This window comes from Nevskia sp., assembly GCF_021732705.1.
GTDB lineage: Bacteria > Pseudomonadota > Gammaproteobacteria > Nevskiales > Nevskiaceae > Nevskia.
Genome location: NZ_JAKFUM010000010.1, coordinates 280,409 through 394,177 on the forward strand (window position 1 = coordinate 280,409; position 113,769 = coordinate 394,177).

At 67.4% G+C, this 113,769-nt stretch carries 103 protein-coding genes and 1 other RNA gene (1 of these 104 running past the window's edge); 41 read left to right on the forward strand and 63 right to left on the reverse strand.

Features of this window, described 5'->3' with window-relative positions; genetic code table 11:
• The 3 genes in view from QZ951_RS12640 to QZ951_RS12650 are tightly spaced (at most 6 nt apart) and all read left to right on the forward strand, a layout consistent with a single transcriptional unit that may run on beyond the window.
• Nucleotides 1–12, forward strand: the 3' portion of a protein-coding gene (locus QZ951_RS12640; protein WP_293001039.1) for a hypothetical protein. Its footprint begins 687 nt before the window's first position; only the last 12 of its 699 coding nucleotides appear in the window; the start codon falls outside the window, past its left edge; it ends in the stop codon at nt 10–12.
• Nucleotides 13–18: 6 nt separating this feature from the next.
• Nucleotides 19–1,110: a radical SAM/SPASM domain-containing protein gene (locus QZ951_RS12645; protein WP_293001040.1), complete on the forward strand. Its 1,092-nt coding sequence runs from the start codon at nt 19–21 to the stop codon at nt 1,108–1,110.
• A complete protein-coding gene (locus QZ951_RS12650; protein ID WP_293001041.1) occupies nt 1,107–1,448 on the forward strand; it encodes a metalloregulator ArsR/SmtB family transcription factor in 342 nt (113 codons plus the stop codon). The genes QZ951_RS12645 and QZ951_RS12650 overlap by 4 nt, the downstream gene beginning before the upstream one ends.
• A gap of 46 nt (nt 1,449–1,494) precedes the next feature.
• On the opposite strand, the gene QZ951_RS12655 is transcribed toward QZ951_RS12650, so the two are convergent.
• Nucleotides 1,495–2,385, reverse strand: a complete 891-nt coding sequence (locus QZ951_RS12655; protein ID WP_293001042.1) for an alpha/beta fold hydrolase — start codon at nt 2,383–2,385, stop codon at nt 1,495–1,497.
• Nucleotides 2,386–2,525: 140 nt separating this feature from the next.
• Between QZ951_RS12655 and QZ951_RS12660 the strand changes: the two genes are divergently transcribed.
• Nucleotides 2,526–2,921: a DUF2237 domain-containing protein gene (locus QZ951_RS12660; RefSeq protein ID WP_293001043.1), complete on the forward strand. Its 396-nt coding sequence runs from the start codon at nt 2,526–2,528 to the stop codon at nt 2,919–2,921.
• 79 nt (nt 2,922–3,000) lie between these two features.
• Nucleotides 3,001–3,492 (forward strand): DUF1579 domain-containing protein, encoded by a 492-nt coding sequence (locus tag QZ951_RS12665; protein WP_293001044.1) that lies wholly within the window; start codon nt 3,001–3,003, stop codon nt 3,490–3,492.
• Between the two features lie 27 nt (nt 3,493–3,519).
• On the opposite strand, the gene QZ951_RS12670 is transcribed toward QZ951_RS12665, so the two are convergent.
• Entirely contained in the window at nt 3,520–3,900 is a 381-nt protein-coding gene (locus QZ951_RS12670) for a hypothetical protein (protein ID WP_293001045.1), read from the reverse strand.
• 152 nt (nt 3,901–4,052) lie between these two features.
• Between QZ951_RS12670 and QZ951_RS12675 the strand changes: the two genes are divergently transcribed.
• The 5 genes from QZ951_RS12675 (at nt 4,053) to QZ951_RS12695 (ending at nt 13,047) form a co-directional block, all read left to right on the forward strand.
• Nucleotides 4,053–5,198: a hypothetical protein gene (locus tag QZ951_RS12675; RefSeq protein ID WP_293001046.1), complete on the forward strand. Its 1,146-nt coding sequence runs from the start codon at nt 4,053–4,055 to the stop codon at nt 5,196–5,198.
• 206 nt (nt 5,199–5,404) lie between these two features.
• Nucleotides 5,405–7,141, forward strand: a complete 1,737-nt coding sequence (gene pilB, locus QZ951_RS12680; RefSeq protein WP_293001047.1) for a type IV-A pilus assembly ATPase PilB — start codon at nt 5,405–5,407, stop codon at nt 7,139–7,141.
• Between the two features lie 66 nt (nt 7,142–7,207).
• Nucleotides 7,208–8,431, forward strand: coding sequence for a type II secretion system F family protein (locus QZ951_RS12685; RefSeq protein ID WP_293001048.1), 1,224 nt, complete (start codon nt 7,208–7,210; stop codon nt 8,429–8,431).
• Nucleotides 8,432–8,559: 128 nt separating this feature from the next.
• Nucleotides 8,560–9,822 carry a hypothetical protein gene (locus tag QZ951_RS12690; protein ID WP_293001049.1) on the forward strand — a complete coding sequence of 421 codons (1,263 nt, stop codon included), beginning with the start codon at nt 8,560–8,562 and terminating at the stop codon, nt 9,820–9,822.
• A gap of 207 nt (nt 9,823–10,029) precedes the next feature.
• A complete protein-coding gene (locus QZ951_RS12695) occupies nt 10,030–13,047 on the forward strand; it encodes a ligand-binding sensor domain-containing diguanylate cyclase (RefSeq protein ID WP_293001050.1) in 3,018 nt (1,005 codons plus the stop codon).
• A 244-nt stretch (nt 13,048–13,291) separates the two neighbouring features.
• On the opposite strand, the gene QZ951_RS12700 is transcribed toward QZ951_RS12695, so the two are convergent.
• On the reverse strand, nt 13,292–13,648 hold the full coding sequence (locus QZ951_RS12700; RefSeq protein WP_293001051.1) for a HopJ type III effector protein: 357 nt from the start codon (nt 13,646–13,648) through the stop codon (nt 13,292–13,294).
• Between the two features lie 48 nt (nt 13,649–13,696).
• The gene (gene glmS, locus QZ951_RS12705; RefSeq protein ID WP_293001052.1) at nt 13,697–15,532 is read right to left on the reverse strand and encodes a glutamine--fructose-6-phosphate transaminase (isomerizing); all 1,836 of its coding nucleotides are present in this window, start codon (nt 15,530–15,532) and stop codon (nt 13,697–13,699) included.
• Between the two features lie 104 nt (nt 15,533–15,636).
• On the opposite strand from glmS, the gene QZ951_RS12710 reads away from it, so the two are divergent.
• Entirely contained in the window at nt 15,637–15,978 is a 342-nt protein-coding gene (locus QZ951_RS12710; RefSeq protein ID WP_293001053.1) for a hypothetical protein, read from the forward strand.
• Entirely contained in the window at nt 15,968–16,450 is a 483-nt protein-coding gene (locus QZ951_RS12715; RefSeq protein ID WP_293001054.1) for a hypothetical protein, read from the forward strand. The genes QZ951_RS12710 and QZ951_RS12715 overlap by 11 nt, the downstream gene beginning before the upstream one ends.
• A gap of 24 nt (nt 16,451–16,474) precedes the next feature.
• Here QZ951_RS12715 and glmU read toward each other — a convergent pair whose 3' ends face one another.
• From glmU to QZ951_RS12830, 23 genes are all read right to left on the reverse strand, one after another.
• Nucleotides 16,475–17,851 carry a bifunctional UDP-N-acetylglucosamine diphosphorylase/glucosamine-1-phosphate N-acetyltransferase GlmU gene (gene glmU / locus QZ951_RS12720; protein WP_293001055.1) on the reverse strand — a complete coding sequence of 459 codons (1,377 nt, stop codon included), beginning with the start codon at nt 17,849–17,851 and terminating at the stop codon, nt 16,475–16,477.
• 116 nt (nt 17,852–17,967) lie between these two features.
• Nucleotides 17,968–19,515 carry a SulP family inorganic anion transporter gene (locus tag QZ951_RS12725; RefSeq protein ID WP_366943917.1) on the reverse strand — a complete coding sequence of 516 codons (1,548 nt, stop codon included), beginning with the start codon at nt 19,513–19,515 and terminating at the stop codon, nt 17,968–17,970.
• An 11-nt stretch (nt 19,516–19,526) separates the two neighbouring features.
• Nucleotides 19,527–20,252: a carbonic anhydrase gene (locus QZ951_RS12730; protein WP_293001057.1), complete on the reverse strand. Its 726-nt coding sequence runs from the start codon at nt 20,250–20,252 to the stop codon at nt 19,527–19,529.
• A gap of 177 nt (nt 20,253–20,429) precedes the next feature.
• Nucleotides 20,430–20,846 carry a hypothetical protein gene (locus tag QZ951_RS12735; RefSeq protein WP_293001058.1) on the reverse strand — a complete coding sequence of 139 codons (417 nt, stop codon included), beginning with the start codon at nt 20,844–20,846 and terminating at the stop codon, nt 20,430–20,432.
• 264 nt (nt 20,847–21,110) lie between these two features.
• Entirely contained in the window at nt 21,111–21,530 is a 420-nt protein-coding gene (locus QZ951_RS12740) for a F0F1 ATP synthase subunit epsilon (RefSeq protein WP_293001059.1), read from the reverse strand.
• Between the two features lie 44 nt (nt 21,531–21,574).
• Nucleotides 21,575–22,972: a F0F1 ATP synthase subunit beta gene (atpD, locus tag QZ951_RS12745; RefSeq protein WP_293001060.1), complete on the reverse strand. Its 1,398-nt coding sequence runs from the start codon at nt 22,970–22,972 to the stop codon at nt 21,575–21,577.
• Nucleotides 22,973–23,032: 60 nt separating this feature from the next.
• The gene (gene atpG / locus QZ951_RS12750; RefSeq protein ID WP_293001061.1) at nt 23,033–23,896 is read right to left on the reverse strand and encodes a F0F1 ATP synthase subunit gamma; all 864 of its coding nucleotides are present in this window, start codon (nt 23,894–23,896) and stop codon (nt 23,033–23,035) included.
• Between the two features lie 36 nt (nt 23,897–23,932).
• On the reverse strand, nt 23,933–25,486 hold the full coding sequence (gene atpA, locus QZ951_RS12755) for a F0F1 ATP synthase subunit alpha (RefSeq protein ID WP_293001062.1): 1,554 nt from the start codon (nt 25,484–25,486) through the stop codon (nt 23,933–23,935).
• Between the two features lie 84 nt (nt 25,487–25,570).
• On the reverse strand, nt 25,571–26,107 hold the full coding sequence (locus tag QZ951_RS12760; RefSeq protein WP_293001063.1) for a F0F1 ATP synthase subunit delta: 537 nt from the start codon (nt 26,105–26,107) through the stop codon (nt 25,571–25,573).
• Complete coding sequence (locus QZ951_RS12765; RefSeq protein ID WP_293001064.1) at nt 26,107–26,580, reverse strand: F0F1 ATP synthase subunit B; 474 nt, start codon at nt 26,578–26,580, stop codon at nt 26,107–26,109. Before QZ951_RS12765 ends, QZ951_RS12760 begins: the two co-directional genes overlap by 1 nt.
• Before the next feature lie 52 nt (nt 26,581–26,632).
• Entirely contained in the window at nt 26,633–26,908 is a 276-nt protein-coding gene (atpE, locus tag QZ951_RS12770; RefSeq protein ID WP_293001065.1) for a F0F1 ATP synthase subunit C, read from the reverse strand.
• A 94-nt stretch (nt 26,909–27,002) separates the two neighbouring features.
• Nucleotides 27,003–27,812, reverse strand: a complete 810-nt coding sequence (gene atpB / locus QZ951_RS12775; protein WP_293001066.1) for a F0F1 ATP synthase subunit A — start codon at nt 27,810–27,812, stop codon at nt 27,003–27,005.
• Nucleotides 27,812–28,159, reverse strand: a complete 348-nt coding sequence (locus tag QZ951_RS12780) for an ATP synthase subunit I (RefSeq protein ID WP_293001067.1) — start codon at nt 28,157–28,159, stop codon at nt 27,812–27,814. Before QZ951_RS12780 ends, atpB begins: the two co-directional genes overlap by 1 nt.
• A gap of 424 nt (nt 28,160–28,583) precedes the next feature.
• On the reverse strand, nt 28,584–29,369 hold the full coding sequence (locus tag QZ951_RS12785) for an SDR family oxidoreductase (RefSeq protein WP_293001068.1): 786 nt from the start codon (nt 29,367–29,369) through the stop codon (nt 28,584–28,586).
• Between the two features lie 151 nt (nt 29,370–29,520).
• Complete coding sequence (locus tag QZ951_RS12790; protein WP_293001069.1) at nt 29,521–30,381, reverse strand: ParB/RepB/Spo0J family partition protein; 861 nt, start codon at nt 30,379–30,381, stop codon at nt 29,521–29,523.
• Nucleotides 30,382–30,427: 46 nt separating this feature from the next.
• On the reverse strand, nt 30,428–31,216 hold the full coding sequence (locus QZ951_RS12795; RefSeq protein WP_293001070.1) for a ParA family protein: 789 nt from the start codon (nt 31,214–31,216) through the stop codon (nt 30,428–30,430).
• 127 nt (nt 31,217–31,343) lie between these two features.
• Nucleotides 31,344–32,009, reverse strand: a complete 666-nt coding sequence (gene rsmG / locus QZ951_RS12800) for a 16S rRNA (guanine(527)-N(7))-methyltransferase RsmG (RefSeq protein ID WP_293001071.1) — start codon at nt 32,007–32,009, stop codon at nt 31,344–31,346.
• A gap of 161 nt (nt 32,010–32,170) precedes the next feature.
• Nucleotides 32,171–32,644, reverse strand: a complete 474-nt coding sequence (locus QZ951_RS12805; protein ID WP_293001072.1) for a CoA-binding protein — start codon at nt 32,642–32,644, stop codon at nt 32,171–32,173.
• A 63-nt stretch (nt 32,645–32,707) separates the two neighbouring features.
• Entirely contained in the window at nt 32,708–33,475 is a 768-nt protein-coding gene (locus tag QZ951_RS12810) for a response regulator (protein ID WP_293001073.1), read from the reverse strand.
• Nucleotides 33,476–33,598: 123 nt separating this feature from the next.
• Nucleotides 33,599–38,086 (reverse strand): response regulator, encoded by a 4,488-nt coding sequence (locus QZ951_RS12815; protein ID WP_293001074.1) that lies wholly within the window; start codon nt 38,084–38,086, stop codon nt 33,599–33,601.
• Nucleotides 38,087–38,168: 82 nt separating this feature from the next.
• Nucleotides 38,169–39,014, reverse strand: a complete 846-nt coding sequence (locus QZ951_RS12820) for an ADYC domain-containing protein (RefSeq protein WP_293001075.1) — start codon at nt 39,012–39,014, stop codon at nt 38,169–38,171.
• Between the two features lie 28 nt (nt 39,015–39,042).
• Nucleotides 39,043–39,417 (reverse strand): hypothetical protein, encoded by a 375-nt coding sequence (locus QZ951_RS12825; protein ID WP_293001076.1) that lies wholly within the window; start codon nt 39,415–39,417, stop codon nt 39,043–39,045.
• A 143-nt stretch (nt 39,418–39,560) separates the two neighbouring features.
• A complete protein-coding gene (locus QZ951_RS12830; RefSeq protein ID WP_293001077.1) occupies nt 39,561–41,507 on the reverse strand; it encodes a CocE/NonD family hydrolase in 1,947 nt (648 codons plus the stop codon).
• A 156-nt stretch (nt 41,508–41,663) separates the two neighbouring features.
• Between QZ951_RS12830 and QZ951_RS12835 the strand changes: the two genes are divergently transcribed.
• Complete coding sequence (locus QZ951_RS12835; RefSeq protein ID WP_293001078.1) at nt 41,664–43,019, forward strand: CSLREA domain-containing protein; 1,356 nt, start codon at nt 41,664–41,666, stop codon at nt 43,017–43,019.
• Nucleotides 43,020–43,026: 7 nt separating this feature from the next.
• Here QZ951_RS12835 and QZ951_RS12840 read toward each other — a convergent pair whose 3' ends face one another.
• The 3 genes from QZ951_RS12840 to QZ951_RS12850 all read right to left on the reverse strand — a co-directional run bounded on the left by QZ951_RS12840 (nt 43,027) and on the right by QZ951_RS12850 (nt 48,573).
• Complete coding sequence (locus QZ951_RS12840; protein WP_293001079.1) at nt 43,027–44,841, reverse strand: DUF885 family protein; 1,815 nt, start codon at nt 44,839–44,841, stop codon at nt 43,027–43,029.
• A gap of 119 nt (nt 44,842–44,960) precedes the next feature.
• Nucleotides 44,961–46,970 (reverse strand): M2 family metallopeptidase, encoded by a 2,010-nt coding sequence (locus QZ951_RS12845; RefSeq protein ID WP_293001080.1) that lies wholly within the window; start codon nt 46,968–46,970, stop codon nt 44,961–44,963.
• A gap of 103 nt (nt 46,971–47,073) precedes the next feature.
• Nucleotides 47,074–48,573 carry an oligopeptide:H+ symporter gene (locus QZ951_RS12850; protein ID WP_293001081.1) on the reverse strand — a complete coding sequence of 500 codons (1,500 nt, stop codon included), beginning with the start codon at nt 48,571–48,573 and terminating at the stop codon, nt 47,074–47,076.
• Nucleotides 48,574–49,020: 447 nt separating this feature from the next.
• On the opposite strand from QZ951_RS12850, the gene plsB reads away from it, so the two are divergent.
• The 3 genes from plsB to QZ951_RS12865 all read left to right on the forward strand — a co-directional run bounded on the left by plsB (nt 49,021) and on the right by QZ951_RS12865 (nt 53,069).
• Nucleotides 49,021–51,741, forward strand: a complete 2,721-nt coding sequence (gene plsB, locus QZ951_RS12855) for a glycerol-3-phosphate 1-O-acyltransferase PlsB (protein ID WP_293001082.1) — start codon at nt 49,021–49,023, stop codon at nt 51,739–51,741.
• Nucleotides 51,742–51,885: 144 nt separating this feature from the next.
• Nucleotides 51,886–52,641 carry an FKBP-type peptidyl-prolyl cis-trans isomerase gene (locus QZ951_RS12860; RefSeq protein ID WP_293001083.1) on the forward strand — a complete coding sequence of 252 codons (756 nt, stop codon included), beginning with the start codon at nt 51,886–51,888 and terminating at the stop codon, nt 52,639–52,641.
• Nucleotides 52,642–52,826: 185 nt separating this feature from the next.
• Nucleotides 52,827–53,069: a PspC domain-containing protein gene (locus tag QZ951_RS12865; RefSeq protein WP_293001084.1), complete on the forward strand. Its 243-nt coding sequence runs from the start codon at nt 52,827–52,829 to the stop codon at nt 53,067–53,069.
• A 42-nt stretch (nt 53,070–53,111) separates the two neighbouring features.
• Here the strand turns inward: QZ951_RS12865 and QZ951_RS12870 are convergent, their stop codons facing one another.
• The gene (locus tag QZ951_RS12870; RefSeq protein ID WP_293001085.1) at nt 53,112–53,555 is read right to left on the reverse strand and encodes a DUF4124 domain-containing protein; all 444 of its coding nucleotides are present in this window, start codon (nt 53,553–53,555) and stop codon (nt 53,112–53,114) included.
• Between the two features lie 254 nt (nt 53,556–53,809).
• Between QZ951_RS12870 and QZ951_RS12875 the strand changes: the two genes are divergently transcribed.
• Both QZ951_RS12875 and QZ951_RS12880 read left to right on the forward strand, forming a co-directional pair.
• Entirely contained in the window at nt 53,810–54,415 is a 606-nt protein-coding gene (locus QZ951_RS12875; RefSeq protein ID WP_293001086.1) for a TetR/AcrR family transcriptional regulator, read from the forward strand.
• Between the two features lie 169 nt (nt 54,416–54,584).
• Entirely contained in the window at nt 54,585–55,670 is a 1,086-nt protein-coding gene (locus QZ951_RS12880; RefSeq protein ID WP_293001087.1) for an SMP-30/gluconolactonase/LRE family protein, read from the forward strand.
• Between the two features lie 83 nt (nt 55,671–55,753).
• Here QZ951_RS12880 and QZ951_RS12885 read toward each other — a convergent pair whose 3' ends face one another.
• The gene (locus QZ951_RS12885) at nt 55,754–55,936 is read right to left on the reverse strand and encodes a hypothetical protein (RefSeq protein ID WP_293001088.1); all 183 of its coding nucleotides are present in this window, start codon (nt 55,934–55,936) and stop codon (nt 55,754–55,756) included.
• A gap of 229 nt (nt 55,937–56,165) precedes the next feature.
• Here QZ951_RS12885 and QZ951_RS12890 point away from each other — a divergent pair, with 229 nt between their 5' ends.
• The 7 genes from QZ951_RS12890 (at nt 56,166) to QZ951_RS12920 (ending at nt 64,850) form a co-directional block, all read left to right on the forward strand.
• Entirely contained in the window at nt 56,166–57,485 is a 1,320-nt protein-coding gene (locus tag QZ951_RS12890; protein ID WP_293001089.1) for a hypothetical protein, read from the forward strand.
• Nucleotides 57,486–57,696: 211 nt separating this feature from the next.
• Nucleotides 57,697–60,612, forward strand: a complete 2,916-nt coding sequence (locus tag QZ951_RS12895; protein WP_293001090.1) for a parallel beta-helix domain-containing protein — start codon at nt 57,697–57,699, stop codon at nt 60,610–60,612.
• A gap of 87 nt (nt 60,613–60,699) precedes the next feature.
• Nucleotides 60,700–62,247: a helicase HerA-like domain-containing protein gene (locus QZ951_RS12900; RefSeq protein ID WP_293001091.1), complete on the forward strand. Its 1,548-nt coding sequence runs from the start codon at nt 60,700–60,702 to the stop codon at nt 62,245–62,247.
• Nucleotides 62,248–62,295: 48 nt separating this feature from the next.
• The gene (locus QZ951_RS12905) at nt 62,296–63,156 is read left to right on the forward strand and encodes an A24 family peptidase (RefSeq protein ID WP_293001092.1); all 861 of its coding nucleotides are present in this window, start codon (nt 62,296–62,298) and stop codon (nt 63,154–63,156) included.
• Entirely contained in the window at nt 63,156–63,773 is a 618-nt protein-coding gene (gene coaE / locus QZ951_RS12910) for a dephospho-CoA kinase (RefSeq protein ID WP_293001093.1), read from the forward strand. Before QZ951_RS12905 ends, coaE begins: the two co-directional genes overlap by 1 nt.
• A 100-nt stretch (nt 63,774–63,873) precedes the next feature.
• Nucleotides 63,874–64,662: a cell division protein ZapD gene (gene zapD / locus QZ951_RS12915; RefSeq protein WP_293001094.1), complete on the forward strand. Its 789-nt coding sequence runs from the start codon at nt 63,874–63,876 to the stop codon at nt 64,660–64,662.
• Nucleotides 64,659–64,850: a DNA gyrase inhibitor YacG gene (locus QZ951_RS12920; RefSeq protein ID WP_293001095.1), complete on the forward strand. Its 192-nt coding sequence runs from the start codon at nt 64,659–64,661 to the stop codon at nt 64,848–64,850. The genes zapD and QZ951_RS12920 overlap by 4 nt, the downstream gene beginning before the upstream one ends.
• Nucleotides 64,851–64,864: 14 nt before the next feature.
• Here QZ951_RS12920 and QZ951_RS12925 read toward each other — a convergent pair whose 3' ends face one another.
• Entirely contained in the window at nt 64,865–66,088 is a 1,224-nt protein-coding gene (locus tag QZ951_RS12925) for an oxygenase MpaB family protein (protein ID WP_293001096.1), read from the reverse strand.
• A 137-nt stretch (nt 66,089–66,225) separates the two neighbouring features.
• Between QZ951_RS12925 and QZ951_RS12930 the strand changes: the two genes are divergently transcribed.
• A complete protein-coding gene (locus tag QZ951_RS12930; protein ID WP_293001097.1) occupies nt 66,226–66,828 on the forward strand; it encodes a TetR/AcrR family transcriptional regulator in 603 nt (200 codons plus the stop codon).
• Nucleotides 66,829–66,850: 22 nt separating this feature from the next.
• Here the strand turns inward: QZ951_RS12930 and QZ951_RS12935 are convergent, their stop codons facing one another.
• Entirely contained in the window at nt 66,851–67,792 is a 942-nt protein-coding gene (locus tag QZ951_RS12935) for a Nudix family hydrolase (RefSeq protein ID WP_293001098.1), read from the reverse strand.
• A gap of 117 nt (nt 67,793–67,909) precedes the next feature.
• On the opposite strand from QZ951_RS12935, the gene QZ951_RS12940 reads away from it, so the two are divergent.
• A complete protein-coding gene (locus QZ951_RS12940; RefSeq protein ID WP_293001100.1) occupies nt 67,910–68,626 on the forward strand; it encodes a dienelactone hydrolase family protein in 717 nt (238 codons plus the stop codon).
• Nucleotides 68,627–68,697: 71 nt separating this feature from the next.
• Here the strand turns inward: QZ951_RS12940 and argJ are convergent, their stop codons facing one another.
• The 3 genes from argJ to QZ951_RS12955 all read right to left on the reverse strand — a co-directional run bounded on the left by argJ (nt 68,698) and on the right by QZ951_RS12955 (nt 73,801).
• Nucleotides 68,698–69,918 carry a bifunctional glutamate N-acetyltransferase/amino-acid acetyltransferase ArgJ gene (gene argJ / locus QZ951_RS12945; protein WP_293001101.1) on the reverse strand — a complete coding sequence of 407 codons (1,221 nt, stop codon included), beginning with the start codon at nt 69,916–69,918 and terminating at the stop codon, nt 68,698–68,700.
• A 28-nt stretch (nt 69,919–69,946) separates the two neighbouring features.
• Nucleotides 69,947–72,712: a preprotein translocase subunit SecA gene (gene secA / locus QZ951_RS12950; RefSeq protein WP_293001102.1), complete on the reverse strand. Its 2,766-nt coding sequence runs from the start codon at nt 72,710–72,712 to the stop codon at nt 69,947–69,949.
• Nucleotides 72,713–72,916: 204 nt separating this feature from the next.
• Nucleotides 72,917–73,801 carry a M23 family metallopeptidase gene (locus tag QZ951_RS12955; protein ID WP_293001104.1) on the reverse strand — a complete coding sequence of 295 codons (885 nt, stop codon included), beginning with the start codon at nt 73,799–73,801 and terminating at the stop codon, nt 72,917–72,919.
• Between the two features lie 81 nt (nt 73,802–73,882).
• Between QZ951_RS12955 and QZ951_RS12960 the strand changes: the two genes are divergently transcribed.
• Nucleotides 73,883–74,206: a DciA family protein gene (locus tag QZ951_RS12960; protein ID WP_293001106.1), complete on the forward strand. Its 324-nt coding sequence runs from the start codon at nt 73,883–73,885 to the stop codon at nt 74,204–74,206.
• 49 nt (nt 74,207–74,255) lie between these two features.
• Here the strand turns inward: QZ951_RS12960 and lpxC are convergent, their stop codons facing one another.
• The 19 genes from lpxC to rnpB form a co-directional block, all read right to left on the reverse strand.
• On the reverse strand, nt 74,256–75,173 hold the full coding sequence (gene lpxC, locus QZ951_RS12965) for a UDP-3-O-acyl-N-acetylglucosamine deacetylase (RefSeq protein WP_293001108.1): 918 nt from the start codon (nt 75,171–75,173) through the stop codon (nt 74,256–74,258).
• Between the two features lie 244 nt (nt 75,174–75,417).
• On the reverse strand, nt 75,418–76,653 hold the full coding sequence (gene ftsZ, locus QZ951_RS12970) for a cell division protein FtsZ (protein ID WP_366943918.1): 1,236 nt from the start codon (nt 76,651–76,653) through the stop codon (nt 75,418–75,420).
• 122 nt (nt 76,654–76,775) lie between these two features.
• Nucleotides 76,776–78,026 (reverse strand): cell division protein FtsA, encoded by a 1,251-nt coding sequence (gene ftsA / locus QZ951_RS12975; protein WP_293001112.1) that lies wholly within the window; start codon nt 78,024–78,026, stop codon nt 76,776–76,778.
• Nucleotides 78,026–78,874 carry an FtsQ-type POTRA domain-containing protein gene (locus QZ951_RS12980; RefSeq protein ID WP_293001114.1) on the reverse strand — a complete coding sequence of 283 codons (849 nt, stop codon included), beginning with the start codon at nt 78,872–78,874 and terminating at the stop codon, nt 78,026–78,028. The genes ftsA and QZ951_RS12980 overlap by 1 nt, the downstream gene beginning before the upstream one ends.
• Nucleotides 78,871–79,812: a D-alanine--D-alanine ligase gene (locus tag QZ951_RS12985; protein ID WP_293001116.1), complete on the reverse strand. Its 942-nt coding sequence runs from the start codon at nt 79,810–79,812 to the stop codon at nt 78,871–78,873. Before QZ951_RS12985 ends, QZ951_RS12980 begins: the two co-directional genes overlap by 4 nt.
• 4 nt (nt 79,813–79,816) lie before the next feature.
• Nucleotides 79,817–80,722 carry a UDP-N-acetylmuramate dehydrogenase gene (gene murB, locus QZ951_RS12990; RefSeq protein ID WP_293001118.1) on the reverse strand — a complete coding sequence of 302 codons (906 nt, stop codon included), beginning with the start codon at nt 80,720–80,722 and terminating at the stop codon, nt 79,817–79,819.
• On the reverse strand, nt 80,722–82,191 hold the full coding sequence (gene murC / locus QZ951_RS12995) for a UDP-N-acetylmuramate--L-alanine ligase (protein ID WP_293001121.1): 1,470 nt from the start codon (nt 82,189–82,191) through the stop codon (nt 80,722–80,724). Before murC ends, murB begins: the two co-directional genes overlap by 1 nt.
• A complete protein-coding gene (gene murG / locus QZ951_RS13000) occupies nt 82,188–83,246 on the reverse strand; it encodes an undecaprenyldiphospho-muramoylpentapeptide beta-N-acetylglucosaminyltransferase (RefSeq protein WP_293001123.1) in 1,059 nt (352 codons plus the stop codon). Before murG ends, murC begins: the two co-directional genes overlap by 4 nt.
• Entirely contained in the window at nt 83,243–83,401 is a 159-nt protein-coding gene (locus QZ951_RS13005; protein ID WP_293001125.1) for a hypothetical protein, read from the reverse strand. Before QZ951_RS13005 ends, murG begins: the two co-directional genes overlap by 4 nt.
• Nucleotides 83,398–84,699, reverse strand: coding sequence for a putative lipid II flippase FtsW (gene ftsW, locus QZ951_RS13010; RefSeq protein ID WP_293001127.1), 1,302 nt, complete (start codon nt 84,697–84,699; stop codon nt 83,398–83,400). The genes QZ951_RS13005 and ftsW overlap by 4 nt, the downstream gene beginning before the upstream one ends.
• On the reverse strand, nt 84,696–86,156 hold the full coding sequence (murD, locus tag QZ951_RS13015; protein ID WP_293001129.1) for a UDP-N-acetylmuramoyl-L-alanine--D-glutamate ligase: 1,461 nt from the start codon (nt 86,154–86,156) through the stop codon (nt 84,696–84,698). The genes ftsW and murD overlap by 4 nt, the downstream gene beginning before the upstream one ends.
• A 94-nt stretch (nt 86,157–86,250) precedes the next feature.
• Complete coding sequence (gene mraY, locus QZ951_RS13020; protein WP_293001131.1) at nt 86,251–87,336, reverse strand: phospho-N-acetylmuramoyl-pentapeptide-transferase; 1,086 nt, start codon at nt 87,334–87,336, stop codon at nt 86,251–86,253.
• On the reverse strand, nt 87,336–88,703 hold the full coding sequence (gene murF / locus QZ951_RS13025; RefSeq protein WP_293001133.1) for a UDP-N-acetylmuramoyl-tripeptide--D-alanyl-D-alanine ligase: 1,368 nt from the start codon (nt 88,701–88,703) through the stop codon (nt 87,336–87,338). Before murF ends, mraY begins: the two co-directional genes overlap by 1 nt.
• A complete protein-coding gene (locus tag QZ951_RS13030; RefSeq protein WP_293001135.1) occupies nt 88,700–90,199 on the reverse strand; it encodes a UDP-N-acetylmuramoyl-L-alanyl-D-glutamate--2,6-diaminopimelate ligase in 1,500 nt (499 codons plus the stop codon). The genes murF and QZ951_RS13030 overlap by 4 nt, the downstream gene beginning before the upstream one ends.
• The gene (locus QZ951_RS13035) at nt 90,196–91,953 is read right to left on the reverse strand and encodes a penicillin-binding protein 2 (protein ID WP_293001137.1); all 1,758 of its coding nucleotides are present in this window, start codon (nt 91,951–91,953) and stop codon (nt 90,196–90,198) included. Before QZ951_RS13035 ends, QZ951_RS13030 begins: the two co-directional genes overlap by 4 nt.
• On the reverse strand, nt 91,950–92,288 hold the full coding sequence (gene ftsL / locus QZ951_RS13040; protein WP_293001138.1) for a cell division protein FtsL: 339 nt from the start codon (nt 92,286–92,288) through the stop codon (nt 91,950–91,952). The genes QZ951_RS13035 and ftsL overlap by 4 nt, the downstream gene beginning before the upstream one ends.
• Complete coding sequence (gene rsmH / locus QZ951_RS13045; RefSeq protein ID WP_293001139.1) at nt 92,285–93,181, reverse strand: 16S rRNA (cytosine(1402)-N(4))-methyltransferase RsmH; 897 nt, start codon at nt 93,179–93,181, stop codon at nt 92,285–92,287. Before rsmH ends, ftsL begins: the two co-directional genes overlap by 4 nt.
• A gap of 57 nt (nt 93,182–93,238) precedes the next feature.
• The gene (mraZ, locus tag QZ951_RS13050; protein ID WP_293001140.1) at nt 93,239–93,670 is read right to left on the reverse strand and encodes a division/cell wall cluster transcriptional repressor MraZ; all 432 of its coding nucleotides are present in this window, start codon (nt 93,668–93,670) and stop codon (nt 93,239–93,241) included.
• Nucleotides 93,671–94,234: 564 nt separating this feature from the next.
• Nucleotides 94,235–94,640: RNase P RNA component class A (rnpB, locus tag QZ951_RS13055), an RNA gene on the reverse strand.
• A 76-nt stretch (nt 94,641–94,716) separates the two neighbouring features.
• Between rnpB and QZ951_RS13060 the strand changes: the two genes are divergently transcribed.
• Both QZ951_RS13060 and QZ951_RS13065 read left to right on the forward strand, forming a co-directional pair.
• On the forward strand, nt 94,717–95,643 hold the full coding sequence (locus QZ951_RS13060; protein ID WP_293001141.1) for an MBL fold metallo-hydrolase: 927 nt from the start codon (nt 94,717–94,719) through the stop codon (nt 95,641–95,643).
• Nucleotides 95,644–95,653: 10 nt separating this feature from the next.
• A complete protein-coding gene (locus tag QZ951_RS13065) occupies nt 95,654–96,418 on the forward strand; it encodes an ABC transporter substrate-binding protein (protein WP_293001142.1) in 765 nt (254 codons plus the stop codon).
• 68 nt (nt 96,419–96,486) lie between these two features.
• On the opposite strand, the gene argB is transcribed toward QZ951_RS13065, so the two are convergent.
• From argB to coaBC, 3 genes are read right to left on the reverse strand one after another with little or no spacing between them, the layout of a single operon-like run.
• Nucleotides 96,487–97,350: an acetylglutamate kinase gene (gene argB / locus QZ951_RS13070; RefSeq protein WP_366943920.1), complete on the reverse strand. Its 864-nt coding sequence runs from the start codon at nt 97,348–97,350 to the stop codon at nt 96,487–96,489.
• A 49-nt stretch (nt 97,351–97,399) separates the two neighbouring features.
• Nucleotides 97,400–97,855 carry a dUTP diphosphatase gene (gene dut, locus QZ951_RS13075; RefSeq protein ID WP_293001147.1) on the reverse strand — a complete coding sequence of 152 codons (456 nt, stop codon included), beginning with the start codon at nt 97,853–97,855 and terminating at the stop codon, nt 97,400–97,402.
• Nucleotides 97,852–99,141 (reverse strand): bifunctional phosphopantothenoylcysteine decarboxylase/phosphopantothenate--cysteine ligase CoaBC, encoded by a 1,290-nt coding sequence (gene coaBC / locus QZ951_RS13080; protein WP_293001149.1) that lies wholly within the window; start codon nt 99,139–99,141, stop codon nt 97,852–97,854. Before coaBC ends, dut begins: the two co-directional genes overlap by 4 nt.
• Before the next feature lie 118 nt (nt 99,142–99,259).
• Between coaBC and radC the strand changes: the two genes are divergently transcribed.
• The 7 genes from radC to mtnC all read left to right on the forward strand — a co-directional run bounded on the left by radC (nt 99,260) and on the right by mtnC (nt 104,490).
• Nucleotides 99,260–99,934: a DNA repair protein RadC gene (gene radC, locus QZ951_RS13085; RefSeq protein ID WP_293001151.1), complete on the forward strand. Its 675-nt coding sequence runs from the start codon at nt 99,260–99,262 to the stop codon at nt 99,932–99,934.
• 240 nt (nt 99,935–100,174) lie between these two features.
• Complete coding sequence (gene rpmB / locus QZ951_RS13090) at nt 100,175–100,411, forward strand: 50S ribosomal protein L28 (protein WP_293001153.1); 237 nt, start codon at nt 100,175–100,177, stop codon at nt 100,409–100,411.
• A 3-nt stretch (nt 100,412–100,414) separates the two neighbouring features.
• A complete protein-coding gene (gene rpmG / locus QZ951_RS13095; protein WP_022976201.1) occupies nt 100,415–100,588 on the forward strand; it encodes a 50S ribosomal protein L33 in 174 nt (57 codons plus the stop codon).
• 156 nt (nt 100,589–100,744) lie between these two features.
• A complete protein-coding gene (gene mgtE / locus QZ951_RS13100) occupies nt 100,745–102,211 on the forward strand; it encodes a magnesium transporter (protein WP_293001158.1) in 1,467 nt (488 codons plus the stop codon).
• 68 nt (nt 102,212–102,279) lie between these two features.
• The gene (locus QZ951_RS13105) at nt 102,280–103,017 is read left to right on the forward strand and encodes a methylthioribulose 1-phosphate dehydratase (RefSeq protein ID WP_293001160.1); all 738 of its coding nucleotides are present in this window, start codon (nt 102,280–102,282) and stop codon (nt 103,015–103,017) included.
• Nucleotides 103,010–103,570, forward strand: a complete 561-nt coding sequence (locus tag QZ951_RS13110; RefSeq protein WP_293001162.1) for a cupin — start codon at nt 103,010–103,012, stop codon at nt 103,568–103,570. The genes QZ951_RS13105 and QZ951_RS13110 overlap by 8 nt, the downstream gene beginning before the upstream one ends.
• Before the next feature lie 239 nt (nt 103,571–103,809).
• On the forward strand, nt 103,810–104,490 hold the full coding sequence (gene mtnC, locus QZ951_RS13115; RefSeq protein WP_293001164.1) for an acireductone synthase: 681 nt from the start codon (nt 103,810–103,812) through the stop codon (nt 104,488–104,490).
• A gap of 19 nt (nt 104,491–104,509) precedes the next feature.
• Here mtnC and QZ951_RS13120 read toward each other — a convergent pair whose 3' ends face one another.
• Entirely contained in the window at nt 104,510–105,373 is an 864-nt protein-coding gene (locus QZ951_RS13120) for a cobalamin-binding protein (protein ID WP_293001166.1), read from the reverse strand.
• Here QZ951_RS13120 and cobT point away from each other — a divergent pair.
• From cobT to cobC, 3 genes are read left to right on the forward strand one after another with little or no spacing between them, the layout of a single operon-like run.
• Entirely contained in the window at nt 105,372–106,451 is a 1,080-nt protein-coding gene (cobT, locus tag QZ951_RS13125; RefSeq protein ID WP_293001168.1) for a nicotinate-nucleotide--dimethylbenzimidazole phosphoribosyltransferase, read from the forward strand. The genes QZ951_RS13120 and cobT overlap by 2 nt on opposite strands.
• Nucleotides 106,452–106,455: 4 nt before the next feature.
• Complete coding sequence (cobS, locus tag QZ951_RS13130; protein WP_293001170.1) at nt 106,456–107,223, forward strand: adenosylcobinamide-GDP ribazoletransferase; 768 nt, start codon at nt 106,456–106,458, stop codon at nt 107,221–107,223.
• A gap of 10 nt (nt 107,224–107,233) precedes the next feature.
• Complete coding sequence (gene cobC / locus QZ951_RS13135; RefSeq protein WP_293001172.1) at nt 107,234–107,773, forward strand: alpha-ribazole phosphatase family protein; 540 nt, start codon at nt 107,234–107,236, stop codon at nt 107,771–107,773.
• 12 nt (nt 107,774–107,785) lie between these two features.
• On the opposite strand, the gene ampE is transcribed toward cobC, so the two are convergent.
• Both ampE and ampD read right to left on the reverse strand, forming a co-directional pair.
• Entirely contained in the window at nt 107,786–108,649 is an 864-nt protein-coding gene (ampE, locus tag QZ951_RS13140) for a regulatory signaling modulator protein AmpE (RefSeq protein ID WP_293001174.1), read from the reverse strand.
• On the reverse strand, nt 108,646–109,308 hold the full coding sequence (gene ampD, locus QZ951_RS13145; RefSeq protein WP_293001176.1) for a 1,6-anhydro-N-acetylmuramyl-L-alanine amidase AmpD: 663 nt from the start codon (nt 109,306–109,308) through the stop codon (nt 108,646–108,648). The genes ampE and ampD overlap by 4 nt, the downstream gene beginning before the upstream one ends.
• On the opposite strand from ampD, the gene QZ951_RS13150 reads away from it, so the two are divergent.
• Nucleotides 109,307–112,108, forward strand: coding sequence for a pitrilysin family protein (locus QZ951_RS13150; protein ID WP_293001178.1), 2,802 nt, complete (start codon nt 109,307–109,309; stop codon nt 112,106–112,108). The two genes, ampD and QZ951_RS13150, sit on opposite strands and share 2 nt — an antisense overlap.
• Nucleotides 112,109–112,180: 72 nt before the next feature.
• Here QZ951_RS13150 and QZ951_RS13155 read toward each other — a convergent pair whose 3' ends face one another.
• Nucleotides 112,181–113,485 carry a DEAD/DEAH box helicase gene (locus QZ951_RS13155; protein WP_366943921.1) on the reverse strand — a complete coding sequence of 435 codons (1,305 nt, stop codon included), beginning with the start codon at nt 113,483–113,485 and terminating at the stop codon, nt 112,181–112,183.
• Nucleotides 113,486–113,769 lie beyond the last annotated feature (284 nt).

Below are 113,769 nucleotides of genomic sequence, written 5' to 3' on the forward strand. Positions count from 1 at the left end.
AACCGCGCCTGATCGCCCATGGAAAGCATTTACTGGGTCCTGACCTGGGCCTGCCATCGCAAATGCGATCACTGTTACGACGCGCGCTTCCGGCCGTATGTGCGCAGCGGCCTGAGTCGGGTGCTGGCCGAAGGCCAGACGGCCTACCGGCGAATCGTCGAGCATCTGCCGGATGACTTCAGCTACGTCCAGCCGCTGGCCGATGGCCGGAGCGAACGCCGTCGGGGCCGGCTGATCCTGGCAGGCGGGGAGCTTCTGATCGACGCGGTACGCGAGCCGCTGCTTTACCCGGTGCTCGATGCCTTGCGCGACAAGTACGGCAGTGGTGGCCCGAGGCTGTCGCTGCAGACCACCGGCGACGTTCTCACCGACCACCATCTGGAAGCGTTGCTGGCGCGCGGCATCTGGATGATCGGCATCGCCTCGATCGACGATCATCACGTCGGCATGAAGGGCGAGCGCAAGTTCGCGTTCATGCAGCGCATCCGCGAAATGATGGCGCGGCACGGCGTGGAGGAAGCCAGCCTGGGCGGTGCGCGCGATCACCGCGTCGAACTTCCGGCGCGGCCGGCCGATGCCGCGCGCGACTATCTTCAGGAAGACGGCCCGTTCTTCGTCTTCTTCGGCGCCCAGCCGGAACTCTGGGTCGGTGAACTGTGGCCGCGCGGTCGCGCCTGGAGCAACGGCCTGTCGAATGCCGACTACAGCACCAATTTCTGCGCGCGCTGGTCCGGAGGCCGGAATTTTCTCCACCACGGCCAGGCCGGTTCGGAAGTCTCGATCGAGCCCGATGGCTCGGTCTATCCCTGCTGCATCAAGACCCGCGTGCCGCTGGGCAGCGTCGTCGAGGAGCCGCTGATCGACATGCTCGACAGCCTGCGCGAGGAGCCGGCGCTGCAAGCTCTGAACAACGGCGATCCCGAAGGCATGGGCCTGCATCACGGCTGGACGCGTGCGCAGTTCCGCGCGTCAGCGCATGTCACCGATCCCACGGGGCGTCCGTACGGCAATCCCTGCATCGGCTGCGATGCCTATTTCGACGCTCACCTCGGTGCGCGTCTGGTCGCGCTTCGCGAACAGCGCAGGCAGCTGCGCGAGGCGCGGGCATGACCGCGCCGCGCGCGCTGAATCCGGGACCGTCGCGGCCGGGCGGCGTGAGCGTCGGCACGCGGCAGTGCGCGAGCCTGCTGCGCGTGGTCGCCGAGCCGACGCGGCTGGCGGTGCTGCGGCTGATCGCCACGGCACCGCTGTCGGTCAACGAGATCGCGGGGCAGCTCGATGTGGAGCAGACCCTGCTGTCGCATCACCTCGCGCTGTTGCGGCGCAATGGCCTGGTCAGCGTGCATCGCGACGGCAAGCGTCAGTTGTATGAACTGGCCGACGGCGTGAAGTTGAACGACGCGGCGGATGTCATCGATTTCGGCTGCTGTCGCCTTCAGTTCTTCTAGAAGCCCGACAGCGCACCTTTCAGCGCGCCTTCAGCTCAGCGCGCCTTCAGCGAGCTTTCGGGCGCGGCACGGCATGCTCATCCGCCCATTCGGCGATGCAGCGCGCCACCTTGTCGGGGTGGCTGAGCAGCAGCCAGTGGCCGGCGTCGATCGCGCGGCGGCGCAACGTGGGTACCCAGCGCGGCAGGCTTTCGAACACTTCCGGGCCGACGAAGCGATCGCGCAGCGGAATGATCAGCTGGACCGGCACCGCGGCGTGGCGCGGCTCCGGTTTCAGCAGCTTTTTCAAGATGTTGGCGCGATACAGCTGGATGCCGTTGCGGCCGTCGTCGGCCTGCGTCGGGCTCAGGTCGACAGCCGTGCCTTCGAGCCGCTTCAGCACCGTGGCCCAGTGCTTGCCCAGTGCCAGCTTCCACGCCGCCGGCGCCAGGCCCGGCAGCTGGAACGCGACGATGTACCACGAGCGCAGCAGCTGCTTCAGCACCTGCCGGCCGCGCCAGCCCGGCTTGGCGTTGTCCCGCAGCCAGTAGCCGACGTGATCCAGACACGGCCCGCTGATGCTGGTGTAGGTGGCGATGCGGGCGCTCAGCGGCACGGTGGTGACGCCTTCCCAGCACTGGATCGAGCCCCAGTCGTGGCCGACCAGATGAACCTTGCGGCCGGGTGCTGCGGCATCGAGCACGGCGCCGAGATCGGCCATCAGTTCCTTGATCGCGTAATCCTGCCGGCGCGTCGGTGCACTGGACGCACCGGCGCCGCGCACGTCGTAGGCCACGACATGGAACTGCGCGGCGAGCTTGTCGGCAATCGCATCCCAGACCCGCGCGGAATCCGGGTAGCCGTGGACGAGCGCGACGGTCGGGCCGGATTCGACGGTGCCGCGTTCGTAGACGGCGAGTTCGACCGGGCCACGGGTCACGGTGCGGGTGGGTGTCATCGGGCGGCATCTTCAAGGGGTTGAGGTGCGCATGATGTCCGGCGACGGGCGATTTATGAAGCCTCTCGACCCGGCGGCCGGTGATGCGCGCCGGTTCCGGCTCGCTATCATCCGGATACCACCTTTTCGAGATGCCGCCGATGGCTGCCGATGCTTCCTCCGCACCGCGCCCGACCCTGAACGTGCTCGGCACGCCGCTGGCGTGCTGCTGCCTGTCGCCGTTGACCGGCTTCTATCGCGATGGCGATTGCCGCACCGGCCCGCAGGATGTCGGCCGGCATCTGGTCTGCGCGCAGGTCACGGCGGAATTCCTCGCGTTTTCGGTCAGCGTCGGCAACGACCTGAGCACGCCGCGGCCGGAATACCAGTTCCCCGGCCTGAAACCCGGCGACAAGTGGTGCCTGTGCGTGCTGCGCTGGAAGCAGGCGCTGGACGCCGGGCTGGCGCCGCCCATCGTGCTCGCGGCCACCCATCAGAAGGCGCTCGAATATGTCGATCTCGCGGTGCTCAGCGCCCATGCGCTGGATCAGGCCTGAGCCGTCGCCACACGATTTCGATAGATGACATCCGGACCTTGACCGCAACCCGCCGTAAGCCCCGCCCAGGAGAAGCGCGATGTCCGATGCCTGCACGCCACAAGCCTTTCAGCCAAGCCCGGCCCACACTGCCCTTGCCGCGATGGCCGGCGACTGGGAAGGCCGAACGCAGGTCTGGTTCGAGCCGGGCACGGTGCCGGACGATTCGCCCGTGCGCGGCACCGTGCGCAGCGTGCTCGAGGGCCGCTTCATCGTCTGGGATTACGTCGGCAGCCTCGGCGGCAAGCCGCTGTCCGGGCAGTTCCTGATCGGCTGGCACGTCGACAAGCGCCGCTTCGAATCCTCGTGGATCGACAGCTTCCACACCGGCACCTCGATCCTGATCAGCAACGGCCTGCCGGATGATCCGGCGATCTCCGTGCTCGGCCACTACGGCCCGGAAGGCGGCGAATGGGGCTGGCGCACGGCATTCGAACTGGAAGCGCCGGATGCGCTGGTGATCCGCGCGTGGAACATCATGCCGGGCGGCGAGGACATGCTGGCAGTCGAAACGCGGCTTCGTCGGCGCTGATTGCGGCGGCCCCGGACCGCGGGCCGGTCACAGATCGACCTGCCAGCGGATCGGCAGCGCCAGATCGATCCGCAGCCGGCCGTCGTCGATCCGGAACGGCAGCGCGGTGCGGTGCCGGTCGCGCTCGTCCAGCCCGCGGCAGCCGGCGAAGAAGCGCGCAACGTAGCGCAGTTCGGCAACGCCGGCCGCGCCGTCGTCATCGAGCGTGACCGTGTCGATGCCGATGTCGTCGACCGGCACGGTGACGCCCGCCTCGCCGGTGTCGACCAGCCGTTCGAGCAGCGGCAGCAGCGCCGCCCGGTGATCGCGCAGCGCGCTGGCGACGCCGGCAGCGATCGGCCCGTTGCCGGCCGGCAGCGGCAGGTCGAGTCTCAGGCGGTCTTCGCAATGGTCGGCGGTGTCGGTCATCGGTCAGGTTGGGGCGTCGGGTCCGGCTTGCGGCGAAGTCCGGGCCCCGCCGGCGGATCGGGGGCCGGGCCGTTCGTGCACGTGGCACTCGGCTTGCGCCCGTCATTTCATCCGGGCTAGTTTCGTCCGAGACCTTACCCCCGAATTCCGCGATGAGCACCACTGCCGCGCCCGGCCTCGAACGGCCGACCGCCCCAGCCTCCGCGCCGCCCAAGACCGGGTTTGCGCAGGAGCCGGGCTATCTGTTCAGCCCGTGGATCGATTTCTTCTGCCTCGGCGGCGCCACGCTGCTGCTGATTCCGTGGTTCGCGCTGCTGCCGAAGGATCTGGCGCCGTACGCCGACGTGCTGGTGATGACCACGGCCGTTGCGCATTTCATCAACAACCCGCACTTCGCGCATTCCTATCACCTGTTCTACCGCGACTTCGGCAAGCGCGGCTTCAATGCCGAGTACCCGCGCGAATGGCGGCTGCGCTACCTGATGGCGGGCGTGGCGGTGCCGATCGCGCTGATCGCGTTCTTCGTCTACTGCCTGGCCGCGCCGAACCCGCGGGCGCTGGGCTACAGCGTGAACCTGATGTTCTTCACCGTCGGCTGGCACTACGTGAAGCAGGGCTACGGCATGCTGATGCTGGATTCGGTGCTGAAGCGCCAGTTCTTCCAGGAATCCGAGAAGAAGGTGCTGCTGTGGAACGCCTACGCGGTCTGGATGCTGTCGTACTTCCTCGCCAACTCGATCGCCTACAAGGCCGACTACTGGGGCATCTCGTACTACACCTTCGCCGCGCCGGAATGGCTGCTGACGGCGCTGACCGTGCTGACCGTCGCAACGTCGGCGGCGGTCGTCGCCGTGCTCGGCCTGAAATGGCGGGCGACGAAGAAACTGCCGCCGATCAATGGCCTGGTCGGCTACACGGTCGCGCTGTATCTATGGCTGCTGTATCGCGAGCCGGTGCTGACCCTGATCTTCCCGGCGATGCACTCGATCCAGTACATGGTCGTGGTCTGGCGCTACGAGCTGAACTACCAGCAGGACCAGACGGCGGACGCGAAATCGAGCGGCGCATTCAGCCTGCGGATGGCGCTGTTCTACACGCTGGCACTGGGGCTGGGCTATCTCGGCTTCTGGAAAGGCCCGGAACTGCTCGGCAAGGCCTTCCCCGGGGTGCTGACCGGCGTCGGCAGCGGCGCGATCCTGCTGGCCGCGTGGGTGTTCATCAACGTGCACCACTACTTTCTCGACAGCGTGGTCTGGCGCAAGGGCAATCCGGAGACCGGGCGGTACCTGTTCCGCTGACGGCGACGCACCGGCGCGGGCACGCCGCCTGCATCCAACTCCGGCACCGCCATCCGTCCGGCAACACGGCACACCGCGCCGGCCGGGGCGGCGTCGAGCGGCGGTTGCACTAGCCTCGGACCGTTGCGCGGTGTAGCTTCCGCGCTTCCGCAACCGTTGTTCATCTTTCGTCGGGCGACCGGCTCATCGTCGGCAAGGGACTTTTTGTGGCGACCAACTTCCAGGCCAATCCTCCGATCACCACCTTCATCGGCGGCCTGCCGCGCCGGCTGATCAGTGACGGCCTGTTGACGGAAGACCAGGCCCGCGACGCCCAGAACAAGGCGGCGAAGTCCGGCTCGCACTTCGTCTCGGTGGTGGTCGAATCGAAGATGGTCAGCGCCGCGCGGCTGGCCGAGATCGCCAGCATCGAGTTCGGCACGCCGCTGCTCGATCTGAACGCGATCACGGTGGACGCGGCGATCGCCCGCGAAGTCAACGAAAAGCTGATGCGCAAGCATCACGTGCTGCCGGTCTACAAGCGCGACCGCAAGCTGTTCGTCGCGCTGTCCGACCCGACCCGCCTGCAGTCGCTCGATGAAGTGAAGTTCGCGACCGGCTATCTGGTCGAGGGCATCCTGGTCGAGGAAGACAAGCTGGTGAAGGCCATCGAGACCGCGATCACCGCGGTTCAGGCCACGGCCCTGTCCGGCGGCGACGAGGACCTCGAAAACCTCGAGATCGAAGGCGGCGAAACCGATCCCGGCGCCGATGCCGGCACCAACGACGGGACCGACGACGCGCCGATCATTCGCTACGTCAACAAGGTGCTGATCGACGCGATCAACCGCGGCGCCTCGGACATCCACTTCGAGCCGTACGAAAAGAAGTACCGCGTGCGTTACCGCATCGACGGCGAGCTGCGCGAGATCGCGACCCCGCCGGTGCAGATGGGCGGCCGCCTCGCGGCACGCCTGAAGGTCATGTCCCGGCTCGATCTCGCCGAGCGGCGCGTGCCGCAGGACGGCCGCATCAAGCTGAAGCTCTCCGCCAACAAGGCGATCGACTTCCGCGTCTCCACCTGCCCGACGCTGTGGGGCGAAAAGGTCGTGATGCGTATCCTCGATGCGTCGAGCGCGATGCTCGGCATCGACGCGCTCGGCTACGAGCCAGAGCAGAAGGAGCTGTACCTGAAGGCGCTGGCCAAGCCGCAGGGCATGATCCTGGTCACCGGGCCGACCGGCTCGGGCAAGACCGTGTCGCTGTACACCGGCCTGAACATCCTGAACGACGACGGCACGAACATCTCGACCGCCGAAGACCCCTGCGAAATCAATCTGCCGGGCATCAATCAGGTCAATGTCAACGTCAAGCAGGGCCTGACCTTTGCCGCGGCGCTGAAGGCGTTCCTGCGTCAGGACCCGGACGTGATCATGGTCGGCGAGGTCCGCGACCTGGAGACCGCCGAGATCGCGATCAAGGCCGCTCAGACCGGTCACCTCGTGCTGTCGACCCTGCACACCAATGACGCGCCGCAGACCCTGACCCGCCTGCTGAACATGGGCGTGCCGGCGTACAACGTGGCGAGCTGCATCACCCTGATCATCGCCCAGCGTCTGGCCCGCAAGCTGTGCAAGTTCTGCCGCAAGCCGGACGTGATTCCGCGCGAAGAACTGCTGAAGGAGGGTTTCACCCCGGCGCAGGTTGATGCCCCCGGCTTCACCATCTACCGCGCGACCGGCTGCGATCAGTGCAACAGCGGCTACAAGGGCCGGACCGGCATCTACCAGGTCATGCCGGTGACCGACGCGATCTCGCGCGTGATCATGGAAGGCGGCAACGCCATCGACATCGCCGACCAGGCGGCGCGCGAAGGCGTGAAGACGCTCCGTCAATCGGCACTCAAGAAGGTCCTGGACGGCGTGATCGACCTGACCGAGGCCAACCGCGTCACCGTTGACTGAGCTATCCTTTTTTTCATCGGCGATGCACGGCGCTCGCTTGGATGAAAGCGGCGAGGATTGACGGTCATGGCGGCAGCAACGACACCCCCGAAGGAATTCACGTTCGCCTGGGAAGGCGTGGACCGCAAGGGTACGCGGGTCAAGGGCGTGTCCGACGGCCCGACCGAAGCCTTCATCAAGCTGCAGCTGCGCAAGCAGGGCATCAATCCGACCCGCGTCCGCAAGAAGTCCTCGCTGTTCGGCAAGGGCAAGAAGGCGATCGGCGGGCAGGACATCGCCGTGTTCAGCCGCCAGCTCGCCACGATGATGTCGGCCGGCGTGCCGCTGGTGCAGTCGCTCGAGATCGTCGGTCGCGGCCACGCCAATCCGTCGATGGGCGAGATGGTGCTGGGGGTCAAGGGCAGCATCGAAGGCGGCGCCACGCTCGCCGAATCGCTGGCCAAGTATCCGCGCCAGTTCGATGACCTGTTCGTCAATCTGGTCGATGCCGGCGAGAAATCCGGCGCGCTGGAAACCCTGCTCGACAAGATCGCCACGTACAAGGAAAAGACCGAGTCGCTGAAAAAGAAGGTCAAGAAGGCGATGACCTATCCGGCGGCGGTGATCGTGGTCGCGATGATCGTCACCGCGATCCTGTTGTACTTCGTCGTGCCGCAGTTCGCCTCGCTGTTCAAGGGCTTCGGCGCCGATCTGCCGGCGTTCACGAAGTTCGTGATCTCGCTGTCCGAGTTCATTCAGGACGACTGGTGGGTGATCCTGCTGGCCGGCCTCGGCACCTTCTTCGGCCTGCGCGAGGCGCACATCCGGTCAGAAAAGGTGCGCCGCTTCACCGACCGCCTGCTGCTGCGCCTGCCGGTGGTCGGCGACATCCTCTACAAGTCCGCTGTCGCCCGTTACGCCCGCACCCTGTCGACGATGTTCGCGGCCGGCGTGCCGCTGGTCGAAGCGATGGATTCGGTGGCCAAGGCCGCCGGCAACATCGTGTTCACCGAAGCGATCTTCCAGATGCGCGATCAGGTCTCCACCGGCCAGCAGCTGCAGCTGACGATGCAGCAGAGCGGCCTGTTCCCGGCGATGGCGGTGCAGATGGTCGCCATCGGCGAGGAATCCGGCTCGCTCGACCACATGTGCGCGAAGCTCGCCGACTTCTACGAGGAAGAGGTGGACGCTCTCGTCGACAACCTCACCGCCCTGCTCGAACCGATGATCATGGTCGTGCTCGGCGTGCTGGTCGGCGGTCTCGTCGTCGCGATGTATCTGCCGATCTTCAAGATCGGTCAGGCGATCTGACGTCACGGCCTGAGTGACCGACGGGCGTCATCACGCCCGTTGGCGCGCCGCTGCGATGAGCCCGGTCAAGCTCGCGGCAACGCCGCTCCACTACCATGAGCGCTCGACCTGACTGCCGAGTCCGCTCCATGTCCGCACGCCTGCGCCTGCACGCCGCTTCTGCCGCGCTGTTCGGCGTGACGCTGGCACTGCGACCCGGCGTCGCACGAGCCGCCGCCGGCGATCCGCTGACGCCCGAGCTTCGCGTCAATCGCATCGACGCCAGCAGCGACTCGCTGGATACGGCGGATGTCGCGCGCAGCGCTTCCGGCCTGACCGTCGTGGTCTGGACGGCGATCGGGGATTCCGCCAATCCGCCGCGGCCGGCCGGCAACGAAATCACCGTTTCCGAAGCGCGCATCAACAACGACTCGAAGCCGGTGGTGGCGATGAATGCCGGCGGCAGCTTCGCCGTTGCCTGGCGCACCGAGTATCAATCGGAGGCGGCGATCGCGATGCGCCTGTATGGTCCCGATGGCACGCCGCGCTGCGCGATCACCCGCGTCAGCACGGCGGCAACGTCGCAGGTGACCGAACGCTCGGACATCGCGATGGATGACGGCGGCCGGGTCACGGTCGCCTTCCAGCCGCCGTCCTTCGCCGACATCCGCATTCGCCAATTCGATGCCGCCGGTGTCGCACTCAGCGATCGCGAGTCCGTGGTCAGCGATGGCGATGGCGATTTCGTCGACGCCCCGGTGCTCGCTGCGCAACCGGCCGGCGATTTCGTGCTGGGTTGGCACCGTGTGGTCCGCCTGCCTGCGATCCCGGTGCCGTTTGCGGGCCCGTATCCGATCTTCATCAGCCCGCAGCGCGAGGAAATCCGGTTCCGGCGCTTTGCGGCCAACGGTCTGCCGAAAGCGGCTTCGACGGTGGTCGATCAGGCGTTCTCGGCCGATCCGTTCCTCGCCGGCGGCATCGCCGGATCCCCGATTGGCGAACCGGGGATCGGCGTCGATGCCGACGGCGATGTCGTGATCGCGTGGCCGGCTTCCACGGTCGGCGCGCTGGACACCATCCGCGCCCGGCGCTACGACGCCGCCGGCCGCCCGGTGGGTTCGATCATCACCGTCGGGCCGCTGACCAGCCGCACCACTGCGCACGTCGCGGTGTCTTCGAGCCGCGCCGGCGATGTCGCATTGAGCTGGAAAAACGACGGCCAAGTGCTCGCGCGCCGCTACCGTGCCGACGGCCGCGCGGCCGGCCCCGCGTTCGTGGTCAATCCGATCTTCGCGAGCGGCCGGGGCGATCCCAGCCGCACCGCCGTGGCCCATGACGCCGCCGGCAACTTCGGGATTGTCTGGACCGCCGCGAACCTCGACGTGCTGTTGCGGCTGTACGAAGGGCCCTGAACCCAGCCGATCCGCCGTCCATTCCGGACTGCCATGCCCATGTCGTCGAACCCGCACAGACAAACGATTGCACCGATGTGATGGATGCCCCGCTAACCCGGTGCCGCATGACCTGCAACGGCTGTCGACTTGGTACCGTACGCCCGCGTTTCCATGCCCGATGCTGGATCGGGTCTGGAGCCGGAAACTCCCACACTCTCTGCTGACATGCCCGGCGCAAGACCGCTGCTTCGAACGCTACACGCTTGTCTCCTGTTTGCCCTGCCGCTGCTGGCACTGGCGATCCCGCCCGATGTGCCGCTGCGCACGCTGGCGCATCAAAGCTGGAGCCTCGAAGCCGGGCTGCCGCAATCCTCGGCCAACGACATCGCGTTCGATCACGACGGCTTCGTCTGGATCGGCACCGAAAACGGTCTGGCCAGGTTCGATGGCAACCAGTTCCAGGTTTTCCACGAACGCGATGTGCCGGCGCTGAAGTCCAGCTTCGTCACGCGCCTGTATCGCGACCGCGGCGGGCGCCTGTGGATCGGCACGATCAAGAACCTCGCGTATCACGAGGCCAGCGGCTTCCAGTCGGTGAGCATCGACCGCAGCGGCGTCGGCACCGAGGCAACCGGCACCCCTGCGGGCGACAAAGCGGCCCCCGCCGACGTCGGCCGCGTCAACGGTTTCGCCGAAGATGCCGGTGGCGACCTGTACGTCGCCGCCGATGCCGGCCTGTTCCGATTCCGCTCAGACCGCCTTCAGCCAGTGCCGGGCTGGTCCGACCGGGCGACGGCCGCAGCCGTCAGCGAGCACGCCGTATGGATCGCGGGCAGCGGCCGCGTCAGCCGGTTCAGCGATGGCCAGCAGCACGACCTGCCGCTGCCCGCGCGCTTCGCGACCGCCGTCGTCACCAGTCTGTCCTGGTCGGACAACGCGCTGTGGCTCGGCACCAGCCGTGGCCTGCTGCGCCTGCGCGGCGAGCAGTTCGACGTGCAGACACTCGAGCCCGGCGGCACCGAGCCGAACATCCAGAGCGTGTCCGGCGATGGCGACGCCGGCCTCTGGGTCGGCACCGACAAGATGCTGTATCGCCTCGACCGCGGGCGGATGATCGACCGCATTCCGGCGCGCACGCCCGGCGTGGTGCCGTGGCCGATGACGATGAAGACCGGACCGGACGATCTCTGGATCGGCAGCGAAACCGACGGCCTGCAGCATTTCTGGATGAGCGGCAATCACCGGATCGGCATCGAGCACGGCCTGATCGATCCGATCGTCTGGAGCTACGCGCAGGACGGCGAGCGGCTGTTCGTCGGCACCAATTCCGGCGTGGCGGTGATCGAAGGCAACAAGGCCCGGCCGTTCATCCCGCGCGAGGCCCTGCCCTACCCGGTCGCGTATTCGCTGCTGCGGGCGGCCGAAGGCCGGCTGTGGGTCGGCACCTTCGCCGGTCTCGCCCGGTTCACGGCGGACGGTCGCATCGATCGCACGCTGCCGGAGCTCGACAGCATCAGCATCAACGGACTGGCGCAGGACCATGCCGGCACCATCTGGGCCGCCACCAGCAGCGGCCTGTTCCGGATCGACGGCGATGCGGTGCAGGCACTCGGTGCGGACACCGGCCTGCCGGACAAGGGCGCCCGCTACGTGCTGCACACGCGCCGCGGCGGCTTCTGGGTGGGCTTCGAGGACGGCCTGTACCGCCGGAATGACGACCGCTTCGAAGCGGTCAAGCCGAAGGAACTGGACGGCGCCTTCATCACCAGCCTGCTCGAACTGGATGACGAACGGCTCGTCGCCGGCACCATCGATCGCGGCCTGTTCCTGCTCGATGCGCAAGGCTGGCGCCAGTTCAGCCTGGCGCAGGGTCTGCCGTCGAACAGCGTCTATTTTCTCGGCGCGACCAAGCGGCATCTGATCGTCGCCGGCGAAGGCGGCGCCTACCGCATCGCGCTCGACGCCCTCGGCCACCCGGCTGGCCACGCGACCGGCGAGGGCCTGCCGCTCGACAATCTCGTCAGCAATCCCGGCGAGCATCAGGGCAACAGCCGCCTGCGCTGCTGCAATGGCGGCGGCAACGGCAAGGGCATCCTGATCGGCAACGAACTCTGGCTGCCGACCATCGACGGCGCCCTGCGCATGAATACCGACACCCCGTCGCTGCCGCCGCCGGTCGCCCACATCGTCGGACTGGATCAGAACGGCGTGCCGCTGACGCCCGGCGCCGCGATCACCGTTGCCGGGCCATCGCGCGACGTCGCGATCCGGTACGGGGCGATCGACTATCGGCAGACCTCGCCGCTGCAATTCCGCTATCGCCTGAACGGCTTCGATGCCCAGTGGATCGAGGCCGGCGACCGCCGCACCGCGTTCTACACCAACCTGCCGCCGGGCCGCTTCACGCTGGAAGTGACCGCCCGCCGCGCCTTCGAGGCCTGGGGACCGCTGGCCACCGTCACGCTCGACGTGCCGCGCAAGTTCACCGAAACCTGGATCTCGCGCCTGCTCTACATCGTGGTCGCCCTGCTGCTGATCGCGCTGATCATCCGCTCCCGCGTCAGCCATGTGAACGCGCAGAAGCTGGCGCTGGAGGCGATCGTGGCCGAGCGCACGCGCGAACTCGAACAGGCCAACCAGAGCCTGCGCGAAATGAGCGTCACCGACCCGCTGACCGGCCTGCACAACCGCCGCTTCCTCGAACAGACGCTGCCGATGCTGCTGGCCAAGATCACCCGTCACCGCGCGGAGACCGGTCGCGACCTCGTGATCGGCGTGCTGGTCGTCGACATCGACCATTTCAAGCGCATCAACGACCAGTATGGCCACGGCGTCGGCGATGCCGTGCTCCAGCGCGCCGCCAGCGCCCTGCGCACCTCCGTGCGCGACGGCGAATTCCTGCTGCGCTGGGGCGGCGAGGAATTCCTCGCGGTGATCGACGTGGTCGAACGCACGCATCTGGTCGACATCGCCCGCCGCCTGCACAAGGCCATCGCCAACAGCTGCACCAACTGGGAAGCCACCCCCGGAACCGCCTTCGCCGGCATCACCTGCTCCATCGGCTACGCCGCACTGCCGATCACGCCCACCACGCCAACGCCGGTCTGGTCAGACGCGATCCAGCTGGCCGACTACGCCCTGTATTCCGCCAAGGCCGCCGGCCGCAATCGCTACGTCACCATCGACCCGGAAACCCTGCCGCCCGAGTCATGGCGAAATGGCATGGATGGCGACGGACGCTGAGCGGTGGCGTCGAGGCGAACACAGCGATCGATCGGTACCGTGGTGCCGGCCCGGCCCGGCCCGGCCATAGTCCTGCGTCGACAAGCTCGCGCCAAACGCAATCAGGACTGCACGGAAGCATTCAACCCGACCGGATACCCGCCGCCCGCTTCGAAGGGTCCGACAGGCCCAACGGGTCCGAATCATTCCGCAGGTCAGTAGCCGCCCTTGTCGTGGCGCTGATGGTGGCGCCACATGCACGACGCTAGGCGTCGGGCCTCAGTGCGCGCAACGCGTCTCCCTCGAACTTCACGCCACCCCAACCGCTCCGCAAGAAATTGCGGATGTTCGGGTGGTCGCTGCCGTCTGGATGCTTCAGCACGTCGTCGCGGTAGTAGCGGCCGAAGCAGGCGAGGGTTTCGGGCTCGCTCAGCGCATGCAGCCTGGCGAACGCGAGAATCTTGCAGGAACCGCCATTCTGGCCGGCGCCATTCTCGACCTCGCCGTTGCGGAAGGCGGTGGGCGTGTAGTCGTAATGGCTTTCGATCGCGGCGATGGTATCGGCGAATTCGATCCGCTCGGGCGTTTCACGCAGGCGCTGCAGGTAGGCGGTCAGGGACATGGATGACGGGATTCAGAAGTTGGTTGTTCGATCCGGCGTCGCCCCGCCTCACTCCACCGTGACCGACTTCGCGAGGTTGCGCGGCTGATCGACATCGGTGCCGCGCAGCAGGGCGACGTGGTACGCAAGCATCTGCAGCGGCAGCGTGTAGACGATCGGGGCCTGCAGCGGCGTGATGTGCTCGGGCATGGTGATCACGTCCACACCGTCGCTTTCGGTGAAGCCGGATTCCGGGTCCGCGAACACGTAGAGCTTGCCGCCGCGGGCGCGGACTTCTTCGAGATTGGACTTGAGCTTTTCGAGCAGGGCGTTGTTCGGGGCGACGGCGATCACCGGCATGTCGTCGTCGACCAGCGCCAGCGGGCCGTGCTTCAGTTCGCCGGCCGGATAGGCCTCGGCGTGGATGTACGAGATTTCCTTGAGCTTCAGCGCCCCTTCGAGCGCCACCGGCCAGGTTGGGCCACGGCCCAAAAATAGTGCGTGGCGCTTGTCGGCGAAGTGCTTGGCCAGTTCCTTGATCTGCGGTTCCAGCTTCAGGGTGCGTTCGACCATTTCCGGCACATGGGCGATCTGGCGCACGTACTGCGCTTCCACCGCGGCCGTCATGCCGTTGTGGCGAGCCAGCGCAACGCCGAGGATGCCGAGGGCGGCCAGCTGTGTCGTGAAGGCCTTGGTCGAGGCAACACCAATCTCCGGGCCGGCGCGGGTCATCAGCACCAGATCGGCTTCGCGCACCAGCGAGGATTCGGGGACGTTGCAGATGGCCGCGGTCGCGAGATAGCCGAGCTTCTTCGCTTCGCGCAGCGCCGCCAGCGTGTCTGCCGTTTCACCGCTCTGGGAGATCGCGAGGAACAGCGTGTCTTTCGGCACGACCGGGTTGCGGTAGCGGTATTCGCTGGCCACTTCGACCGTGCATGGCAGTTCCGCGCCCTGTTCGATGTAGTAACGGGCGATCAGGCCGGCGTGGTAGCTGGTGCCGCAGGCGACGATGTGGACATTGCGGATCTTCGGCAGCAGCGCCTCGGCGAGCGGGCCGAGCGCGGCTTCGAGCACGCGCTTGCCGGTGATGCGTTCGGCCAGGGTGTCCGCGATCGCGCGGGGCTGCTCGTGGATTTCCTTGAGCATGTAGTGCGCGTACTCGCCGCGCTCGACGGCATCGGCCGACAGGCTCGATTCGCGCACCGGACGATCGACGGCGTTGCCGTGCGCGTCGATGATGCGGACGCCGGTTTCGCGGATCTCGGCGACATCCCCTTCTTCGAGAAAGCTGAAGCTGCGCGTGACCGGCAGCAGCGCCTGCACGTCGGACGCGATGTAGTTCTCGCCATCGCCGTAGCCGACGACCACCGGGCAGCCGGCGCGGGCGGCGACGACGCAGTCCGGGTCCTTCGGCGAGATCACGACGATGGCGTAGGCGCCGTGCAGGCGCTGCACCGAGGCCTGCACGGCGGCCAGCAGCGAGCCACGCGTCGCCAGTTCATCGGCCACCAGATGGGCGACCACTTCGGTATCGGTCTCGCTGCTGAAACGGTAGCCCTTCGCGCGCAGTTCCTCGCGCAAGCCATCGTGGTTCTCGATGATGCCGTTGTGGACCAGCGCCACCGTATCGCCCGAGACATGCGGGTGGGCGTTGCGCTCGCTCGGCACGCCGTGCGTGGCCCAGCGCGTGTGGGAGATGCCGCGGCGGCCGGCGATCGGCAGGGCGGCGATGCCGTCGACCAACTGCTGGACCTTGCCCTGGGCGCGGCGGCGATCGAGCGAGCCGTCGGCCGTCAGCAAGGCGACGCCAGCCGAATCGTAGCCGCGGTATTCGAGACGGCGCAGGCCGTCGATCAGGATCGGGGTGACATCACGCGCCGCAACGACGCCGACGATTCCGCACATGGCATGGAGGCTTCAGGGGGTGGCGCGCTATTGTATCGGCAGCGGTCCCCCGCCCCTGTTCCGGCCGGCGTGCCGCTTCGGGTGATGACCTTCGGAGAATGCCTTTGAGCGTGTTGCTGGCAATGCTGTCGGTGCTGGTTCTGGTGCTGGCAGTCGCGCTGGGCTGGGTGCTCTGGCGCCTGCAGCGGCGGATCGAGGCGATGCATGCGCAGCTGGTCGGCGACATGCCGATGCCGGTGTCGCCGGGGCGCGCCGGCCCGGTGATCGAGATCGAGATCCTGAATCCGTACGAGCTGGCCGTGCGCGAAACGCCGCTGGCCGGGCCAGCGGCGAAGGTGGCGCCGCGGATGATCGAGCGCATCGTCTACACCCGCGCGGCGGCACAGATCGCCGATCAGCTGAAGGCGCAGGGCGTGAACGCGCAGGTCACGACGCATGGCGTCTGAGCTGGCCGCCCTCGCGCTGCTGATCGCGGCAGGCCTGCTGGTCTGGGCGCTGGCCTGGGCGCGCGGTGCGGCGCGCAGCGTCGATCAGCTCGACGAGGCCTTGCGCGCCTCGCTCGCGCAGGGTCGCGCGATGGCCGAGCGCATTGCCACGCTGGAATCGCTGCGCGACGCGCAGGCCAAGGCCGAGCAGGTGCTGGAAACCGGCGGTTCGGTGGTGCGCGAGGTCCACAAGGGCATCGCCAGGATTCCGTTCGACATCCTCGAAGCGATCCCGGCCACGCGCGACGCCAGCAAGCGCGTTCGCGACGTGCACGACACGATCACCGACGGCGTCTACGGCGCGCTGTCCGGCCTGAACAAGGCGGTGGGGCGGGAACTGCGCAAGGGGATGAAGCTGGAGGAGACCCCAGCGCCGACCGATGCCCTCCCACCGGGTTCGAGCGACAGTCCAGGCAAGCTGCCGCCGAATTGACCGCGGGCGGTCGACGCGATCGACCTAACGCTTCCTCGGCCGCACCCAGCTGCTGATCGCGCGCTGATCGCGGGCCCGGTTGATCGTCAACTGATCCTCCGGTGCATCCTTGGCGATGGTGGACCCGGCGGCGATGTACGCACCGCGGCCGATGGTGACCGGGGCGATCAGCTGGCTGTCGGTGCCGATGAAGGCATCATCGCCGATCACGGTCGTGAACTTGTTGGCGCCGTCGTAGTTGCAGGTGATGACGCCGGCGCCGATGTTCACGCGCTCGCCGACCACGGCATCGCCGACATAGGCCAGATGATTGGCCTTGGAGCCATCGCCGACGGTGGTCTTCTTCAGCTCGACGAAGTTGCCGATATGAACCTGATCGCCGAGCAGCGAGCCCGGCCGCAGGCGGGCGTACGGGCCGATGATGCAGTGGCTGCCGACGACGGCGTCGTCCAGCCAGGAGTGCGACTCGATCCGCGTGCCGGCGCCGACCCGCACGTTCCGCAGCACGCTGTACGGGCCGACGCTGACGCCATCCGCCAGTTCGACCGCACCTTCGATGATCACGCCGACATCGATGCGGACATCGCGGCCGATGGTGAGCGCACCGCGCAGATCGAAGCGCGAAGGGTCGGCCAGATACAGGCCGTCTCGCTGCAGCCGCTGGACCTCGCGGCGCTGGAACACGCGTTCGGCCCGGGCCAGCTGCAGCATGTCGTTCACGCCCTCGACTTCCTCGGGCGACGCCGCCGACACCGTCCTGATCGACACGCCATCGCGTGCGGCCAGGCCGACGACATCGGTCAGGTAGTACTCGCGCTTGGCGTTGTTGTTGCCGACGTGCGACAGCCAGCGCTTCAGCCGCCGCGCCGGCGCAACCATGAGGCCGGTATTGATCTCGCGGATCGCGCGCTGTTCCGCCGTCGCATCGTTTTCCTCGACGATTCCGGTGACGCGACCGGCGCCATCGCGAAGGATGCGACCGTAGCCGCGTGGCTCATCGAGCGTGACCGTCAGCAGCGCGAAGCCGTCGGCCGCCGCCTCGATCAGCGCTTCGAGCGTCGCCGCGCTGATCAGCGGAACGTCGCCGTAGAGGACGATGACCAGCGCGGTATCGGGCACGTCCGGCATCGCCTGCAGGACTGCGTGGGCGGTGCCGAGCTGCTGCCGCTGGATCACGGACTTCAGGGCATCGTCCGCGCGGGTTGCCAGCCAGTCCTGAACCTGGTCGGCACCATGGCCCAGCACCAGATGCGCCTGACGGATGCCGGCCGCGGCGGCGGTGTCCAGCACGTGTCCGAGCATCGGCTTGCCACCGACGGCGTGCAGCACTTTCGGTCGCAGGCTTTTCATCCTCGTGCCCTGCCCAGCGGCAAGTACGATGGCGTGAACGCGGTCAGTCATGGCTTCAGGGCTCGAAAAGAGCCGCATGATAATTCGCAGCACCAACAAAAAGGACCACCGGCGGAGCCGGCGGTCCTCGCTTGCTGCGACGCTGCGCTGGAATCAGGACGCGCGGATCAGCTGCTGACCTGCACCAGTTCGCGGCGTTCGTCGATGCCTTCCGAGCGGCTCTTCAGCGTTGGCCAATCGACGATCAGCTCCGAACCGCTGACCGGCGCCATCCGTCCCCAATCCTGCAGCAGCACGACCACGGCGTAATCGATGTGGCGCAGACGATCGATATCGAGCGTCAGCTTGGTGCCCGGCGGAATCTCGTCGAGGATCTTGGTGATCCACGGGATGTTCAGGAACGTGGCAAACCCGACCATGCGCAGCGTCTTCTCGTTCGGGGCCTCACCATTCTTGAGGTTCAGGTGCAGTCGCGCCGATCGGAGCGACAGGCGAAGCAGCGCGAAACCGATGCCCACGATGACACCGGTCAGCAGGTCGGTGGCCACAATGGTCAGCGCGGTGACCACATACACGGACACGTTGCCACGGCCGTACTCGGCCAGTTCCTTGATCTGCGACGGCTTGATCATCTTGAAGCCGGTGAAGACCAGGATGCCGGCCAGCGCCGAGATCGGCGCCATCCGCAGCAGCCAAGGCAGCAGCAGCACGAAAGCCAGAATCCAGGTGCCGTGCATGATGGTCGAGCGGCGCGAGGTCGCACCGGCCTGGACGTTGGCGGCGGAACGCACGATCACGCCGGTCATCGGCAAGGCGCCCATCAGGCCGCACAGGGTATTGCCGATGCCCTGAGCGGTCAGCTCGCGGCTGTACTGGGTCCGCGGACCATCATGCATGCGATCGACCGCCGCCGCCGACAGCAGGGTTTCGGCACTGGCGATGAACGCGAACGCCAGAGCCGCCACAAGCAGCGCAGGCTTGCCGAACAGGCCCAGCATCTTTTCCGGCGTGACCCACTCGATACCGGCGATCAGGTTGTCCGGCAGGGTGACGCGGTTGACCGAAAGCTGCATCGCCTCGGCCACCACGGTGGCGAGGATGATCGCGATCAGCACGCCGGGCAGCAGCTTCAGCTTGGCCGGGCGCAGCTTTTCCCACAGCAGGATCATCGCGATCGTGCCCAGACCAAGCAGCGCGGCCTGCAGGCCGGCCCCGTTGCTGATCGAGTTGAAGACCAGCTTCGGCGCTGCCAGGAAGTTCTGGAACCCGGTCGGCAGCGGCTTGGCATCGAACATCACGTGGAACTGCGACGCGATGATCAGGATGCCGATGCCGGCGAGCATGCCGTTGACCACGGCCGGCGACACCATGCGGAACCACATGCCGAGGCCGGTCAGACCGGCGGCCACCTGAATCAGCCCGGACAGCAGCACCACCGGGCCGAGCGCGATGATCCCGTGCGCCTGCACCAGCTCGAACACGAGCACCGCCAGACCCGCCGCCGGGCCGCTGACCAGCAGCGGCGAACCAGCGATCGCACCGACGGCGATGCCACCGACGATGCCGGTGATCAGACCTGCCGCAGGCGGTACGCCGGACGCGATGGCGATGCCCATGCACAGCGGCACGGCCACCAGAAATACGACGATCGAGGCAAGGAAGTCCGCCAGCAGGTTCTGTCGGCCCGCGGCAGGCGGCGCCGCCGTGGAGTCCATCATCGCGGCGCTCATCGAGCGTCACCCTTGCGGATCGGCGCCTGCAGCGCGCTTGCGCGCGGCGCCGTCGCGCGTCCATTGCCGGCAACGACGGTTTCATCGGCCGCTTCGGTGCCTTCCTCGACCTCGATGGTGCGGAAGCAGCGGTTTTCGGCGTCGTAGACGTGGATGTCGGCCGATTCGATGTCGAACACCCAGCCGTGGATCCGCAGGCGGTTCGAGGCCAGACGAGCGGCGACCGACGGATGGGTGCGCAGATGGTCGAGCTGCGCGATGACGTTCTCTTCGGTCAGCGCGAGCAGCTTCGAACGCTCGTCGCCTTCGTCGTAGTTCTCTTCGAACACGTGACGCGCGATCTGCGCGTGCTGCAACCAGGACGTCACCGCCGGCATCCCTTCGGTGCTGCCCGGCTTCAGCGTGGCCTTCATCGCACCACAGTCGGAATGGCCGCAGACGACGATGTCCTTCACGCCGAGCACGACAACCGCGTATTCGATCGCGGCCGAGACGCCACCGACGAATTGCGCGTACGGCGGCACGATGTTGCCGACGTTGCGCACCACGAAGATCTCGCCCGGATCGGACGAGGTGAAGTACTCCGGAACCACGCGGGAATCCGCGCAGGTGATGATCAGGGTGTGCGGCGCCTGGCCGCTGGCCAGCTTCTTGAACAGGCGTTCCTTGGTCGGATACGTGACCTTACGGAACTGGGCGAAACCTTCGATGAGCTTTTCCACGGATTGACCTCGGATGTCGTGCGTGCGCGTCGGCTGCGACAGGGAGTCGGCCGGTGACGGCACAGCGGTGAATTCGAAAAACCTTGATGACCGCGCCCCGCGAACCGAGGGTTCGGGTGCTGCGCGGGTCGTCGCCTCGTTGACCGGCAGCCGGCGTTAGGCCGGCTGAGCGTCAGGTCAGGAAGCGAACAAACGCCCGACTAAGCCGACCAGCTGATCGGGTGGGCGGAAGGTTTCCGACGACATGCGAAGGATCGCCGCGAGGTCCCGGTTACGGGGCATTCGGGCGACGACTGCTTGAAAGATGTGGGTGAATTCGCGGAGGAAGAAGACCTTGGCGTCATGCGTCTCGTCCAGCGCCACCGACTCGCATTCCGATTCTTCCGGGCAGTCCGCCGGCTGCGCGTCCGCCAAGGCGAGCTCGGTGTCCGCCTGCTCGGCCGCTGCCTTCAGGATGGCGACGGCGCGGCCGTCCTCCACTGCGGAGACCGCCTGTGCCACCCAGGTCACCGTGCACATCGCGAGCACGACGACCGCCGCGACACGCATCAGGCGTGACGTCGCGAAGTATCGAATGTGATCGAAGATGGACATGGAAAACTGGATGGCTCTCAACCGTACCGACTACAGACCTTGCGAACCGCAAAAAGTGCGCCGCCGCGTGACTGTACTTGATGCCAATTCAGGAAATGTGAATTTCAAGTCAAACAAAATCATGAACTTGCATCCGCCTTTCGTGCTTTAGGGTAGCCCGAGGTGTTTTCAAGAGGACGACGGTATCGTGCCCGTTCGATGGCAACAGCCCCAACGCAAACGCCGACCCTGAGGTCGGCGTTCGATCACACGGCAGCTGTCGAATCAGTGCGTCGTCTTCTTGATCTTGGTCAGGAATTCGGCGAGTGCCGCGGCCTGCAGCAGCTCGACCTGAGCTTTCGCCAGATCGACGTCGCTCTTGGCGTTGGCCAGCTTTTCCTCGGCACGGCGCTTGGCTTCCGACGCGAGCGCTTCATCGCAATCCTTGGCGCGGATCGCAGTGTCGGCCAGCACGGTCACCAGGTGCGGCTGCACTTCGAGAATGCCGCCGCCGACGAAGAACGCCTGCTCGCTGCCGTCCGCTTGCTTGACGCGAACCGCGCCCGGCTTCAGGCGCGTGAGCAGCGGCGCGTGGCGCGGGGCGATGCCCACTTCGCCCATTTCCGCCGGGGCGAACACCATCGACGCCTGACCGTGGTGAATCTGGCCTTCGGCGGAAACGATGTCGATTTCAATGGTTGCCATGGCTTGCTCGGGTACGGGTCGGTCTGATCAGGGAAAGCCGCCGATCAGAGCTTCTTCGACTTCTCGACCGCTTCGTCGATGGTGCCGACCATGTAGAACGCCTGCTCCGGCAGCGCGTCGTGCTTGCCGTCGACGATTTCGCGGAAGCCGCGGATCGTTTCCTTGAGCGACACGTACTTGCCCGGCGAGCCGGTGAACACTTCGGCGACATGGAACGGCTGCGACAGGAAGCGCTGGATCTTGCGCGCGCGGCTCACGGCCTGCTTGTCGGTTTCCGACAGTTCGTCCATGCCGAGAATCGCGATGATGTCCTTCAGTTCCTTGTAGCGCTGCAGCACGCCCTGCACATCGCGGGCGGTGTTGTAGTGCTCCGAGCCGATGACGTTCGGATCGAGCTGGCGGCTCGTCGAATCGAGCGGATCGACGGCCGGGTAGATGCCGAGCGAGGCGATGTCACGCGACAGCACGACGGTGGCGTCCAGATGCGCGAAGGTCGTGGCCGGCGACGGGTCGGTCAAGTCGTCCGCCGGCACGTAGACGGCCTGGATCGAGGTGATCGAGCCGGTCTTGGTCGACGTGATGCGCTCCTGCAGCGCGCCCATTTCTTCGGCAAGCGTCGGCTGGTAACCCACGGCCGACGGCATACGGCCGAGCAGTGCCGACACTTCGGTACCGGCCAGCGTGTAGCGGTAGATGTTGTCGACGAAGAACAGCACGTCGCGGCCTTCGTCGCGGAAGTACTCGGCCATCGTCAGACCCGACAGCGCGACGCGCAGACGGTTGCCCGGCGGCTCGTTCATCTGGCCGTACACCATCGCGACCTTCGATTCCGGCAGGTTGTCGCGAACGATGACCTTCGAATCCGACATTTCGTGATAGAAGTCGTTGCCTTCACGGGTACGCTCGCCGACGCCGGCGAACACCGAAAGACCCGAGTGCTCCTTAGCGATGTTGTTGATCAGCTCGAGCATGTTGACGGTCTTGCCGACACCCGCACCGCCGAACAGACCGACCTTGCCGCCCTTCGCGAACGGGCACAGCAGATCGATGACCTTGATGCCGGTCTCGAGCAGTTCGGTCGAGCCGGACTGGTCTTCGTAGCTCGGCGCATCGCGGTGGATCGCCCAGTGGTGTTCGGATTCGACCGGACCGACTTCGTCGATCGGCTCGCCGAGCACGTTCATGATGCGGCCGAGCGTGGCCTTGCCGACCGGCACCGAAATCGGGGCGCCGGTGTTGGTGGCGATGAGCCCGCGCTTCAGACCGTCGGACGAGCCGAGCGCGATGCAGCGCACGATGCCGTCGCCGAGCTGCTGCTGCACTTCGAGCGTCAGCTCGGTGCCCACGACCTTCAAGGCGTCGTAGACCTTCGGGATCGCGTCGCGCGGGAATTCGACGTCGATGACCGCGCCGATGATCTGTACGATCTTGCCGTTGCTCATTGCTGTTTCTCTATCCAGAATTCTTGGGTTACTGCTTCGTTTGCCGCTGATGGGGCTTGCTTAAACCGCTGCCGCGCCGCCGACGATTTCCGCCAGTTCCTTGGTGATGCTGGCCTGGCGGGCCTTGTTGTAGGCGAGCTGCAAGCCGTTGATGATCTTGCCGGCGTTGTCGGTCGCAGCCTTCATCGCGACCATGCGGGCGCTCTGTTCGCTGGCGACGTTCTCGACCACGGCCTGATAGACCTGCGATTCGACATAGCGCTGCAGCACGGTGTCGAGCAGTTCCAGCGCGCTCGGCTCGTACAGGTAATCCCAGTTGTCGGCGAGCTTGCCGACACCGCCGTCGACTTCGACCGGCAGCACCTGACGGACACCCGGACGCTGCGTCATCGTGTTGACGAACTGCGTCGACGCCAGATACAGGCGATCGATGCGGCCTTCGCGGTAGGCGTCGGTCAGCACCTTGATCGAGCCGAGCAGCTGCTCGAGATGCGGCTTGTCGCCCAGATTCGAGTTCTGCGCGACGACCTTGCCGCCGACGCGACGGAAGAACGACAGACCCTTGTTGCCGATGACGGCGTACTCGGCATCGATGCCCTTCTCGCGCCACTCGCGGATCGAACGGGTCAGCGCACGGAACAGGTTCGTGTTCAGACCGCCGCAGAGGCCGCGATCGGTCGAGATCACCAGCACGCCAACCCGCTTGATCGGCCGATCGGCCATGAACGGATGGGTGACTTCGGTGTTCGCCTGCGACAGGTGCGCGATGGTGCGACGGATCTTCTCGGCGTACGGACGCGCTTCGGTCATGCGGACCTGGGCGCGGCGCATCTTCGAGATCGCCACCTTCTCCATCGCGCGCGTGATCTTCTGCGTGTTCTTCACGCTCTTGATCTTGCTGCGGATTTCTTTGGCGCCTGCCACTGTAGTTCTCGGTCGTGCCTGAAGTTGAGGGCGTGCTTAGATCGCGGACTGCTTCTTGAACGCGGTGATCGCGGCCTTCAGCTCCCCTTCGATCGCATCGTTCCAGTCGCCCTTGACATTGATCTTGTCGAGGAGCGGCTTGAAGCCGCTGGCGAGGAACTGCTGCATCGCGGCTTCGAACGCGCCGATCTTGTCGACGGCGACGTCATCGAGGAAACCCTTTTCCGCGGCGTAGATCGACGACGCCATTTCGGCGACCGACATCGGCGCGTACTGCTTCTGCTTCATCAGCTCGGTGACGCGCTGACCGCGCTCGAGCTGCTTGCGGGTGGCTTCGTCGAGGTCCGACGCGAACTGGGCGAACGCCGCGAGTTCACGGTACTGGGCAAGTGCCAGCTTGATGCCGCCCGACAGCTTCTTGATGACCTTGGTCTGGGCCGCACCACCGACGCGCGACACCGAGATACCCGCGTTCATGGCCGGACGGATGCCGGCGTTGAACAGGTCGGTTTCGAGGAAGATCTGGCCGTCGGTGATCGAGATCACGTTGGTCGGCACGAACGCCGACACGTCACCGGCCTGGGTCTCGATGATCGGCAGCGCGGTCAGCGAGCCGGTCTTGCCCTTCACTTCGCCATTAGTGAACTTCTCGACGTATTCGGCGTTGACGCGGGCCGCACGCTCGAGCAGACGGGAATGGAGATAGAACACGTCGCCCGGATAGGCTTCGCGGCCCGGCGGGCGCTTCAGCAGCAGCGACACCTGACGGTAGGCGACGGCCTGCTTCGACAGATCGTCATAAACGATCAGCGCGTCTTCGCCGCGATCGCGGAAGTATTCGCCCATCGTGCAGCCCGAATACGGGGCGACGAACTGCAGGGCAGCCGCGTCGGAGGCCGATGCGGCCACGACGATGGTATGCGCCAGCGCATTGTTCTCTTCGAGCTTGCGGACGACATTGGCGATCGACGACGCCTTCTGGCCGATGGCCACGTAGACGCACTTAATGCCGGTCGACTTCTGGTTGATGATCGCGTCGATCGCCATCGCGGTCTTGCCGGTCTGACGGTCGCCGATGATCAGCTCGCGCTGGCCGCGGCCGATCGGGATCATCGCGTCGACCGCCTTGTAGCCGGTCTGCACCGGCTCGTCGACGGACTGACGGGCAATGACGCCCGGCGCGATCTTTTCGATCGGGCTGGTGCCGTCATTGGCGATCGGACCCTTGCCGTCGATCGGGCGACCCAGCGCGTCGACGACGCGGCCGAGCAGCGCGCGGCCGACCGGCACTTCGAGGATGCGGCCGGTGGTCTTGACCGTGTCGCCTTCCGTGAGGTGCTTGTAGTCCCCGAGCACGACGGCGCCGACCGAGTCGCGTTCCAGGTTCAACGCGAGGCCGAAGGTCGGCTCGCCGCCGACGCCCGGGAACTCGAGCATTTCGCCCTGCAGCGCGTCAGACAGACCGTGGATGCGGACAATGCCGTCAGCCAGCGACACGATCGTGCCGGTATTCCGGGCCTCGGTCGCGGCCGCGAAATTCTGGATGCGGCTCTTGATCAGATCGCTGATTTCGGAAGGATTCAGTTGCATGTCATGTGCTCGGTTCTAGCTCGCCGTTTTGGGCCACGGCAGGCCGGGAAATTGGTTCGACCCTTCTCTAAGGCTTGCGCAGGGTCAGGCAATCAACTGCTGACGCAGACGATCGAGTTCGCCGACCGCCGAGCCGTCGATCACCAGATCGCCGGCGCGAATCACGGCACCGCCGAGCAGGCTTTCATCGACCTTGGTGGTGACGTTCAGCTTGCGCGACAGCCGCTTGGCGACCGCGTCGGTCAGCTGCGCGATGCGCGCCGGCTCGACCACCGATGCCGTGGTGATCTCGACATCGATCGTGGCCTCGGCTTCGGCCCGCAGCGCCTCGTATTCGGCTGCGATCGACGGCGCCAGCTTCAGCCGGCCGTTGTCGATCAGCAGATGCAGCAGGTTCGAGCCGTCGGCGCCGATCGTCGGGCCAATGGCGTCGATCAGGGCCTGCGACAGCTGACCCTTGCTGACGGCCGGGTGGCCGATCGCCGCAGCCACCGACGGATCCTTGATCGCCTCGGACAGACCGCCGAGGATCGCCGACCAGTCGGCGAACCGGCCGGCGTCGCGCGCGAGCTCGAACACCGCTTTCGCGTAAGGCCGCGCCAGTGTGCTGAGCTCGGCCATCAGACTTTCGCCGCCAGCTCGGAAATCAGCTCGGCGTGGGCACCGGCGTTGATTTCGCGCTTCAGGATCTTCGAGGCACCGGCAATCGCCAGCTCGCCGACCTGCTGCCGCAGGGCGTCCTTCGCCTGCGTCAGTTCGCGAACGACTTCGGCGTGCCCGGCTTCGACGATCCGCTTCTTCTCGGACTCGGCTTCGGCGCGGGCCTGCTCGACCAGCTGCGTCGCCTGCTTGTTCGCGGCGGCGACGATTTCCTGCGCCGTGATGCGTGCGGCCTTCAGGGCTTCATCGCTGCGCGACGAGGCTTCGGTCAACGCCTTCTGACCCTTCTCCGCCGCAGCCAGACCATCGGCGATGCGCTTCTGACGCTCGTCGAGGGCCTTCGTGATCGGCGGCCATACGAACTTCATCGTGAACCAGACGAAGATCGCGAACACGATCATCTGGCCGACGATGGATGGAATACTGGCCTGCATCGCTTAGGCTCCGAAAAAAAGGATCAACCGGCTTGTCTTGGGAACGACGCGCTTACTGCGCGGCGGTCTGGACGACAGCGAGCAGCGGGTTCGCGAACATCATCAGCAGACCCATGGCGACGCCGATGATCGCGACGGCGTCGAGCAGACCGGCAATGATGAACATCTTCGTCTGCAGCATGTTCGCCAGTTCCGGCTGACGGGCAGCGCCTTCCAGGAACTTGCCGCCGAGCAGGCCGAAGCCGATGGCGGTACCGAGGGCGGCCAGACCGAAGATCAGACCGATGGTCAGAGCGGTGTTGGCTTGGATTTGAGCGATCAGCTCCATGGGTGTCTCCGTTGGGGTTCTGCGTTGAAAAGCGTTGATGGTTTTACTGCGGACTTCAGCAGCAGCGACTCTGACTTACAGCGGGGGCGACTGCTCAATGATGCTCGGCGTCGTGATTCTCGTTGGCCATGCTCAGGTACACGATGGTCAGCGTCATGAAGATGAACGCCTGCAGGGTCACGACGAGAATGTGGAAGATCATCCAGCCCATGCCGGGGATGACCTGCGCCCACCAGGGCAGCAGCGCGATCAGAATGAAGATCAGTTCGCCTGCGTAGAGGTTGCCGAACAGTCGAAGCGCCAGCGACAGCGGCTTGGCGAGGTATTCGACGGTGTTCAGGATGATGTTGAACGGCAGCAGCTTGGCACCGAACGGATGGGTCAGGAACTCCTTGGCGAAGCCGACCACGCCCTTCGACTTGAAGCTGTACCAGAAGATGAAGAAGAAGACGGACAGCGACAGCGCGAAGGTCGCGCTCATGTCGGCCGACGGCACCACGCGCAGGGCATGCAGCCCGAGCACATGCTCGCCGAACAGCGGCAGCAGGTCGACCGGCACCAAATCCATGCAATTCCACAGGAACACCCAGCAGAAGATGGTCAGCGCGAACGGCGCGAGGAACGAACGATCGCCCTTGAAGCTGTCCTTCACCGAGTTGTCGACGAACTCGATGATGATTTCGACGAAGTTCTGCAGCTTGCCCGGCACGCCGGACGTGGCGCGAACCGCGGCGAGGCGGAACAGCGTCAGGAAAACCAGACCGAGCACGGTCGAGAAGAACAACGTGTCGATGTGCCAGTTCGACATCGTCACGAAGCCAGCGTCGTGATTCGACGTCAGGTGCATCAAGTGATGCGAGACGTATTCAGCGGGAGTCTTGGCTGCGCCACTTTCTGCCGACATCACGAATTCCAGATCAGTGCAAACCAGTAAACCGAGAGGGCCACGACGAACGTTGTGATCAACGGTGCGAAGTTGCCGCCAAAAACCTGTACCGCCACTGCAAACAAGACGAAGGCGAGCGCGAACTTGCGCATCTGCGCGCGGTAAAAATTCGCGATCACCAGGTTGGGATCGTCAGAATGTTTTCCGAACGTTTTGAGCCCTGCGTAAAACGTCAGCGTTGCCGCGATCAACCCCCCGCAGAAGGCTGGCAGGGCCGACGGGATTCCCGCGATGCCGAACCAGACCGCCGCTCCCAGTACGCCAACCAGAAGCTGCTGCAGCGCGAGGCGTTTAGCTGTATTCATGCGCCCTTTTCGGCCTTCGCGATGGCTCGGCCTGCGTTGAAGCGCGCGGAGTATACGCAGCAACGCCGCTGATCTTCAAGCATTTCGATCCGAAATCCCTGCAAACTCCGCGTATTGCGCATTTCATAGGCTGTCCCATGCCTATGACATCTGTCCCGTCTCACGACAGCTTTCGAGCCCTCGACCCGCGTCGCGAAAGCGCCGTGTCAGACCCTGCAGGGCGCTGCGATCGTCGCGCGATCAATGCCTTCCGGCGGACGGCCCGACAGCGCTGTCAGGCGTCAGTCGGAGTCCGGCATCCCCGGCCGAAAACCCGGACTGTCACGTTCGCGGGTCAGACCGATCGATGGCCACGCATCGGGAATCGGCATCCGACCGCCGATGCCCGCGATCGAACGCCGTGGTCAGCGATCGCGGGCGGCGCTCAGCGCCGCATCAGGCGGCCGACGACGCGGGTCAGGATCGACCGCGGGATCACCGAACTCGCGGCCGCCCCGATCTTGGTCATGCCGCCGGGCACGACCAGGCGCTGCCGGGCGTCGAGACCGTCGAGCGCGGCGTCGACCACGAACTGCGCGGTCACCATCGAACCCTTCGGCACCTTCTTGCGCAGGTTGTGGACGCCGGTCGCCTCGAAGAACGCGGTGTCGACCGGGCCCGGGCAGACCGCCATCACGTGCACGCCGCGGTCGCGAACCTCCGCCCACAGCGCGTCACTGAAGGAATAGACGAAGGCCTTGGTCGCCGCGTAGACCGCGAAGTACGGCATCGGCTGGAACGCCGCCGACGAGGCGACGTTGATGATCGCGCCGTGCTTGGCGTCGAGCATCGGCGGCAGGAAGGCGTGCGACAGATCGACGACGGCCGATGCGTTCAGGCGGATTTCCTCCGCTTCCCGCGCCGGATCCTGCTTTTCGAACGCGCCGGTGGTGCCGAAGCCGGCGTTGTTGATCAGCAGATCGACCGACAGTTCCAGCGCATCGACCGCCTTGCGCAGCTTCGCGCCGCATTCCGGCTTCGACAGGTCGGCGGCGATCACCTGGATGTTGCGGCCGGTTTCCGAGGTCAGGCGGCTCGCCAGTTCCCGCAGCTTGCCTTCCGAACGGGCGACGAGGATCAGATCGCTGCCGGCATGGGCCAGCGTTTCGGCGAACGCGGCACCAATGCCGCTGGAAGCGCCGGTGATCAGCGCCGTCTTGTAGGAAGTCATCGGGGAAGCCTCGCGTCGGGGTCGCAGAAATGCTGCGGTGCCGCAGTGTACGCAGCGAGGACGACACGGGGGATTACCGGCGATCCCGGCGGGTGCCGTGCGGCGCTTGCAGGTCACCGCACCACGGGTGGCCCGCCAGCCGGGCAGCGGTTCAGCGCAGCAGCTTCAGCACCTGCTGCAGCTGGGCATGGTTCTCGAACGAGATCACCAGCTTGCCGCGGCCGCGCGGGTTCTGCGTCAGCGACACCGGCACGCCGATGCGCTCGCTGATCTCGCTGGCGATCGGCGACACCGGCCCCTTCTGGTGGGCCGGTGTCGGCGCCGGTGGCGGCGGACGCGACCCGGCGGCGACCAGCGCTTCGGTCTGGCGCACGGTCAGACCGCGTTCCACCACCTGCGTCGCCAGTTCCGCCTGCCGGCTCGGCGTTGCGCCGAGCAGCACCTTGGCGTGGCCGAGCGACAGCAGGCCGTTGCGGACCAGCGCCTGCACGCCGGGATCGAGGTCGATCAGGCGCAGCAGGTTCGACACCGCCGCCCGCGACTTGCCGACCGCTTCCGCCGCGGTCTCATGGGTCAGGCCGCATTCGTCGATCAGCCGGCGCAGCGCTTCGGCTTCTTCCAGCGGATTCAGATCGGCACGCTGGATGTTCTCGACCAGCGCCACGGCCATCGCCGTGCGGTCTTCCATCTTGCGGACGACGGCGGGTATGACGGCGAGGCCGGCGAGTTTCGACGCGCGCCAGCGGCGCTCGCCGGCCACGATCTCGTGCTTCCCGTTCGGCAGTTCGCGAACGATGATCGGCTGCACCACGCCCTGCGCCTTGATCGACTCGGCCAGCGCGTCGAGCGCGGCGGAATCGAACTGGCGACGCGGCTGATGCTGGCCGGCGACGAGGCTGTCGAGCGGCAGTTCGCGCAGCTCGTCGCCCGCGGTTTCCACGCCCTGCGCGGCGGAGCTGCTGCCCATCAGGGCATCGAGGCCGCGGCCGAGGCCGCGCTTCTTGACGATCATCGCTGTTCGGTTCCCGTTCCGGACTTCTTGTTGGAGGGCGCGTGCATCACGCGCCGAGCCGCAACTGGCCGCCATCGTGGCGGCGCAGCACTTCGCCGGCCAGCGCGAGATAGGCTTTCGCGCCGGCCGACGTCGGATCGTAGGCCATCACCGGCAGGCCGTGGCTCGGCGCCTCGGCCAGCCGCACGTTGCGCGGCACGATCGTGCGATAGACCTTGTCGCCGAAATGCTCGACCAGCTGGCCGGAAACATCGTTCGACAGGTTGTTGCGCGGATCGAACATCGTCCGCAGCAGGCCTTCGATCTCCAGCCGCGGATTGATCACGCGCTTGATCTTCTTGATCGTGTCGACCAGCGCCGTCAGGCCTTCGAGCGCGTAATACTCGCACTGCATCGGGATCAGCACGCCATCGGACGCGACGAAGGCGTTGACGGTGAGCTTGGACAGGGCCGGCGGGCAGTCGATCAGGATGTAGTCGTACTCCGCCGCCACCACTTCCAGCGCCAGCTTCAGCGCGAAGTCACCGGCGGCGACCTCGCGCAGCTTGATCTCGGCCTCGGTCATGTCGGCGTTCGCCGGCAGCACCGAGAAGCCCAAGCCTTCCGGCGACACGATCGCCGCCGCCGGCGCCACCTGCTCCAGCAGCACGTCGCGAGCGCTGTGCACGAGCTGGTACTTGTTGACGCCGCAGCCCATCGTGGCATTGCCCTGGGCATCGAGATCGACCAGAAGCACCCGGCGCTTGGTCGCTGCCAGCGAGGCCGCGAGGTTGATCGTCGTGGTGGTCTTGCCGACGCCGCCTTTCTGGTTGGCGATGGCGATGATGCGGGTCATGGGCGTGGAGTCTGGCGAGCTGCGATGGCGCGAGTTTACGGAAGTGCCTCGAATGGCACTTCCGTGCGCCATTCCAGCGGGCGGCAGCCCCGGGGAGGCTTTTGGCGAATCATGCGACGACAAAAGCTTACGCGGCGCGCGCGCCGGGCGCGTAGCCGATGACCAGCAGCTGGCGCATCTCGTCGAGCCCCGGCACCAGCAGCCGATGGGTCGACTGCACCAACCAGCGCGCCGGCAACCCGGCCCGCTCGGCATCGTCGACGTGCGCCTTCATCGCCAGCCAGCGCGTGTCGGCATCGCCCAGATGCTCGGTCACGGTGGTGAAATCGTGCAGGCTGGCGAACGCGCGGCTGATGATCAGCGGATACGGCGCGGCCGGCGCGTGATCCTCGGCGCGGCCTTCGAAGACCTCGGCATTCTTCAGCGCCAGCGCCCGGATCGCGTGTCGCATGAAACGCGCCTTCTTGCCGGCGGAGTCGAGCGTGGTCACCTGCAGGTCCGGCCGGACGATCGCGAGGATCAGGCCCGGAATGCCGGCGCCGCTGCCGACATCCAGCATCCGCGTGCCCGGCGGCACCGATGGCAGCGCCTGCAGCACCGACAGCGAATCGAAGACATGGCGAGTGACCATCTCGTCGACGAACTTGATGCCGCTGAGGTTGTAGGTCGCGTTCCACTTCTCGAGCTCGCCGAGATAGCGCATCAGCGGCTCGGTCAGGTCGAGATCGAGGCCGAAGCGTTCGAGACCGGCGCGCAGGCGCTTCTCGCTGTGCGGATGGGCGTGGTCGCTCATGCGAGGCGAAATCCTGCGGTGGGGCGGCAAAAAGCGGCTGAAATCATGGCGAACCGAGCGAATCGAGCCGCGAAGTATAGGCCGGGCCGTCGGCGGCGCTGGCAGCAGCGGCGACAAACCCCGGCATACGCCGGGCCGGGACGACGCCGATCCTGCCGGACTCAGCCGGGCGCACTCGTCGACACCGCGGCCGGCGGCGTGCCGCGCAGCCGATGCTCGACCATCAGGCAGCGGTCCTGCACGACGGCGATGCCGGCCTGCGCCAGCGTGCTGGCGATGCCGTCGTGGCGGATGCCGGACTGCAGCCAGACCGCGCGCGGCTTCGCGGCGAGCAGGTCGTCGAGATGCGCCGGCAGCGCCGACGGCAGCCGGAACACGCAGACGATGTCGATCGGCCCCGGGACGTCGGCCACCCGCCGGAACACCGGGCGGCCGAGGATTTCGGTCGCGTCCGGGTAGTAGACCGGCACCGGGACGACGTCGAAGCCGGCGCTCGCCAGATAGTCCGCCACGAAGTACGCCGGCTGATCGGACTGCGCGGCGGTCTTGATGCCGAGCACGGCGATGCGGCGCGTGCCGGCCAGCAGCGTCGACAGCGCCGCCGGTGTTTCCAACAGGTTCTGCTGCCAGGCCATGCGGGGCTCGCGCGGGGAATGCCAGTCGCGAGTGTAGGTCTGGTGGGCGCCCGGCGGCGTCCGTCACCGCCCGTAGTTCGGCCCGTCCGACGGCAGGTATTCGTAACCGCCGCCATGGCCGCGCACGGTGCGGATCACGGTGGGATCGCCGGGCACCGGTTCGATCTTCCGGCGCAGGCGGGTGATGCGCAGGTCGATCGCGCGATCGAACACTTCGCCGGGATCGGTCCCGGACAGTTCCAGCAGCTTGTCGCGCGACAGGATCACGTTCGGGTGGTCGGCGAACGCGCACAGCAGCCCGAATTCGGCGCCGGTCACCGGCAGCAGTTCGCCGGACGGATCGACCAGCCGCCGACGCGAGCGATCCAGCCGCCATCGCCCGAACCAGGCCTCGCTGCCTTTCCCCGTCGGTTCCGCCATGGTCATTGGGACCGGGCGCAGTGCCGGCACCGCGCTGTGATCGACCGGCGGGCGGCGGCGCAGCACGCTGCGCACGCGCGCCAGCAGTTCCCGCAGGTCGGCAGGCTTGGCGACGTAATCGTCGGCGCCAAGCTCCAGGCCGACCACGCGATCGGCCGAGGCGTCATTGCTGGTCAGCATGATCACCGGCACATCGGAGCTTGCGCGCAGCCAGCGCAGCACGCTCAGGCCATCCTCGCCCGGCATCACCAGATCGAGGATGACGCAGTCCGGCACGGTCGAAGTCCACAGTGTTCGCAGCGCCGCCCCGCCCTCGCAGGCCTGCACCTGCAGGCCGTGGCCGGCCAGATAGTCGACCACGACCTCGCGCAGCAGCGGGTCATCGTCAACGACAGCGATCCTTGCGCTCATGGTCGCTCCGGCACGGCGTCGGAACCGGCAGTTTCGGTAAACGGGCGGGCCGCAACCCGTGTCATGAACAAAACGTTCATGTTCGAGACTACCGGCACACGCCGACGATGCCAATGACGGCGTTCATGGCCGCTCCACCTGCGGCCGGATGAACGCGCGCGCGGCCACGTCGGCACCGGCCAGTGGCGCGAGATCCGCAAGCCGTCCCGCTGCCAGCGCCTGCTCGACGGACGCCGCCTGCGCCGACAGGTTCAGCGCGCCAAGCGTCGCCGCCACGCCTTTCAGGGTGTGCGCCGTTCGCCGGGCGACATCGACTTCGCCGGCATCGAGCGCCTGCGCGATCTCCTGCGCCGCCGGCGCACTGTCGAGGTAGCGGCGCGCCAGCTTCAGCCACAGCGCCCGCAGGCCGCCGAGGCGCTCGATCGCCGCCGGCACGTCGAACGCCGCGACCGGCGCTTCGGGCACCGCTTCCGGCGGGCTGAACGCGCTGCGGCCGGCGGCCGGACGGGTCCAGCGCTCCAGCGCTTCGTGCAGCAGGCGCACATCGACCGGCTTGCCGATGTGGTCGTTCATCCCGGCCGCCAGACAGCGACCGCGATCTTCGGCCATGGCGTTGGCGGTCATCGCGATGATCGGGATCGCGGCCAGATCGCCGCCGTGCGCGCGCAGCAGGCGCGTGGCCTCGAAGCCGTCCATCACCGGCATCTGCAGGTCCATCAGGATCGCGTCGAACGGTTCCGACAGCGCGCGATCGACCGCGATCCGGCCGTTGTTGGCGATGGTGACCTCGATGCCGGCCGCTTCGAGCAGTTCGCGCGCGACCTGCTGGTTGATGTCGTTGTCTTCCGCCACCAGCACGCGCAGCCCGGCGAGCCGCGGATTGCGCAGTTCCTCGCCGCCCGCATCGTGCGCGCGCTGCAGGCGGCTGCTGCCGAAGGCCTGCAGGATGGTGTCGAACAGCACCGAGGCATTGACCGGCTTGACCAGGAAGCCGTCGAGCCCGGCATCCCGCGCTTCGCGCTCGATCTCCTCGCGCCCGAACGCGGTGACCATGATGATCAGCGGCGGCTGCGGCGGCCCGAGCGCGCGGATGCCGCGCGCGGCCTCGATGCCGTTCATTCGCGGCATCTGCCAGTCCATCAGCACCAGATCGAACGGCTCGACGCGTGCCGATTGCACGCGGGCGATGGCATCGGCCCCGTCGCTGGCCACGGTCACGCGGAATCCGAACGCTTCGAGATGTCCGCGCAGGATGTCGGCAGCGGTGGCGTTGTCGTCGGTCACCAGCACCCGCAGGTTGCGCAGGCGATCCGGCACGCTGCGCGATTCCATGCGCGACAGCGCGCCGAGCCGCACATCGAAGCTGAAGCGACTGCCGCGGCCGGGTTCGCTGTCGACCCGGATCTCGCCATCCATCATCTCGACCAGCCGCCGACAGATCGCGAGGCCCAGACCGGTGCCGCCGAAGCGGCGGGTGGTCGACGAATCGGCCTGCGAGAAAGCCTGGAACAGCCGCTGCTGCTCGACCTCGCTCATGCCGATGCCGGTATCGATCACGGTGAACTGCAGCCGGGCGAAATCCGGCCCCCGCTTCTTGACGCCGACGCGCACGACGATCTGCCCGGCATCGGTGAACTTGATCGCGTTGCCGGTCAGGTTCATCAGGATCTGGCCGAGGCGCAGCGGATCACCGACCAGCGCGTACGGCACGTCCGGGGCAACGTCGAACAGCAGTTCCAGTCCCTTTTCCGCGGCACGCACGCTGAGCATGCCGGACAGGTTGTCGAGCACGGCGTGCAGGTCGAACGCGGTCGCTTCGAGCGTCAGCTTGCCGGCCTCGATCTTCGAGACATCGAGGACGTCGTTGAGAATCTGCAGCAGCGACTGCGCCGAGCCATGGATCTTGTGCAGGTAGTCGCGCGCCTGCGCCAGATCGCGGGTGCGCGCACCCAGCTGCGACAGGCCCATGATCGCGTTCATCGGCGTGCGGATCTCGTGGCTCATGTTGGCGAGGAATTCGCTCTTGGCGCGACTGGCCGACTGCGCCGCGTTCGAGGCCTCGGTCAGCGCGGCTTCGGCACGCAGGCGTTCGCGCTGGTCGGTCATCGTCGCGAAGATCATCGGCTCGCCGCCGAGGTCGATCCGGGTCAGCGCGATCTCGCACGGCCGCGGTTCGCCATCGCGGGTCTGGTGCCACCAGTCGAAGCGGTTGTAGCCGTCGCGGAACGCGGCCCGGATCATCGCCTCGGCCTTCGGCATCGATGGCTGGCCGTCCGGCTGCACCGGCGGCGAGAAGCTCGGGAACTCGCGCGCGAACTCCTGCTCGTCGTCGATCTTCAGCAGCTCGCGCAGGCTGGGATTGGCGTTGGTGAAGTTCAGCTGCGTGTCGATCAGCACGAAGCCGACGCGAACGTTGTCGAAGATCGCGCGCAGCCAGCGCTCAGCGGTTTCGAGCCGCGCCTCGGCTTCCTTGCGATCGGTGATCTCGACCGTGAAGCCGGTCCAGATGATGCTGCCGTCCGCTTCCCGACGCGGCACGGCCGAGGTCCGTGTCCACGCGATGCGATTGCCGCGCACCGGCTGGCGAATCTCGATGGTGTACGGCTCCAAGGTTTCCGCCGAGCGTTGGCGCGTGGCGTAGACGCGCTCGCGGTCGGCCTCGAAGTACGCGCTTTGTTCGCGCTCGCGCGGATGTTCGCCGTGCGCGATGTCGGCCTCGTCGTACAGCTCGCGCACGCCGCGACTGAGGAACGGATACGTCACCACGCCGTCCGGCGCCAGCCGCCGCTGGAAGATCGCGCCGGGAATGTTGTCGGTGACCTCGCGCACGAAGCGTTCGGCCGCCAGCGCCTGATCGCGCGCCGCGGTCAGCGCCAGCTCCAGTTCCTTGGCGTGGGTCACGTCCTGCCAGACGCCGGTGAACACGGTACTGCCGTCCTTCTGCCGACGCGGCGTGCCGATGGTGCGCAACCAGCGCAGCTCGCCGGTCTTCAGGTGACGGATGCGGAAATCGCAGCGCATGACTTGGCCGCTCTCGATCGCCGCGACCGGCGCCGCCAGAAACGCCGGCAGGTCCTCCGGCACGATCGCACGGGCCATCTGGGCGTTGATCGCGTCGGAGGTGTCGGACGGCTCGATGCCGGCCAGTTCGCGGATGCCATCGCTGACGAACGTGGTTTCGAACTGGCCGTCGCCGTGCGCGCGGAAGCGATAGACCATGCCCGGCACGGCCTTGACGATCTCGCTCAGGCGGCGCTCGGTCGCTTCGAGCTTCTGCCGGGTCTCGACTTCGGCGCTGACATCGAGCGTGAAGCCGCTCCACGCGACCGAGCCATCGGCCTGCGGCACCGGCTTGGCGAAGGTGCGCAGCCAGGCCTCGCGCCCGCCGGCCACCTTCGAGCGGTACGTCACTTCGATGTCGCGGTTTTCCTTGGCGCCCAGAATGAAGCCGCCGATCAGCCGGGCGCGATCGGCGCCGGTGACGAGACTGATCAGCGCCATCGGATTGCCCAGCACCTGTTCGCGCGTGGCACCGAACAGCTTTTCGCCCTGATCGGAAATCATCGTGTAGCAGCCGACTTCGTTCGGCGCCATGCGGTACTGGTAGACCACGCCAGGCAGCGAATCGGTGATCTCGCGCAGGCGCGCCTGGGCCGCCTCGCCTTCCTTCAACGCGGTGACGTCGACCGCGATGCCGTCCCAGACCAGCGTGCCGCCGTCCTCGATCCGCGGCGCGGCGATGGTCCGGATCCAGCGCCGGCTGCCATCGCTGTGGCGGATGCGGGAGATGTTCTCGCGGCCGGTCATTTCCTCGGCCGAGCCGACCAGATCGCGGATCACGCCGGCCCGGTCCTCGTCGTCGACGATCGCCAGAAAGCGGGTGAAATCCTCGGTCAGTGCCTGTCGACTGATGCCGAGCAGTTCCTCGGTGGCCTTGGATACATAGTTGACGCCGATGCTGCCGTCGGCGCGGCGCGCCAGCTGGAAGACGATGCCGGGCACGGTGTCGGTGATCGCGCGCAGTTGGCGCTCGGCGCGTTCCGCGCCTTCCCGCAGTTCGCGCTCGGCCGTCAGCAGGCGCTCGCGCTTCTCGATTTCCTCGGTGACATCGTTCCACCAGCCGTTCCAGACATAGCCCTCGGCGGTCTGGCGCGGTGTGGCCGAGGTTCGCATCCAGCGCGGCTGGTCGGTGCCGGCGCGAACGACGCGGACATCGACCGAGAACGGTTTCAGATCGACGGCGGCGCGTTGGTAGGCTTCGAACAGGATCGCGGAGTCGGCTGCGATCACGAGGCTCGCCGGCAGCATCGGATCCTCCAGGATCGCCTCCGGCGTCACCCCGAGCACCTCGCGACAGCGGGCACTGACGTAACGGTAGCGAATCCGGTTGTGGCGATCGCTGACGATCTGGAACACCGCACCCGGCAGCGATTCCGCCAGATCGGCCATGTTGCGCTGGTGCTCGGCGGCATCGGCCGCTGCCGGCCGCAGCCGACCCAGATCCGCAGGTGCCCGAAGCGCGATGTCGGACGCGACGTCGACCGGCGGCGGGGCAGTCGCATCGGCCGGCGGCGCGGCCGGCGGGTCGGCCAGCGGATCTGACTGGGTCATGCGGGCGCTCCGGAACAGTTGGCAGGATCGTTCAGCAACGGCGGCACTGGCAATGGCCGGCAGCCAGCAGCCGCCGGTCGAGTCAATGGCCGGCGCGCGGCGGCGTGATCACCGGCACCCGCCGCGTGCGGTCGAACAGGCGCGCACCGAGGCGGCGGGCGGCCGCTTCGTCACAGACCGGTGTCGTCGCAAGCCTGGGGCACTGCCTGAAGATCGCGTCGCGCGTGGCCAGATCGGGCCAGCGCGTGCGGGCCATGCAGGCGGCGCCTCGCGGCGTCCAGCCCGCCTCGAAGGTGAACGCAGGATCGTCGCGACTGCCCGGCGTCTGGATCGCGAGATCGTCGTAGATGTCGATCGCCGTGCCGTCCTTGGTATGCGGCTGGTTGTCGCCGCAGTAGTCGGCGCGAACCATGTGCACGCAGGCCGCATGGAGCGGCGCCAGATCCTCGCCGCGCGGACCCGCTGCCCACGGCCGGTAGCCGAAGCGCGCGCACTTGCCGACGGCGCCGGACGCGCAGGTGATCGTGATCGGCCCTTCACGACCGGGATGGCCGATCGGCAGCGCCACCGGGAAGCCCCAGGTTTCGCCGTCGATGTTCGGCGTGCAGGCCGGAACCGGGCGGCCGGCCGGTCCGCGCACAGTGAACTCGTGGCGCAGCAGGTCCGGCTGTTGCGGGTCCGGCGTGACCGAAGCGATCGTCACTTCAGCCGGCGGCTGGCCGTTCACTGGCAGGAACAAGGTGGCGCCGATCAGCTCGGCGCCGCGCAGCACGCTTCCATCGCCGACTTCGAGGACGAAGGCCGAGCCTTCGATTGTCAGCCGCCCGGCACTGTCACTGTCATCGGCGCCTGCCAGGGCGACCGATGACAGCGCCAGCAGCGTGGTGCCGAGGCAGACGGCCGTTGCCATCCGATCAACGAAGCGCATCGCGTCGAATCCGCGCTGGCGTCGACGATCAGCGCAGGCGAATGATCTTGCCGCTGGCGAGCTTGATGGCCATCGGCGCGCTGTCCTGACCGTCGACGAATCCGTTGGCCTGCGGGCCCTGCAGCACGATGCCGGGCCCGTTCAGACGAATGCCGTTGGCGGCCGGCCCCTGCAGGATCAGACCGGGGCCGTTCAGGCGGACGCCGTTCGCCGCCACGCCCTGCAGCGTGATGCCGTTCAGGCGGAAACCGTTGACGGTGAATCCGTTCAGCTCGGTGCCGTTGAAGCCGCAGCGCCAGCGACCGCAGTCGCTCGAACCGGTGCCGGTGGCGTGGGCGGAAAATGCCGCCATCGAGGCCGCGACGACAGCGGTGGTGGTCAGCAGGGTCTTGATCGTGTTCATGGTGGCTCTCCAGTGCAGGGGTCGAAGCGGTTGCTTTCGATGAACCCAGACTAGAGCGCGCCGGTATCACGCCGATGTTGCCGCGCTGACACATGATGTCAGCGCGGTATCAGCCGCTGCCGCCGGTGGTCCCCGATCGCGCCTCAGCGGCGCAGGCTGGCCCCCGGGAACGTGCCGGGAATGATGATCGGCAATTCCACGCCGACGACATTCGCCGTGTACGGATTCGGGGCGGCGAGCAGCGCGCCGTCGAGCGCCGAGCCGATCGGCGGAATCGGCACGCCCAGCGCGATGTTCACGACATTGGTCAGGTTCGGGAAGCTCGTGGCGCTCAGGATCGCGGCGTACTGCACCTGCTGCTCGTAGAACAGCAGGCCGACCTCGTCGCCGTCCTGCAGCTGTTCGCCCACGGCCGGCAGCGCCACCACCGAATTGCCGTGCCCGCGATTGTTCGTGTGCAGGCCCTCGACGAACGGCGTGGCCTGATCGTCGACCAGGATCAGGCTGCCCGCGCGGCGAATGCCGACGCCGACATAGGCCACCGCCGTGCGCGGCAGGACGCTGGTGCCGCGGATCACTTCGATCGACGTCAGCCGCGGAATGCCGGCGAGCACGCGGCCAGTGCCGCTGATGGTGGTGACCGGCAGGAAGGTCGGCGCCGAGCTGAGCACCGCGCCGACATCGACCGTGCCGCTGGCCAGAGCCGCCGGCACGGCACCGGCGCCGCTCTGCGAGCCGACCGGCATCGTGTTCAGCACCAGCCCGGCCGGCGTGCCGCCCGGCTGGCCGTCGACGGTATCGGCCACGGTCAGGCAGACCCGCGGAATCGCGTCGAACGCCGCGCTGCGAATGCCCTTCAGATAGCGGTCGTACCAGCTCAGGATCGTGTTCAGCCCGATCACCGTGCCGCAGTTCGCGGTGCCTTCGACCTGATTGGCGAGCGGATTCATGTGGCCGCCTTCGGTCGACAGCAGACGCACGTCGGCGCCTGCCGCGGCAAAGTAGTTCGCGTTCCAGCTCGCTTCGGTCAGATTGAACAGCGTGTCGCGATTGCCCTGCAGGAACAGCGCCGGTACCGGCCGCAGACGCGCCCGCGCCTCGCCGAAGCCCCACGGCTGGTTCGCCGCCTGCTGCGTCTCGAAGTAGCGCGTGCTGTGGCTGTAGAAGAATGGATCGACTTCCGCTTCCGCCACCTGCCGGGGCCGCGCCGTCGGCTGGCCGAGCGCGGCGATCAGATCGGCGCGGGTGCGGATGGTCGATGCCAGCGGATTGCTGATGCTGACCTGATTGCACAGTGTCGCCACGACCGGCGTGTTCGCGACACCGCCGGTCGTCGCCAGCAGGCACAGCAGGCCATCGAAGCTCAGCTTCACGCCTTCGCCGGGCAGCAGGCTGTACAGCAGATTGTTCCAGGTGCCGTTCGGCACGATGGTGTCGATGCGCGGATCGAGCGCGGCCAGGGTCATCTGGAAGCCGCCGCCGTAGCTGTAGCCGAGCGTGCCGACGCGCAGGTCGTTGGCGATGCCGGTGCCGGATTCGCGCTGGAAGTTGTAGGTCGCGGCGTTGCTGTAGGCCCAGTCGAGGATCGCGCGCAGGTCCCGGATCTCCAGCGCCGGATCGAGGATGCGGGCGTTGGCGCCGGTCGATTCGCCATGGCCGCGCTCGTCGACGCTGATCACGGCGTAGCCATGGAACGGCAGCGCCCGGGCCAGCCCGTCGATCGACGGAAAATGCGGCTGCGTGGTCGGCAGATCGCCGTTCGCCGCAAGCGTGCGCAAACGCGAGCCGCCGTAGCCGTGGCTCTGCAGCACCACCGGGAAGGCGTCACCGGGGCAGCGCGCCGGCAGCAGCAAGGTGAAGAAGATCGTCGTCGGCGTCACCGGGTTGGCGGTCGCGTCCGAGTCCGTCGGCAGGTTGACCTGCAGCGTTTGATCGAGCGCCTGCGGCTGGGTTGGATTGGCGCAGGCGGCGGTCGGTGGCGGTGCCGGAGCGACGACTTCCGACGAATCGCTGCACGCGCCGAGGCCGAGTGCCGCCACCAGCAACGCGCACTGCGTCAGCCGCCTTCTCATCATCATCGTCGTCGACATCGCTGTACTCCCGGTTTTCGTGTGCGGCGAGTATAGGGCCACGATCACGGCCGGCTTGCGGCGCGGGAACGCGGGATGCTGCTGCGTCTGGACCGTCCGCGATTGCCGCGCCGGTGACGGCGCACGACTTCGCGCCTGGGCAACCGGAGACCGCCGATGACGACTCAGACACTGCTGCCGCGGCTGGCGCAGCTTTCGATGCTTGCTGCGGTCTTCGCGGCCGGCACGCTGCAGGCCAACCAGTACCGCGTCACCAAGACCGCCGACACTTTCGACGGTGCCTGCGATGCCGACTGCTCGCTGCGCGAAGCGGTGCAGGCGGCGAACCTGCGTCGCGGCTGCGATACCGTCACCGTGCCCGCCGGAACCTACGGGTTGACGCGACAGGTCGCGCTCGACTTTCCCGAAGATCAGGTCGATGAAGACGGCAACGAGACCGGCGATCTCGACATCGTCGACACGCTGAATCTGGTCGGCAGCGGCGCTGGCACGATCATCAGCGGCACGCTGCGCGACCGCGTTTTGCACGTGCTGCCGGGCGCGACGTTGAAGGCCTACCAGCTGACGATCACGCAGGGCGCGAGCATCACCTTCGGCGGCGGCCTTTACAACGCCGGCAACGCGGCCTTGCGGGCCGTCGCCATCGTCGGCAATCGCGCGGCGAGCGGCTTCAACCGGAACGGCGGCGGCGGCATCGCCAACGTCGGCACGCTGAGCCTCGAGAACTGCCCGATCAACTTCAACCGCGTGTCGAACGGTGAAAGTGGCCGCGGCGTCGGCGGAGGCCTGTACAACGAAGGCACGATGACGATGCGCCGCAGCAGCGTCTCGAACAACAGCGCCACGGATGACAACGACGATGGCGACGGTGCCGGGCTGATCAATCTCGGCGTTGCCGTGATCGCGCAGTCGCTGATCGCCGGCAACAGCATCGAAGCCCAGAGTCAGGGCAACCCGGCGATCAGCAACCACGGCGTGCTGACTCTGATCAACAGCACGGTCTCCGGCAATCTCGGCGGCGAAGCGAACCTCGGGGCGGTCGGCAACGCTGCCGGCGCCAGCCTCGTCCTGCGCTTCGTCACCATTGCCGACAACATCGGCGGCGGGCTGCGCAATCTCGGCGAGGCCACGCTGTCTGGCGCGCTGATCGCCGGCAATCCCGGCTATGTCTTCCCGGAAAGCGAGCGCGACTACGCGTCCGGGCGCAACTGCGTCACCGTCGGCAGCTACCGCGCGCGGAACACCGTGCTGGGACTCGACGGCAACTGCAGCGGCCAGATTCTCGTCGACAACGGCCGCGTTTTCAACGCCGTGCTGGAACCGCTGCGCCTCGGCGGCGGCGTGACCGCCAGCCACAAGCTGCTGCGGCGAAGCGCGGCGGTGGATGCCGTCGTGGCGGACACTCCGGGCGACTGCGAAGCGCTCGACCAGCGCGGCAGCCATCGCCCGCCGGACGACGATGGCCGGCGCGGGCCGGCTTGCGACATCGGCGCCTACGAACTGCGGCAGTAGGCGTGCGTCAGCCGGCGGCCTTCTTCGCCAGCCACGCGCTGACCTGCGCTTCCAGCACCGGCAGCGGTAGCGAGCCGCTGCCGAGCACCACCTGATGGAACTCCTTCAGATCGAAGCGCTCGCCGAGCTGTGCCTTGGCCCGCTCGCGAAGTTCCAGAATCTTGAGCATGCCGAGCTTGTAGCCGAGCGCCTGACCGGGCCAGACCAGATAGCGTTCGATCTCCGCCGTGGCGTCGATCTCGCCCATGCCGGTCTTGTCGATCAGATAGGCCAGCGCCTGCTCCCGAGTCCAGCGCTTCTTGTGCATGCCGGTATCGACGACCAGGCGCACGGCGCGGAACATTTCGGCCTGCAGACGGCCGAGGTTGTCGAACGGGTCCTTCTCGAAGCCAAGCTCCCAGGCCAGCCGCTCGGAATACAGCGCCCAGCCTTCGGCGTAGGCATTGAACGGCAGCACGTTGCGGAAGATCGGCACGCCCTTGATCTCCTGCGCGATGGCGATCTGAAAATGATGTCCCGGTATCGCTTCGTGATACGCGAGCGTGCGCATGCCGAACTTGTCGACTTCATCGAGCTTGCGCAGATTGACGAAGAACACGCCGGGGCGTGAACCGTCGAGCGCGCCCGGCTCGTAATAGGCACCGGGCGCACTCGCTTCCTTGAACGCCGGAATCGCCTGCACCTTCACGCCGAGCTTCGGCCGCACGGCGAAGGTCGGTGCGAGACCCTGATCGATCTCGTCGATGATCTTCTGGAAATCGTCGAGGCACTGCTGCCGGCCGTCGGCCGTGTCCGGATAGCGAAAGCGCGGCTCCTGCCCGAGCGCGACGACGCGGCTGCCGACGCTGCCGTCCTTGTAACCGTTCTCCGTCAGCAGCGCGTTCATCTCGGCTTCGATCCGCGCGACTTCGGCGAGGCCGATTTCGTGGATTTCGTTCGGCGTCAGGTTCGACGTGGTCTGCTGCTTCACCGACCACGCGTAGAAGGCATCGCCATCGGGCAACGCCCAGACGCCGTTGTTGGCCGTGACCTTCGTCTGCAGTTCCTCGAAGGTTTCGATCAGGCGGCCGAACGCCGAATAGACCGTGCCCTGAATGATCGTCTCGGTCCGCGCCAGCAGGGCCGCGCGCTTCGCATCATCCACACCTTCGAGCTTTGCCAGCTTGTCCTTCAGGCCGGTGTACAGCGGATTCTCGTTCGGCGCCTTGGCGATGAAATCCTGCATCTGCTTCAGCGATTTCTCGACCACGAACTTCGGCGGCAGCAGGCCGCGCGATTCGCGCAGCTTCTGGCCTTCGATGATCTGTTCGAAACGCGTGCCGAACTGGCTCAGACGGGCGTTGTAGCTGTCGACATCGGCGACGGAGTCCACCGGATGCTGGCCGAGCATCAGGCTGACCAGTTCGCTCTGCACGCCCGCCGTCGGATTGACCGGGTAGTCGTGAAACTGGAAGGCCTCGCCTTCGACCGTCGTGTTCAGGAAGAAGTCGAGCACGTCGTACGACAACTGCTGGCCCTCGCTCAGCGCAGCGCGGTCGTACGAGCGCAGCACGTCGCGCTCGCTGCGCACGAATGCCGCCTGCCGCAGCTGCGTGGCGACCGAACCATCGGCCAGCCGGCGATCGAAATAGCGGATGCCGAGCGGATGCGGCACCAGGCTCGTCACCAGCTCCGGGTTCTGGAACAGGAAGCGCACGAACACGCGGTTGAAGAAGAGGTCGATCGAATACGGCTTGTACCAGCCGACGTTGGCGATCCACAGCCCGGCGCCGAGCACGAGCACCAGCAGCAGGCCGCCGATGATCTTGAGAACTTTCTTCATGTCGTGAGTCCTTTGAGTGCCGACACCGCTGCAACGAAAACGGGGAGCGCCTCGCGACGCTCCCCGTGGTGTACCGCGCGTGGCGCTGCCGATCAAGCAGGCACCACGCCGAAAAATCGTTACTGCGCCAGCGCCGTCTGAGCCGGGCCGGCCAGCGGGTCCGCCGGCGGCGTCCAGCCGCAGCTGTGACCTTCGTTCTGCTTCTTGAGGTAGTCGTTCAGCGGCGCGAAGTATTCGAGGATCGCCGAAGCATCCATCAGCTTGGTGCCGGTCAGCTTCTCGAAGGTTTCCGGCCACGGCTTGCTCTGGCCTTCCTTCAGCATCGCGAGGAACTTCTCGCCCGCCGCCTTGTTGCCGTAGATGTCGCACTCGTGCAGCGGGCCCTTGAAGCCGGCCGCTTCGCACAGCGCCTTGTGGAACTGGAACTGGATGACGAAGCTGAGGAAGTAGCGCGTGTACGGCGTGTTGCCCGGGATGTGGTACTTGGCACCCGGATCGAAGTCTTCCTCGGTCCGCGCCAGCGGCGGCGCCACGCCCTGGTATTCCTCGCGCAGCTTCCACCAGGCCTTGTTGTAGTCGGCCGGCTGCACTTCGCCGGAGAACACCTTCCAGCGCCACTGGTCGACCAACTTGCCCCACGGCAGGAAGGTGATCTTGTCGAGCGCCAGCTTCATCTGCGAATTGATCAGCGCCTTCTCGTCGGTCTTCACGTCCTTGACGAGGCCGATCTTCTTCAGATGCTCCGGCGTCAGCGACAAGGTCACGGTATCGCCGATCGCTTCGTGGAAGCCGTCATGCGCGCCGCTCTGGAACACCGGCGGCTGGTCCTTGTACGCCAGGTAATAGTAGATGTGGCCGAGTTCGTGGTGGATGGTGGTCAGCGACTCTTCGTCCGGCTCGATGCACTGCTTGATGCGGACATCGGTCTCGCCATCCATCGGCCAGGCCGACGCGTGGCAGACGACATCGCGATCACGCGGCTTGACCAGCATCGACTTGTCCCAGAACGACGCCGGCAGCGGCTGCATGCCGAGCGAGGTGTAGAAGTCTTCCGCGGTCTTGGTCATCTTGACCGCGAACTGGGCATCGGCCTTGTGTTCGAGTTCGGCCAGATCGACCGTCGTCGGCTTGCCCTTGAAGCCGGACAGCAAGGTCTTGTACTCGGCATCGCGCTGGGCCTTGAGCGAGGCGCTGACATCGAGATCGGACACGCCCTTGTACGGCTCGACCAGCGGATAGACGTTGCCCCACTGCTGCGCCCACATGTTGCCGAGCAGGTGCGCCGGGATCAGGCCGTCCTTCGACACCACGGCATCGCCGTACTTCTCGTTCAGCTTGGTCCGCACATGGCAGTGCAGCGCGTCGTACAGCGGCTTCATCTGGCCCCAGAGCCGCTCGGTCTCGGCCGAGAAGTCGGCCGGGCTCATGTCGTAACCGCCGCGCCACCATTCACCGGCATCGGCAAAGCCGGATTCCTTCGCCGCGCCGTTGTAGAGCCCGACGAAGTTCTGGTAATCGTCGCGGATCGGCTTGGCAGTGCTGTGCCAGCCCGCCCAGGCCTCGGCGATCTGCGCCGGGCTGTTCTTGAAGTCGACGTTGTTGACGATCTTCTCGATCTGCGTCAGCGACAGGCATTCCTCGTTGCCGGCGGCGCTCTTGTGGCACCACTGGCCCTTGCCGTAGTTCGCTTCCATGTCCGACAGCACCTTCGACAGCGCGGTGCGCGCCGCCGGATCGCTCGGCGCGACCGAGCCGAGCTTGATCAGCTCCAGCGCGCGGCCGGTGACCGGCGACAGATCCTTCAGCACGTAGAACGGCTTGGCCGCCTGACCCTTGTTGTAGCTGAACTCCAGCACCTGCTCGCCGGCCTTCGACGAGATCAGCTGCGAGTCATCGGTGATGTACGTCGCCTGCAGCCACTGGGCCGACGCGGCGTACTTGCCGAGTTCCTTGTATTCCTTGTTGAAGGCGGCGACGAACTGGTCGGCATCGGCGGCGGTGACCGCTGCGCCGGCGGCCGGTGCCGTGGTTCCGGTCGGCGCCGGCGTCTTGCCGCAGGCGGCAAGTCCGAGCGCGACGCTTGCGGCCAGTCCGGCCGGCAGCAGGTGACGCATGGTGCGTGATGTCATTGGATTCTCCCCTGTCATTGTTCTGGCGGATGCGGACACCCGATCGCTTCGGATGCCCGACCGGCCGCAAAGGTTTGTTTGTCGAGTGCCCGTGGCGTCAGGCTCAGCGCACGCCGCCCATCAGGCGCTTGATCGGCTTGACCATGATCGCCATCAGCAGGCCGAGCACCAGCGCCAGCGCGAAGATCAGCAGGTAGCGGTGCGGCGCGCTGGCGATGTCGTCGGCACCGAGATGTCCGGCGATCAGGCCCGACAGCAGGTTGCCGAGCGCGGTGCCGGCGAACCAGGTGCCCATCATCTGGCTGACGAAGCGCGGCGGTGCCAGCTTGGTCACGGCGCTCAAGCCGATCGGCGACAGGCACAGCTCGCCGAAGGTGTGCAGCAGATAGGTCAGCAGCAGCCAGACCGGCAGCACCTTGGTGCCGTCGCCGCCGGTGACGACGATGTGCGCGGCGTAGGCGATGACGACGAAGCCGAGGCCCATCTGGATCAGGCCGAGCGCGAACTTGGCCGGGATCGACGGTTCGAGGTTGCGGCGGCCGAGCTGCACCCAGAGTGCCGCGAACACCGGCGAGAACGCGACGACAAACAGCGGGTTCAGCGACTGGTACCAGCTGGCCGGATGCTGGCCATCGCTGAAGAAGCTGCCGAAGGCGCTGCGATCGGTGAAATCGCGGGCGAACAGGTTGAAGGTCGAACCGGCCAGCTCGAAGCCCATGAAGAAGGTCGCGGCGCCGAAGAACAGCACCAGGATCACCGACACCCGCTTGGCCTCGTCCGAGCTCAGCTTGCCGAACAGGAAGACGTAGCCGAAGAAGAAGGCCGCGATGATGACGATGGCGACGCCGACCTTTTCGGCAATCGCGACTGGCTCCAGATCGAAGGCACCGAACACGGCCGACGCGATCAGCGCGCCGAACAGGCCAAGGCCGGTGAACAGGGCCGTCCAGGCCTTGCGCCGCTCTTCCGGCGTCTTGGCGCTGGAATCGTCGGCGGTCGGCGGCAGCGTGTTGCGCATCACGTGGAACTGGATCAGGCCGAGCAGCATCAGCACGCCGGCACCGGCAAAGCCGACCTGCCACGAGATCTTCTCGCCGATGGTGCCGACCAGCAGCGGCGCCATCACCGCGCCGACATTGATGCCCATGTAGAAGATCGAGAAGCCGGCATCGCGCTGGCCGGACGGCAGGCCGTCGTACAGCTTGCCGACCATCGCGCTGATGTTCGGCTTGAGCAGCCCCACGCCGAGCACGATCACCACGAGACCGAGGAAGAACAGCGTGCGGTCGCCGACCGCCAGCATGAAATTGCCGAGCGCGATGATCACGCCGCCGGCAATCACCGCCGTGCGCTGGCCAGTCAGGCGATCGGCAACCCAGCCGCCGGGCAGCGAGAACAGATAGACGCACGACAGGTACAGGCCGTAGATGGCGTTGGCTTCGCCTTCGGTGAGACCGAGGCCCGGATTGCCGCCGACGACCGAGGCCGTCATGAACAGCACCAGCAGGCTGCGCATGCCGTAAAACGTGAAGCGTTCCCACATTTCGGTGAAGAACAGGGTCGCGAGGCCACGCGGGTGACCGAAGAAGCTCGAACTGGACATTGGAAAGGATCGGGTTAAGCGGATCAGCGCCGACTATGGCGGCGGGCTCGGAACAAGGTCAATCGTGCAGCGCAAAAAGCATGCACGGCGGGCCTTCGGGCGGCCGATGTGCTTGAAATGTCCGCAGCTTTGCGAACTTCGACAGCGGCGCGCCCTCGCGAAAACCTGCGAAAGCACGACGATTCCGGTTCGACTCGCCGGATTGCCTCATTTTTGGTCGTTTTCGCGCCGCGTCCGTGCCGCGCCACGGGCAGCGCAGCGCGCCGCGCCGTCAGGCGGCGCTCCGGAACCGGCGGAATCCGCCCCGGCTTCTATAATCGACGAAAAAATCAGCGACGCAGCCGCCGTCGCCCGCTCCGGAACCTGTCCCCTGCCCGTGATCCACGCCCACCGCCGCCGTCCCGCTGCCGCCCGAATCTGGCGCGCAGCCCAGCCCGGAGCGCCGCGATGAGCGCCGCGCTGATCGCGCTGAGCTTCGTCATCGCCCGGCTGTTCTCGCGGCCGCTGATCCGCTGGATGAAGTACCGCGTCGCGCCGGACGCCGTGCCCGGCTCGCTCGGGCTGGATCCCCTGAAGCCGATCGTGTTCGTGCTGCCGCAGCGCAGTTGGATCGACCTGTTCGCACTGGAGCGCATCTGCCGCGATCTCGGCCTGCCGCGGCCGCAGCGCATGGTCAACGCCTTGCCGACGACCGAACGCGCCGGGCTGGTCTACCTGCCGGCGCTGCTCGAAACCTTCGCGCCGGGCCGCACGGTCAGCAGCGATCTGGCGCGGATGATGAAGGCCGCCGCCGGGCAGGACGGCTACGACGTGCAGATCGTGCCGGTGTCGATCTTCTGGGGCCGCGATCCGGGCAAGGAAACCTCGCTGTTCAAGCTGATCTTCGCCGACAGCGTGCAGGCCGGCCGCGTGCGCAAGCTGTTCATCCTGATCGCCAACGGCCGCAACGTGCTGGCGAACTTCGGCAAGCCGCTCGGTTACCGCGACTATCTGGTCTCCGCCGGCGTCTCGACCGAAGTCGTCGCCACCGCCGCCAATGCCGGCACCGTGGCCGAGCAGGATGCGCAGGCCGTGCAGAAGCTGGCGCGGGCGCTGCCCCGTGCGCTGCACTTCCACTTTCTGCGCGCCCGTACCGCCGCCCTCGGCCCCACACTCCTGCGCCGCAGCGTGGTGCTGAAGGGGCTGCTCGAATCCGACGCGGTGCGCGAAGCGATCGAGGCCCGCGCCAAGGCCGACAAGATCACGCTGGAGAAAGCCGAGGCGCATGCGCGCAAGTGCGCCGAGGAAATCGCCGCCGACTACTCGTCGGCCACGATCCGCGTGCTGGAACTGGTGCTGACGGCGATCTGGAACCGCGTGTTCAAGGGCGTCGAGGTGCAGGGAATGGAACGCCTGCGCACGCTCGCGCAGTCGCACGAAATCGTGTTCATGCCGTCGCACCGCAGCCATGCCGATTACCTGCTGCTGAGCTACGTGCTGTACACCGCCGGCCTCGTTGTGCCGCACATCGCGGCGGGCATCAACCTGAATTTCTGGCCGGTCGGCGGCCTGCTGCGCAAGGGCGGCGCGTTCTACATGCGCCGCAAGTTCACCGGCGATCCGCTGTACACGGCCGTGTTCCGTGCTTACGTCGACAGCCTGATCCGCCGCGGCTACTCGATCGAGTTCTTCCCGGAGGGCACGCGCTCGCGCACCGGCCGCCTGCTGCCGCCGAAGACCGGCTTGCTGGCGATGGTGGCCGAATCCGGCCTGCGCTCGAAGGCGCGCAAGGTGGCGCTGGTGCCGGTGTTCATCGGCTACGACAAGGTGTTCGAGGTCGGCAGCTACTTCAAGGAACTGCGTGGCGGCCAGAAGCAGCGCGAATCGGCCGAAGGCCTGCTGAAGGCCACGAAGATTCTCGGCAAGAGCTACGGCCGCGCCTACGTCAATTTCGGCGAGGCGACGATCCTGCAGGACCACGCCGACGCCCACCTGCCCGGCTGGCGCGAGGCGATGGCGGCGAACCCGAACGCGCGGCCGGAAGGCTTTCCGAAGTGGGTGCGGTCGCTGGCGTTCGCGCACATGCGCCGGATCAGCGCGGCGTCGATCGCGAGCCCGGTCGGCCTCGCCGCCTGCGCACTGCTCGCCGCCCCGCGCCGGGCGGCGACCGAAGACGAACTGGTCGACCAGATCGCGCATTTCGTCGATCTGCTGGAACCGTGGCCGGGCGGCGCCGAGCTGATGCTGCCGACGGCCGATCCGAAGGCGATCCTCGCGTGGGCCGCGCCGATTGCCCGCATCCAGCGCGTCGCGCACCCGTGGGGCGATCTGCTGGTCGCCGCCGGCAAGGACGCCGTGCTGATGACCTACAACCGCAACAACATCCAGCACCTGTTCGCCGTTCCGGCGCTGATCGCGGCGTTCTTCCGCACCCGTGGCGTGCTGAGCGAGGAAATCGTGCTGACCGGCGTGCGCGCGCTGTACCCGTTCCTGCGCAACGAGTTCTTCCTGCCGTGGGACGTGGCGGATTGCGAGCCGGTGTCGCGCCGCTACCTCGATCGCATGCTGGCGGCGGGCCTGCTGATCCGCGATGTCGACGGTCGTCTGCGCCGGCCGGAAGTCGGCAGCCCGTCGTACGCAGGCTTCGCCGCGCTGGGTCGCGTGCTCGGCGAAACGCTGGAACGCCAGGCGATGGCGGTGCTGCTGCTGACCGAGGAAAAGAAGCTCGGGCAGGAGCTGAAGCGCGAGCGCTTCGAGAACGACTGCCGACTGCTGGCCGAACGCATGGCCGTGCTCACCGGCCGCGATGCCCCGGAATTCTTCGACAAGGCGCTGTTCTCGGCCTATCTCGACACGCTCGTCGAGATCGGGCTGGTCTCGGTCGGCGCCGGTGGCGCGCTGACCGTCGATGCGCGCTGCGACCGGATTGCCGAGCGCTCGGTCGAACTGCTCAGCGACGAGACCCGGCAGATGCTGCTGCAGCTGCTGGCTCGACGGCGGACCCCGGCGACGACGGCGGCGGAACCGGCAGCCGACCGCGACCCGCACGACGGCGATTCGGCCGCGGCCACAGGGACCGATTCGGCCGCACCCGTGTCGCCAGCCGAGGGCGATCGGCCGGCGGCGATGCCATCGACCAGCGCCGTCGAGACCGCCGACAGCGGCGAAAGGCGCGGAACCGAAGGCTGAAAACCGTGGTCTTTGGCGGGCTTCGGTGTCCGATTGACGTCAAGATGACGGCAACCGGGCGTTCGTTATAATCCGCGCGCGGCGACGGCGGGCCACTGCATACGTCCGCCGTCCACATCATTTCCCCTCACAGGATTCCAAAAAGTGCTCAAGCACAACCGTGCGCTGCTGCTGGCTGTCAGCGCCGTCTTTTTCGTCGCCTGCTCGAAGCCGGCCACCGACACCGCCGCCCCGGCGGCCGATGGTTCGGACCTCGCGACCGATTCGCAGAAGTTCGGCTACGCCATCGGTGTCGACCTGGCCCGCTCGCTGGCGACGGTCAAGGATGAAGTCGACGTCGCCGCGCTGAAGAAGGGCCTCGACGAAGTCAGCGCCGGCAAGGAGCCGCGCCTGAACGACCAGGCTCGCGAAGACATCAAGAACGCGGTGTCGAAGAAGATCCAGGAAAAGCAGGTCGCCGATCGCGCCAAGCAGGCCGAGGAAGCGAAGACCAAGGGTGAAACCTTCCTCGCCGAGAACGGCAAGAAGGAAGGCGTGAAGACCACCGCGTCGGGCCTGCAGTACGAAACCCTGACCGAAGGCACCGGCGCCTCGCCGACGCCGTCGGACAAGGTCGAAGTGAACTACAAGGGCACGCTGCTGAACGGCGAAACCTTCGACAGCTCGTACGATCGCGGCCAGTCGGTCACGTTCCCGCTCGCCAATGTCATCCCGGGCTGGACCGAAGGCCTGCAGCTGATGAAGGTCGGCGGCAAGACCAAGTTCTACATCCCGGCCGCGCTGGCCTATGGCGATCGTGGTGCCGGCGGCAAGATCGGCCCGAACGAGACGCTGATCTTCGAAGTCGAGCTGATCAAGGTCGAGAAGGGCGACGCCCCGGCGGAACCGAAGAAGAAGTAAGCCGACGGGCGCTTCCGGCGCCGTCGCCTTCCTCTCAGATGCACGAAAAGCCCGGCACTGCCGGGCTTTTTCGTGGGCGCGGCAAAAATTTTCGCGGCCTTGAATCCAGAACCGTTGCCGGAATCATCCAAGCATGCACAGCCGGACGCGCCTTTCGCGTCGGCGCCCATTCAGGAGCAGGGACCATGACCAGCAACCATCGGCTTTGGCGTTCGCAGGACCATCGGATGATCGCCGGCGTCTGCGGCGGCATCGCCGAGTTCTTCGGCTGGACGCCGACTGCCGTGCGGGTGCTGTACGTGCTGGTGTCGATCTGCTCGGCGGCGTTTCCCGGGATCCTGGCCTACGTGATCCTGTGGTTCGTGATGCCGAAGCAGTTGCCGGCGCCGATTGCGTCGACCCGCAACGGCGATCCGGCCATCAGCTGACGGCGCCGTGATCGGCTGGCCGCAGGGCCGACCTGCGGCCGATCAGACGCAGTTCGCCGACTCCTGCGCGCGCGCCTGATTCAGCTCCGCGGCGAATTCTTCGTCGGTATAACGCGCCGGCTGGCCGTCCGGACCGGTCCGGAACAGGCGGCGAGCGGTCTTTTCTTCGAGAAAGCTGATCCGCTCGCGGGCCTTGGCGCAACGCTCCAGCGTTTCGGCCTTCAGCCGCAGCCCGGCTTCGCGGGTCTTGGCACCGCCGGTCAGCGCGGTTTCGCGCGCCTGCTGGCTCTTTTTCAGGCTATCGATCGCCGGTGCCGGATTCGGTGCCGCCGCGTCCGGCTTGATCCGGGTGTACGGCGTGCCGCGCGGCGGCGCGTCCTGGGTGAAATGCTTGACGTTATTGGCGTCGACCCAGCTGTAGATGTCGGCGTGCGCGGCCAGCAGGGGCAGCGACAGCAGCAGCAGCGGCAGGAGTGTTCGCGTCATAGCGCGAGTCTAGGCAAGGGCACCGGTCGCGACAATGGCGCATCGGCCGCCGCCGCCGTGATCGGCACGAAACGCCGGATTCGCGGCCTGCGGTGCGACCCGCATCGCCTTTCGCGTCTCGGCCTCGCTTGCCCCATACCGGGCCGTACGGTACCGTCCGGATTCGACCTCACGCTGGACGCTGCCTCGACATGACTGCCGCCGCACCTTCGACCCGCCGCAGCGCCCGCGCTGCCGACGCTGCGAAATCGAGCATGAGCGTGGAAGCCTGGGCCGAGGCGGCACTGGAGGCACTGGCCGCCGGTGGCCTCAAGGCAGTGGCGGTGGAGCCGCTGGCGCGGCGGCTGGGCGTGACCAAGGGCAGTTTCTACTGGCATTTCCCGAGCCGCGAGGCGCTGCTGCGCGAAGCGCTGGCGCTGTGGGAAAAGCGCGAAACCATCGATGCCCGCGCCGGTGTCGACGACATCAGCGATCCGTACGAGCGCATCGTCCGCCTGTTCAAGCAGGCCAATTCCAGCTACAAGGCCGGCCGTCTGTATCTGGCGCTGGCCGCGGCGAGCGACGATCCGGCCGTCGGCGAGACGGTGAAGCGGGTGTCGGCAAACCGGCTGGACTACCTGCACAAGTGCTACCTCGATCTCGGCCTCGAAGCGCTCGATGCCCGCCTGTGGTCGACGTTTGCCTACGCCACGTTCATCGGCAACCAGCAGGTGCACCGCGATACGCCGGAACAGTTTCCGGATGGCGAGGATTTTCGCGCCTACTTCAAGCTGATGCTGAAGACGCTGGTGCCGCGCCCCGGACATCTGCCGGAACCGGTGTCGAGCTACGCGACGTCGTCCGAGACGGCACGGCAGTAGCGGTCTCCACGCGTCGAGGCATCGCGCGCCTGCCGCCGCGTCCGCCGGCATCGCCCGACGCCACTTTCACCATGGCCCGACCGGCGCGCACACTGCCGCGGTCGGTGCGCCGAATCCGAACGACGACACGGCCGAGCCGACTCCGCATCCACCTACCCGGAGCGCTGCCATGATCCATCGTCTTGCCGCCGTGCTGGTTCCCGCCGTTGCTGCCGTTCTCGCGCTTGCCGCCTCGCCCGGCAGCCGCGCCGCCGAATACGGCGAGGTTTCGGTGCTGGCCCAGGTGCCGATTCCGAATGGCTTTCCCGAAGGCATCGCCGTCCGCGGCGATCGCTTCTATGTCGCCGGACCGGCGACGCTCGGCACGGCGCTGAACGGCCGGCCGTCGCGCGTGTTCGAGTACGACGTGAGCAGCGGCGCGCTGCTGCGCACGCTCGTCACCGAAGGCGAAACGGTGTTCGGTGCCGAACACGCGAATTCCTGCCTGACGTTCGACGGCGGCGGCCGGCTGTACGTGCTGAACAACCAGCTCGGCACGTTCCGGCTCGATCTGCAGACCGCCGTGCAGCAGGCGTACACGCCGCCGTACCCGAACCTGCGCGCCTGCGGCATCCTGAGCGGCCCGCCGTGCTCGCCGACACCGGTCAACCTGCCGGCGCTGCCGAACGATCTGGCGTTTGATGACGCCGGCAATCTCTATGTCAGCGACAGCCTGCAGGCGACGATCTGGCGAGTGCCGGCCGGCGGCGGCGCGCCGCAGGTGTGGTTCCAGGATTCGCGGCTGGCGTCGCCGTACGTCGGCGTCAACGGCCTGCGGATCTCGCCGGATCGCAGCCGCATCTACTTCACCGTGACCGTTGATCTGCTCGGCATCGGGCATGTCTACAGCCTGCCGCTGGTGCCGTCGCCGCAGCGGGCCGATCTGGTCGAGTTCCACCGCTATTACGCGGGTGGGCCGGACGGCATCGCGTTCGGAGCCAGCGGCCGGCTGTACGTGGTGCTGGCCTTGCCGGGTTCGAACGGGCTGTCGGTGCTGAACCCGGATGGCAGCGAGTTCGCCCGCATCGGCAATCCCGGCCTGAACCTGTTCGCGCCGTTCGATTCACCGGCCAATCTGGCATTCGACGGTGCCGGCAACGCGCTGGTCACCAATCACGCGTTCGCGACCGGCCTGCTGCTGCCGAACCATTTCCAGGTGCTGAAAGTGTTTGTCGACGATGTGGCCTCGCCGCTGGCGGCTCCGATCGTGCCCTGAGCAAGACCCTTGCGGATCAGGCAAAGGCGCCCGGCCTTTGCCGAAGCCGGTGTGGCATGGCCGCACCGGCTTTTTTGTTGCTGTCAGCGGGCGGAAGCCGTGCCGGTGCAGACCCGCGTCTCATCATCAACAATCATGAATTTATAATGCTTTCTGAAGATATAAAATAAAAAAGCTTTAATTCCAGAAGATATCGTTAGTCTTTGTTGGCATTGAAACTGGACAGCTGGAAGCATGAGCTTAGAGACCAGTGCCGGCAGGGTCATGTCGAAAAATCGAATCATTGAAATTTAATTTCGCTTTTTCAATGGTTTGATCAGATCGGGAACGCCGAATCCCGCTTGAATCCGGCCGTCTGCACGACGCTCGACGAGGGCGGATCGGAAACAGTCGCTTTCTGGATCGGACCACGACGATATCCATAGTTTTTATTCGTATACGCGCGGTTTCGGCCGATCAGTATCGTTCCTGCACCCATTCAACGCAGGAGCACCCGTGTCGACCTTCCGTGTTTCAAGATTCTCGCTGGCAACGGCTTTCGTGGCCTCGCTGCTGTCATTGACGACAGTCAAGATTTCCGCTCAGGACGAGCTGCCGCGTGCCACGCCGGAAGCGTCGATCCAGCCGCGCAACGGCAGCAATGCCTGTTCGTGGATCGAACCGGACGGCAATACGGCTTACCCGGAAACGCATGCCCGGTATTTCCGGCTGACGATTCCGCGGGCGCGGCCGGACGGCGTGCGGCTGCGGATTTCCGGTGACTACCTCGCGGTGCGCTACTTCTCGTTCCAGCTGTACGGCCCGGCATTCAATGCGGTCGACGTGCTGGCTGATCACGAGATCCGGCCGGATCCGGGCAGCCAGTCGCCGTTCGCCGACATCACGCGGATCGATCCCGCGGTTCGCCCCGGCGGTCGCTACACCGTGTTCGTCGAATTCACCGATCCGCCGGCCCAGCGCGCACCGAACACGCTGTATGCCGGCCGATCGCTGCTGCCGGCCGTGCGCAACTACCTGTTCCTGCGGGCCTATCTGTCGGTCGGCTCGGTGCCGCTGCCGGCCATCCGCTACGAGCGTCACGACGGCAGTCCCAGCGCGGATGCGCCGATCGACGTCGTGGCCTGCGGCGACGGCCCGGACCTGCCGCTGCTCGGCAGCGCGGACGTGCTGTTGCCGGAGAGCGCGGTCAGCAGCCTGCTGCTGCCGACCGTGCCGATCGATGCGATCCGCAGCGGCGGCGGCTCGCGCGACGTGCCGTTCGAGGTCTATCGCGGCCTCGGCGGCGGTCTCGGCACCGGTGTGGTCTACAACCAGAACGCCGGCTTCATGTCGGCCCGGATCGACAACCGCGACGATCTGGTGCTGGTCCGGTTCCGCGCGCCGAGCTACCCGGCGTTCGGCGGCGCGGCACTGCCCGATGTCCGTTACTGGTCGCTGTGCCAGAACCGGCAGGCGCTGCAGACCGTGCTGGCCTGCGTCGCCGACCGCGAAGCCACGATCGACGGCGACGGCTTCTTCCACGCCGTGATCGGCAGCATCCACGGCCGGCCACTCGGCGCCGACGCGCGCAACGGCTTCGCCTTCCTGCCGAATGCCGGGTTGATCGACAACGGCTTCCTGATCTATCGCCAGATCCTGAGCCGCCCGGATTTCGCCGGCGCGATCACCCGCGTGCCGGCCGACCGGGCGCCGATCGACGTGCTGGGCGACTACACGCCGCAGGGCACCACCTGCCCGCCGGCGCTGTTCGTCGCCCGCACGCTGGCCGGCGACAGCCCGGCGCAGGTGTTCGCCGCCTGTCGCGCCGCGCGCTGAGCCGGCAGCACCCGGTCATCGCGCAAGCGAGGACTTCGAGCGGCTGACAACGACGCGACGGCGGGAACGGCACCGCCGTCCGTCGCGTGCTGCGCCCTGCAAGCGCCGCACGGGACGGATTTACCATTGGGCACGGCGGCGCTTCGGGCGACGATCGACGGACACCACGACAAGGCGGCCCGACCGAGGCCGCCGCCGAAGGGAGATCCGCATGACCCAGACCGCTCGGGGGCCGCTGCGCGCGAGCCCGTTCGCCCGCCTGACCGCCACACTGACGCTGGTCGCCGCCGTGCTTGCCGGCTGCGGTCGCGGTGCCCCGGATGCGGCGCTGACCCCCGCGGCAACACCCGCGGCGACGTCGGCCGCCACAGTCATCGGCGGCAGCGGCGCCGGAACCGGCGCCGGAACTGGCGCTGCTGGCGTCACTGGCACCGGCGGTGCCAGTGCCGTCCAGACGCCGCGCACCTACACGATCTGCCCCGGCCCGAACGCGACGCGCGACACGCTGGTGGCGTTCTTCGATGCCCGCGAAGGCGACACCATCGCTTTCTGTGCCGGGCGCTTCGAGCTGAGCACCGGGCTGATCCTGAACAACAAGCGCGGCATCACGATCAAGGGTGCGGGTCGTGACCGGACGATCCTGAACTTCAGCGGCTCCGATGCCGCCGAAGGCCTGAATGTCAGCCATGCCGATGGCATCGTCATGCAGGGCTTCACCGTCGAGGACACGCCGGGCAATTCGATCCGCGTGTTCCGCAGCCGCTTCGTCACCTTCCGCGACGTGCGTGCGCGCTGGTCCGACTACGCCACCTGCTCGACCCGGCTCGACGCCCCGAATTCCTGCAGCCGCCACGGCGCCTACGGGCTCTATCCGGTGCTGTGCCAGCACGTGCTGATCGAGGATTCCGAAGCGTTCGGCGCCAGCGATGCCGGCATTTACGTCGGCCAGACCTCGGATGTCATCGTCCGCCGCACGCGAGCCGAGTACAACGTGGCCGGCTTCGAGTTCGAGAACACCTACCGCGCGGAATTCGTCGACAACATCGCGACCAACAACACTGGCGGCTTCTTGATCTTCGATCTGCCGGGCCTCGCGCAATACGGCGAGAAGAACCTGGTGCACGGCAATCGCGCGTTCAACAACAACTTCCCGAACTTCGCGCCGGCCGGCAACATCGTCGGCAACGTGCCGAAAGGCACCGGCATGCTGGTGCTGGCCTCCGACCAGCTCGAGATCTACGACAACGAGATCAGCGATCACGACACGCTCGGCCTCGGCATCGTCAACTACGGGCTGATCGATCCGAACGAGCCCGACCTGCGCTACGACTTCTATCCGGAAGGCATCGCCGTGCACGGCAACCGCTTCCGCGACAACGGCGGCACCATCCAGCTGCCCAGCCCGCAGCGCGGCGCGGCGTCGCTGCTGCCACTGCTGCTGAAGCTGAAGAACGGCGGCCGCTCCGCCCACATCGTCTGGGATGGCGGCATCGACAGCGCCAACGGCTGTACCGAAGTGCCGCGCGATGCCTCCGGCGTGCCGCTGAACCAGCCGAATCCGAACGAGACTGGTCGCGTCGAATCGCGCACCGACGAGCGCGGCCGACCGAACTACGGCCCGACCGATCCCGGCCCGAACTGCAATGGCGCGCGCTACAACGCGTGGAAGTTCGATGCCGCCGGCGCGCTGAAGCTGCCGGAAAACGGCCTGTGCATCACCGACGACAACCAGTTCAGCAACACCCGGCTGCTGACCGCGTTCGCCACTCCATTCGTCAACGCCCGACTGACTTCAAGCGATCCCGCCGTGCTCGCGCGCGACCTGCTGCGCCCGGCGACCACCAGCCTGGCGCCGCATCGCTGCACGCTGCCGGCGCGTCCGGCGCCGACCTTGCAGCTGCCGTTCGTGCCCGATCTGGCCAACGGCGACCGGCGCCCGAGCGACGCCGAAGTGCTCGCGGCCTGCAATGGCGGCGCGCCGGGTGCGATCAACCGCGCCGCGCTCGCCTACAACTGCCCGCGACTCGACCAGTACGGCCTGTTCGCCAACGCCGCCGATCCCCGCAGCAACCCGGTGCAGGGTGTCGAATACGAGCTGAACACGACCCTGTTCAGCGATTACTCGAGCAAGTACCGCTTCCTGTTCATTCCGGACGGCCAGCCGGCGCGCTACCGCGACCGCGCCAGCAGCGGCGTCGTGGCGACGCTCGATTTCCCGGTCGGCACGGTCATCGCGAAGAGCTTCTCGTTCAAGAACGGCAGTGCGGAGAACGTGGTCGAGACCCGGCTGCTGATCCGCCGACAGACCGCGACCGGCGCCACCTGGGTCGGCCTGCCGTACATCTGGCGCACGCTCGACAACGGCCAGCGCGTGGCGGAGCTGCATGTCGAAGGCGGCTCGGCGAGCGTCAGCTACGACTATGTCGACCCGGATCCGGAAGTGGTCGGCGCCAACGGCCAGCGCCTGCGCTACACCGGCAGCGTGCCGCGCTACGCGATCCCGGCGGCGCTGAACTGCGTCACCTGCCACGGCAATGACGACCGCGAAGCCGGTGCCGCACCGATCGGCCCGAAGGCGCGCAACCTGAACAAGAGCCACCGCTATCCGGACGGCACCACGCAGAACCAGTTGCAGTACCTCAGCCAGCGCGGCCTGCTGACCGGGCTGCCGGCCGATCTCGCCCGGATCGAACGGCTGCCGCGCTTCAATGTGCGGGGCGATGCCGGCGACCTGCCGGGCTCCGATGCCGACGTCCACCACCGCGTGCGCGCCTATCTCGAAGTGAACTGCGCGCACTGCCATTCCGGCGGCGGCTCGGCGGCGAATTCCGGGCTGTTCCTCGATTCGTTCCGCGCCGTCAACGTGCGCTACGGCATCTGCAAGCGGCCGATCGCCGCCGGCCGCGGCTCCGGCGAAGGCCGGCGCTACGACATCGTGCCGCGCGATGCCGGGACCTCGATCCTGCCGTTCCGCGTGGCGTCGAGCGAGGCCGGCGTGCGGATGCCGCCGGTCGCGCGCAGCGTCACCCATGGCGAGGCCGCGTCGCTGATCACGCAGTGGATCGAGACCGTGCTGCCGACCGTCGATACCAGCGACGACAGCTGCGCCGGGCCGCTCGGCCGCTGACCGCGCACGGCGGGCCGGGGGTGTTTGCCATCGTGGCCGGCACCCCCGAAGCTATGGCTCCCGCCCCCGACCGTCGCCCGCAAACGCATGGAAAACAACGTTCTCATCGGCAAAGGAGCCGCCGCCGACAGCCCCCAGCAGTGGCTGCTCGCGAAGTACGGCAACCGCCACGGTCTGGTCGCCGGCGCCACCGGTACCGGCAAGACGGTGACGCTGCAGGGGCTGTGCGAAGGCTTTGCCGATCTCGGCGTGCCGGTGTTCGCGGCGGACATCAAGGGCGATCTGTCCGGCCTGTCGATGGCCGGGGAAGCGAAGCCGAAGCTGGTCGAACGCGCGGCCGCCATTGGTCTCGCGAATTTCCAGCCGACGATCTACCCGGTGGTGTTCTGGGATGTGTTCGGCGAGCAGGGCCACCCGCTGCGCGGCACGATTTCCGACATGGGGCCGCTGCTGCTGTCGCGCCTGCTGAACCTGTCGGACGTGCAGGAAGCGGTGCTGCAACTGGTGTTCAAGTTCTGCGATGACAGCGGCCTGCTGCTGCTCGATCTGAAGGATCTGAAGGCGGCGCTGAATCACGTCTCCGAGAACGCCAAGACCCTCGGCCCGGACTACGGCCTGATCTCGAAAGCCTCGATCGGCGCGATCCAGCGCGGGCTGATCGCACTCGAAGCGGATGGCGCCGAAGACTTCTTCGGCGAGCCGGCGCTCGACCTGACCGACCTGATGCGGCAGGACATGATGGGCCGCGGCGTCATCAACATCCTCGCCGCCGACAAGCTGTACCAGAAGCCGGCGCTGTACTCGACGTTCCTGCTGTGGCTGCTGGCCGAGCTGTTCGAACGCCTGCCGGAAGCCGGCGACCTCGACAAGCCGAAGCTGGTGTTCTTCTTCGATGAGGCGCATCTGCTGTTCAAGGACGCGCCGAAAGCGCTGGTCGACAAGGTCGAGCAGGTCGTGCGCCTGATCCGCTCGAAGGGTGTGGGCGTCTATTTCGTCACGCAGAACCCGCTGGATCTTCCGGACACCGTGCTCGGCCAGCTCGGCAACCGCGTGCAGCACGCGCTGCGGGCATTCACGCCGCGCGACCAGAAGGCGGTGAAGGCCGCGGCCGAAACCTTCCGCGCGAACCCGACGCTCGATGTCGCGGACGTCATCCAGCAGCTCGGGGTTGGCGAAGCGCTGGTGTCCTGCCTCGGCGAAGGCGGCGTGCCGGGTGTGGTCGAGCGCACGCTGATCCGGCCGCCGCGCTCGCGCATAGGCGCGATCAGCCCGGACGAGCGCAAGACCGTCCGCAGCCGCAGCCCGGTCGGCAGCAAGTACGACACGGCGGTGGATCGCGAATCGGCATACGAGAAGCTGTCGGCACGCGCAGCCCCTGCGGCCGAGGCGGAAGCGCCTGCTGCCGCGCCGCCGGTCGCCGGTGGCAACTGGTGGGATTCGGGCAGCGCCCAGCCACCGGCCGCGACGCCGGCCCCGGCGGGCCGCAAGCCGGCGGCACCGAAGACTTCAAATCGCGAGACGGTGTTCGAAGCCGCGGCCAAGAGCGTGGTCCGCAGCGTCGGTTCGCAGGTTGGCCGCGAGGTCGGACGGCAACTGCTGCGCGGCCTGCTCGGCTCGCTGACCAAGCGCCGCTGATCTCCGACCCCGCACCGCGGCCCCGACAACCGACCCGACCCTTTTCCGATGCCCGAACTGATCCACGCGCTGGCCAGCGATCCGCTGCTGCTGGGCGTTGCCACCACCCTGCTCGGCCTGCTGGTCGGCAGTTTCCTGAACGTGGTGATCCTGCGCCTGCCGCGGATGCTCGAAAACGAGTGGAAGGCGGAAGCGCGCGAACTGCTGGACCTGCCGGCCGTCGAAACGCCGCGTCTGTCGCTGATGCGCCCGGCCTCGTGCTGCCCGGGCTGCGGCGCGGCGATCCGGCCGTGGCAGAACATTCCGGTGGTCAGCTGGCTGGCACTTCGCGGCCGCTGTGCGAAGTGCCGCACCGGCATTTCGGTGCAGTACCCGCTGGTCGAACTGGCGTCCGGCGTGGCGTCGGCGGTCTGCGTCTGGCGCTTCGGCTGGTCCCCGCAACTGGCCGCGGCACTGGTGCTGACCTGGGCGCTGATCGCGCTGACCGTGATCGACCTGCGCGAGATGATCCTGCCGGATGACCTGACCGCGCCGCTGGTCTGGATCGGCCTCGGCATGAGCACGCTGCCGGTGTTCGTCGGCATGCCCGAGAGCATCTGGGGGGCGGTCGCCGGCTACCTGAGCCTGTGGTCGATCTACTGGCTGTTCAAGCTCGCCACCGGCCGCGAAGGCATGGGCTATGGCGATTTCAAGCTGATGGCGGCACTCGGCGCCTGGTTCGGCTGGGCGGCGCTGCCGCTGATGCTGCTGCTGTCGTCGGCGGTGGGTGCGGTCATCGGCATCGGCCTGATCGTGTTCAAGGGCCGCGACAAGACCCAGCCGATCCCGTTCGGGCCGTACATCGCCGGCGCCGGCTGGCTGATGCTGATCTGGGGCGACGCGCTCGGCGGCGCGGTGGCGGGCCGCTGATGGCCTGCCTGACGATCGGCCTGACCGGCGGCATCGCCAGCGGCAAGAGCCATGTCGCCAGCGCCTTCATCGCGCTCGGCGTGCCGCTGCTCGAAGCCGACGACGTGGCCCGCGAAGTCGTGCAGCCGGAATCCCCGGCGCTGGCCGAGATCGCCGCAAGCTTCGGCCAGGACCTGCTGCAGGCCGATGGCAGTCTGAACCGACGCGCACTGCGCGAGATCGTGTTCGCCGATCCGGCCGCGCTGAAGCGGCTGGAGGCGATCACCCATCCGGCGATCCGGGCGCGGGTCAACGCCTGGCGCGCGGCACGCACCGAGCCGTACTGCATCTACTCGGCGGCGATCCTGATCGAAGCCGGCATGGCCAGCCTGGTCGACCGGGTGCTGGTGATCGACGCACCGGAAGCCGTGCAGCTGCGCCGGCTCGCAGCCCGCGACGGCGGCTCGGAAACGCTGGCGCGGCAGATGCTCGCGGCGCAGGCGAGTCGCGACACGCGCCTGGCGCGTGCCGACGACGTGATCGACAACGCCGACGAAGCGCGCACGGTGGCGGCGCAGGTGCAGCGGCTGGATCGCCTGTATCGATGGCTCGCGGCGAACGCTGCGCCGGTCGCCTGATCGAGTGCTGCCGCCGGGCTGTCCGGCCTTGACCTGCGTTGTTTGCCCCCCTGTGTGCGGCAGTTCACAATGGATGATCTGTGTCCGCGCCTGAGATTCGATGGACCGCACTGCCGAATGGGTGAGCTTCGAGCAGCCGCTGAACGAGCGGACGCGGTCGCTGCTGCGTCTCGAATTCCTGTTTGCCGAATACGCGCACCACGCCGCCGACAGCACGGTCTGGGGCGTTCGGGCCGGCGTGCAGACCCTGCTCGACATCCTGTCGGTCATCGGTCGAACCGACCTGCGGACCGAACTGATCCGTGATCTGACCGAGCAGCGCAGCAGCCTGAACCGCCTGCGCACGCGCCCGGAACTCGATCGCGCGAAGCTCGATGCCGTGCTCGCCGAGATCACCGGCGTGCTGACCACCTTGCATGCTTCCGGCGCGCATCCGTCGAGCGTGCTGCGCGACAACGAGTTCCTGTTCTCGGTGCTGAACCGCAGCAGCATTCCGGGCGGCACCTGCATGTTCGACCTGCCGGCGTTCAACCGCTGGCTGATGCGGCCGTACGCGAACATCGAGCGCGACCTGTCGCGCTGGTTCTCGATGCTGCGGCCGTATCAGGCGGCCATCGGTCTGTACCTGCGGCTGCTGCGCGATTCCACGGCCAGCAGCGAGCATGTCGCGTCGAGCGGCGTCTATCTGCATGTACCGCAGGGTGCCTACCCGCTGCTGCGCGTGCACATGCCGCCGGAAAGCGATGTCTATCCGGAAATCAGCGCCGGCAAGCACCGCTTCTCGTTCCGCTTCATGCGGCTGGGCGACGTCAACCAGCGCAATGTCCAGACCGCCGACGATGTCGTGTTCCACCTGCAGTGCTGCACGCTGAATTCCGCCGACGCATGACCGCCACGCCCGCCGTCCGCATCGCCCGCTGCCCGCAGTGCGGCGCCAGCAGCCGTCTTGACGAGCGCAACGCCTTCCGGCCGTTCTGCAGCGAGCGCTGCAAGCTCTTGGATCTCGGCGCCTGGTTCGATGGTCGCCATGCGATTCCGGTGGTCGAATCGGAACCGGACGGCGACGACGAATCCTGAGTGCTGCGTGCCGCTCAGTGCGGCGCGGCCAGAGACGCGCCGACCGCGACGGCCGGCTGCATCACCATCTGCTGCACATTGGCTTCCTGCTCGGCCCGTCCGCGCGCCGCCGCCCGCCGTCGGCCACCGGGGACGACGCGGCTCAGCGTGTGTCGCGCCAGATTGCGCGGAATCGCCAGCATCGGATACCACGGCCAGGTTCCGGCCGGCACGCCGAGGCGGCGCAGCGCGTCGGCGCCGAGAAACGCCCGGCTGATCGACAGGTTCTTCGAGCGCTCGTAGCGCCCGCGCAGCCACGCGAGGTTCGGATAGCGGCGGGTCAGCGGCTCGTCGACCAGTGGCTGCGCCATCATCACGCTGGTTTCGTCCGGGTTGCTGAGGCTCAGCAGGAACTGCAGCAGCTGCGCGGTCGCCCCGGCTTCGGTATCGGCCAGCCAGCGCTCGTCGACGCCGATCAGCCAGCCGACATAGCGCACCAGATGTGCCGCGTCGTCACGCTCGCGCCGGGTCTGCGGCATGCCGAGCAGGCGGCTGCCGACCACCGGCACGGTCAGCGAGCCGTACAGGGTTGCGCCCATGTCGGCCTGATTGATCGGCAGGCCCCAGTCTTCCAGCTGCCAGTCCGGCCGCGCGGCGACCGAGCGCCGCACCAGCGCGTGAATGAAGCGCACCATCAGGGTCGAGCGCCAGCCGATCGCGTGCGGGACCAGCCCGCCGGCGACGGTGCAGTCGAGCTTCCACTGCACGGTTTCGGCGAGGCGGCGGGTCGGGCCTTTCTGCAGCGCGCCGGTCAGGATCAAGGTGCGGTTGAACGCCGAGGCCTGATAGCCGCCGAGCAGCGCAACATTGCGGCCGATGTGCAGCGCAGCGCGGCCGCAGCGGCGGAACAGCTCTGCGCCGCGCTCGATCCGGCCGCGATCAAGCCAGTCCGGCGGGGTCGACATCTGCTCGATGAAGCCGCGCAATTCCGGCAGCGGGTTCGCCACGGCGTCGATGCCGTGTTCCAGCGCCCGCTCGAACTGCGCGCGGGCATCGCGCATGCCGTGGCGACTCATCGCGGTCAGCAGCGCGTCCATCGCCGGATCGCCTTCCATCAGCGCCAGCCCGATCTGCTGCCAGCGGTCATCGCTTGGGGTCTCGATCGCCGGCATCACGCGGCTGAGCTGGCCGAGCACCACGTCGATGTGTTCGCTGCGGCGGTGGCGGGTCGGAATGAAATCGGCGGCGAGTTCGCGCATGGGCAGCATCGGTGGCAAGCGGGAGGGCTTGACGCGCACCCTATTGCGAATGTTTATTCGCATTCAATTCGCAAACGGTTCGCGAGCGTTTCGCGTCCCGACCCGTTCGCCCCACGGATTCCACGCCCCCTTCGCCGATGCGCAAGAAACCGACCCAGCAACGCGCCCGCATCCTTGTCGACAGCCTGATCGACGCCGCCGGCGAAGTCGTCGCCCGCGACGGCCTGGAAGCGCTGACCACGGTTCGGGTCGCGGCACGCGCCGGGGTCAGCGTCGGCTCGCTGTACCAGTACTTCGACAACAAGAACACGCTGGTCGCAGCACTCATGGACCGGGTCAACGGCGATCTGATCGCGGCGGTCAACCGTGTGGCGCCGCAGAACATCGGCACCGATCCGCAGGCCTTCGCACGGGCCCTGCTCGAAGCGGCGTTCGAAGTGTTCGAAGCACGACAGGGGCTGGCGCGCGAACTGATGCGGCACTGGCACCGGCTCGACATCGCGCGGGGCCTGCATCGCTTCGAGCAGCACATGCTCGACCTGCTGCGCGGCTATGCGCTGGCGCAGCTGCGCGAGCACCCTGTCGACCCGTCGCCGGCGCGCGCCTTCATCCTGATCAACAGCGTCGTGTTCACGCTGCTGCGCTACCTGAGCCAGCCGACACCGCCGCTGTTCACGCGCGAGCAGCTGATCGACGAACTGGCGGCGATGGCGGCACGGCTGATCACGGCACCGCGCTGACCCGCCACACCCGCGGCCGCGATCAGCGCGGCCAGTACGCGCTGATCGCCGCGATGCCCTGCGCGCCGTGGCGACGCGCTTCGAACAGATCGCCCTGCGCCAGCCCGCCGAGCGCGTAGACCGGCAGCCCGATGACGCCGCGCCGCTCGGAAAACCCGGACCAGCCGAGGCCCGGCGCGCCCGGATGCGTCTTCGTCTCGAACACCGGACCGAGCACGGCGAAATCGGCACCGACGATCTGCGCTGCGCGCAGCTGCGCGGCATCGTGCACCGATGCCCCGAACCAGCGCGCCGGATCGACCGGCCGGGCGCCGTAGCGCGCCAGCGCGGCACTGGTGGCGTGCCAGCCATCGGCGCCGATCGCGTCGACCATCGCCGGCTCGCGATCGAGGATCAGCTTGAGCCCGGCGGCGTGCGCGGCCGGCAGCAGGTGGGTGGCGAGGGCTAAGTATTCGCGGCTCGACAGCGTCGGCAGCCGCAGGCGCAGCAGCGCACCACGCGGCAGTGCGGTCAGCCGCATCAGCAGGTCGACGAGGGTCGCCTCGGGCGGCGTGAAGACATAGTGCTGCGGCAGGCGCAGCGCGGTGACGATCGGCGCGACCGTCGGCAGCACGTCCAGCGTCGCGAGATCGTCGGCCGGCAGCCAGGCGAAGTCCTGGCCTTCGCGCGACACCGGCTCGCCGTTCCAGTCGTCGACGCACCAGGTATCGAGCAGCACGTGGCGATCGCGATAGTCGTGGCGGAAGCGCAGCAGCGGCCGCGCGCGACGCACGGTGATGCCCAGCTCCTCGTTCAGTTCGCGGGTCAGCGCCTGCAGCACGGTTTCACCCGGTTCGATCTTGCCGCCGGGGAACTCCCACTTGCCCGCGGCGATCTTTCCGACGGGGCGCTGCGCGATCAGCAGGCGGCCATCGCCATCGATCAGCACGCCGCAGGCGACATCGATCAGTGGAACGTCGGTCATCGTGCGAAACCTGCTGCCGGGGCTGCGATCGCGTCGCCATCGCCGTCACAATGTCGCCCTGTCGTCACCCACGTCTTCACGCGCTGCTTCTCCCTCTCATCACCACAGGAAAACCTCATGGCAATCGTCAATCGGCTGGTCGACTACACGGAACAGGGCACGGCACTGCAGGGCCGCGTCTACTTCGACGATAGCGTTTCCGGGCCGCGCCCGGTGGTGCTCGTGGCGCACCAGTGGGGCGGTCGCGATGCCTTCGTCGACGGCCACGCCGAAACCCTCGCCAAGCTCGGCTATGTCGGCTTCGCGATCGACATGTACGGCGTCGGCGTGCGCGGCAGCACGGTCGAGGAATGCAGCGCGCTGCTGACCCCGTTCATGCAGGACCGCGGCCTGCTCGCCCGTCGCGTCACCGCCGGCCTCGCCGCCGCCCGCGCGCTGCCGGAAGCGGACACCACGCGCATCGCCGCGATCGGCTTCTGCTTCGGCGGCATCACCGTGCTCGACCTGGCCCGCACCGGTGCCGACATCCGTGGCGTCGTCAGCTTCCACGGCATCCTGAAGGGGCATGATCTGCCGAAGCAGCCGATCAAGGCCAAGGTGCTGGTGCTGCACGGCGACAAGGACCCGCTGGCGCCGATCGAGGACTACCTCGCGCTGCGCGAAGAGCTGACCGCGGCCGGCGTCGACTGGCAGGCGCACGTCTACGGCAACACGCTGCATGCGTTTTCGGACCCGGGCGCGAACCTGCCGGAACTCGGCATCCTGCACAACGTCGTCGCTGAATGCCGCTCGAATCAGGCGATGCACAACTTCCTCGCCGAAGTGCTGATCTAGCGCTTGCCGATGCAAGAAAGCCCGGCCGTGCGGTGTGCGCGGCCGGGCTTTTTCGTGCTCGATGACCGGGATCAGGTCCGGTATTCGGCGTTGATCTTGACGTAGTCGTAGCTGAAATCGCAGGTCCAGACGCGGGTCTTCGCGGTGCCGCGGCCCAGTCCCACGCGAATCGTGAACTCCGGCTTGGCGACGACGGCCGAACCGAGTTCCTCGCGGTAGTCGGGATGCGGTTCGCCGCCTTCGAGCAGGCGCACCGCATCGAGCCACAGATCGACCCTGGCCGGATCGAGCCCCGGCACGCCGGCCTTGCCGATCGCCATCGCCAGACGGCCCCAGTTGGCGTCGCCGGCAAACATCGCGGTCTTGACCAGCGGCGAGTGGGCGATCGAGTACGCAACCTGCCGTGCCTCGTCGACCGTCGTGGCGCCTTCGACGTCGATGGTGATGAAGCGCGTCGCACCTTCGCCATCGCGGACGATGGCCTGCGCCAGTTCGATGCAGACCGCGGTCACGGCATCGGCGATCAGCGGGTAGTCGGCGTCTGCGGCATCGACATCGCGGCTTCCGATCTGCGCGGTCGCGAACAGCACGCAGGAGTCGTTGGTCGAGGTGTCACCGTCGACCGTGGCGCTGTTGAACGAGGCGGCGACCGCATGGTTCAGCAGGTCCTTCGTCGCGTCCGCCGTCAGCCGGGCATCGGTGCCGATGAAGGCGAGCAGCGTCGCCATGTTCGGGTAGATCATGCCGACGCCCTTGGCGATGCCGGTGACCGTCACCGGCCCCTGCGACGTCGACACGGTGCGCGTCGCGCCCTTCGGAATCGTGTCCGTGGTCATGATCGCGCGGGCCGCGGCGTTCCAGGCATCGGCCTGCAGGCCGGCCACCGCCTTCGGGATCGCGTCGATCATTCGCGCCACCGGCAGCTGCTGGCCGATGACACCGGTCGAGAATGGCAGCACCTGCGACGGCTCGCAGCCGATCGCCGCAGCCACGGCCGCGCTGGTCTCGCGGGCATTGGCCAGACCCTGCGCGCCGGTGGCGGCATTGGCGTTGCCGGCATTGATCAGCAGCGCGCGGATGGCGCTGCTGGCGCCCAGCCGTTCGCGGCAGACCTGCACGGGTGCCGCGCAGAACGCGTTCTGGGTGAACACGCCGGCGGCGCGGGTGCCGGCGGCGAGTTCGATCACCAGCAGGTCCTGACGGCCCGGCTTCTTGATCGCCGCTTCCGCGGACCCGAGACGGACACCGGCGACCGGCGCCAGCGGGCCGGGAGCTTCGAGATTGACGGGCATCGGAAAACTCGCGGTCAGGCGCTCGGGGTCAGACCAGTGCGCCGTGGCACTGCTTGAACTTCTTGCCCGAGCCGCAGGGGCACGGATCGTTGCGGCCGACCTTCGGCAGGCCGCGATCGGCCGGCGCTGCGGCGGTCGCCGCGGCCATCGGCGGTGCCAGCGGACGACCGGCAGCAGCCGGCGCGGCAGCCGCTTCATCCTGCGGCACCAGCGGATCGGCCACCACCGACTGCGCCTCGGCGTGCTCGAAGTGCATCGGCCGCGCCGCGTTGCGGCGCGCTTCTTCCAGCGCCTGCACTTCGGCCTCGGTCAGGATCTGGATGCGGGCCAGACGCGAGATCACCTCGTGCTTGAAGCGCGCGAGCATGTCGTTGAACATCGTGAACGCTTCGCGCTTGTACTCCTGCTTCGGGTCCTTCTGCGCATAGCCGCGCAGGTGGATGCCGAGTCGCAGATAGTCCATCGCCGCCAGATGCTCGCGCCAGAAGGTGTCGAGCACGCGCAGCAGCGTTTCGCGTTCGAAGCTCTCCAGCACGTTGTCGCCGATCTTGTCCTTCTTCTCGGCATAGGTCGTCGCCAGCGCCTCGACGATGCGGGCCTTGATCTTCTTGTCGTCGATCTGGTCCTCTTCCTCGCCCCACTGGCGCACCGGCAGCGTCAGCGCGAAATCCTTGCGCAGCGCCTCTTCCAGCGCTTCGAGATTCCACAGCTCCGGCGGGCTCTGCGGCGGCACGTGGACATCGACCACGGCGCTGACGACATCGCCGCGCAGGTCGTCGATCATCGGCGTGACCACGGTCGCGCCCATCAGCTCGTCGCGCAGCTCGTAGACCGCCTTGCGCTGGTCGTTGGCGACGTTGTCGTACTCGAGCAGGTTCTTGCGGATGTCGAAGTTGTGCGCTTCGACCTTGCGCTGCGCGGTCTCGATCGAGCGCGTCACCATCTTCGCTTCCAGCGCTTCGCCTTCCTGCATGCCGAGGCGCTGCAGGAGGCCGCGCATCGACGGCGGCGCGAAGATGCGCATCAGCGTGTCGTCGAGCGACAGGTAGAAGCGCGTCGCACCCGGATCGCCCTGACGGCCGGAGCGGCCGCGCAGCTGGTTGTCGATGCGGCGCGACTCGTGGCGTTCCGAGCCGATCACGTACAGGCCGCCGGCCTTCACCACCTCGTCGTGGCGAATCTTCCACGCGGCCTTCGCGGCTTCGCGGGCAGCGATGTCGTCTTCCGGAATCTTGTGCAGCTCGGCTTCGAGCGAACCGCCGAGCACGATGTCGGTACCGCGGCCCGCCATGTTGGTGGCGATCGTCACCTTGCCCGGCAGACCGGCGTTGGCGACGATCTCGGCTTCACGCTCGTGCTGCTTGGCGTTCAGCACTTCGTGGGCAATGCCTTTCTGCGTCAGCAGATTCGACAGCAGCTCCGACGTCTCGATGCTGGCGGTGCCGACGAGGATCGGCTGACCCTTGCCATGCACTTCCTCGATGTCCTTGATCACGGCGTCGAACTTGCCCTTGGCGCTGATGTAGATCAGGTCGCCGCGGTCGTCGCGGATCATCGCGCGGTTGGTCGGGATGACCACCACTTCGAGGTTGTAGATGCTCTGGAATTCGTAGGCCTCGGTGTCGGCCGTGCCGGTCATGCCCGAGAGCTTGTTGTACAGGCGGAAGTAGTTCTGGAAGGTGATCGAGGCCAGCGTCTGGCTCTCCTGCTGGATCTGCACGCCTTCCTTCGCTTCCACGGCCTGATGCAGGCCGTCCGACCAGCGCCGGCCGGACATCATGCGGCCGGTGAACTCGTCGATGATGACGATCTGCCCGCCACGCACGATGTACTCGACGTCCTTCTTGTACAGGTGGTGCGCGCGCAGCAGCGCGTTCAGGTGATGCACCAGCACGATGCGGCTGGCGTCGTACAGGCTTTCGTCGTCGCCCAGCAGGCCGGCCGCGCGCAGCAGGTCTTCCATGTGCTCGTGCCCGGCTTCGGACAGATGCACCTGCTTGCCTTTCTCGTCGACGTGGAAATCGCCGTCGAGGTCTTCCTCGTTCTTCTGGCGGGTCAGCTTCGGGATCAGCGCGTTGAGCTTGCGCCACAGTTCAGGATCATCGTCGGTCGGGCCGGAGATGATCAGCGGCGTGCGTGCCTCGTCGATCAGGATCGAGTCGACTTCGTCGATCACGGCGTAGTTGAGGCCGCGCTGCACCTTCTCGTCGAGCGAGAAGGCCATGTTGTCGCGCAGGTAGTCGAAGCCGAACTCGTTGTTCTGGCCGTAGGTGATGTCGGCCTGGTACGCCGCACGCTTCTCTTCCGGGGTCTGGCCGGACACGACCACGCCGACGCTCATGCCGAGGAAACGGAAGATGCGGCCCATCCACTCGGAGTCGCGCCGGGCCAGGTAGTCGTTGACGGTGACGACGTGGACGCCCTTGCCGCTGAGCGCGTTGAGATAGGTCGGCAATGTGGCGACCAGCGTCTTGCCTTCACCGGTCCGCATTTCGGCAATCTTGCCTTCGTGCAGGATGGCGCCGCCGATCAACTGCACGTCGAAGTGCCGCATGTTCAGCACGCGCTTGCCGGCCTCGCGAACCACGGCGAACGCATCCGGCCGAATGTCGTCGAGCGATTCGCCCTTGGCCAGACGCTCGCGCAGCACCGCGGTCTGGCCGCTCAGCGTTTCATCGGACATCGCCGAATACTTCGATTCGAGCGCGTTGACGGCGGCAACGAGCGGCCCCAGGCGACGGATGATGCGTTGATTGCGGCTGCCGAAAATGCGCGCCAGAAAATTGTTGAGCATGAGTTCCGAGTGCTGGGAAGCGGCACGAGCAAGGCCCGACCGGGCGGACAGGCCGCCGATTATGCCTTAGACGTAGGGAGCGACTGCGGCAGTTTCAATACCGAGGTCAAAGACCGGTCAACGGCCCTTGACCCGAATCAGTCGACGGATGGCGTGCGCGTGCGAGCGGGCGAAAGCGGCCGGAATCCCGGCCGGCCGCCGCAGTCAGCGCGCGGCGTCGAGATACTGCGCCGGGTTGATGATGCTGCCGTTCAGCACCAGTTCGAAGTGAACGTGCGGGCCGGTCGAGCGACCGGTCGAGCCCATCAGCGCGATCGGCTGACCCTTGATCACGCGGTCGCCCGGCTTCACCAGCAGCTTCGAATTGTGACCGTAGCGGGTCACGTAGCCGTTGCCGTGATTGATCTCGATCAGTTCGCCGTATCCGCTCTTTTCCTCGGCCGAGACGACGATGCCGCTGGCGACCGCCAGCACGTCCGCACCCTCGGATGACGCGAAGTCGATGCCCGGGTGATAGCTGCGCAGGCCGGTGAACGGATCGGTGCGATTGCCGAAGCCGGACGTCATGTAGCCGCCATCGACCGGCCAGCCGGAAGGCTTGATCTCGTGCTGCAGCTTCGACGCCAGCAACAGGTCTTCGAGCACGCGCATCTGGCGCTCGCGATTGCCGAGTTCCTTCTGCAGCCGGTCCAGCGAGCCGATCACGTCCTCGAGCACGGCGGGGGCGCCGAGATTCGCGAACTCCGGGCCACCGACCGGCGGCGGGCGATCGAAGTTGAATTCCGACGGGTCGATCTTGGCGATCTGGGTCATGCGCGCGCCGGCGGCGTCGAGACGCATCACGTAAGCCTGCAACTGGGCAATGCGACGGGCCAGCGCCTTGGCGTCTTCCTCGGCTTTCGCCTTGACCTGCGCCAGTTCACCCTTCTGCTGCGTGAATTCCTGACCCCAGGTGCCGATCAGGCCCTTCGGCAGAAGCCCGCGATCGGCGCGGAAGTTCATGCCGGCGACGAACGTCAGACCGAGCACGAACACCAGCGCCGACGCCCATGGCAGCCAGCCGAGCACGCGGCGCGCCTCGAGGCGCACTCGCCAGGTTCGGCCCCGGCCATGACTAACGACGATAATATCCATGCAGCACTTCACCCACGAATACAGCGACGAATCCCCATGCACGCGGACGATGATCACGTCGGCGCACACCTTTCGCTTCCCGGTTCTCCGGTTCAGGCGCTCCTGCGTCAGGCCAACCGCCTCGAATCCATCCAGCGGATGATTCGGGACTGGGCCCGTGAACCGCTCGCAAACTCCCTGCGCGTGGCGCATGAGCGTGACCAGACCCTGGTCATCTACGCCGACTCGGCGGCTGCGTTCACGCAAATTCGATACCGTCAGCCGGAATTGCAGCAATTCCTGAGCGTTCGTCTCGAAAATCCAGCGCTGAAACTCGACATCAAAATGCGACCTGCCGCACAGATGGGCGGGTCGAGTTGAGTCTAAGCGCGGTTTTGACGGCGGCGCAACCCGCGCCGTCAACCAGTCGTCAGGCCGGCAACGGGCTCGAACTGGCGTAAAAAGACGTCGCCTTGCTGCCAACGTCGTCGAAAACGGCGATTTCCCACGCGCCCGGATCGGCCAGCAGCGCCCGCGCCAGCTTGTTGTTCAGCGCATGTCCGGACTTGAACGCCGTGTACGCGCCGAGCAGCGGGTGACCCAGCAGGTAGAGGTCGCCGACGGCATCGAGAATCTTGTGGCGGACGAACTCGTCGTCGTAACGCAGGCCGTCGTGGTTCAGCACGCGAAACTCGTCGACCGCCACCGCGTTCTCGAGGCTGGCGCCGAGCGCCAGACGGCGCGAGCGCAGGAACTCGAATTCCCGCATGAAGCCGAACGTGCGGGCGCGGCTGACTTCGCGGATGTAGGCCTGCGTCGAAAACTCCACCGACGCGCTCTGCGCCGTGGAATTGATCAGCGGATGGTCGAACTCGATGTTGAAGGTCAGGCGGAAGCCGTCGTAAGGCTCGAGCCGCGCCCACTTGTCGCCGTCGTTGACCTGCACCGGCGCCTTCAAGCGGATGAAGCGCTTCGGCGCGTCCTGCTCGACGATGCCGGCGGACTGCATCAGGAATACGAACGGGCTCGCGCTGCCGTCCATGATCGGCACTTCGGCGGCCGACAGTTCGACCAGGCAGTTGTCGATGCCCAGACCGGCGAGCGACGACATCAGGTGCTCGACGGTGGCGACCTTGACGCCTTCCTCGATCAGGTTCGACGACAGCGTGGTTTCGCCGATGCCTTCGGCGCGGGCGCGCACCTCCCGGGGCGGGTTCAGATCGGTACGGCGGAAGACGATGCCAGTGTCCGGGGCGGCCGGCAGCAGCGCCATGTAGACCTTCTGACCGCTATGCAGGCCGATGCCGCTGACGCGGACCGGAGTGCGGAGGGTTCGTTGGCGGATCATCGGGCTTCTTCCGGCGAGGCTGTCCGCTTGGCTGCGGATCGGCGTGGTTTGTAGCGATCAGACCGGGATTTTAGCACCGAGTTCCGGGCTTCCAATCGCAGTGCAGCATTTCGGTCACCCCGAGCGGGAAGACAGCGGCCATGAAGCGCGGCGCGCGACTGGGCGAAGGTCGCGCGCCGCCCACAGCTTGCAAGGTTTCGACGATGCGGGTGCCGCGTGCAGGGTCGACTTTTCAGTCGGCCGCTTAATCGGCTTGCGCGCGCAGGAACGCCGGGATGTCGAGCATTTCCTCGTTGTATTCCAGTGCCGCAAACGCCGGCGCCACGGCCGGGCGGGCATTGCGCACCGGCATCGCGCTCGGCTCGTGGTCGTGCAGACGCGCCGGCCAGGCCGCCGGTGACGGCTGACGCAGCGAGGTCACGACACCGCCGCCGCCGAGACCGGCGGTGCCGAGCGGCGCCGAACCGATGCCGCGCAGGCGCGGGTTGATCGCTTCCGGCTGCGGCATCTTGGCCGCCGCGCGCGAGCCATCGAGACCGGTGGCGACGACCGTGACGCGCAGTTCGCCACCCAGGGTCGGGTCGAACGAGGTGCCGCACTTGATGTCGGCTTCGTGCGAGCCGATCTCGCCGATGCGCTCGTTGATCAGTTCCAGTTCGTCCAGCGTCAGCGACTCGTCGCTGGTGATGTTGACCAGGATGCCGCGGGCGCCGATCAGTTCCAGATCGTCGAGCAGCGGGCTGGACAGCGCCGCTTCGACCGCCTTGCGGGCGCGATCTTCGCCGCTGGCCGAGCCGAGGCCCATCATCGCCATGCCGCGATTGGTCATCACCGTCTTCACGTCGGCGAAGTCGACATTCATCATGCCCGGACGGGTGATCAGGTCGGAAATGCCCTGCACCGCATTCTGCAGCACATCGTTCGCGGCCTTGAAGCCGTTCAGCAAGGTGACCGCGCCGCCGAGCACGAGACGCAGCTTCTCGTTCGGAATCATGATCAGCGAGTCGACATGCTGCTGCAGCTCGCGAATGCCTTCCTGCGCAATCGCCATGCGCTTCTTGCCTTCATGCGGGAACGGCTTGGTGACCACGGCCACGGTCAGGATGCCGAGTTCGCGCGCGATCTCGGCGATCACCGGCGCCGCACCGGTTCCCGTGCCACCGCCCATGCCGGCGGTGATGAACAGCAGGTCGGTGCCTTCGAGCATCTCGCGGATGCGGTCGCGATCTTCCTCGGCGGCTTCGCGGCCAACCTTCGGATTCGAGCCGGCACCGAGGCCGCGCGTCACTTCCGCGCCGATCTGCAGCTGCAGCGTCGGCAGGCACTTCTCGAGGTGGTCGCGATCGGTGTTCGCGACGATGAACTCGACGCCGCCGATGCCGGCTGCCGCCATCTGGTTGACCGTGTTGCAGCCGCCGCCGCCGACACCGATCACGCGGATCACCGCGCGCGGCGTGACGCCGTCGACCAGTTCATACAGCTCGTTGGATTGCTTGTTTCCGCCCATTGTCTTCTCCGTCACTCGTCGAATGCCCAAACCGCCAGACCGCCCGTTGCTACAGGTACCGCCGCCCAAAACGCTGTTGAATCGCTACCGCTGGCTCACAGGTTTCCCTTGAACCAGCCCTTCATTCGTGTGAACAACTGCCCGGCCTCGCTGTTGCCGAGACGGCGCATGCCCATGCCCATGCCGCCGGCCATCGGGCGCTGCTGGCGCGCGAACAGCAGCAGGCCGACGCCGGTCGCGTAGGCCGGCGAGCGTGAGACTTCGTCGATGCCGGTCACGTCCTGCGGCAGCCCGAGGCGCACGCCGACTTCCAGCACTTCTTCCGCCAGTTCGAGGATGCCCGGCGTCTGCGCGACACCGCCGGTGAGCACGACGCCGCCGGCGATCAGCTCGTACAGGTCGGCGCGATGCAGTTCCTTGCGGACATAGCGGAACAATTCCTCGAACCGTGGCCGCATCACTTCGGCCAGCATCTGGCGCGACAGATGCCGCGTCGGCGTTTCGCCGACACCGGGCACGTCGATCGGCGCGTCGTGCGCCACCAGTTCCGGCAGCGCGCAGCCATAGCGGATCTTGATCTGCTCGGCGTACTGCGCCGGCGTGCGGAAAGCCACGGCGATATCGCTGGTGACCAGATCGCCGGCGATCGGGATGACCGCCGTGTGCCGGATCGAGCCGCCCTTGTAGACCGCGATGTCGCAGGTGCCGCCGCCGATGTCGACGACGCAGATGCCGAGGTCGCGCTCGTCCTGCGACAGCACGGCATCGGCCGAGGCCAGATGCTGCAGCACCAGCTTCTCGACCGTCAGCCCGCAGCGCTCCACGCACTTGTAGAGGTTCTGCGCTGCGCTCAAGGTACCGGTGACCATGTGGACCTTGGCTTCCAGCCGCACGCCGGACATGCCGATCGGGTCCTGGATGCCTTCCTGACCATCGACCACGTACTCCTGCGGCACCACATGCAGGATCTGCTGATCGGCCGGAATCGCCATCGCGCTCGCGGCCTCGATCACGGCATCGACATCGCGCGCGGTGATCTCGCGATGCCGGATCGGCACCACGCCGACCGAATTCAGGCTGCGGATGTGGGTGCCGGTGATGCCGACATGCGCGGCACGCACGCGGCAGTTCGCCATCAGCTCGGCCGCTTCGACGGCGCGGCGGATCGACTCCACCGTGTTGTCGATGTTGATCACCACGCCCTTCTTCAGGCCGCGCGTCGGCGCCGTGCCGAGCCCGACGACCTGCACGACGCCGTTGGCGCCGATCTCGCCGATCATCGCGGCCACCTTCGACGTGCCGACGTCGAGGCTGACCAGATACTCGGGCTTCTTGTTCTTGCTCATCAGTGTGAAATCTCGGGATTGGCGTCGTTGTTCGGGCCATCGGCCACGCCCTGGCTCAAACCCCGAGCGGCCGACTTGCCGCTCGCGATCGACGGCGGAACGCCGTTCTTCCAGCCCACGGAAAATCCGTTCGGATAGCGCAGGTCGACATAGGCGACCTGGTCCAGCATCGGCAGCAGGGTGCTGCTCACGGCGCCGAGCACCAGCGCCACGCGCGAGCGCGGATCGTCCTGACCGAAGCGCAGCTCGATGCCGGCCCCGGTGCCGGCCGTGGCGGCCACCGTCATCCGCCACTCGCCGCGGGCATCGAGCGACAGACCGCCCGGCACGAATGCACTGCTGGCCAGCGCCATGCGCAGCGTCTCGAACACGGCGGCGGCTTCGGCTTCGTGGCCGGGCGGTGCCGACAGCAGCGGCAGGTCCTGCGGAATCTGGTCGAACGGCGGCGTGAACAGGCGGCTGTCGGTATCGATCATCCGCGCCTCGCCCCAGCGCGCGTACGGCACGCGCTCGGTCACGCGCACGTTCAGCGTGTCCGGCCACTGGCGGCTGACGCGGGCATGGCTGACCCAGGCCAGCGCCTCGATGCGTTCACGCATCGCGTCGAGATCGGCATCGAACAGATGCAGGCCGATGCCGGCATCGGTCGCGCGCACGATCTCCACCGCCTGCAGGCGATTCAGCTGGCCATCCACCGTCACCGCCGCCACCGGCTGATTGACCACCGGAGCGAGCACCGACTTCAGCACCAGCAGCGCCGCCACCAGCAGCGCCAGCGACAGCGCCGGAATCGCGAAGGGCGGCAAGCTCGGCGCATCGTCCCGCATGGTCAGGGCTCCGGTGTTCATGGCGTCGGGGTCCCGCCGGGGGCCAGCGTCGTCTCGAGGATGGCCCAGCACAGCGCGTCGTAATCCATCCCGACGGCGCGGGCGGCCATCGGCACCAGGCTGTGCGATGTCATGCCTGGCAGCGTGTTCACTTCGAGCAGCCACGGCTTGCCCTGCGCATCCATCATGAAGTCGACGCGGCCCCAGCCGCGGCCGCCGATGGCGTCGAAGGCTCTGGCGCAGATCGCCTGCAGCTCCGCCTCGTGCGTCGGTACCAGATCGGTCGGGCAGATGTAGCGGGTGTCGTTCGAGATGTACTTCGAGTGGTAGTCGTAGAACTCGCCGGCCGGCTCGATCCGGATCACCGGCAGCGGCTGGCCATCGAGCATCGCGCAGGTGTACTCGCCGCCGGCCACGAAGGCTTCCGCCATCACCACACGGCCGTTGTCGCCGAGCGCCAGCGCGAACGCGGCATCGATCTGATCGACGTTCTTGACCTTCGACACGCCGACGCTCGAACCATCGGCCGCCGGCTTGATGATGAACGGGTAGCCGAAGACATCGGCGGCGCTGTGCGCGTCGGCCGCGCTCTCGAGAATCCGCCAGTCCGGCGTCGGCAGACGCTCGGCCTTCCAGATGCGCTTGGTGCGCAGCTTGTCCATCGCGAGTGCGGAGGCCAGCACGCCGGAACCCGGGTACGGGATGCCGTGCAGGTCGAGTACCGCCTGCACCGTCCCGTCCTCGCCGCCGGTGCCGTGCAGCACGCTGAACACACGGTCCAGCCCGCGCTTCGGCAGCGTCAGGATCGCGTCGCGATCGGCATCGATGCCAACGGCGTCGATGCCGAGCCGCTGCAGTGCCGCCAGCACGCCTTCGCCCGACCACAGCGAAACCTGCCGTTCGGCCGACCAGCCGCCGAGCAGCACGCCCACTTTTCCGAACGCCTTTGGATCGGACACGCGCTTACGCATCGGCCTTCTCCCCGACCATCTTTACTTCAGGATGCAAATCGACTCCGGACTTCTGCTTCACGACGTTGCGGACGTGCTCGATCAGGGTTTCGACGTCGGCGGCAGTGGCGCCGTCCTCGGTCAGGATGAAGTTCGCGTGCTGCTGCGAGACATGCGCGCCGCCGATGCGGTGGTTCTTCAGCCCGCAGGACTCGATCAGACGCGCGGCGTGATCGCCGGGCGGATTGCGGAACGTGCTGCCTGCGCTCGGCTTGCCGACCGGCTGCGTGGCCTTGCGCTGCGCCAGCGACGTCCGCGTGGCGGCGGCGTGGCGGCCATCGACATCCGCGCTGACCTTGAAGCGCGCCGCGAGATAGCCGAGGACATCCGCCGGCGGCACGACGGTGCGATAGCTCGTCGCGAATGCCGATGGCTTCAGCCAAACCGTCGAACCGTCGCGCAGCAGCACTTCGACTTCGGCGACCGTCGGCCAGGTCTCGCCGCCCCAGGCACCGGCATTCATCGCCAACGCGCCGCCGACCGTGCCCGGAATGCCGGCCATGTAGCCGAGACCGGCGAGTTGCTGACGCTCGGCGAACTTGGCCAGCCGTGCGCAGTGCAGTCCGGCTTCGGCGTACAGCGTGTCGGGGCTTTCGCTCCGCAGCGCATCGAGCGCGCCGTGCAGCGCGATCACCGTGCCGCGGAAGCCGCCATCGCGCACCAGCAGGTTCGAACCGAGGCCGAGCCACAACACTGGCTCGTCGGCCGGCAACCGACGCACGAAGGCGATCAGATCGTCGCGGTCGGCCGGCTCGAAGTAGCGATCGGCAGGTCCGCCGACTCTCCAGCTGGTGTGGCGGGACAGCGGTTCGTCAACACGGACGACGCCGCGAACGGCGATCAGGGCAGGCTCGCGCATCACGCGACACCTCCCTGCTGTTCCGCCTCACGGCGCACGCCCGACGCCTCGCGGGCAGCCGTCAGCAGACCGGCCAGGCTGCCAATGTCGCCGGCACCGACCGTCAGCAGCACATCGCCATCGCGCACGATCGACGCCAGCGCTTCGGGTGCGTCGGCCACGGTCTTGACGAACACCGGCTCGACCTTGCCGCGGGCGCGGATGCCGCGGGCCAGCGCGCGGCCGTCGGCATCGACCATTGGCGCTTCGCCGGCGGCGTAGACCTCGGTCAGCACCAGCGCATCGGTCTCACTCAGCACGGCGCAGAAGTCGTCGAACAGGTCGCGCGTGCGGCTGTAGCGGTGCGGCTGGAACGCAACGACCAGACGGCGGCCCGGATAGGCGCCGCGGATCGCGTCGAAGGTCACTTTCAGCTCGCGCGGATGATGGCCGTAGTCGTCGACGATGCGCACCGTGGCCTCGCCGACTCGCCAGTCGCCATGCGATTCGCAGCGACGACCCACGCCCTGGAATTCCGAAAAGGCCTTGCGCATCGCATCGAAGCCGACACCGAGCTCGCGCGCCACGGCAATCGCGGCGAGCGCGTTCAGCACGTTGTGCCGGCCCGGCAGGTTCAAGTGCATCGGCTCGACCGCGCCATCGGCAGTCAACACGTCGAAACGCGCGCCGTCGGACTCGAAGCGGATATTGGCCGCACGCAGGTCGGCCGGCTCGTCGATGCCGTAGGTCAGCACCGGGCGGCCGATGTCCTCGATGATGCCGCGCACTTCGGCATCGTCCGCGCACAGCACGGCGAGGCCGTAGAACGGCAGGCGCTGCAGGAACTCGATGAAGGTGGCGCGCAGGCGGCGGAAATCGCCGCCGTAGGTTTCGAGATGGTCGGCGTCGATGTTGGTGACGATCGCGACCATCGGCGTCAGATGCAGGAAGCTGGCGTCGCTCTCGTCGGCCTCGGCCACGAGGAACGAGCCGCCCCCGAGACGGGCGTTGGTGCCGGCGCTCTTGAGCTTGCCGCCGATGACATAGGTCGGATCCAGACCGCCTTCGCCGAGCACGCTGGCCACGAGGCTGGTGGTCGTGGTCTTGCCGTGGGTGCCGGCCACGGCGACGCCATAGCGGAAGCGCATCAGCTCCGCGAGCATCTCGGCGCGGCGCACGATCGGAATGCGTGCCGCCTTGGCGGCCGCCAGTTCCGGGTTCTCGGCCTTGATCGCGGTCGAGACGACCACGACATCGACACCGGCAATGCGCTCGGCATCATGGCCATACGCGATCGAGGCCCCGAGCGAGATCAGGCGCCGCGTCGCCGCACTCTCCTTCAGGTCGGAACCGGACACGCCGTAGCCGAGGTTCAGCAGCACCTCGGCAATGCCGGCCATGCCGGAACCGCCGATGCCGAGCAGATGGATGCGCTTCACGCGCCGCATCGGCTGCTGGGACAACGGCAACTGCGCTGCCAGGGTGCTCATGCTGCGGCCTCCAGGCACAGGTCGGCGATGCGTTCGTCGGCGGCAGTCCAGGCCGCCGTGCGGGCGGCCGTGGCCATCATCGACAGCTGGCTGCGATTGGCGAACAGCTCGATCAGCGTGTCGGCGAGGCGACGCGGCGTCAGGTCACGCTCGGCAATCAGCAGCGCCGCGCCAGCCTTGACCAGATACTCGCCATTGCGGGTCTGGTGGTCGTCGACCGCGTGCGGGAACGGCACCAGCAGCGAGGCGCAGCCGGCTGCGGCCAGCTCGGCAACGGTGGAAGCGCCGGAGCGGCAGACGACGAGGTCGGCCCAGTCATAGGCGGCCGGCATGTCGTCGATGAAGGCAGTCACCTCGCCATCGATACCGGCACGGGCATAGGCCGTCTGTGCGATGTCCAGCGTCCGACCGGCCTGATGGCGAACCTGCGGCCGGACCTCAGCCGGGACCAGCGCCAATGCTGCCGGCACGATCTCGTTCAACGCACGGGCCCCCTGACTGCCGCCGAGCACCAGCACTCGCGGCACGCTGCCGTGTGCCGCCAGTCGCTGCGCCGGCGCGGCGAGCTCGGCAAATCCGGCGCGAACCGGATTGCCGACCGTCGTCGCGCGGCGAAAGGTCTTCGGGAATGCTTCCAGCACGCGCGACGCGATCGTCGCCAGCAGGCGATTGGTCAGCCCCGCGGCCGCATTCTGTTCGTGGATCACCAGCGGACGGCCGGACAGCCGCGCCGCGAGCCCGCCCGGACCGGCCGCGAAGCCGCCCATGCCGAGCACGAGGTTCGGCTGTTCACGGCCGAGGACGGCGAAGGCATCGAGCATCGCGCGCGCCAGCACCAGCGGCGCAGTGAGCAGCTTCATCACGCCCTTCCCGCGCAGGCCCTTGACCCGCACGAGCTCGATCGCGATGCCGTGCTGCGGCACCACGCGCGATTCGAAGCTGTCCGGCGTCCCCATCCAGACCACGGTATGGCCGCGCCGCATCAGCACCTTGGCAACGGCAAGCGCGGGATACACGTGGCCGCCGGTGCCGCCGGCCGCGATCATGATTTTCATCGGCTGGCCTCGCACTCGATGGCACGGCCATCCATGGCCTCGCGGCGCGCGACCGACAGGCACCGGCCCGACCGTCCCTGGTCGTGCGCGCCTGACGACTGCGAGCAGTGCTCGCACAGCGTCATCAGACGCCCAGCCGCGATCATGATCTTCATGAGCGGGCCCCGCGGCGGCGGAAGAACGCGAACAGCCCGGTGCCGTCCTGCTCGCGGCGCGAGCCACCACCGGCCGGCGTGCGCCGCAAGGGCGTCGGCTCGATTTTGGTCGTGCGCCGCGCGGACGGATGACCGGCCTGCAGGAAGCGATTCTCGTAGTCGACGCGCAGGATCAACGCGACCATCACGCAGACCGTGATCAAGCTCGAGCCGCCGTAGCTGATGAAGGGCAGGGCCAGACCCTTGGTCGGTACCGCGCCCATGTTCACCGCCATGTTGATCAGCGACTGCAGGCCGAACCAGCTCGACAGGCCGTAGCAGACATAGGCGTTGAAGCGGCAATTCAGCTGTTCCGCAGCCTGACCGATGACGAAGCCGCGCCAGACCAGCAACCCGAACAGGCCGATCAGGATCAGCACGCCGAACAGGCCGAACTCCTCGGCGAGGATCGCGAAGATGAAGTCGGTGTGCATTTCCGGCAGGTACAGCAGCTTCTGCAGGCTGTTGCCGAGGCCGACGCCGAACCATTCGCCACGGCCAACGGCGATCAGCGCCTGACCGAGCTGGTCGATGTTGCCGTCCGAATCGCGGCCCGGCGTGTCGAAGAAGCGCATCAGACGGTTGACGCGGTACGGCGCCCAGATCGCGATCACGCCGAGGGCGGCGATCAGGCTGCCGCCGATGATCGCCAGATCGCGCAGCCGGGCACCGGCCATGAACAGCATCAGCATCGAGATCGCGAGCAGGATCGCGGTGGCGCCGAAGTCCGGCTCCTTCAGCAGGAAACCGCTGACGAAGGCCAGCGGGATGAATGGCGCGAGCAGGCCCATGGTCTTCGTCTGCAGCGCCAGCTGGCGGCGCACGATATAGCCGGCGAGGTACAGCACCACGGCCAGCCGCGCCGGCTCCGAGGCCTGCATCTGGAACAGGCCGAAGTCGATCCAGCGCCGTGCCTTGTTGCGATCCAGCCCGACACCCGGAATCAGCACCAGCACCAGCAGGAACAGCGCGAGCATCAGCAGCAGCGGGCCGGCCGATTCCCACGATCGCATCGGCACCGTGAACGCCAGCGCGCCACAGCCGAGCCCCAGCACGACGAACGCCAGCTGGCGCTTGACGAAGTAGGCGGTCGACACGCCGGTGATCTTCTCGCTGATCGCGACCGATGCCGAGGCGACCATCACAAGACCCCAGGCAAGCAGGATCGCGACGACCAGGCACAGGATCGGATCGAGGCCGTAGCGCGTCGGCGACAGGCCGAAGCTCAGGCTCTGCTGGCGGCCAATCTGCGCGCTCACGCCGCGATCCCCTTCACCAGTTCGCGGAAGTGCGCGCCGCGGGCCTCGTAGTTCTTGTACTGGTCAAGGCTGGCACAGGCCGGCGACAGCAGCACGCGGTCGCCGTGCTGCGCGGCCGCGCGCGCTTCGGCCACGGCCGCCGCGAGGTCCGGCACGCGCTTGATCGCGACCGACTTGCCGAGATCGCGCTCGATCGCCGCCGCGTCCTGCCCGAACACGATGGCGAGGCGCGCCTTGGCGGCCAGCGGTGCCCGCAGCGCCGTGAAATCCTGACCCTTGCCCTGCCCGCCACCGATCCAGACCAGCGGTCCCTGCAGGCCGTGCAGCGCGGCCATCGTGGCGCCGACATTGGTGCCCTTGGAATCGTTGATCCACGACACGCCGTCGAGATCGGCCACCCATTCGCAGCGATGGGCGAGCCCCGGGAAGCTGAACAGCGCCTTGAAGATGCCGGCTTCATTGAGACCCGCGGCCTCGGCCAGCGCGAACGCGGCCAGCGCATTCGCGGCGTTGTGCAGGCCTTCGATCTTCAGGCTCGCGATCGGGAACAGCGGCGTCTCGCCTCGCGCGGCCCAGGTCTGTTCGTCATGCTCGATCAGGCCGAAGTGCCCCTTGGCCGGTGCATCGAGACCGAAGCTGACGACCCGCCGCGCGGTATGCGCGCCGGTATGCGTCGAGCGGTCATCGCGGTTGACCACGGCGACCTGCGCGTGTGCGTAGATGCGCGCCTTCGCCGCCGTGTAGCGCTCCAGCGAGCCATGGCGATCGAGATGATCCGGCGAGATGTTCAGCACCGTCGCCGCCACCAGATTCAACGATTCGGTGGTTTCGAGCTGGAAGCTCGACAGCTCCAGCACGTAGAGCTGGACCGCCGGATCGATCAGGTCCAGCGCCGGCGTGCCAAGGTTGCCGCCGACACCGGCGACGACACCGGCTTCGCGCGCCATCGCGCCGACCAGCTCGGTGACCGTGCTCTTGCCGTTGGAACCGGTGATGCCGATCACGGTTGGGCTGGTCGCGCGTGTGCCTTCGAAACTGCCTTGAAGGGCACTTTCGAGCGCGGATCCAGCGGGCGGCAGCCCCGGGGAAGCGGGCGGCAGCGCTGAGTCAGCGGGAGGCGTCGCGAGATGACGGGCAAACAGCTCGATATCGCCGAGCAGTTCCAGTTGCGCCGCGCGCAGCGTCTCGATGAACGGATCATCGAGCGGCACGCCGGGCGAGACCACCGCGAACGCGAACTGCGACAGCGGTGCCGGTGCGGCAAAGGCGCCGACGTGAATGCCGTCGACACCCGCCAGCGCCCGCAGTTCGTCGAGGCCAGCAGGGGCTGCGCGCGAGTCGGTCAGCACCATCCGCGCGCCTTCGCGCGACAGGTAGCGCGCGGTCGATGCGCCGCTCTTGCCGAGGCCGACGACGAGCACGGAACGTCCGCGATAACGCTTCACGGCGCTTTCCATCAGCACGCCTCCGGGAGCGTCGAATCGCATTCGACGGCCACGCGGTCGGTGCCTTGCGCTGATTCCCGCACCGACGCTTCGCGAGACCGTGTCATCAGCGCACCTTCAACGTCGACAGCCCGATCAGCACCAGAATCAGCGTGATGATCCAGAAGCGCACGATGATCTTCGGCTCGGGCCAGCCCTTCAGTTCGTAGTGGTGATGCAGCGGCGCCATCCGGAAGATGCGCTTGCCGCCGGAGTACTTGAAGTACGTCACCTGGATCGCCACCGACAGCGTTTCGGCCACGAACACGCCGCCCATGATCGCCAGCACGATTTCCTGCCGGACGAGCACCGCGACCACGCCGAGCGCGGCACCGAGCGCCAGGGCGCCGACATCGCCCATGAACACTTCGGCCGGGTACGCGTTGAACCACAGGAAGCCCAGACCGGCACCGGCGATCGCGGTGCAGAACACCGCCAGCTCGCCGACACCCTGGATGTACGGAATGCCGAGGTACGTGGCGATCTTCACGTTGCCGGTGGCGTAGGCAAAGATCGCCAGTGCCGAGGCCACCAGTACGGTCGGCATGATCGCGAGACCGTCGAGACCGTCGGTCAGGTTCACGGCATTGGAGCTGCCGACGATGACCAGATAGGTCCACGGGATGAAGAAGATTCCGAGCGGAATCGTCACGTCCTTCAGGAACGGCACGATCAGCGCGGTCTCGATCGGCGTCTTCGCCGTGCTCCAGATCGCCACCGCGGTGCCGAAGCCGGCCAGCGACAGCCAGAAGTACTTCTTGCGGGCGACGAGGCCCTTGGTGTTCTTCTTGGTGATCTTGAGGTAGTCGTCGACGAAGCCGACGACGCCGAAGGCCAGCGTCACGATCAGCGCGAACCAGACGAAGCGGTTGGTCAGATCCGCCCACAGCAGGGTCGCGATGGCGATGCCGGCGATGATCATCGAGCCGCCCATCGTCGGCGTGCCGGTCTTCTTCAGGTGCGACTGCGGGCCGTCGGTGCGGATCACCTGACCGAACTTCAGCACCTGCAGGCGGCGGATGATCGCCGGGCCGAACACGAAGCAGAACAGCAGCGAGGTCAGCACGCCGAGGATCGCCCGGAACGTCAGATAGCCGAACAGGTTGAAGCCGCTGATGTAGTGCCGGAGGTATTCGGCGAGTGCGTACAGCATCAGTGCGCACCCTCGGCTGCCGAGCCGGTCAGCGCCGCCACGACCCGTTCCATCCGCGCGCCGCGCGAGCCCTTGACCAGCACCGTCACTCCTTCGTTCAAGTCATCGCGCAGCGCGGCCACCAGATCGTCGATCTGCTCGAAGCCGCGCGCCTGCGCGCCAAAGCCATCGGCCGCGTGCTGCGCCATCGCACCGAGGGTGTAGAGCCGTTCGATGCCGAGCGCGCGCGCGTCGCGCCCGGCGTCTTCGTGAATCGTCGCGGCATCCGGACCGAGTTCGCGCATCTCGCCAAGCACCAGCACGCGCTGGCCGGGCAGGCTCGCGAGCAGGTTCATTGCGGCGCGCAAGCTCGTCGGATTGGCGTTGTAGCTGTCGTCCAGCAGCCGTGCGCCTTCGCGCGTCGTCTTCCAGTTCAGCCGTCCGGCGACCGGCGCCACGCAGGCAAGACCGGCCGCGATCTGCTCGATCGTCAGCCCCATCGCGAGGCCCGCCGCGGCGGCACTCAGCGCATTCGACACGTTGTGGGCACCCGGCAGCGCGATCTCGACGCGGATCGAGCCGCTCGGCGCGATCAGGGTGAACGCGGTCGCGGTCGGCGCATGCTCGGGCACGCCGGTCACCGCTTCGGCGCGCACGTCGGCTTCCGGCGACAGGCCGAAGCTCAGCACCGAGGCCTTCGCCGCAAGCCGCCGCCACAGCGGTGCATACGGATCGTCGGCATTGATCACGGCGACCCCGCCATCGAGCGCCTCGAACAGCTCGCCCTTGGCGTGGGCCACGCCTTCGCGCGAGCCGAAGCCTTCGAGATGGGCATCACCGGCCTGCGTGACGATGCCGATCTGCGGCAGCGCGAAGCTCGCCAGCTGCGCGATCTCGCGATGATGGTTGGCGCCCATCTCGATCACCGCCGTGCGGTGCTCGCGGCGCAGCTTCAGCAGGGTCAGCGGCACGCCGATGTGATTGTTGAGGTTGCCCTCGGTGGCCAGCACCGGGCCGCGTTCGGCCGCCACCGCGGCCATGATCTGCTTGGTCGTGGTCTTGCCGCTGGAACCGGTGATGCCGATCACCGGAATGTCGAAATCCTGCCGCCAGCTGCGCGCATAGCGCTGCAGGCCATCGAGCGTGTCCGGCACCAGAATCTGCGAGCCGCCGGCATCGACGAGGCGCGACACCAGCGCGCCGACCGCGCCGAGCGCCAATGCCCGCTGCACGTAGTCGTGGCCATCGAAGCGCTCGCCGACCAGGGCCACGAACAGATCGCCCGGCTGCAGCTGCCGGGTATCGGTGACAACTCTCGCGAATGCGGCATCCGCGCCATGCAGGCTCGCGTCGAGCCGGCGCGCGACGTCGCTCAGGTTCTCCATCATGGTCGCACCGGCAGGCCGAGCAGACCGGCGACGAAGGCGCGGTCCGAAAAGTCGCGCCGTTCGGCGCCATACAGCTGGTAGTCCTCGTGACCCTTGCCGGCGACGAGCACGACATCGCCGTCATCCGCCGCGTCCACGGCCGCGCGAATCGCGGTGGCGCGGTCATGGATGACGCGGGCGGCACGGCCTTCCGGCAAGCCTGCGCGCACGGCGTCGGTGATCGCGATCGGATCTTCGCTGCGCGGGTTGTCGTCGGTGATGATCAGCCGGTCGGCGCGCGCAGCGGCGGCTGCCGCCATCAGCGGACGCTTGCCGCGATCGCGATCGCCACCGCAGCCGAATACGGCCGTCAGGCGGCCGGTGGTGTGCGCGCGCAGCGCGATCAGTACCTGCTCCAGCGCCTGCGGCGTATGCGCGTAGTCGACGACGACCAGCGGGCCGTGCGCGCCCCGGAAGCCTTCGATGCGTCCCGGCACCGTGGTCGACTGCTGCAGCGCCGCCGTCGCATCGGCCAGCGATACGCCTTTCGCCAGCAACACCGACAGCGCGGCCAGCAGGTTGAAGGCATTGAAGCGGCCGAACAGCGCGCAGTCGAGCCGGCCGTTGCCCCATGCCGTGCGCAGTGCCAGACGCAGGCCACCGGCATGCAGTTCCAGGTCATCGCCGAGCACGTATTCGCCAGCGGACGGAACATCGCCGCCGAGACCGTAGGCGATGACGCGCCGGCCCTGCCGCTGAAGTTCATCCGCCCAGCGCGCGCCGTGCGCGTCGTCACGGTTCAGCACCGCTGCACCGAGGCCGGGCCAGTCGAACAGCCGACGCTTGGCTGCGGCGTAGGCCTCGACCGTGCCGTGATAGTCGAGATGATCGCGGCCGACGTTGGTCAGCACCGCGACATCGAACGCGACACCACCGACGCGCGCCTGATCCAGCGCGTGCGAAGACACTTCCATCGCGCAGGACGTGGCACCGGCGTCGCGGGCCTCGGCCAGCAGCGCCTGCAGACGGATCGGGTCCGGCGTCGTGTGCGAGGCCTCGACCAGTGCGCCAAGGCGGCCGTAGCCAAGCGTGCCGAAGTACGCGCAAGGCTGATCCAGCCGCTCCAGCGCCTGCGCGATCAGATGCGCGGTGGAGGTCTTGCCGTCGGTACCGGTGATGCCGGCGGTGAACAGGGTGCGGCTCGGCTCGCGATACCAGCGCGCGGCGATGTCGCCGACCTTGCGGGCCAGGCTTTCGATCGCGATCACCGGCACGCCGAGTGTCGATTCCGCGATGCCCGGAGCCGGCTCCCACAGCACGACCGCCGCGCCGCGCTCGAGCGCTTGGCCGACATGCGACAGCCCGTGCGCTGCCGAGCCGCGAACCGCGAGAAACGCAGCTCCCGGGACGACGCGACGGCTGTCGAGTTCCAGCGCGGTGACGGCGATGTCCGGCACGCCGTTGGCGATGCCGTCCAGCAGGCTGCGCAGGTTGCGCGTGGCGAGGGCGGCGCTCACGGACGCGACCTCGCGATCTGCGGCGCCGCCGTGGCATCGACGACCTGCTGCGATTTCGGCAGCGCCGGCGGCATCTCGTCCGGCTTGATCTGCAGCAGGCGCGCGGCACCCGCCATCACGCGGCCGAAGACCGGCGCGGACACGGCACCGCCGTAGTACTCGCCATTGCCCGGCTCGTCGATCATCACCAGCGCGACCAGTTCCGGATGCTCGGCCGGCATCATGCCGATGAAGGCCGACTGGTGAACGCCTTCGAGATAGCGGCCGTTCTCGTTCTTCTTGACCGTGCCGGTCTTGCCGGCAACGCGGTAGCCCGGCACCGCGGCCTTGGTGCCGGTGCCGCCGGTCGTGGTCACGCCTTCCATCATGCGGCGGACCAGCTGCGCGGTGTGCGCCGAGACCACGCGCTGCGGCGGCACGGCCGATGGCCGGGCAATGACCGACAGCGCCGGCATCAGGCCATCGTTGGCCAGCGCGCAGTAGGCGCGCACCAACTGCAGCGCGTTGACCGTCATCGAATAGCCGTACGACGCGGTCACCGTGTCCGACGGCCGCCACTGGTGGAAGTCGCGCAGCACGGTCGGCGATTCGGCCGGCAGGCCGGCGCGCACCGGGTCACCGAAGCCGAAGCGGCTGTAGCCGGTCCACATCGTTTCCGCGCCCATCAGCCAGCCGATGTGCGCGGCGCCGACGTTCGACGACTTCGCCAGCAGCTTGGTCAGATCGACATCGCCGGCCGGATGGACATCGCGCACGGTGACGTCGGCGATCTTGTAGGTGCCGTTGCCGGTATCGACGTGATAATCCGGGCTGATCACGCGCGCTTCGAGGGCCTCGGCAACCATCAGCGGCTTGATCGTCGAGCCGGGCTCGAAGGTCATGGTCACGGCGCGGTTGCGCAGCGCTTCCGGCTCGCGCAGGTCGGAGCGGTTCGGATTGAAGCCGGGCTGGCTGGCGAGCGCGAGGATGTCGCCGCTGCGGGCATCGGCCAGCACGATCAGGCCGCCAACCGCCTTGTTGCTCTCCACGGCCGCCTTCAGCTCGCGGTACGCGAGGTACTGCAGCCGCAGATCGAGCGTCAGCTGAACGTCGGTGCCCGGCGTGGCCGGCTTCAGTTCCTCCGGATCCTCGACCACGCGGCGGCGCTTGTCGCGCACCACGCGACGCTTGCCGGGCGCACCGCTCAATGCAGTATCGGCCGTGCGTTCGACGCCGGCCATCGCCTTGCCTTCGAAATCGAGGAAGCCGACCACGTGCGCGGCGACTTCGCCGGCCGGGTAGTAGCGCCGGTAGTCCGGCTCGATCTCGACCCCTGGCGCCTTCAGCGCGGCCAGCCGCTGGGCGTCGTCCGGGTTCATCCAGCGCCGCAGGTAGACCTGCTGCAGCCCCTGGGCATCGCGTTCCTTCAGGTAGCTGGTCAGCTCGCCCGGCCGCTCCTGCAGCACCTTTTCGGCGGCGGCGATGTAGCGCGGCTCGGCCAGCAATTTCTTCGGGTTGGCGGTGATCGACATCACTGGCGCCGACAGCGCCAGCGGCTCGCCATGGCGGTCGCGCACGGCACCGCGATGAGCGCGCAGCTCCTGGGTCTTGATGTGCTGGCGATCGCCCTGGCGGTTGTAGTCGCTCGGTGCCACCACCTGCATCATGAAAGCCTTGCCGACGATGACGATGGCAAACACGCCGAACAGGCCGAGCACGGCCTTGCGGCGCCAGGCTTCCGGGGCATCGGGCTGGCTGCGGAACGCGGCGGTCACGGCTGTGCTCCCGTCGAGTCGGCCGCGCTTGCGGCGCCACCGGCTTCGACGATCTGGAACGCGCCCGGCTCCACCAGACCGAACTGCGCGCGGGCAATCGGCTCGATGCGGGCGGCCTGCGCCAGGGTCGCTTCCTCGAGCTGCAGCTGTGCCCATTCCAGCTCCAGCCGCTCGTGCTCGACGCGCAGCGCTTCGGACTGGGTGGCCAGCCGGCGATGCTCGTTCTTGATCTGGACCACCGCCAGCGCAGAAATCACGACGAACAGCGCGAGGGTGAACGGCAGCAGCGTGCCGCCACCGGTCGATGCGACGTCCTTGCGCGACGTGGCGCTCATGACGGCAGCCGCTCGGCGACGCGCAGCACGGCGGAGCGGGCGCGCGGATTGGCGCTCGCTTCCTCGTCGGTCGGGAACTGACGACCGACCGGCTCCAGCGTGGCCCGGACGAAATCGGTGTCACGGGCGTGGTCGCGAATGAAACGCTTGACGATGCGATCTTCCAGCGAATGGAAGCTGATCACGGCAAGGCGCCCGCCCGGCGCCAGCAGGCCGATCGAGGCTTCCAGCGCGGTTTCCAGCGCCGACAGCTCGCCGTTCACGTGGATGCGGATCGCCTGAAAGCTGCGCGTGGCCGGATGGATCTTGAAGCTGCGCGGGCCCGGCACCGACGCGATCAGGCTGGCGAGCTGGGCCGTGGTGCGGATCGGCTCGACGCTGCGCGCCTCGACGATCTTGCGGGCGATGCGGCGGCTGTTGCGCTCTTCGCCGAACTCGTACAGGACGTCGGCGATGGCAGCGTCCGACGCGCGCGCCAGCCATTCGGCCGCGGATTCGCCGGACGACGGATCCATCCGCATGTCGAGCGGACCATCGTGCGAGAAGCTGAAACCGCGCGCGGCATCGTCGAACTGCGGGCTGGACACGCCGAGATCGAGCAGCAGGCCGTCGACCTTGCCGGCCATGCCGATCTCGGCAGCCACGCGACCGACATCGGCGAAGTTGCGGTTGTGGAAATGGAAGTTCGGCAGCGCGCCGAACTCGGCTGCGGCATGGCGGGCGGCTTCGGGATCGCGATCGAAGCCGTGCAGTGCGCCGGTACCTTCGAGCGCGGCGAGAATCGCGCCGCTGTGACCGCCGCGGCCAAAGGTGCCATCCACATAGATTCCGCCCGGGCGGACGGCAAGTCCGGCCAGGGCTTCATCGAGCAGGACTGGCCGATGCGCAAACATCCGGCTAGCGGCCCCGATCGAAGACTGCGCGGGCGATGAGGGCAGCACGGGGCGGCCTCATGGCACAGCCAGCGCCGCGAAGGCGTCGGCGTAGTGGGTCTGGCCTTCGGTGTTGTTGGCCTGCCACTGGGCATACGACCACAGTTCGAAATGATCGTAGGCGCCGACCAGCACGACATCGGTGCCCAGCGCCTTCATGTCGCGCAGCAGCGGCGGCACGCCGATCCGGCCCTGTCCGTCGATCTCGGATTCAACTGCGTTGCCGAGGAACAGGCGCTGCACCAGCACGCGCTTGGCGCGGTCGGCGATCTTCGGAATCTGCTGCGCCATCGTCCGGAACACCGGCGCGGGATAGATCTCGATGCACTCCGGGCCGAGGGTCACGGCCAGTTCCTTGCCGTACTCGTCCGCCAACTGCGCACGAAGACGCGCCGGGATCGCGAGGCGCCCCTTGTCGTCGATCGTCAGTCGGTTGGAACCAGCAAACATGGCCTTTCGCCCCACCATCACGCCCACACCACCCTGAAAATCCACAGAGCACCATCTCGCCCCACTATATGCCACGTCACACCACCCCGCAAGCGTAATTGCGGGTAAAAAGCCTGTAGTGACAAGGGCTTACGGATTTCAGCTTCAGGAACGGCTAAGCCATCAAAAACAATGATTTAGATCAACTATCTCATGTGCGGTGCAGCACGCTGCGCGCCGTGAACGGCAGCACCGGGCAGATGATTGGTAGACAAGTGTGAACTGCGTCGCGCGTCGCGCGGCGTCGGGACTGGTCCGAGCACCGGTCAATGTCTGCACCGGATCGGCCCACCTGGCTCGCGACCGACGGCGCAGTGCGTCCGCCGTCTCGTGCCCCCCCCATGCGGCATTCGCCGACGAGCCGCCGCGAAACGCCACGCTGCTTCGCGAGCACCGCTCGCAGCGGCCTTGAACGCCTGATCCGACGGCGTCGTGCCGGGATGAGGCGATGCGCGTGGGCGAGCGGCCGCTCGCCATATCGCCGCACGCCCCGTCGGTGACGACGGGGCACGGACGACCAATTCGAAGGGGAGTCGGCCGATAAGCCGGGTTCTGTCTACGACCGGCAGCTTGCGCCAGCGGTCGCGAGACAACCATTCCTCTACGACGACGATCACTCGCCGTCTTCAGCAGCCTACCCGGAGAGCACGCGGACCACGTGTTGCAACGCCTTGCGGCGCTGCGTCCCTCCCTATTTGGCCTTGCTCCATGTGGGGTTTGCCGTGCCGGTTCATTGCTGAACTCGCGGTGCGCTCTTACCGCACCATTTCACCCTTGCCTGATCCGCATGCGAGCACGCGGCCATCGGCGGTATCTTTCTGTTGCACTGTCCGTCGGCTTGCGCCGCCCAGCCGTTAGCTGGCACATCGTCCTGCGGAGCCCGGACTTTCCTCCCCCATCTTTCGATGGCAGCGGTTGTCTGGCCGACTCCCACCGTGGATTGTACGCGGGATGCCGCGATGGCCCCGCTATCATCGGCGCTCGGTCTCCCCTCTCGAACGAACGCCATGCGCAAGCTGTTGCTGCTGATCGTGATCGCCGCCCTCGCCGCCTGGCGCCTGTGGCCGGTTCCGGAGGTGCGGATTCCGACCGGCGAGGCGCTGCCGGTGGTCGATGCGCCGGCCGGCACGCGCTTCGCGCTGATCCGGACCGGCGATGCCACAACCCTCGAGGCGATGACCGTCGCCAACGGCAGCCTGTTCCATCTGACCCGGATCAACCACGTCGCCGTGCTGGTCGAGCACCCGAACGGCCGCCTGCTGTTCGACACCGGCCTCGGCCTGAAGGTCGACCAGCAGTTCGGCAGCGAGATGTCGCTGTGGGCGAAGCCCGTGTTCGCCTACGCGCACGCCAATCCGGCCGCGACACAGTTGCAAGCGGCGGGTCTTGCCGCGCCGGATCGCATCTTCCTGTCGCACGCCCACTGGGACCATGCGAGCGCCATCGTCGACTTCCCGCAGGCCGAGGTCTGGGTGCCGGATGCCGAGCGCAGCGCCGCCACCCGCGGCCAGCCGCCGGCCTATCTGCCATCGCAGTTGAACGATGCCAGCACGCGCTGGCACGCGTTCACGTTCAGCGGCCCGGCAATCGCCGATTTCGACGCGAGCTTCGACGTGTTCGGCGACGGCAGTGTCGTGCTGCTGCCGCTGCCTGGCCACACGCCGGGCTCCTCCGGTCTGCTGATCACCGTGCCGGACGGCCATCGCTACTTCTTCATCGGCGACACGGTCTGGAATCATCTCGGTCTGGAACGGCCGGCGCCGAAGTTCAGCGTGTCGAGCCTGATCGTCGATGCCGACCGCGCTGCGACGTTTGCCGCCGTGCTGAAAGTCCGCGCGCTGCAGGACGCCAATCCGGGATTGATCGTGGTGCCGGCCCACGACGCGAGCGTGCACGACACGATCGGCTACTTCCCGACCTTCGTCGGCGGCTGAGTACCGCGCCATGCGCGTCTTCTCGCACACCTGCTCGAACACCGAGATCGTCTGCGCGCTCGGCGCCGCCGACTGCCTGATCGGCTGCGACGACGATTCCGACTTCCCGGTCGATGTCGTCAGCCGCCTGCCGAAGCTCGGCCGCGATCTCGATCTGCGGGTCGACGAGGTCATCGCGATGCAGCCGGATCTCGTGCTGACTTCGCTGACCGTGCCCGGTCACGAAAGCATCGTCGATGCGATCAACGCCGCCGGCATCGCCACCTTGGTCTGCGATCCGCTGAGCCTCGACGACATCTACCGCGACATTCGCCGGATCGCGGCCGCGCTCGCCATTCCGGCGCGCGGCGAGCGGTTGATCGCCGAGATGCGCGCCGCGATGCCTTCGCACGCCAATCCGGACGGCCCGCGCGTGCTGATCGAATGGTGGCCGAAGCCGGTGATCGCCCCGACCCGGCAGGCCTGGGCGACGGACTTGATCGAACTTGCCGGCGGCATCAATCCCTGGGCGACCATCGACGCTAAGAGCGCGCCGCTGACCGACGAACAGATCTTCGCGACACCGCCGGACGTCATCGCGATGAGCTGGTGTGGCGTCAAGGTCGCGAACTACCGCAGCGACGTCGTCAGCCGCCGCCCCGGCTGGCAGCAGGTGCCCGCGGTGCGCGATCAGCGCATCGTCGCGATCAGCGAGGAATTCCTCGGCCGCCCGGGCCCGCGTGTGGTCGAGGGTTATCGACAGCTACGCGCAGCGATCGCAGCCGTCACTCCGTAGGTCGGGTTTCAACCCGGCCGCGTCTCGGCCGGCACCCGAGCGCGCCCGCGTCGAAAAAGCCGACAGCCTCAGCCGCGGATCAGCGTGCCGATGCCTTCGTCGGTGAACAGTTCCAGCAGCACGGCGTGTTCGAGCCGGCCGTCGATGATCACGGCGTTGCGCACGCCGCTCTGCACGGCATCGAGCGCGCAGGCGATCTTCGGCAGCATGCCGCCGTAGATCGTGCCATCGGCGATCAGCGCGTTGACCTGTGCCACCGTCAGCCCGGTCAGCACCTGGCCCTGCTTGTCCATGAGACCCGTGACGTTGGTCAGCAGCATCAGCTTTTCAGCCTTGAGCACCGACGCCAGCTTGCCGGCGACGAGATCGGCATTGATGTTGTAGGCCTCGCCCGCGGCACCGACGCCGACCGGCGCGATCACCGGAATGAAGCCGCCGGCTTCCAGATGATCGACCACGCGCGGGTCGATCGCGTCGACTTCGCCGACCTGGCCGATGTCGCCGCCAGGCACCGTCATCTTCTTCGCGCGGATCAGCCCGCCATCCTTGCCGGTGAGGCCGACCGCGCGGCCGCCCTGCTGGTTGATCGCGTTGACCACCGCCTTGTTGACCAGGCCGCCGAGCATCATCTCGACCACGTCCATCGTCTCGGCATCGGTCACCCGCATGCCGTCGATGAACTCGCTCTTCTTGCCGAGCTTTTCCAGATGCTTGCCGATCTGCGGGCCGCCGCCATGAACGACGACCGGGTTCATGCCGACGGCTTTCATCAGCACGATGTCGCGCGCGAACGAATCGATCATGTCGTCGTCGCCCATCGCGTTGCCGCCGTACTTGACGACGATGGTCTTGCCGGCGAACCGGCGGATGTACGGCAGCGCCTCGGTCAGGACCCGGGCGATGGTGGTGGCTTTGGCGGTGTCGATCGGCATCTGGATACGAATGTTCGAGGAAAGCAGGACCATCGGGCGACCGGCAGCCTCAGTGCCGCCCGGTGTGGCCGAAACCGCCGGTGCCGCGTTCGCTGGCACCGAACTCGGACACCAGTTCGAACTCGGCGCGGACCACCGGCACGATCACCAGCTGCGCGATGCGCTCGCCGGGTTCGATGACGAACAGGGACTGGCCGCGGTTCCAGCAGCTGACCATCAGCTCGCCCTGATAATCGGAATCGATCAGGCCGACGAGATTGCCGAGCACGATGCCGTGCTTGTGGCCCAAGCCGGAGCGCGGAAGGATCACCGCGGCGAGGCCCGGGTCTTCGATGTGGATCGCGAGGCCGGTGCGGATCAGTGAGGTCGCGCCCGGGGCCAAGGTCAGCGGCTCGTCGAGCAGCGCGCGCAGGTCGAGCCCGGCCGAACCACCCGTAGCGTAGGCCGGCAGCGGCAGGTCGCGGCCCAGACGCGGGTCGAGAATCTTCAGCTGGATCGATTTCACTTGGCTTTCGCCTTCGACTTCAGCGGGGCTTTCGCGACGGGCCTGGCCGTTGCCGCAGCCGCAAACGCGGCATGGCGCTCGGCAATCAGCCCGGCCAGCTGCTTGGCGATCTCGGTTTTTTCGGCGGGGCCGATCGCCAGTTCGCCATCGGCCCAGTAGACGGTCAGCGCGTTGTCGTCGCGATCGAAGGCGCGGCCATCGCCAACCCAGTTCGCGGCGATCAGGTTCAGCTTCTTGCGCTCGAGCTTGCCGCGCGCGTGCTCGGCGAGTTTCTCGGTTTCCGCCGCGAAGCCGACGATGAACAGCTCCGGCTGTGCTGCGCGCACTTCGGTCAGGATGTCGGCGTTCTTGGTCAGCGCCAGATCCAGCGTCTCGGTCTTCTTCTTGATCTTCTGGCCCGCCACTTCCACCGGCCGGTAGTCGGCAACGGCGGCGGTGCCGACGAGGATGTCGGCATCGGCGCAGGCGGCGAGCGTGGCGTCGAGCATCTGCTGCGCGGTCTCGCAGTTCACGCGACGGATGCCGGCCGGCGCCGGCAGGTTCACCGGGCCACTGACCAGGGTCACGTCGGCACCCAGCGCCCGCAGTGACTCGGCCACCGCATAGCCCTGCTTGCCGGACGAGCGATTGGTGATGAAGCGCACCGGGTCGATCGGCTCGCGCGTCGGCCCGGCGGTGACCACGGCGCGACGACCGCTGAGCGGGCCTTCGACCACCTTGGCGGCGGCACCGGCGGCCAGCGCAGCCAGCACGACGGACGCCACCTCCTCCGGTTCGGCCACTCGGCCTTCGCCGACTTCGCCGCAGGCCTGCGCGCCGCTGCCGGGGCCGATGACCCTGAAGCCGCGGCTGCGCAGGGTCGCCATGTTCGCTTGCGTGGCGGCGTTCGCCCACATCAGCCGGTTCATCGCCGGGGCCACGAAGATCGGGCGATCGGTGGCCAGCACCAGTGTGGTCAGCAGATCGTCGGCAAAGCCGTGCGTGATCTTGGCCAGCGTGTTGGCGGTGGCCGGGGCGATGACGATGGCATCCGGCCAGCGCGCCAGCTCGATGTGGCCCATCGCCGCTTCGGCCGCTTCGTCCCACAGCGAGGAACGCACCGGCTTGCCGGTCAGCGCCTGAAAGGTCTGGGCACCGATGAAGCGGAGTGCCGAGTCCGTCATGACCACCTGCACGTCACAGCCGGCCTTGGTGAAGCGACGTGCCAGCTCGGCGGATTTGTACGCGGCAATGCCGCCGCTCAGGGCCAGCAGGATGCGCGGACCGGCATTCGAAGGAAGGGACATGTCGATGAAAGAGCGCAGCCAGCGTGATGGTGTGCGCGGAATTGTAGCCGCAGCCCGGGCTAGCCTACGCGCGGCCCCGTGCGTTCGCGCGGGGCAGGCCATGGAGGGCCCCGCACCGATGTCGATCACCGACTGGCCGGAAGACGAGCGGCCGCGCGAAAAACTGCTGGCGCGCGGTGCCGCGGCGCTGTCCGATGCCGAACTGCTGGCGATCTTCCTGCGCACCGGGGTCGCCGGTCGCAGCGCCGTCGATCTCGCGCGGGATCTGCTGGTCCGCTTCGGCGGCCTGCGCGCGCTGCTGAAGGCCTCGCAGCCCGATTTCTGCGCCGCGCATGGCCTCGGCTCGGCCAAGTACGCGCAATTGCAGGCGGTGATGGAAATCGCCCGGCGCCATCTGGCCGAAGACCTCGCCGATCGCGACGTCATCAGCGACCCGGCGGCAACCCGGGAATTCCTGCGCCTGAAGCTGCGCGATCTCGATCACGAGGTGTTCTGCGCGCTGTTTCTCGACAGCCAGAACCGCGTGCTGGCGTTCGAGACGCTCGCCATCGGCACGATCAACGCAGCCAACGTCTATCCGCGCGAAGTGCTGAAACGGGCGATGCAGGTGCAGGCCGCAGCGGTGATCTTTGCCCACAACCACCCGTCCGGCATTGCCGAACCGAGTCTCGCCGACCGCTCGCTGACCGAACGACTGAGCAAGGCGCTGGCCTTGGTCGACATCCGCGTGCTCGATCACTTCGTCGTCGGCGAAGGTCGACCGGTGTCGTTCGCCGAACGCGGCTGGATGTAGTCGATCTCGCCGCGTGGCAGCGAGGTTGCGGCTTTCGTGCGATCCTTCGTCGGGTCGACCGCGCTGATTTCGCGGCCGATCGTCGCTGGAATGCACGGGAAACCGCCGCCATTTCCAGCTTTCGGCGCGATTTTCGAAGTTTCCGCCTGATTTCGCTTGCCCGCACGCGATCACGCTGATATCTTTTGCGCCCTTTTGAATGTCCCTTGGGGCTTCATCCCCACGTTTCGAGGTCGCGTCATGTCCAGAGTCTGCCAAGTCACCGGCAAGAAGCCGATCGTGGGTAACACGGTCTCGCACGCCAACAACAAGCGTCGGCGCCGCTTCCTGCCCAATCTGCACACCCACCGTTTCTGGTTCGAAGCCGAGAAGCGTTTCGTGTCCCTCCGCGTGTCGGCCAACGGCATGCGCATCATTGACAAGAAGGGCGTGGAGGCGATCATCGCCGACCTCCGCTCGCGCGGCGAGAAGGTGTAAGACATGGCCAAGGGCAAGAAAGACCGCGAAAAGATCAAGCTGATCTCGACCGCCGGCACCGGTTTCTTCTACACGACGACGAAGAACAAGAAGAACACGCCGGACAAGTTCGAGTTCTCGAAGTACGATCCGATCGTGCGCAAGCACGTGCCTTTCAAGGAAGGCAAGATCAAGTAAACGGTTTTGGCCTCCGGGTCGAAACACGAAAAGCCCGCTACGAGCGGGCTTTTTTGTGCCTGTTTGCCGCCGTCGGCGCCGCCATGACGACGGACCGACGCTTTCGACGCGGTTTGTCTCGGAATTGCGATTACCGAACCGTATGATGCAGGCGCAATGGACACCCTGAACGACGGCATCGGGCGCGACAGCCCGCATCACCGGAACCTGGAGCACGCGCGTGCCCAGGTGATCGAGATGCTGACGCGTCAGGCGGTCGAGCGGGAACTGGTGTCGCGCAACGAGGCCAACAGCACTGCACCGGCGGATGTCGTCAGTCAGCTGGTCGCGCGCCAGCAGCACACGGCGCTCGAACAGCGGCTGGCGCGCTTTCATCCGGCGGACATCGCGTTCGTCCTCGAAAGCCTGCCGCCGGATGCCCGCGAAATGGCCTGGCAGCTGGTGCGGCCGGAACGTCGCGGGGCGGTGCTGCTCGAAACCACCGACGCCGTTCGCCGCTCGCTGATCGAGGACATGCCGCCGTCCGACATCGCCGCCGCCTTCCATCATCTGGACTCCGACGACATCGCGGAGCTGATCGCCTCGCTGCCATCGGATACCGGGGCCGAGGTGCTGGCGCGGCTGGATTCCGCCGATCAGGCCGAAGTGCGCGCCGTGCTGTCGTTTCCGGACGGCACCGTCGGCGCGCTGATGGACCTCGACTTCATCCCGGTGCGCGACGATGCCTCGCTCGAAGCCGTGCTGCGCCTGTTGCGCCGCAAGAAGCGGCTGCCGGCGGAGACCAACCAGATCATCGTCGTCGACCGTGCCAAGGTCCTGCGCGGCGTGCTGACCTTGGAACAACTGCTGCTCAGCGAGCCGGAACAGATGGTCGCCGATGTCATGACGACCAACCCGCAGTTCTTCTACACCGACGACCCGGTGCCGGACGCGATCGACGCGTTCGAACGCTACGACCTGATCAGCGCGCCGGTCGTGAACCTGCATCGCGAGGTCGTCGGGCGGATCACGGTCGACGAGATCGTCGACGCGATCAAGGACCAGCAGGAACGCGACAGCCTGCGCCAAGTGGGTTTGCGCGAAGATGAAGATCTGTTCGCGCCGGTCTGGCAGAGCGGCCGCAACCGCTGGCCGTGGCTGGCGCTGAACCTGTTCACGGCTTTTGCCGCATCGCGCGTCATCGGCTTCTACGAGCCGACGATCGAAAAGCTGGTCGCGCTCGCCACGCTGATGCCGATCGTCGCGTCGATCGGCGGCAACACCGGCAACCAGACGATGGCGCTGGTCATTCGCGCGCTGAGCCTCGGTCAGCTCGGCGGGCCGCTGCTGCAGAAGATGCTGATCAAGGAACTGCTGATCGCGGCGATGAACGGCGCGATCTGGGGCACGGCGCTCGGCGCGGTGACGTTCGCGATCTACCACGAGTTCAAGCTGTCGGCCGTGATCGCCGGCGCCACCCTGCTGGAACTGCTGGTGGCCGCGGCCGCCGGTGCGGTCATCCCGGTGACCCTGGAACGATTCGGGCGCGATCCGGTGCTCGGCTCCAGCGTCATCCTGACCGCGCTGACCGACAGCATGGGCTTCCTGATCTTCCTCGGCCTGGCCACCGCCGTCCTGGTCTGACGGCGGTCCGCATCCCGCGCATTGCCGACAACTGCGCTGAAACAAGCGGAAAATCGCCCATCGCGCCGTTGCGCCGCGCTGCACTGCGTCATTGCGTTGTCACGGAGCTTGGCCTACTGTGCGCGTCCTTTTTCGCCCGCCCCACCGGCAGCCCTGACGCGGAGGCATCGATGAACCCGATTTTCGCGGCCGACGACGCCCGCATTGCCGCGCTGGCCGACAGCCTGATCGCCGCCTGCAACGGCTTCCACGCCCGTAACTGGGTGCCGGCGACCGGCGGCAATTTCTCGGCCCGGCTCGACGACGGCCACATGCTGATCACCGCCAGCGGCGTCCACAAGGGCGAGCTGACGCGCCGAGACTTCCTCGTCGCCGACCTCGATGGCCGGCCGCTCGAAGCCGGCCGCAAGGCCTCGTACGAAACCGGGCTGCACACGCAGCTGTATCGGTTCGATCCGGCGATCGGTGCGGTGCTGCACGTACACAGCGTGGCCAACACCGTGCTGTCGCGACGGCATGACGCCATCACTTTGCGGAATTACGAATTGCTGAAACTGATTCCGGGCATCATGGAACCGTCGACCCCGGTGACGATTCCCGTGTTCGCGAACGATCAGGACATCGCCGCCTTGAGCCGACGGGTGGATGCCCACATGCAGGAACAAACGGGGCTTCCCGCTTATCTGATAGCGGGACACGGGTTGTACACATGGGGCGCGACGGTGCGCGACGCGAAGCACCGTCTGGAAGCCCTGGAATTCATGCTCGAGTGCGAGCTGTGGAATGGAGGCAAAAACCATGAGTGAACTGCGGATCTACGAAGAAGACGGCCAGCCGGTCGCGACCTACACGCGTTTCGAAGAGATTCGAGACCGCCTCGACGCCATTGGCGTGCAATTCGAGCGCTGGGAAGCGAGCCAGCAGCTGGATTCACAAGCCACGCAGGACGAGATCATCGAAGCCTATCGGCCGTCGGTGAATCGCCTGATGAACCAGTACGGCTTCAAGTCGGTCGACGTCATCAGCCTGCACCCGGCGCACCCGCAGAAGGACGTGCTGCGCGCGAAGTTCCTCAGCGAACATCGCCATGACGAATTCGAAGTGCGCTTCTTCGTCGACGGCGAAGCGCTGTTCTACATCCGCGACGCCGGCCGCGTGCATGGCGTGCTGTGCACCCAGGGCGATCTGATCTCGGTGCCGGCCAATGTCCGCCACTGGTTCGACATGGGCCCGAACCCGAGCTTCAAGGCCATCCGCCTGTTCATCACGCCGGACGGCTGGGTCGCGAACTTCACCGGCGACAAGATCGCCGACCGGTTCCCGCGTCTGGAAGCGCCGCATTACCTGAAGGCGGCGTAAGCCCCGGTGCATTCCACGAGGCCGCCGCGAGGCGGCTTCGTTGTTTGTGCCGCCAGACGAGCCTTCCGACGCATGACTGTTTGAACGAACCCCCATGACCATCCAAGCCATCGTCACTGACATTGAAGGGTGAGGGTCGACGGCTTTGCGAGCACCGCTCGCAGTCGATCCGAACGCACGGCCGACAGGCCGGGCCGGGTTCGCATCTGATCAACGACTCCGTCGCTCAAGACCACCCCATGACCATCCAAGCCATCGTCACTGACATTGAAGGAACCACGTCCTCGATCGACTTCGTCCATCAGACGCTGTTCCCGTACGCGAAGCAGCATCTGCGCGCCTTCCTGCACGCCCATGCGGGCGATGCCGAGGTGCAGGCACAGATCGCGGCGACAGCGGCGATCGAAGGCCGGACGCTGTCGCTCGACGAGGCCGCGGACGTGCTCGAGCAGTGGATCGCCGAGGACCGGAAGCTGACGCCGCTGAAGGACCTGCAGGGGCTGATCTGGGCGCAGGGCTATGCCGCCGGTGCGCTGACCGGCCACGTCTACGCCGACACGCCGGTGTTTCTGACGCAATGGCACGCGGCGGGACAGCGGCTGTACGTCTATTCGTCCGGCTCGGAAGCGGCGCAGAAGCTGATCTTCGGCCACTCGGATTTCGGCGACCTGACGCCGCTGTTCTCCGGCTACTTCGACACGCGGATCGGCGCCAAGCGCGACGTGGCGTCGTACCGGACGATCCTCGAACGGATCGCGCTGCCGGGCGAGGCCGTGCTGTTCCTGTCGGACATCGGCGAGGAACTCGATGCCGCCCGCGCGGCCGGCCTGAAGACCTGTCAGCTGATCCGCGATGCCAAGGCCAAGCCGTTCCCGGCGCACCCGCAGGCGCGGGATTTCTCCGAGGTCGTCGTCGGCTGATCCGCCGACGCGCGCCGCGCTACAGCCGCTTGCGGGCAGTGGCGAGCGCGGCGCAGACCGCGTCGATGCCATCCAGCACGCGTGGCGTGGCGCGCGTCAGCCGGTCGGAATCGGTCGCGAACAGGTTGCCCGCCTTCGCCGCCGGTACCGACTTGAGCCGCGCCCAGTAGGCCTGCATCGCCGACGTGTTTTCCTCGCCGCCGTAGATCACCGCTTCCGGTGCGGCGAGCAGCATCGCTTCCTGGCTCACGGCGGCCGACAGCGTCGGCAGATCCTTGAAGACATTGATGCCGCCGCACACCGCCAGCGCTTCGGAAATCGGGCTTTTGCCGTTGATCGTGTACGCCGGCGAGGTTTCGATCTGGTAGACGACGCGGATCGGCGCATCGTTGCGATGCGCGTCGCGCAGCTTCGCCAACGACGCGCGGTAGCGGTTGGCCGCGGTCTGCCCGGCGTCCGGCGTGCCGAGCCAGCCACCGACCTGTTCGAGTGCGGTGGCCACGCCGTCGAGCGTTTCGACCTTGAGCCACTGCACGCGCAGGCCCAGCTTGGCGAGCCGCGTGACCGCTTCGCGCGAATTGCCACCGTCCCAGGCCAGGATCAGGTCCGGCTTCTGGGCCAGGATCGCTTCGAGGTTCAGGCTCCAGGCATCGCCGAGCTGCGGCAGGCGGCTGACTTGCGGCGGGAAATTGCTATACGCCGTGACCGCCACCAGCCGCTCGCAGCCGCCCGCCGCACAGACCAGTTCCGCCAGATGCGGCGCCAGCGTGACGACCCGCCCGGCAGGCTTCACAGTAGCGGCCCCATCCAGTGTCGCTGGTGCCGCCGATGCGGAACTCGACATCACGAACAGCAGCGCGACAGCGATCAGGAAGCGTTTCATGAGCGGAATCATAGCGGTGTCGACAGCCACGCCTGACGCGAACGACTCCCTGCCGGTCATCGTCGGCATCGACGACCCCACGCTGCGCACCGCGCTCCGCCAGAAGATCGATCAGCTGACCAAGCCGCTCGGCGCGCTCGGGCAGCTCGAAGCGCTGGCACTGCAGATCAGCCTGATCCAGCAGACCACGACCCCCGTGCTGCACGCGCCGCAGATCGTCGTGTTCGCGGCCGACCACGGCGTGGCCGATGAAGGCGTGTCCGCCTATCCGCAGGCCGTGACGGCGCAGATGGTCGCGAACTTTCTCGCCGGTGGTGCCGCGATCAACGTCTTCGCACGTCAGCATGGGCTCGCGCTGACCGTGGTCGATGCCGGCATCGCCGCCGACATTCCTCAGCAAGCCGGCCTGGTGTCGCGCCGCATCGGCGCCGGCACGCGCAACTTTGTTCACGAGCCGGCGATGACTGACGCGCAGTGCCACGCGGCACTCGACGCCGGGCGCAAGCTGCTGGCCGACCTGCCGGGCAATGTCGTCGGCTTCGGCGAGATGGGAATCGCCAACACGACCGCCGCCGCAGCCTTGATCGCCAGGCTGGCCGATCTGCCCGCGGCGGCCTGCGTCGGTCGCGGCACCGGCATCGACGATGCCCGTCTTGCACACAAGCGCACCGTGGTCGAGCGTGCGCTGGCGCGGCACGCGGCGGCGACGACGCCGTTCGCCGCACTCGCCGCCCTTGGCGGCTTCGAGATCGCGATGATGACCGGCGCGATGCTGGCCGCCGCCAGCGAACGCCGCGTGCTGTTGATCGACGGCATCATCAGCAGCGCCGCCTGCCTCGTCGCCGCGCGCATGGCGCCCCGGCTGCTGGACTACTGCGTGTTCGCGCATTGCTCGCAGGAAGCCGGGCATCGGCTGCTGCTGGCACAGCTCGGCGTGCGGCCGCTGCTCGATCTTGACCTTCGGCTCGGCGAAGGCACCGGTGCGGCGCTGGCCTGGCCGCTGCTGCAGTCGAGTCTGGCGATGCTGCAGCAGATGGCGAGCTTCGCCTCGGCCGGCGTCAGCACGCGCGAGGGCTGAACCGGTGCAGCAGATTCGCCTGTTCCTGATCGCGGTGCAGTTCTTCACCCGCATCCCGATTCCGGGCTGGGTCGGCTTCCAACCCGAATGGCTGTCGCAGGCTTCGCGCTGGTTTCCGGCCGTCGGCACCGTGGTCGGTGCGCTGTCGGCGCTGGTGTTTGTCGGCGCAGCGGCGTGGCTGCCGGTGAAGGTCGCGGTGCTGCTGGCGATGGCGGCCGGCATCGTCATCACCGGCTCGTTTCACGAGGATGGGCTGGCCGACAGCGCCGACGCCCTCGGCGGCCATGCGCCGAAAGCGCAGGCGCTGACGATCATGAAGGACTCGCGCATCGGCACCTATGGCGCGGTGGCGCTGCTGATGGCCGTGCTGCTGCGCGCGGAAACGCTGGCCTCGTTCACCACGGAGACCATCGGCCTGCTGCTGATCGCCGGCCACACCGTGTCGCGCGGCTGGTCGGTGCTGCCGATCGCGTTCATGACCTACGTGCGCGATGACGACAGCGCGCGCGCCAAGCCGATCGCCGACAGCATCGACGGCGCAGGCCGCGTCATCGCGCTGATCACGGTACTCGCCGTGCTCGCTGCAGTCGGCGCGATTGCACCGTCGATGATCGGCGCCCTGCTCGCGGGCACGCTGGCTGGCGGCGTCATCGCGCTGTGGTGGTTCCGCGTGCTGCGAAGGCGGCTCGGCGGCTACACCGGCGACACGCTCGGCGCGACGCAGCAGCTGAGCGAAACCGCGTTCTACCTTGGCGTGCTGGCCGCCCTGTGAGGCGCTTGCCGTGACACTGTTTCTGGTGCGTCACCCGCAGCCGGACGTCGTGCCCGGCACCTGCTACGGCCGGCTCGATGTCGGCCTCGTGCCGGGCGCACTCGAAGCGAGCCTCGCCGCGCTCGACGCACTGCCGCGCGGCCTAGCCTGCGTCACCAGCCCGGCGCGGCGCTGCCGCGAACTCGCGGATGCCTTGCTCGCCCGCGGCGACCTCGCCACCGTGCGCGACGACCCGCGGCTGCTCGAAATGAACTTCGGCGACTGGGAAGGCCGGCACTGGGACGAGATCGGCGCCGATGCGGTCGACCGGTGGGCGCGCGACCGGATCGATCACGTGATCCCGGGCGGCGAAAGCGCGCGGCAGGTGCTGGCGCGCGTCGCCGCGTTCGTCGAGGACACGGCGCGAAGCGGCGAGCGCGATCTCGTCGTGATCGCTCACGCCGGCGTCATTCGTTCGCTGCTGCATCTGAAGTCTGGCCAGCCCGTTGAACACTGGCGTTTCGATGCGCCGCCGCTCGCCTACGGCAGCATCACCCGGCTGGACTTCTGAATTGCGCGCCGCTCAGGCGACCCAGACACCCGCGGTGAACAGCGCGACCAGCGCCAGCAGGATCAGCGTTGCACGGGTTTCCATCCGCAGCACTTCGGCCAAGGTCGCATCGAGCGACGACGCGATCATCGGCCCGGAACCGGGCGCGTCTTCCCAGTCGAGCGAGGCATTGGCCGCTTCGGCCAGCAGGCTCCAGGTGCGCGGCTGCCAGCCGTCGCTGCCGGCCGTCTGTGCTTCGCGCTGGACACGCTTCAAGGCATCCAGCGCATCGTCCATGCTGCCGGCGAGGCCGAACAGCAGCGCCGTCAGCCGTGCCGGCAGCCAGGCCAGCAGGTTGTGCAGCAACGCGGCCGAGCGCTGCGCCGACGGCGTCTCGACCAGCGCGCTGAGCCGGCTGGCAATCCGGTACAGCACGGCTCCGGCCGGACCGCCGACGATGAACCACAGGCAGGCGCCGAAGCGGCGCTCGTGCGACTGGATGAACAGCGCGCCGAGCAGCGAGCGGTGGTCGGCATCCGGCGCCGGGCCGCGCTGCAGGCTGCGGGTCAGCCGGGCGACGGTTGCGGCATCGCCCGCAGCGCGTGCCGCGCGCAGGCGCTGCACGTCATCGGCGAGATCGCGTGGGCCCAGGCAGACGAACAGCGCGGCGGTGGCGTACACAAGCTGGGTCAGGCCGCCGCTAAGGCTGCTGCCGATCAGCGCGACCAATCCGGCCAGCGCGAACGCCAGCAGCCAGGTCGCGAACGGCGCGTCGCGCAAGGGCTTGGGCAGCAGTTGCCACAGCCGCACCAGCGGCGAATCGACACTGCCGCCGTCGCGCCGGGTCGACATCAGGCGCTCCGCGCCGAGAGCCAGCAGCAGCGCGAGCAGGATCATGAGGGGCTCAGGCCTGCGCGATAGCGCGACCAGTCGAAATGCGGGCCGGGGTCGGTCTTGCGGGTCGGGGCGATGTCGCTGTGGCCGGTGATCGCGTCGACCGAGAGCCGCGGGTATGCCGTCAGCAGCGCGCGCGTGGTCGCGATCAGTGCCACGTACTGGGCATCGGTGAACGGCTGGAAATCGCTGCCTTCCAGTTCGATGCCGATCGCGAAGTCGTTGCAGCGCGTGCGGCCGCGCCACTCGCTGGCCCCGGCATGCCAGGCGCGCCGGTCGAACGGCACGTACTGGCGGATGCAACCGTTACGGAAGATGCACAGGTGGCTCGACACGGTGAGTCCGGCAATGCCGGCGAAGTACGGATGCGCCGCGGGATCGAGCCGGTTCAGGAACAGGTCATCGATGTAGCTGCCACCGGCATGGCCGCCGAACTGGTCCGGCGGTAGCGAGATGTTGTGGATGACGATCAGCGCCAGATCGGCCGGATCGGGCCGGGCATCGCAGTTCGGCGAGGCAAGGTAGTCTGCCGCCAGCAGCCGGTGCGTCGCCGGATCGACCGTCCACGGAACGCCGATGGCGGCATCGGGGTCTGAACGCCCAAGCGTCATCGGCGGCAAGGCTGCCGGACCGGTCCAGACATCATTCTCGGGGAGATTCATGCGCGTCATTCTCACATCCGCTGCGGCGTTCTGCCTCGGCTTATGCATCGCATCGTCGGCCAGCGCGGCCAAGCCCGCCGCCGCCCGCCCGGACCCGCAGGCCAGCCTGCCGGCGATCGACGTGCCGTTCCACAAGTTCACGCTGGCGAACGGTCTGACGGTCATCGTCAACGAGGACCACAAGGCGCCGCTGGTGTCGGTCAACGTCTGGTACCACATCGGCTCCAAGGATGAGCCGGAAGGCCGCAAGGGTTTCGCGCATCTGTTCGAGCACCTGATGTTCAACGGCTCGGAGCACTACAACGACGAGTTCTTCCGCGCGCTGGAACCGGCCGGTGCCACCGGCATCAATGGCACCACCAACCGCGACCGCACGAACTACTTCGAGACGGTGCCGACCGCCGCGCTCGACCTCGCGCTGTTCCTCGAATCGGACCGCATGGGCCACCTGCTCGGCGCGGTCGATCAGGCCAAGCTCGACGAGCAGCGCGGTGTGGTGCTGAACGAGAAGCGGCAGGGCGAGAACCAGCCGTACGGCGGCTTGCGTGAAATCCTGTCGCGCGAAAGCTTTCCGCCGGGCCACCCGTATTCGTGGACGACGATCGGCAGCGAGAAGGATCTGAACGCCGCGACGCTCGACGACGTGAAGGCCTGGTTCAAGCGCTACTACGGCCCGAACAATGCGGTGCTGGTGCTGTCCGGCGACATCGATCTGGCGACCGCCAAGGCCAAGGTCGAGCAGTATTTCGGCGCGATTCCGCCCGGCCCGCCGGTGACGCACGCGAAGGACTGGGTCGCCAAGATGACCGGCGAGAAGCGCATTCAGGTCAATGATCGCGTGCCGCTGCCGCGCCTCTACATGATCTGGAACGTGCCGGGCGACAGCGAACGCGACACCGTGCTGCTCGATCTCGCCGGCGATCTGCTGAGCAGCGGCAAGACCGGCCGACTGTTCGAACGTCTGGCCTATCGCGACCAGACCGTGACCAGCATCGGCGCCGGCGTGTCGAGCGACGAGATCGCCTCGCAGTTCTCGATCGTCGCCAGCCTGAAGCCCGGTGTCGAGATGGCGACGGTCGAGGCCGCGATCCAGCAGGAATTGACCAAGCTGATCGAACAGGGCCCGACCGCCGAGGAACTGAAGCGGGTCAAGACCAGCCGCTACGCCGACCTGCTGCCGGCGTTCGATGGCGTCGGCGCACGCGGCCAGCTGCTGGCGGCGAACGAGACCTTCCACGGCGATCCGGCCGTCTACAAGCGCGAGCTGAAGTGGGAGCAGGAAGCCACCGCGGCCGACATCCGCGATGTCGCGCGGCGCTGGCTCGATCACGGCCGGCTGGTGCTGGAAGTGCAGCCGCAGAACGATCTGAAGAACGCGGCGGAAACGGTCGACCGCAAGTCGCTGCCGGTGCCGGCGGCGTCCGCGGCGCTGAGCCTGCCGACGGTGCAGCGCGTGACCCTGGCCAATGGCCTGAAGCTGGCGGTGATCGAACGCCGCGGCGTGCCGCAGGTCGAGATGGGCCTGATCGTCGATGCCGGCCGCGCGGCCGACCTCGGCGGCAAGGTCGACGGCAGTGTGCCCGGCAAGGTCGGGCTGGCGGCCTTCACCTTCGCGCAGATGGATGAAGGCACCACGCTCGGCAAGGCTTCGCTCGATGCGCTCGAAATCGCGCGGCGTCAGGCCGAACTCGGGATCTCGATCGGCACCTCGACGCAGCGCGAGGCGTCGCTGGTGACGCTGTCGACGATCAAGCCGAGCCTCGCGCCGGCCCTTGATCTGTACGCGGCGATCATTCGCCAGCCCAGCTTCCCGACGCCGGATCTGGAACGCGGCAAGCAGCAGTTGCTGGCCGGCATCACGCAGGAAAAGGCCTCGCCGGGCGGTCTGCTGCGGCGCGTGCTGTCGCGCCAGATCTACGGCCCGGACCACGCCTACGCCACCCTCGGCGCCGGCGAAGAAGCGGTGGTATCGAGCTTCACCCGCAACGATCTGGTCGACTTCCACCGGCGCTGGGTGCGGCCGGACAACGCCACGCTGCTGGTCGTCGGCGACACTTCGCTGGCCGAGATCCAGCCGCTGATCGAAGCCCGTCTGGGTGACTGGAAAGCCCCGGCGCAGCCGAAGCCGGAAAAGATCATCGCGCCGGTGACGCCGGCATCCGCCAGCCGCGTGGTGCTGCTGAACAAGCCTGGGGCGACGCAATCGCTGATCGCGGCGGCGAATCTGGCGCCGGATGGCAGCGCCACCGATCAGGAAACGATGGCGACCGCCAACAACGTGCTCGGCGGCCAGTTCATCTCGCGCCTGAACCTGAACCTGCGCGAAGACAAGCACTGGAGCTACGGCGCCAGCTCCAGCGTCACCCGCACGCGCGGGCCGCAGGTGTTCCTGGCGCAGGCGAGCGTCGAGCGTGATCGCACGGCCGATTCGCTGGTCGAGATGCGCAAGGAACTGAAGGACATCATCGGCACGCGCCCACCGACGGCCGCCGAAGTCGAGGCCTCGAAGCGTTCCGACGTGCTGACCCTGCCCGGGACCTTCGAGACCGCCAGTCAGGTCGCGTCGGCGTTCGCCGGCCTGATCGAACTTGGCCAGCCGGATGATTACTTCAACCGGCTGCCGGCGATGATCCAGTCGCAGACCCCGGAACAGGTCGCGGCCTCGGCGCGTCGGCTGGTGCGCCCGGATGCGCTGACCTGGTTCGTGGTCGGCGATCTGGAGAAGATCGAGGCCGATGTCCGCAAGCTGGGCCTCGGCCCGGTTACCGTGCTGGATGCCGACGGCAAGGTCCTGCGCTGACGCCGGACCCGCATTGAAAAAGCCCCCGGACGCTTCCGCATCCGGGGGCTTTTCAGTCACGGCGACTGCTGCCTACTGGCGCGTCGGCCGTGTCGACCGCGGCCGTCCGCCGCCCGGACGGCCGCCGCCACCGGGACGACCGCCGCCGCCATTGCGACGCGGCGGCGCACCGGAGCGATCGCGCTCGACCCGCTTCGGCTTCAGGTAGTCCGCCGGCATCAGATCGTCCGGATTCAGCGACTGCGGAATCCGCATGCCGATCGCCTTCTCGATCACCGGCAGCGAGTAGACGTAGGTCTCGCAGCACAGCGAGATCGCGTCACCGGACGCGCCGGCGCGCGCCGTGCGGCCGATGCGGTGCACGTAGTCCTCGCCATCCTGCGGCAGGTCGAAGTTGATGACGTGCGAGACATCCGGAATGTGCAGCCCGCGTGCGGCGACATCGGTCGCCACCAGCACAGGCAGCTCGCCGAGCTTGAATTCGCCGAGCAGCCGCTCGCGCTTGTTCTGCGGCACGTCGCCGGACAGCACGCCGGCGTTGAAGCCATTGGCCTTGAGCGCGGCTTCGACATCCTCGGCTCCGCGCTTGGTATTGACGAACACCAGCGTGCGGATCGGCGCGTGGTGGCGCATCAGGCCAATCAGCAACGGCAGCTTGTCCTCGTTCGCGACATGGATCAGTGCCTGCCGCACGCGCTCGGCGGTGACCTGCTCCGGCTCGATCTCGACCCGGGTCGGGCTGTTCATGTGCTCGTAAGCCAGTTCCAGCACGCGATGGCTCAGCGTGGCCGAGAACAGGTAGTTGATGCGCTGGCCGGGCCGCGGCATGCGCCGCATGAGGAACCGGATGTCGGCGATGAAGCCGAGATCGAACATGCGATCGGCTTCGTCGAGCACCAGCACTTCGATGCCGTTGAGCTTGTACAGCCCCTGCTTGAAGAAATCGATCATCCGGCCCGGCGTGCCGATCAGGATGTCGACGCCATCGGCGATCGCGGTCTTCTGCGTGTCGTAGCCGGTGCCGCCATAGACCGCGGTGAGCTTCAGGCCGGTGTGGGCGCCGAGTTGCAGGGCATCGTTGTAGATCTGCAGCGCCAGTTCGCGCGTCGGTGCCAGGATGTAGGCCCGCGGCTGGCCCGGTTCGCCGGTGCGCGGCTGGGTCAGCAGGTGGTGCATCGTGGCCAGCAGGAAGGCGGCGGTCTTGCCGGTGCCGGTCTGCGCCTGACCGGCGAGATCCTTGCCGTCGAGCGCCAGCGGCAGGGTCGCGGCCTGGATCGGCGTGCAGTGCGTGTAGCCCATCGCGGCGAGGCTGGACTTCAGCGTTTCATGCAGCGGCAGGCTTTCGAACGAAGTCTGGCTTAAGTGCTTGGGACGCACCGCTTCGAGCGGGGACGCGTCGCTTGATGCTTGCATTTGATCGGAACTTGGATTGAAATAGCGGCAATCAAAACGACTGAAGCGCACCGAGCGTCGCGCGGCCACAGTCGAATTCGCGAAAAATCTTCCGGCTATTAAAGCAGATCGTTCGGGCAGGCGCATTGAATCGGCGCGGCCCGGCCCCACTGACGTGTCGGCTGACGCCTTCAGCGTCCGTGTCGAAACCCCGTCATCTCAATCCCGCCCTCAGCTGTACTGCGGGCATCAGCGGACATTCATTGGAG

Bases quoted from the DNA above. Each gene is read 5' to 3' on its own strand.
- cobT (WP_293001168.1), top strand. From the start codon at position 105,372: ATGAGCGGAATCATAGCGGTGTCGACAGCCACGCCTGACGCGAACGAC.
- QZ951_RS12900 (WP_293001091.1), top strand. From the start codon at position 60,700: ATGGAAAACAACGTTCTCATCGGCAAAGGAGCCGCCGCCGACAGCCCC.
- murC (WP_293001121.1), bottom strand. From the start codon at position 82,191: ATGAGCACCCTGGCAGCGCAGTTGCCGTTGTCCCAGCAGCCGATGCGG.
- radC (WP_293001151.1), top strand. From the start codon at position 99,260: ATGTCGATCACCGACTGGCCGGAAGACGAGCGGCCGCGCGAAAAACTG.
- QZ951_RS12935 (WP_293001098.1), bottom strand. From the start codon at position 67,792: ATGACCGACGTTCCACTGATCGATGTCGCCTGCGGCGTGCTGATCGAT.
- QZ951_RS12785 (WP_293001068.1), bottom strand. From the start codon at position 29,369: ATGACTTCCTACAAGACGGCGCTGATCACCGGCGCTTCCAGCGGCATT.
- QZ951_RS12805 (WP_293001072.1), bottom strand. From the start codon at position 32,644: ATGGCCTGGCAGCAGAACCTGTTGGAAACACCGGCGGCGCTGTCGACG.
- QZ951_RS12880 (WP_293001087.1), top strand. From the start codon at position 54,585: ATGATCCATCGTCTTGCCGCCGTGCTGGTTCCCGCCGTTGCTGCCGTT.
- QZ951_RS12700 (WP_293001051.1), bottom strand. From the start codon at position 13,648: ATGTCCCTGACCGCCTACCTGCAGCGCCTGCGTGAAACGCCCGAGCGG.
- ampE (WP_293001174.1), bottom strand. From the start codon at position 108,649: ATGATCCTGCTCGCGCTGCTGCTGGCTCTCGGCGCGGAGCGCCTGATG.
- mraZ (WP_293001140.1), bottom strand. From the start codon at position 93,670: ATGTTTGCTGGTTCCAACCGACTGACGATCGACGACAAGGGGCGCCTC.
- QZ951_RS12660 (WP_293001043.1), top strand. From the start codon at position 2,526: ATGGCTGCCGATGCTTCCTCCGCACCGCGCCCGACCCTGAACGTGCTC.
- rpmB (WP_293001153.1), top strand. From the start codon at position 100,175: ATGTCCAGAGTCTGCCAAGTCACCGGCAAGAAGCCGATCGTGGGTAAC.
- QZ951_RS12650 (WP_293001041.1), top strand. From the start codon at position 1,107: ATGACCGCGCCGCGCGCGCTGAATCCGGGACCGTCGCGGCCGGGCGGC.
- QZ951_RS12875 (WP_293001086.1), top strand. From the start codon at position 53,810: ATGAGCGTGGAAGCCTGGGCCGAGGCGGCACTGGAGGCACTGGCCGCC.
- argJ (WP_293001101.1), bottom strand. From the start codon at position 69,918: ATGCCCGTCAATCTCGAAGCTCCCGGCCCGCTGGCGCCGGTCGCCGGT.
- murB (WP_293001118.1), bottom strand. From the start codon at position 80,722: ATGCGCGAGCCTGCCCTGATCGCCGTTCGCGGCGTCGTCCGTGTTGAC.
- lpxC (WP_293001108.1), bottom strand. From the start codon at position 75,173: ATGATCCGCCAACGAACCCTCCGCACTCCGGTCCGCGTCAGCGGCATC.
- QZ951_RS12780 (WP_293001067.1), bottom strand. From the start codon at position 28,159: ATGAATACAGCTAAACGCCTCGCGCTGCAGCAGCTTCTGGTTGGCGTA.
- plsB (WP_293001082.1), top strand. From the start codon at position 49,021: ATGAGCGCCGCGCTGATCGCGCTGAGCTTCGTCATCGCCCGGCTGTTC.
- QZ951_RS12940 (WP_293001100.1), top strand. From the start codon at position 67,910: ATGGCAATCGTCAATCGGCTGGTCGACTACACGGAACAGGGCACGGCA.
- QZ951_RS12765 (WP_293001064.1), bottom strand. From the start codon at position 26,580: ATGCAGGCCAGTATTCCATCCATCGTCGGCCAGATGATCGTGTTCGCG.
- QZ951_RS12820 (WP_293001075.1), bottom strand. From the start codon at position 39,014: ATGCGCTTCGTTGATCGGATGGCAACGGCCGTCTGCCTCGGCACCACG.
- QZ951_RS12815 (WP_293001074.1), bottom strand. From the start codon at position 38,086: ATGACCCAGTCAGATCCGCTGGCCGACCCGCCGGCCGCGCCGCCGGCC.
- glmU (WP_293001055.1), bottom strand. From the start codon at position 17,851: ATGACTGACCGCGTTCACGCCATCGTACTTGCCGCTGGGCAGGGCACG.
- atpA (WP_293001062.1), bottom strand. From the start codon at position 25,486: ATGCAACTGAATCCTTCCGAAATCAGCGATCTGATCAAGAGCCGCATC.
- QZ951_RS12865 (WP_293001084.1), top strand. From the start codon at position 52,827: ATGACCAGCAACCATCGGCTTTGGCGTTCGCAGGACCATCGGATGATC.
- QZ951_RS13150 (WP_293001178.1), top strand. From the start codon at position 109,307: ATGCGCGTCATTCTCACATCCGCTGCGGCGTTCTGCCTCGGCTTATGC.
- QZ951_RS13060 (WP_293001141.1), top strand. From the start codon at position 94,717: ATGCGCAAGCTGTTGCTGCTGATCGTGATCGCCGCCCTCGCCGCCTGG.
- QZ951_RS12930 (WP_293001097.1), top strand. From the start codon at position 66,226: ATGCGCAAGAAACCGACCCAGCAACGCGCCCGCATCCTTGTCGACAGC.
- ftsL (WP_293001138.1), bottom strand. From the start codon at position 92,288: ATGAGCGCCACGTCGCGCAAGGACGTCGCATCGACCGGTGGCGGCACG.
- QZ951_RS12830 (WP_293001077.1), bottom strand. From the start codon at position 41,507: ATGTCGACGACGATGATGATGAGAAGGCGGCTGACGCAGTGCGCGTTG.
- QZ951_RS12895 (WP_293001090.1), top strand. From the start codon at position 57,697: ATGACCCAGACCGCTCGGGGGCCGCTGCGCGCGAGCCCGTTCGCCCGC.
- QZ951_RS12690 (WP_293001049.1), top strand. From the start codon at position 8,560: ATGTCCGCACGCCTGCGCCTGCACGCCGCTTCTGCCGCGCTGTTCGGC.
- QZ951_RS12735 (WP_293001058.1), bottom strand. From the start codon at position 20,846: ATGTCCATCTTCGATCACATTCGATACTTCGCGACGTCACGCCTGATG.
- rsmG (WP_293001071.1), bottom strand. From the start codon at position 32,009: ATGAGCGACCACGCCCATCCGCACAGCGAGAAGCGCCTGCGCGCCGGT.
- argB (WP_366943920.1), bottom strand. From the start codon at position 97,350: ATGCCGATCGACACCGCCAAAGCCACCACCATCGCCCGGGTCCTGACC.
- QZ951_RS12790 (WP_293001069.1), bottom strand. From the start codon at position 30,381: ATGATCGTCAAGAAGCGCGGCCTCGGCCGCGGCCTCGATGCCCTGATG.
- QZ951_RS12845 (WP_293001080.1), bottom strand. From the start codon at position 46,970: ATGACATCACGCACCATGCGTCACCTGCTGCCGGCCGGACTGGCCGCA.
- QZ951_RS12655 (WP_293001042.1), bottom strand. From the start codon at position 2,385: ATGACACCCACCCGCACCGTGACCCGTGGCCCGGTCGAACTCGCCGTC.
- QZ951_RS12715 (WP_293001054.1), top strand. From the start codon at position 15,968: ATGGCGTCTGAGCTGGCCGCCCTCGCGCTGCTGATCGCGGCAGGCCTG.
- mtnC (WP_293001164.1), top strand. From the start codon at position 103,810: ATGACCATCCAAGCCATCGTCACTGACATTGAAGGAACCACGTCCTCG.
- QZ951_RS12810 (WP_293001073.1), bottom strand. From the start codon at position 33,475: ATGAGCGCAAGGATCGCTGTCGTTGACGATGACCCGCTGCTGCGCGAG.
- QZ951_RS12905 (WP_293001092.1), top strand. From the start codon at position 62,296: ATGCCCGAACTGATCCACGCGCTGGCCAGCGATCCGCTGCTGCTGGGC.
- coaE (WP_293001093.1), top strand. From the start codon at position 63,156: ATGGCCTGCCTGACGATCGGCCTGACCGGCGGCATCGCCAGCGGCAAG.
- murG (WP_293001123.1), bottom strand. From the start codon at position 83,246: ATGAAAATCATGATCGCGGCCGGCGGCACCGGCGGCCACGTGTATCCC.
- QZ951_RS12980 (WP_293001114.1), bottom strand. From the start codon at position 78,874: ATGAACACCGGAGCCCTGACCATGCGGGACGATGCGCCGAGCTTGCCG.
- coaBC (WP_293001149.1), bottom strand. From the start codon at position 99,141: ATGTCCCTTCCTTCGAATGCCGGTCCGCGCATCCTGCTGGCCCTGAGC.
- QZ951_RS12840 (WP_293001079.1), bottom strand. From the start codon at position 44,841: ATGAAGAAAGTTCTCAAGATCATCGGCGGCCTGCTGCTGGTGCTCGTG.
- QZ951_RS13065 (WP_293001142.1), top strand. From the start codon at position 95,654: ATGCGCGTCTTCTCGCACACCTGCTCGAACACCGAGATCGTCTGCGCG.
- QZ951_RS12850 (WP_293001081.1), bottom strand. From the start codon at position 48,573: ATGTCCAGTTCGAGCTTCTTCGGTCACCCGCGTGGCCTCGCGACCCTG.
- mraY (WP_293001131.1), bottom strand. From the start codon at position 87,336: ATGCTGTACGCACTCGCCGAATACCTCCGGCACTACATCAGCGGCTTC.
- QZ951_RS13005 (WP_293001125.1), bottom strand. From the start codon at position 83,401: ATGAAGATCATGATCGCGGCTGGGCGTCTGATGACGCTGTGCGAGCAC.
- rsmH (WP_293001139.1), bottom strand. From the start codon at position 93,181: ATGTTTGCGCATCGGCCAGTCCTGCTCGATGAAGCCCTGGCCGGACTT.
- QZ951_RS12740 (WP_293001059.1), bottom strand. From the start codon at position 21,530: ATGGCAACCATTGAAATCGACATCGTTTCCGCCGAAGGCCAGATTCAC.
- QZ951_RS13110 (WP_293001162.1), top strand. From the start codon at position 103,010: ATGAGTGAACTGCGGATCTACGAAGAAGACGGCCAGCCGGTCGCGACC.
- QZ951_RS12670 (WP_293001045.1), bottom strand. From the start codon at position 3,900: ATGACCGACACCGCCGACCATTGCGAAGACCGCCTGAGACTCGACCTG.
- ampD (WP_293001176.1), bottom strand. From the start codon at position 109,308: ATGAATCTCCCCGAGAATGATGTCTGGACCGGTCCGGCAGCCTTGCCG.
- QZ951_RS12925 (WP_293001096.1), bottom strand. From the start codon at position 66,088: ATGCGCGAACTCGCCGCCGATTTCATTCCGACCCGCCACCGCCGCAGC.
- QZ951_RS12825 (WP_293001076.1), bottom strand. From the start codon at position 39,417: ATGAACACGATCAAGACCCTGCTGACCACCACCGCTGTCGTCGCGGCC.
- QZ951_RS12725 (WP_366943917.1), bottom strand. From the start codon at position 19,515: ATGGACTCCACGGCGGCGCCGCCTGCCGCGGGCCGACAGAACCTGCTG.
- QZ951_RS12795 (WP_293001070.1), bottom strand. From the start codon at position 31,216: ATGACCCGCATCATCGCCATCGCCAACCAGAAAGGCGGCGTCGGCAAG.
- QZ951_RS12835 (WP_293001078.1), top strand. From the start codon at position 41,664: ATGACGACTCAGACACTGCTGCCGCGGCTGGCGCAGCTTTCGATGCTT.
- mgtE (WP_293001158.1), top strand. From the start codon at position 100,745: ATGGACACCCTGAACGACGGCATCGGGCGCGACAGCCCGCATCACCGG.
- QZ951_RS12760 (WP_293001063.1), bottom strand. From the start codon at position 26,107: ATGGCCGAGCTCAGCACACTGGCGCGGCCTTACGCGAAAGCGGTGTTC.
- QZ951_RS12645 (WP_293001040.1), top strand. From the start codon at position 19: ATGGAAAGCATTTACTGGGTCCTGACCTGGGCCTGCCATCGCAAATGC.
- QZ951_RS12665 (WP_293001044.1), top strand. From the start codon at position 3,001: ATGTCCGATGCCTGCACGCCACAAGCCTTTCAGCCAAGCCCGGCCCAC.
- QZ951_RS13120 (WP_293001166.1), bottom strand. From the start codon at position 105,373: ATGAAACGCTTCCTGATCGCTGTCGCGCTGCTGTTCGTGATGTCGAGT.
- QZ951_RS12870 (WP_293001085.1), bottom strand. From the start codon at position 53,555: ATGACGCGAACACTCCTGCCGCTGCTGCTGCTGTCGCTGCCCCTGCTG.
- QZ951_RS12685 (WP_293001048.1), top strand. From the start codon at position 7,208: ATGGCGGCAGCAACGACACCCCCGAAGGAATTCACGTTCGCCTGGGAA.
- QZ951_RS12920 (WP_293001095.1), top strand. From the start codon at position 64,659: ATGACCGCCACGCCCGCCGTCCGCATCGCCCGCTGCCCGCAGTGCGGC.
- ftsA (WP_293001112.1), bottom strand. From the start codon at position 78,026: ATGAGCAAGAACAAGAAGCCCGAGTATCTGGTCAGCCTCGACGTCGGC.
- murF (WP_293001133.1), bottom strand. From the start codon at position 88,703: ATGATGGAGAACCTGAGCGACGTCGCGCGCCGGCTCGACGCGAGCCTG.
- atpE (WP_293001065.1), bottom strand. From the start codon at position 26,908: ATGGAGCTGATCGCTCAAATCCAAGCCAACACCGCTCTGACCATCGGT.
- atpD (WP_293001060.1), bottom strand. From the start codon at position 22,972: ATGAGCAACGGCAAGATCGTACAGATCATCGGCGCGGTCATCGACGTC.
- QZ951_RS12885 (WP_293001088.1), bottom strand. From the start codon at position 55,936: ATGACCCTGCCGGCACTGGTCTCTAAGCTCATGCTTCCAGCTGTCCAG.
- rpmG (WP_022976201.1), top strand. From the start codon at position 100,415: ATGGCCAAGGGCAAGAAAGACCGCGAAAAGATCAAGCTGATCTCGACC.
- atpB (WP_293001066.1), bottom strand. From the start codon at position 27,812: ATGTCGGCAGAAAGTGGCGCAGCCAAGACTCCCGCTGAATACGTCTCG.
- glmS (WP_293001052.1), bottom strand. From the start codon at position 15,532: ATGTGCGGAATCGTCGGCGTCGTTGCGGCGCGTGATGTCACCCCGATC.
- QZ951_RS12695 (WP_293001050.1), top strand. From the start codon at position 10,030: ATGCCCGGCGCAAGACCGCTGCTTCGAACGCTACACGCTTGTCTCCTG.
- murD (WP_293001129.1), bottom strand. From the start codon at position 86,156: ATGGAAAGCGCCGTGAAGCGTTATCGCGGACGTTCCGTGCTCGTCGTC.
- QZ951_RS12960 (WP_293001106.1), top strand. From the start codon at position 73,883: ATGCACGCGGACGATGATCACGTCGGCGCACACCTTTCGCTTCCCGGT.
- zapD (WP_293001094.1), top strand. From the start codon at position 63,874: ATGGACCGCACTGCCGAATGGGTGAGCTTCGAGCAGCCGCTGAACGAG.
- QZ951_RS12675 (WP_293001046.1), top strand. From the start codon at position 4,053: ATGAGCACCACTGCCGCGCCCGGCCTCGAACGGCCGACCGCCCCAGCC.
- secA (WP_293001102.1), bottom strand. From the start codon at position 72,712: ATGCTCAACAATTTTCTGGCGCGCATTTTCGGCAGCCGCAATCAACGC.